General features: G+C 63.0%; 93 protein-coding genes (2 of these 93 cut by a window edge). 26 read left to right on the forward strand and 67 right to left on the reverse strand.

Annotated features, from left to right (window positions below; genetic code table 11):
* The 9 genes from recA to dapB all read right to left on the reverse strand — a co-directional run.
* Positions 1 to 148: the 5' end (the start) of a recombinase RecA gene (recA, locus tag ACRQFC_RS02890; RefSeq protein ID WP_284896747.1), read on the reverse strand. The gene continues 1025 nt to the left of window position 1, outside the view; the window shows 148 of its 1173 coding nt (coding positions 1–148); it begins with the start codon at positions 146 to 148; its stop codon lies off the left edge, out of view.
* A gap of 216 nt (positions 149 to 364) precedes the next feature.
* Positions 365 to 601 carry a DUF3046 domain-containing protein gene (locus ACRQFC_RS02895; protein WP_284896746.1) on the reverse strand — a complete coding sequence of 79 codons (237 nt, stop codon included), beginning with the start codon at positions 599 to 601 and terminating at the stop codon, positions 365 to 367.
* Positions 602 to 782: 181 nt separating this feature from the next.
* Positions 783 to 1163 (reverse strand): helix-turn-helix domain-containing protein, encoded by a 381-nt coding sequence (locus ACRQFC_RS02900; protein WP_026428564.1) that lies wholly within the window; start codon positions 1161 to 1163, stop codon positions 783 to 785.
* 156 nt (positions 1164 to 1319) lie between these two features.
* Entirely contained in the window at positions 1320 to 1862 is a 543-nt protein-coding gene (locus ACRQFC_RS02905) for a CinA family protein (protein WP_284896745.1), read from the reverse strand.
* Positions 1859 to 2470: a CDP-diacylglycerol--glycerol-3-phosphate 3-phosphatidyltransferase gene (gene pgsA, locus ACRQFC_RS02910; protein WP_284896744.1), complete on the reverse strand. Its 612-nt coding sequence runs from the start codon at positions 2468 to 2470 to the stop codon at positions 1859 to 1861. Before pgsA ends, ACRQFC_RS02905 begins: the two co-directional genes overlap by 4 nt.
* 9 nt (positions 2471 to 2479) lie before the next feature.
* Entirely contained in the window at positions 2480 to 5422 is a 2943-nt protein-coding gene (locus ACRQFC_RS02915) for an FtsK/SpoIIIE family DNA translocase (protein WP_284896743.1), read from the reverse strand.
* Positions 5423 to 5483: 61 nt separating this feature from the next.
* Positions 5484 to 7160 (reverse strand): ribonuclease J, encoded by a 1677-nt coding sequence (locus ACRQFC_RS02920; protein ID WP_284896742.1) that lies wholly within the window; start codon positions 7158 to 7160, stop codon positions 5484 to 5486.
* A gap of 217 nt (positions 7161 to 7377) precedes the next feature.
* Positions 7378 to 8286 (reverse strand): 4-hydroxy-tetrahydrodipicolinate synthase, encoded by a 909-nt coding sequence (dapA, locus tag ACRQFC_RS02925; protein WP_284896741.1) that lies wholly within the window; start codon positions 8284 to 8286, stop codon positions 7378 to 7380.
* Positions 8287 to 8295: 9 nt separating this feature from the next.
* The gene (gene dapB / locus ACRQFC_RS02930) at positions 8296 to 9042 is read right to left on the reverse strand and encodes a 4-hydroxy-tetrahydrodipicolinate reductase (RefSeq protein WP_284896740.1); all 747 of its coding nucleotides are present in this window, start codon (positions 9040 to 9042) and stop codon (positions 8296 to 8298) included.
* Positions 9043 to 9079: 37 nt separating this feature from the next.
* Here dapB and ACRQFC_RS02935 point away from each other — a divergent pair, with 37 nt between their 5' ends.
* Positions 9080 to 11110 (forward strand): ABC-ATPase domain-containing protein, encoded by a 2031-nt coding sequence (locus ACRQFC_RS02935; RefSeq protein WP_284896739.1) that lies wholly within the window; start codon positions 9080 to 9082, stop codon positions 11108 to 11110.
* Positions 11111 to 11152: 42 nt separating this feature from the next.
* Here the strand turns inward: ACRQFC_RS02935 and ACRQFC_RS02940 are convergent, their stop codons facing one another.
* The 5 genes from ACRQFC_RS02940 to ACRQFC_RS02960 all read right to left on the reverse strand — a co-directional run bounded on the left by ACRQFC_RS02940 (position 11153) and on the right by ACRQFC_RS02960 (position 17254).
* Positions 11153 to 12466: a M16 family metallopeptidase gene (locus ACRQFC_RS02940; protein ID WP_284896738.1), complete on the reverse strand. Its 1314-nt coding sequence runs from the start codon at positions 12464 to 12466 to the stop codon at positions 11153 to 11155.
* A 92-nt stretch (positions 12467 to 12558) separates the two neighbouring features.
* Entirely contained in the window at positions 12559 to 14997 is a 2439-nt protein-coding gene (locus ACRQFC_RS02945) for a polyribonucleotide nucleotidyltransferase (RefSeq protein ID WP_284896737.1), read from the reverse strand.
* Positions 14998 to 15271: 274 nt separating this feature from the next.
* Positions 15272 to 15541, reverse strand: coding sequence for a 30S ribosomal protein S15 (gene rpsO, locus ACRQFC_RS02950; RefSeq protein WP_016442511.1), 270 nt, complete (start codon positions 15539 to 15541; stop codon positions 15272 to 15274).
* A gap of 291 nt (positions 15542 to 15832) precedes the next feature.
* Positions 15833 to 16213, reverse strand: coding sequence for a phage holin family protein (locus tag ACRQFC_RS02955; protein WP_026428556.1), 381 nt, complete (start codon positions 16211 to 16213; stop codon positions 15833 to 15835).
* A gap of 51 nt (positions 16214 to 16264) precedes the next feature.
* The gene (locus tag ACRQFC_RS02960) at positions 16265 to 17254 is read right to left on the reverse strand and encodes a bifunctional riboflavin kinase/FAD synthetase (RefSeq protein WP_284883356.1); all 990 of its coding nucleotides are present in this window, start codon (positions 17252 to 17254) and stop codon (positions 16265 to 16267) included.
* A gap of 239 nt (positions 17255 to 17493) precedes the next feature.
* Here ACRQFC_RS02960 and ACRQFC_RS02965 point away from each other — a divergent pair, with 239 nt between their 5' ends.
* Complete coding sequence (locus ACRQFC_RS02965) at positions 17494 to 18447, forward strand: PfkB family carbohydrate kinase (protein ID WP_026428554.1); 954 nt, start codon at positions 17494 to 17496, stop codon at positions 18445 to 18447.
* Between the two features lie 268 nt (positions 18448 to 18715).
* Here ACRQFC_RS02965 and ACRQFC_RS02970 read toward each other — a convergent pair whose 3' ends face one another.
* Positions 18716 to 20953, reverse strand: coding sequence for a sialidase family protein (locus ACRQFC_RS02970; protein WP_284883357.1), 2238 nt, complete (start codon positions 20951 to 20953; stop codon positions 18716 to 18718).
* Positions 20954 to 21034: 81 nt separating this feature from the next.
* The gene (locus tag ACRQFC_RS02975) at positions 21035 to 23458 is read right to left on the reverse strand and encodes a sialidase family protein (RefSeq protein WP_284883358.1); all 2424 of its coding nucleotides are present in this window, start codon (positions 23456 to 23458) and stop codon (positions 21035 to 21037) included.
* Between the two features lie 291 nt (positions 23459 to 23749).
* Here ACRQFC_RS02975 and ACRQFC_RS02980 point away from each other — a divergent pair, with 291 nt between their 5' ends.
* Together ACRQFC_RS02980 and ACRQFC_RS02985 are read left to right on the forward strand one after the other, a co-directional pair.
* The gene (locus ACRQFC_RS02980; RefSeq protein ID WP_284883359.1) at positions 23750 to 25231 is read left to right on the forward strand and encodes an MFS transporter; all 1482 of its coding nucleotides are present in this window, start codon (positions 23750 to 23752) and stop codon (positions 25229 to 25231) included.
* Positions 25232 to 26131 (forward strand): DUF4862 family protein, encoded by a 900-nt coding sequence (locus ACRQFC_RS02985; protein WP_284896736.1) that lies wholly within the window; start codon positions 25232 to 25234, stop codon positions 26129 to 26131.
* Positions 26132 to 26230: 99 nt separating this feature from the next.
* On the opposite strand, the gene truB is transcribed toward ACRQFC_RS02985, so the two are convergent.
* The 6 genes from truB to rimP all read right to left on the reverse strand — a co-directional run bounded on the left by truB (position 26231) and on the right by rimP (position 33185).
* The gene (gene truB / locus ACRQFC_RS02990) at positions 26231 to 27361 is read right to left on the reverse strand and encodes a tRNA pseudouridine(55) synthase TruB (protein ID WP_284896735.1); all 1131 of its coding nucleotides are present in this window, start codon (positions 27359 to 27361) and stop codon (positions 26231 to 26233) included.
* Positions 27330 to 27917, reverse strand: coding sequence for a 30S ribosome-binding factor RbfA (gene rbfA, locus ACRQFC_RS02995; RefSeq protein ID WP_284896734.1), 588 nt, complete (start codon positions 27915 to 27917; stop codon positions 27330 to 27332). The genes truB and rbfA overlap by 32 nt, the downstream gene beginning before the upstream one ends.
* 89 nt (positions 27918 to 28006) lie before the next feature.
* Positions 28007 to 31075, reverse strand: a complete 3069-nt coding sequence (gene infB / locus ACRQFC_RS03000; protein ID WP_284896733.1) for a translation initiation factor IF-2 — start codon at positions 31073 to 31075, stop codon at positions 28007 to 28009.
* 127 nt (positions 31076 to 31202) lie between these two features.
* The gene (locus ACRQFC_RS03005) at positions 31203 to 31460 is read right to left on the reverse strand and encodes a YlxR family protein (RefSeq protein WP_101595119.1); all 258 of its coding nucleotides are present in this window, start codon (positions 31458 to 31460) and stop codon (positions 31203 to 31205) included.
* Between the two features lie 49 nt (positions 31461 to 31509).
* A complete protein-coding gene (nusA, locus tag ACRQFC_RS03010) occupies positions 31510 to 32619 on the reverse strand; it encodes a transcription termination factor NusA (protein ID WP_284896781.1) in 1110 nt (369 codons plus the stop codon).
* A gap of 14 nt (positions 32620 to 32633) precedes the next feature.
* The gene (gene rimP, locus ACRQFC_RS03015) at positions 32634 to 33185 is read right to left on the reverse strand and encodes a ribosome maturation factor RimP (protein ID WP_087070982.1); all 552 of its coding nucleotides are present in this window, start codon (positions 33183 to 33185) and stop codon (positions 32634 to 32636) included.
* A 239-nt stretch (positions 33186 to 33424) separates the two neighbouring features.
* On the opposite strand from rimP, the gene ACRQFC_RS03020 reads away from it, so the two are divergent.
* Entirely contained in the window at positions 33425 to 34588 is a 1164-nt protein-coding gene (locus ACRQFC_RS03020; RefSeq protein WP_284896732.1) for a hypothetical protein, read from the forward strand.
* 48 nt (positions 34589 to 34636) lie between these two features.
* Positions 34637 to 35038: a hypothetical protein gene (locus ACRQFC_RS03025; RefSeq protein ID WP_284896731.1), complete on the forward strand. Its 402-nt coding sequence runs from the start codon at positions 34637 to 34639 to the stop codon at positions 35036 to 35038.
* 174 nt (positions 35039 to 35212) lie between these two features.
* Here ACRQFC_RS03025 and ACRQFC_RS03030 read toward each other — a convergent pair whose 3' ends face one another.
* The 6 genes from ACRQFC_RS03030 to pyrH form a co-directional block, all read right to left on the reverse strand.
* Complete coding sequence (locus ACRQFC_RS03030; RefSeq protein ID WP_284896780.1) at positions 35213 to 37036, reverse strand: proline--tRNA ligase; 1824 nt, start codon at positions 37034 to 37036, stop codon at positions 35213 to 35215.
* A 202-nt stretch (positions 37037 to 37238) separates the two neighbouring features.
* On the reverse strand, positions 37239 to 38102 hold the full coding sequence (locus ACRQFC_RS03035) for a GNAT family N-acetyltransferase (RefSeq protein ID WP_284896730.1): 864 nt from the start codon (positions 38100 to 38102) through the stop codon (positions 37239 to 37241).
* A gap of 10 nt (positions 38103 to 38112) precedes the next feature.
* On the reverse strand, positions 38113 to 38652 hold the full coding sequence (locus ACRQFC_RS03040; RefSeq protein WP_051278233.1) for a DivIVA domain-containing protein: 540 nt from the start codon (positions 38650 to 38652) through the stop codon (positions 38113 to 38115).
* Between the two features lie 156 nt (positions 38653 to 38808).
* On the reverse strand, positions 38809 to 39687 hold the full coding sequence (locus ACRQFC_RS03045) for a phosphatidate cytidylyltransferase (RefSeq protein WP_284896729.1): 879 nt from the start codon (positions 39685 to 39687) through the stop codon (positions 38809 to 38811).
* Positions 39687 to 40244 carry a ribosome recycling factor gene (gene frr, locus ACRQFC_RS03050; RefSeq protein ID WP_026428541.1) on the reverse strand — a complete coding sequence of 186 codons (558 nt, stop codon included), beginning with the start codon at positions 40242 to 40244 and terminating at the stop codon, positions 39687 to 39689. Before frr ends, ACRQFC_RS03045 begins: the two co-directional genes overlap by 1 nt.
* 102 nt (positions 40245 to 40346) lie before the next feature.
* Positions 40347 to 41096, reverse strand: a complete 750-nt coding sequence (pyrH, locus tag ACRQFC_RS03055; protein ID WP_087070988.1) for a UMP kinase — start codon at positions 41094 to 41096, stop codon at positions 40347 to 40349.
* Between the two features lie 64 nt (positions 41097 to 41160).
* On the opposite strand from pyrH, the gene ACRQFC_RS03060 reads away from it, so the two are divergent.
* Entirely contained in the window at positions 41161 to 42255 is a 1095-nt protein-coding gene (locus ACRQFC_RS03060) for a YeiH family protein (RefSeq protein ID WP_087070989.1), read from the forward strand.
* Positions 42256 to 42426: 171 nt separating this feature from the next.
* Here ACRQFC_RS03060 and ACRQFC_RS03065 read toward each other — a convergent pair whose 3' ends face one another.
* The 3 genes from ACRQFC_RS03065 to rpsB all read right to left on the reverse strand — a co-directional run bounded on the left by ACRQFC_RS03065 (position 42427) and on the right by rpsB (position 45595).
* Entirely contained in the window at positions 42427 to 43308 is an 882-nt protein-coding gene (locus ACRQFC_RS03065) for a formate/nitrite transporter family protein (protein WP_026428538.1), read from the reverse strand.
* A 521-nt stretch (positions 43309 to 43829) separates the two neighbouring features.
* Positions 43830 to 44678, reverse strand: a complete 849-nt coding sequence (gene tsf / locus ACRQFC_RS03070; RefSeq protein WP_274734039.1) for a translation elongation factor Ts — start codon at positions 44676 to 44678, stop codon at positions 43830 to 43832.
* Positions 44679 to 44707: 29 nt separating this feature from the next.
* Positions 44708 to 45595 (reverse strand): 30S ribosomal protein S2, encoded by an 888-nt coding sequence (gene rpsB, locus ACRQFC_RS03075; RefSeq protein WP_284896728.1) that lies wholly within the window; start codon positions 45593 to 45595, stop codon positions 44708 to 44710.
* A gap of 736 nt (positions 45596 to 46331) precedes the next feature.
* On the opposite strand from rpsB, the gene ACRQFC_RS03080 reads away from it, so the two are divergent.
* From ACRQFC_RS03080 to ACRQFC_RS03100, 5 genes are all read left to right on the forward strand, one after another.
* On the forward strand, positions 46332 to 47291 hold the full coding sequence (locus ACRQFC_RS03080) for an ABC transporter ATP-binding protein (RefSeq protein ID WP_407706202.1): 960 nt from the start codon (positions 46332 to 46334) through the stop codon (positions 47289 to 47291).
* Positions 47292 to 47305: 14 nt separating this feature from the next.
* Positions 47306 to 48034 (forward strand): ABC transporter permease, encoded by a 729-nt coding sequence (locus tag ACRQFC_RS03085; protein WP_284896726.1) that lies wholly within the window; start codon positions 47306 to 47308, stop codon positions 48032 to 48034.
* Positions 48034 to 48786 (forward strand): ABC transporter permease, encoded by a 753-nt coding sequence (locus ACRQFC_RS03090; RefSeq protein ID WP_284896725.1) that lies wholly within the window; start codon positions 48034 to 48036, stop codon positions 48784 to 48786. The genes ACRQFC_RS03085 and ACRQFC_RS03090 overlap by 1 nt, the downstream gene beginning before the upstream one ends.
* Positions 48783 to 49877 (forward strand): ribosome small subunit-dependent GTPase A, encoded by a 1095-nt coding sequence (rsgA, locus tag ACRQFC_RS03095; protein ID WP_284896724.1) that lies wholly within the window; start codon positions 48783 to 48785, stop codon positions 49875 to 49877. Before ACRQFC_RS03090 ends, rsgA begins: the two co-directional genes overlap by 4 nt.
* Before the next feature lie 129 nt (positions 49878 to 50006).
* Positions 50007 to 50747: a M23 family metallopeptidase gene (locus ACRQFC_RS03100; RefSeq protein WP_284896722.1), complete on the forward strand. Its 741-nt coding sequence runs from the start codon at positions 50007 to 50009 to the stop codon at positions 50745 to 50747.
* 61 nt (positions 50748 to 50808) lie between these two features.
* On the opposite strand, the gene ACRQFC_RS03105 is transcribed toward ACRQFC_RS03100, so the two are convergent.
* The 12 genes from ACRQFC_RS03105 to rpsP all read right to left on the reverse strand — a co-directional run bounded on the left by ACRQFC_RS03105 (position 50809) and on the right by rpsP (position 61656).
* Positions 50809 to 51744 carry a tyrosine recombinase XerC gene (locus ACRQFC_RS03105; RefSeq protein ID WP_284896721.1) on the reverse strand — a complete coding sequence of 312 codons (936 nt, stop codon included), beginning with the start codon at positions 51742 to 51744 and terminating at the stop codon, positions 50809 to 50811.
* A 21-nt stretch (positions 51745 to 51765) separates the two neighbouring features.
* Positions 51766 to 53226 carry a DNA-processing protein DprA gene (dprA, locus tag ACRQFC_RS03110; protein WP_284896719.1) on the reverse strand — a complete coding sequence of 487 codons (1461 nt, stop codon included), beginning with the start codon at positions 53224 to 53226 and terminating at the stop codon, positions 51766 to 51768.
* Complete coding sequence (locus ACRQFC_RS03115) at positions 53213 to 54733, reverse strand: YifB family Mg chelatase-like AAA ATPase (RefSeq protein ID WP_284896717.1); 1521 nt, start codon at positions 54731 to 54733, stop codon at positions 53213 to 53215. Before ACRQFC_RS03115 ends, dprA begins: the two co-directional genes overlap by 14 nt.
* Complete coding sequence (locus tag ACRQFC_RS03120) at positions 54730 to 55155, reverse strand: YraN family protein (protein ID WP_284896716.1); 426 nt, start codon at positions 55153 to 55155, stop codon at positions 54730 to 54732. The genes ACRQFC_RS03115 and ACRQFC_RS03120 overlap by 4 nt, the downstream gene beginning before the upstream one ends.
* A 128-nt stretch (positions 55156 to 55283) precedes the next feature.
* Entirely contained in the window at positions 55284 to 55607 is a 324-nt protein-coding gene (locus tag ACRQFC_RS03125; protein ID WP_026428528.1) for a DUF2469 domain-containing protein, read from the reverse strand.
* Entirely contained in the window at positions 55607 to 56284 is a 678-nt protein-coding gene (gene rnhB, locus ACRQFC_RS03130) for a ribonuclease HII (RefSeq protein WP_284896714.1), read from the reverse strand. Before rnhB ends, ACRQFC_RS03125 begins: the two co-directional genes overlap by 1 nt.
* A gap of 5 nt (positions 56285 to 56289) precedes the next feature.
* Complete coding sequence (lepB, locus tag ACRQFC_RS03135) at positions 56290 to 57189, reverse strand: signal peptidase I (protein WP_284896713.1); 900 nt, start codon at positions 57187 to 57189, stop codon at positions 56290 to 56292.
* A gap of 892 nt (positions 57190 to 58081) precedes the next feature.
* Positions 58082 to 58435, reverse strand: coding sequence for a 50S ribosomal protein L19 (gene rplS, locus ACRQFC_RS03140; RefSeq protein ID WP_016442470.1), 354 nt, complete (start codon positions 58433 to 58435; stop codon positions 58082 to 58084).
* A gap of 120 nt (positions 58436 to 58555) precedes the next feature.
* On the reverse strand, positions 58556 to 60154 hold the full coding sequence (gene trmD, locus ACRQFC_RS03145) for a tRNA (guanosine(37)-N1)-methyltransferase TrmD (RefSeq protein ID WP_284897208.1): 1599 nt from the start codon (positions 60152 to 60154) through the stop codon (positions 58556 to 58558).
* 8 nt (positions 60155 to 60162) lie between these two features.
* A complete protein-coding gene (gene rimM, locus ACRQFC_RS03150) occupies positions 60163 to 60837 on the reverse strand; it encodes a ribosome maturation factor RimM (protein WP_284897174.1) in 675 nt (224 codons plus the stop codon).
* Positions 60838 to 60937: 100 nt separating this feature from the next.
* Positions 60938 to 61177 carry an RNA-binding protein gene (locus ACRQFC_RS03155; RefSeq protein ID WP_026428525.1) on the reverse strand — a complete coding sequence of 80 codons (240 nt, stop codon included), beginning with the start codon at positions 61175 to 61177 and terminating at the stop codon, positions 60938 to 60940.
* Positions 61177 to 61656 carry a 30S ribosomal protein S16 gene (gene rpsP / locus ACRQFC_RS03160; protein WP_026428524.1) on the reverse strand — a complete coding sequence of 160 codons (480 nt, stop codon included), beginning with the start codon at positions 61654 to 61656 and terminating at the stop codon, positions 61177 to 61179. Before rpsP ends, ACRQFC_RS03155 begins: the two co-directional genes overlap by 1 nt.
* 305 nt (positions 61657 to 61961) lie before the next feature.
* On the opposite strand from rpsP, the gene ACRQFC_RS03165 reads away from it, so the two are divergent.
* The gene (locus ACRQFC_RS03165) at positions 61962 to 63047 is read left to right on the forward strand and encodes a cation diffusion facilitator family transporter (protein WP_284901327.1); all 1086 of its coding nucleotides are present in this window, start codon (positions 61962 to 61964) and stop codon (positions 63045 to 63047) included.
* A 62-nt stretch (positions 63048 to 63109) separates the two neighbouring features.
* Here the strand turns inward: ACRQFC_RS03165 and ffh are convergent, their stop codons facing one another.
* The 12 genes from ffh to ACRQFC_RS03225 form a co-directional block, all read right to left on the reverse strand.
* A complete protein-coding gene (gene ffh / locus ACRQFC_RS03170; protein ID WP_087071003.1) occupies positions 63110 to 64672 on the reverse strand; it encodes a signal recognition particle protein in 1563 nt (520 codons plus the stop codon).
* Between the two features lie 205 nt (positions 64673 to 64877).
* Positions 64878 to 66068, reverse strand: a complete 1191-nt coding sequence (ftsY, locus tag ACRQFC_RS03175; protein ID WP_284897176.1) for a signal recognition particle-docking protein FtsY — start codon at positions 66066 to 66068, stop codon at positions 64878 to 64880.
* A gap of 46 nt (positions 66069 to 66114) precedes the next feature.
* Entirely contained in the window at positions 66115 to 66729 is a 615-nt protein-coding gene (locus ACRQFC_RS03180; RefSeq protein ID WP_284897178.1) for a hypothetical protein, read from the reverse strand.
* Positions 66730 to 66813: 84 nt separating this feature from the next.
* On the reverse strand, positions 66814 to 70371 hold the full coding sequence (gene smc / locus ACRQFC_RS03185) for a chromosome segregation protein SMC (RefSeq protein ID WP_284897179.1): 3558 nt from the start codon (positions 70369 to 70371) through the stop codon (positions 66814 to 66816).
* A 171-nt stretch (positions 70372 to 70542) separates the two neighbouring features.
* A complete protein-coding gene (locus tag ACRQFC_RS03190) occupies positions 70543 to 72102 on the reverse strand; it encodes an aspartate:alanine exchanger family transporter (RefSeq protein ID WP_026428518.1) in 1560 nt (519 codons plus the stop codon).
* A gap of 113 nt (positions 72103 to 72215) precedes the next feature.
* Complete coding sequence (locus tag ACRQFC_RS03195; protein ID WP_284897180.1) at positions 72216 to 73907, reverse strand: bifunctional folylpolyglutamate synthase/dihydrofolate synthase; 1692 nt, start codon at positions 73905 to 73907, stop codon at positions 72216 to 72218.
* A gap of 126 nt (positions 73908 to 74033) precedes the next feature.
* Positions 74034 to 75473, reverse strand: coding sequence for a uridine transporter UriT (gene uriT, locus ACRQFC_RS03200; RefSeq protein ID WP_410374500.1), 1440 nt, complete (start codon positions 75471 to 75473; stop codon positions 74034 to 74036).
* Positions 75474 to 75567: 94 nt separating this feature from the next.
* Positions 75568 to 76536: a uridine-preferring nucleoside hydrolase UriH gene (gene uriH, locus ACRQFC_RS03205; protein ID WP_026428515.1), complete on the reverse strand. Its 969-nt coding sequence runs from the start codon at positions 76534 to 76536 to the stop codon at positions 75568 to 75570.
* Between the two features lie 108 nt (positions 76537 to 76644).
* Positions 76645 to 78015, reverse strand: a complete 1371-nt coding sequence (gene brnQ / locus ACRQFC_RS03210) for a branched-chain amino acid transport system II carrier protein (protein WP_284897182.1) — start codon at positions 78013 to 78015, stop codon at positions 76645 to 76647.
* A gap of 140 nt (positions 78016 to 78155) precedes the next feature.
* Positions 78156 to 81401, reverse strand: coding sequence for an isoleucine--tRNA ligase (gene ileS / locus ACRQFC_RS03215; RefSeq protein WP_284897210.1), 3246 nt, complete (start codon positions 81399 to 81401; stop codon positions 78156 to 78158).
* A 265-nt stretch (positions 81402 to 81666) separates the two neighbouring features.
* Positions 81667 to 83718: an alpha/beta hydrolase gene (locus ACRQFC_RS03220; protein ID WP_284897183.1), complete on the reverse strand. Its 2052-nt coding sequence runs from the start codon at positions 83716 to 83718 to the stop codon at positions 81667 to 81669.
* Positions 83715 to 84056, reverse strand: a complete 342-nt coding sequence (locus tag ACRQFC_RS03225) for a hypothetical protein (protein WP_284897184.1) — start codon at positions 84054 to 84056, stop codon at positions 83715 to 83717. The genes ACRQFC_RS03220 and ACRQFC_RS03225 overlap by 4 nt, the downstream gene beginning before the upstream one ends.
* A 245-nt stretch (positions 84057 to 84301) precedes the next feature.
* On the opposite strand from ACRQFC_RS03225, the gene ACRQFC_RS03230 reads away from it, so the two are divergent.
* On the forward strand, positions 84302 to 85051 hold the full coding sequence (locus tag ACRQFC_RS03230) for a pyroglutamyl-peptidase I (protein ID WP_284897185.1): 750 nt from the start codon (positions 84302 to 84304) through the stop codon (positions 85049 to 85051).
* A gap of 72 nt (positions 85052 to 85123) precedes the next feature.
* Here the strand turns inward: ACRQFC_RS03230 and ACRQFC_RS03235 are convergent, their stop codons facing one another.
* Complete coding sequence (locus tag ACRQFC_RS03235) at positions 85124 to 85906, reverse strand: SDR family oxidoreductase (RefSeq protein WP_087071210.1); 783 nt, start codon at positions 85904 to 85906, stop codon at positions 85124 to 85126.
* A 146-nt stretch (positions 85907 to 86052) separates the two neighbouring features.
* On the opposite strand from ACRQFC_RS03235, the gene proC reads away from it, so the two are divergent.
* The 11 genes from proC to ACRQFC_RS03290 all read left to right on the forward strand — a co-directional run bounded on the left by proC (position 86053) and on the right by ACRQFC_RS03290 (position 97918).
* Positions 86053 to 86853 carry a pyrroline-5-carboxylate reductase gene (gene proC, locus ACRQFC_RS03240; RefSeq protein WP_284897186.1) on the forward strand — a complete coding sequence of 267 codons (801 nt, stop codon included), beginning with the start codon at positions 86053 to 86055 and terminating at the stop codon, positions 86851 to 86853.
* Complete coding sequence (locus ACRQFC_RS03245) at positions 86854 to 87195, forward strand: hypothetical protein (protein WP_026428508.1); 342 nt, start codon at positions 86854 to 86856, stop codon at positions 87193 to 87195. It abuts the gene before it with no gap.
* Positions 87196 to 87318: 123 nt separating this feature from the next.
* Positions 87319 to 88848, forward strand: coding sequence for an ABC transporter substrate-binding protein (locus tag ACRQFC_RS03250; protein WP_284897187.1), 1530 nt, complete (start codon positions 87319 to 87321; stop codon positions 88846 to 88848).
* Positions 88848 to 89888, forward strand: a complete 1041-nt coding sequence (locus ACRQFC_RS03255; protein WP_284897188.1) for an ABC transporter permease — start codon at positions 88848 to 88850, stop codon at positions 89886 to 89888. The genes ACRQFC_RS03250 and ACRQFC_RS03255 overlap by 1 nt, the downstream gene beginning before the upstream one ends.
* A complete protein-coding gene (locus ACRQFC_RS03260; RefSeq protein WP_284897189.1) occupies positions 89885 to 90769 on the forward strand; it encodes an ABC transporter permease in 885 nt (294 codons plus the stop codon). Before ACRQFC_RS03255 ends, ACRQFC_RS03260 begins: the two co-directional genes overlap by 4 nt.
* A complete protein-coding gene (locus tag ACRQFC_RS03265) occupies positions 90766 to 91617 on the forward strand; it encodes an ABC transporter ATP-binding protein (protein WP_284897190.1) in 852 nt (283 codons plus the stop codon). The genes ACRQFC_RS03260 and ACRQFC_RS03265 overlap by 4 nt, the downstream gene beginning before the upstream one ends.
* A complete protein-coding gene (locus ACRQFC_RS03270) occupies positions 91614 to 92591 on the forward strand; it encodes an ABC transporter ATP-binding protein (RefSeq protein WP_284897191.1) in 978 nt (325 codons plus the stop codon). The genes ACRQFC_RS03265 and ACRQFC_RS03270 overlap by 4 nt, the downstream gene beginning before the upstream one ends.
* Complete coding sequence (locus tag ACRQFC_RS03275; RefSeq protein WP_284897192.1) at positions 92588 to 93682, forward strand: metallophosphoesterase family protein; 1095 nt, start codon at positions 92588 to 92590, stop codon at positions 93680 to 93682. The genes ACRQFC_RS03270 and ACRQFC_RS03275 overlap by 4 nt, the downstream gene beginning before the upstream one ends.
* Positions 93682 to 94407 carry a tyrosine-protein phosphatase gene (locus ACRQFC_RS03280; RefSeq protein WP_284897193.1) on the forward strand — a complete coding sequence of 242 codons (726 nt, stop codon included), beginning with the start codon at positions 93682 to 93684 and terminating at the stop codon, positions 94405 to 94407. The genes ACRQFC_RS03275 and ACRQFC_RS03280 overlap by 1 nt, the downstream gene beginning before the upstream one ends.
* Positions 94408 to 94579: 172 nt before the next feature.
* Positions 94580 to 97222: a valine--tRNA ligase gene (gene valS, locus ACRQFC_RS03285; protein ID WP_284897194.1), complete on the forward strand. Its 2643-nt coding sequence runs from the start codon at positions 94580 to 94582 to the stop codon at positions 97220 to 97222.
* 168 nt (positions 97223 to 97390) lie between these two features.
* Positions 97391 to 97918: a hypothetical protein gene (locus ACRQFC_RS03290; RefSeq protein ID WP_284897195.1), complete on the forward strand. Its 528-nt coding sequence runs from the start codon at positions 97391 to 97393 to the stop codon at positions 97916 to 97918.
* 71 nt (positions 97919 to 97989) lie between these two features.
* On the opposite strand, the gene ACRQFC_RS03295 is transcribed toward ACRQFC_RS03290, so the two are convergent.
* From ACRQFC_RS03295 to ACRQFC_RS03315, 5 genes are all read right to left on the reverse strand, one after another.
* A complete protein-coding gene (locus ACRQFC_RS03295) occupies positions 97990 to 98661 on the reverse strand; it encodes a response regulator transcription factor (RefSeq protein WP_087071211.1) in 672 nt (223 codons plus the stop codon).
* Positions 98662 to 98689: 28 nt separating this feature from the next.
* Positions 98690 to 100108, reverse strand: a complete 1419-nt coding sequence (locus ACRQFC_RS03300) for a sensor histidine kinase (protein ID WP_284897196.1) — start codon at positions 100106 to 100108, stop codon at positions 98690 to 98692.
* Positions 100105 to 101331 (reverse strand): glycosyltransferase family 2 protein, encoded by a 1227-nt coding sequence (locus tag ACRQFC_RS03305; protein ID WP_284897197.1) that lies wholly within the window; start codon positions 101329 to 101331, stop codon positions 100105 to 100107. Before ACRQFC_RS03305 ends, ACRQFC_RS03300 begins: the two co-directional genes overlap by 4 nt.
* A complete protein-coding gene (locus ACRQFC_RS03310) occupies positions 101328 to 102338 on the reverse strand; it encodes an ATP-grasp domain-containing protein (protein ID WP_284901121.1) in 1011 nt (336 codons plus the stop codon). Before ACRQFC_RS03310 ends, ACRQFC_RS03305 begins: the two co-directional genes overlap by 4 nt.
* Before the next feature lie 189 nt (positions 102339 to 102527).
* The gene (locus ACRQFC_RS03315; protein WP_284901123.1) at positions 102528 to 103433 is read right to left on the reverse strand and encodes a PIG-L deacetylase family protein; all 906 of its coding nucleotides are present in this window, start codon (positions 103431 to 103433) and stop codon (positions 102528 to 102530) included.
* Positions 103434 to 103563: 130 nt separating this feature from the next.
* Here ACRQFC_RS03315 and ACRQFC_RS03320 point away from each other — a divergent pair, with 130 nt between their 5' ends.
* Positions 103564 to 105399, forward strand: coding sequence for an AMP-dependent synthetase/ligase (locus ACRQFC_RS03320; RefSeq protein ID WP_026428496.1), 1836 nt, complete (start codon positions 103564 to 103566; stop codon positions 105397 to 105399).
* Between the two features lie 77 nt (positions 105400 to 105476).
* On the opposite strand, the gene ACRQFC_RS03325 is transcribed toward ACRQFC_RS03320, so the two are convergent.
* The 6 genes from ACRQFC_RS03325 to tig all read right to left on the reverse strand — a co-directional run.
* Positions 105477 to 105983, reverse strand: coding sequence for a chorismate mutase (locus ACRQFC_RS03325; RefSeq protein WP_284897201.1), 507 nt, complete (start codon positions 105981 to 105983; stop codon positions 105477 to 105479).
* Positions 105983 to 107242, reverse strand: coding sequence for an ATP-dependent Clp protease ATP-binding subunit ClpX (clpX, locus tag ACRQFC_RS03330; protein ID WP_087071028.1), 1260 nt, complete (start codon positions 107240 to 107242; stop codon positions 105983 to 105985). The genes ACRQFC_RS03325 and clpX overlap by 1 nt, the downstream gene beginning before the upstream one ends.
* Before the next feature lie 238 nt (positions 107243 to 107480).
* Positions 107481 to 108104: an ATP-dependent Clp protease proteolytic subunit gene (locus ACRQFC_RS03335; protein WP_087071212.1), complete on the reverse strand. Its 624-nt coding sequence runs from the start codon at positions 108102 to 108104 to the stop codon at positions 107481 to 107483.
* Positions 108105 to 108223: 119 nt separating this feature from the next.
* Complete coding sequence (locus ACRQFC_RS03340) at positions 108224 to 108871, reverse strand: ClpP family protease (RefSeq protein WP_039898292.1); 648 nt, start codon at positions 108869 to 108871, stop codon at positions 108224 to 108226.
* A gap of 354 nt (positions 108872 to 109225) precedes the next feature.
* Complete coding sequence (locus ACRQFC_RS03345; protein ID WP_284897202.1) at positions 109226 to 113989, reverse strand: metallophosphoesterase; 4764 nt, start codon at positions 113987 to 113989, stop codon at positions 109226 to 109228.
* Between the two features lie 323 nt (positions 113990 to 114312).
* Positions 114313 to 115343, reverse strand: the 3' portion of a protein-coding gene (gene tig, locus ACRQFC_RS03350) for a trigger factor (RefSeq protein WP_284897203.1). 598 nt of this gene lie beyond the right edge of the window; 1031 of the gene's 1629 nt are visible here — the last part of the coding sequence; its start codon lies off the right edge, out of view; the stop codon is at positions 114313 to 114315.

Raw genomic sequence — 115343 nt, forward strand, 5'->3', positions numbered from 1 at the left:
GACGGACATGGTCACCCAGCCGCATCACGGAGCCCTTACCGAATTGCTTATCAATTTGCGCCAGAGCGGTATCAATTGCTTGTTTGCGATCATCCACTGCGGGGCGCCCGACCGTTTTGGTGCGGGCACTAGCTTTAGCTGCGGCCATATCCCATCCTTACTCACGTTTCCTACAGATCAGGCCTAGGCGAGACACTCCCTCTCCGAGAGGCTCGAGATCACTGTATATCCGGCCTACGACATACTTAGGCGCCGCGAAACTCCTGTGGATAACGCTGACGCCTGAGGATCTGTGGACTATTCTAATACGAACGGTTGTTCGGTACCGCATGGAGGCGGTGTGTCACCCACTGCATTCGCGCAGCTACTCGCGGGCCGCGAAATCTTCCGGGGTGAGCCGGTGGAGGTAATGGTAGTAATCCGGGAAGCCCATCGTGTCACAGACGGCATCCCAGATCCGCTGCGGATCTTCCCCGGCTTCGAGGGCTTGGACCGGGCTGCGGTCTCCCAGAGCGGATAGAACGAGATCTTGGGCTGCGCTTCTCCCGCGCCCGTGCGGGAAAGCACGATCAATATTGAGCCAGAATTCAGATTCACGCACCGGTGCTTTGCATTCCTTTATTGGTGTGGGGCTTCGATTAGGGCGCCTGGTGAGAAGCGCTCGACATAGCATAACGGCGCGTATCAAGGGATACTGAAGCTAGTGAGCTAGCTCCGAGCGCTCCCGCTTCACGAGTGGGGCGCTACCTTGACCGCGCCGTTTGCGACGTGGTGTATAGGGATTACTTCGTAGTGGAAAGTTCCCCGCGCATGAGTTCTGCCGGGCTTTCCGGTACGCGCAGGTGGGCCGGGATGCGACCTTCAACCAGGTCAATCCGATCAGCAACCAAGCGCAGCACGTGACTCATGGGCACGTTGAGCGCCCGGCAGATCGAGGCGAGGAGTTCCGAGGAAGCTTCTTTCTGACCGCGTTCAACTTCGGAAAGGTATCCGAGGGAAACACGTGCATCGGAGGAAACTTCCCGCAGGGTACGCCCTTGCCGCTGCCGGTAGGCCCGCAAAACCTCGCCAATCTCTTCGCGAAGGAGAGCGGGTTGGCGCTGTTCAGGACGCACTACGAAATCATTCTTCCGGGTTACGCCGGTACGGGTATCAATTGTCATCACTAACCTCAACGCCTACTTCCTGTTTTTATTCCCCACAGAGCGAAACATCTTCATCGCCTCCGGTGCCAGGCTCGTGGCACGAGGCCATCAAAAGGTTCCACAAATATTAAGCCAGGCGAATCTGAAGATTTACTGGGAGCGAACAGGAGTTAGTCAGGACACAGCCGACTCGGCGCACTGATCGGTTGCGCCGTCGTGCAACAACGCGGCAAGAAGTTCGACGGCGCCGCGCACCGCCCCGCTCCGTACGTCGCTACGACCCCCAGCAATATGGAGCTCGCGCGCCATATGCGCCCCGCTCCGCGTGCTCACCGCGATCCACACGGTTCCCGCCGGGTGTCCATCATGCGGGCCGGGCCCGGCTACCCCCGTGGTGGCCATGCCGATATCCGCTCCGGCGACGTCGCATACGCCGCGGGCCATCTGGAGCGCGACTTCCCGGTCCACCGGCCCGTGACTGGCTAAACGCTCGCTGGACACTCCGAGGATGCTGGCTTTGAGGTCGGTGGCATAGCTGACCACTCCCCCGCGCAGCACCGCGGAAACCCCGGGAATGGTGACGAATTGTGCGGTGAGCAGCCCGCCGGTAAGGGATTCCGCGCAGGCGAGGCTGAGGCCGCGTTCGTGCAAGTTCCTCACGCAAGTTTCCGTGAGCGCGGCGAGGTCCGCGGCGCCACCTGGCTGCGCCGTCGTCATGAGTGCGCCTCGTGGCCACCACCGCGGGCGATCCGCACCGCGTCGCCGACGTATCCGACGGCGGACCACACCGAGAGTACAAGTGCCACCCCGAGGGTGATCCACCCGAGCCATTGGAAAATGTCTCCACCCGGGTGCCCGAGCCACGCGATCCACGGCAGCATGAGGATGCCGGCGCCGATGGACTGGGCAAACATTTTGAGTTTGCCAATCCAGCCGGCCGCCATGACCTGTTTGGTCACCACGAGCATCCGCACCAGGGTAATGAAAATTTCGCGGGCGATCATGAGGATGGTGACCCACCACCACAGCCGGTCATGGAGCGAGAGCATGATGAGGGCCGCCGCGATGAGGCCTTTATCAGCGATGGAATCGGCGAGCTTCCCGAAGTTCGTGATGAGGCCCCGCGAACGCGCCAGCTGCCCGTCGAGGCGGTCGGTGAACGCGGCGACGGCGAAAACTACCCAGGCCCAGAAACTGCGGGTGGCGGTCGGCTCCCAGAACACCCAGATAAAAACGGGGATGAGGATGATCCGCGCGACCGTCAAAGCATTGGCAATATTGAGGAGGGGCGGCTCGCTCGCCTCCGGAGCGTTCGTGTGAGACATGGCCCTACTTTACCGCCCCGTGAGCTGCCAGGCGTCCTCCCCGGATTCGCCGGCGGAGTCATCGTCGTCGTACCAGGTGGGGGCGGTGCTCTCCGGGTCGTGTGCCAGTGGATCTTCGGCGTATCGGTTCGCGGGCGCGGCGCCAGCACCGGCACCGTTAGCGCCATTAGCACCGTTCGCTGTGCCCGCACCGTTTCCAGCGTAGGCGCCGTTAGCGCCGTTCCCGGCGTTCCCGCCGTTCGCACCGTGCCCCGTTGCCGCGCCGCCTGCCCCGCCGGCAGTTCCAGCTCCCGGCGCACCGGCGCCAGGTGCCCCGGTCCCGGTTTCCGCCTCGCTCGGTTCGTCCTCGTAAATAGAGTCGCGTTCTCCGCGCAGCATGGCGAGGGCATCCTCCACCAGCTCCGGTGCCACCAGCACGTCGCGGGCCTTGGAGCCTTCGGAGGGCCCCACGATTTCGTATTGTTCGAGCAGGTCCATCATCCGCCCTGCCTTAGCGAAGCCAATGCGCAATTTACGTTGCAGCATGGAGGTGGATCCGAATTGGGTGGTGATCACGATTTCTGCGGCCTGGAGCAGAATATCGAGATCCTCACCGATTTCTTCGCGCTGCTTCTTTTCGCGCCCGGCGGCTTCCACCGTTTCTTGGAAATCTTCGCGGTACTGGGGGCGCAATTGTGTTTTCACATGCTCAACAACGCGCTCAATTTCCGCCTCGTCCACCCAGGCACCCTGGAGACGAATCGGCTGGGCACCGCCCGGCATGAAGAGGGCGTCGCCCTGGCCAATGAGTTTCTCCGCCCCACCCTGGTCAAGGATGGTACGCGAATCGGCCAGCGAGGAGGTCATAAAGGCCAGGCGGGAGGGAATATTTGCTTTGATGAGGCCGGTGACCACGTCCACGGAGGGCCGCTGGGTGGCAAGCACCAGGTGAATACCGGCGGCGCGCGCCAGCTGGGTGATGCGCTGGATGGAGGATTCCACGTCGCGCGGGGCCACCATCATCATGTCAGCCAATTCATCCACCACAACCAGCAGGTAGGGATAGGGCTGGAGGGTACGGTGCGGATCGTGCGCCTTAACGGTGCCCGCCCGGATCGCCTCGTTGAAATCGGTGATGTTCTTGAAGCGGTAGGACTGCATATCGTCGTAGCGCGCATCCATCTCCTTGACCACCCATTCCAGCGCTTCGGCGGCCTTCTTCGGATTGGTAATAATCGGGGTGATGAGATGGGGAATACCCGCGTAAATCGTCAGCTCCACGCGCTTGGGATCCACGAGGATCATCCGAACTTCGTCCGGCGTGCAGCGCATAAGTACCGAGGTAATCATCGAGTTGATGAACGACGACTTCCCCGCGCCGGTAGCGCCCGCCACCAGCAGATGCGGCATTTTCGCCAGGTTGGTGACCACGAACTGCCCGCGCACATTCTTCCCCACCGCCACGGTGAGGGGATGGTGGTCACGGCGCGCCACCTCGGAGGCCAAAACATCGCCTAGCTGCACCACTTCGCGGTCCGCATTGGGAATCTCAATACCGATCGCGGATTTGCCGGGAATGGGGGAAAGAATACGCACATCGGCGCTCGCCACCGCATAAGCAATATTTTTCGAGAGCTGGGTGATGCGCTCAACTTTGACGCCCGGCCCCAGCTCTACTTCGTACTGGGTAACCGTCGGTCCGCGTGAAAAGCCGACCACCTGCGCATCCACCCCGAAATCGGTGAAGACCTGGGTGAGCGCAGCAACAACGCGATCATTCGCCTCGGTGCGTTCGGGATGCACCGCCCCGCGTTTGAGCAGATCCGGTGAGGGCAGCTCATACAAAATACTCGGGTCGAGGGCTAGCTGCTGGGTGCGGGTAAACGGTGCGCCGGTATCGGGTGCGGGAAGATCAGGCACCGTGGCCGCCGCATCCTGGGTCTCTGCCGGGCCGTCGGTTTTCTTGGTGCGCGCCGTTTTTTTCGGCGACGACGCCGCCCGGCCCGCCGCCCCACTTCCCGCCGTAGCCTGCGGCAGCACCATGGTGGCGCCCTGGGGCTGCGCACCGTTGGCGCCGCTGGCACCATTGGCACCGTCTGCCCAGGCGGCCCCCGCCGCCCCGTCTGCACCATTCCCGCCATTACTGGCGGCGGGATCGGTAGCGGCGTCGTCGTGCTCAGAAGAAGCCCCGGACAGTGCCGCATCCAAGTAACTGCGCGCGGTTTTCTTGCCGCGCCGCGACGTGCGCCCGGCGCTGGGGAGCCGGGTGGTATTCTCCGCCGCGTCAATATCATGCGGGGAATCGTAGGGAACCGAGGCGGAATGCCCGCGGTTGGCGATCTCCTCCCCCGCATCAAGCTGGCGCTGTTCGCGCCGCTCCCGAATGGTGGCGGCAATATCCGCCATGGACACGTCGGCGATATAGAGCCCGGCCCACAAAATAATAATGACGAGGATGGGAACAGCGCCCCACGGGGAGAACAGCATCTCGAGGACGCCCCCGCCGAGCCAGCCGATCAGGCCGCCGGCGTTTTCCACATCCGCGAAGTGGTCGGCCGGGCTGCGCGGTTGTTTCACAACGTGAATAATGCCGGCCAGGCACACCACGATAATCAACACGCCCAGCAGTACCCGCCGGTGTTCATTCCCGCGCGCCGGGACCACCAGCCTGATAGCGAGGGCCAGAAAAACTGCGGGAATAAGAACGGAGAGCAACCCAAAAATACCGGCGGTGGCGTGGTGAATAACCCCGCCAAGCACCCCGGAAATATTGAACCATTCGCGCAGTGCCACAATAACCGCGAGACCGAGGAACGTGGCCACGAGGGCGTTGCGCACATTCCCCGTCAGCTGGCGCCCCTCCGCCCGCTCCGTACCCGCACCGTGGGCGGACGGTGCGGTACGGCGGGACGGGCGGCGCGCGGGCGCCGTCGTCTCTTTCTCGGTTTTTTTGACACGTCGCTGAAACTTCACATCAAAAGCCTAGCCTTTGTGCAAAAAGTTGCCCCTCCCGGCGCGCCGCATGCGAGGGGGACTACACCTCCACGACGGTCGGAATAATCATGGGCGAACGGCGCAGTTTGCGCGAGACCCAGCGCCCCACCACGCGCCGCATGGCCTGCTGCATCCCGTAGCTATCCGAGCCCTTCGCCACGGCTTCTTCCAGGGCACGCGTGACTTCCGGAGTGATGCTGTCAAAAACGGCTTCATCTTCGGCCATGGCGCGCGCCTGGAGGTGCGGGCCGGTAACGATGCGCCGCGCATTGGTATCCACCACCGCGAAAATAGCAATAAAGCCTTCGTTGGAGAGGATCTGGCGGTCCTTGAGTTCGGATTCGGTAATATCCCCGACCGAGGAGCCGTCCACGTAAATATTCTGGAAAGGAACCGAACCGACAAGGCGAACTTCGCCGTCGATCATATCGATAACCGAACCGTTTTCCGCCAGAATCACATTATCGGCAGGCACCCCGGTTTTCACCGCGACACCGGCATTAGCGACCTGGTGGCGCACCTCCCCGTGAATGGGCATGGCGTAGGCCGGCTGCAAAATGTTGTAGCAGTAGAGCAATTCGCCCTGGGCGGCGTGCCCCGATACGTGCACCCGCGCATTTCCCTGGTGGATAACATTCGCGCCGAGCTTGATAAGCCCGTTGATCACCCGGAACACCGAATTTTCGTTTCCGGGAATGAGGGAGGAGGCCAGTAGCACCGTATCGCCGGGATTAATTGCCACCTTGGGATGGGAACGATTCGCGATGCGGGAAAGCACCGCCATGGGTTCGCCCTGGGAGCCGGTGGACATATAGATGCGGCGGTTTTCGGGCAGGTCCTTCATATTTTTGAGATCGACGACGGTGCCCTCTGGCACGTCCAAATACCCCAGGTCCTCCGCAATTTTCATATTGCGCACCATGGAGCGGCCCACGAAGGCAACCTTGCGCCCGTTGTGGGCAGCGGCATTGAGGACCTGCTGGACCCGGTGCACGTGCGAGGCGAAGGAGGCGACGACGATCTGCCCGGTGGCCCCGCCGATCACCGAATCGATCACCGGCTGAATTTCTGATTCGGAATGCACAAAACCGGGGATTTCCGCGTTGGTAGAATCGCACATGAACAGGTCCACGCCTTCATCCCCGGCCGCCGCGAAAGCACGAAGGTCGGTGAGGCGCCCGTCCAGCGGGAGCTGGTCCATCTTGAAATCACCGGTGATGAGAATATTGCCCTCCGGGGTGCGGATGAACAGAGCCAGCGCATCCGGAATGGAATGGTTGACGGCAATGAACTCAAATTCCATGCCCGCGATACTCATGGAATCCCCTTCGGCCACCACGGTGACATTCGGGGTGATGTGGTGCTCCTGGAGTTTCGCCTCCACGAAAGCAATGGTCAATTGGGAGCCGATCACCGGGATATCCGGGCGCATTTTCAGCAGGTAGGGCACCGCCCCGATATGGTCCTCATGCCCGTGGGTGAGCACGATGGCGGCAATATCCTCGAGGCGATCTTCCAGGTAGTCAAGATTAGGGAGAATAAGATCAACACCGGGCTGGGCTTCTTCGGGGAACAGCACGCCACAATCAGCAACCACCAGTTTTCCCTGGTATTCAAGAACATTGCAATTGCGGCCAACTTCACCGAGCCCACCTAGGGGGACGATACGAACGGCGTTCCGCAGCGGTGGTACAGATTTCTTCACTTCATCACTCACCCCTGTATTCTCTCACGAAGCGGGGCGCTTCCATAGGTGCTTCATGCCCGGGCGTAAAACTGGCGGCCTGCTAGTCCGCGGTGGCGGGGCACGGCGCGGCACGGGGAGCCCCACCTCGTTACGGCACGGCGCGGCACGGGTCCCGCCACCCTGTTGCGGCGGCGGGGCACGGCGCGGCACGGGGCGCCCGCCGCCGTTGCCGCCGTGCCCGCACCGTTTAATCCGCGAGGAGCCCCTCGGCGCGCAGCGCTTCTGCCAGTTCCGCGATCTGCGCCGCGGAGGCCCCCACCAGGGGTAGGCGCAGAGTTGCCGAGGGGATAATCCCGAGGAGCTTGAGCGCCTCTTTGGCCATAACGGCGCCCTGGCCGCTGCCCATAATCGCGGAAATAATATGGCGCTGCGCGGCAGCTTCCCGGCGGGCGGCGGGCAGATCCCCGGCATCGACCTGCTCCACCAGGGCTCGCAGGCGCGCCGCAATAACGTGCCCGGCCACCGAAATCACCCCGGAGGCACCGTGGGCGAGCCAGGCGAAATTGAGGGCGTCGTCCCCCGAGTAATACTCCAGGCCGGTACGCGCCATTTTCACGAAACCGCCCGCCACGTCCCCGGTGGCATCTTTGACGGCGAGGATGCGCGGATGCTCCGCTAGCCGTAGCAGCGTATCCAGTTCGAGCCGCACCCCGGTGCGCCCCGGGATGTCGTAAACCATGACGGGCAGATCGGTTGCTTCCGTCACGTTCAAAATATGCTGGTACACGCCCTCTTGGGAGGGGCGGTTGTAATACGGGGCGACGACGAGCAGCCCCTGCGCCCCACTTTTTTCGGCACCGCGGGCAATGCGCACGGCGTGGGCGGTGTCATTAGAACCGGCACCGGCAATGACCCTGGCGCGATCCCCCACCGCCGCGCACACTTCCCGCACCAGTACATCTTTTTCGGGCTGGTGCGTGGTGGGAGATTCCCCGGTGGTGCCCGAGAGGAGCAGGGCATCACACCCCTGGTCCACGAGGGTGGTGGCCAGCGCCACCGCGGCATCAACATCCAAGGAGCCGTCGGCATGGAAAGGGGTCACCATCGCAACGCTGACGGATCCGAAACTGCGTGAAGGCAAAGTGTGCTCGTCCATGGGCTCAGCCTATCGTCCCCAGCTCATATACTGCTCTAATCCCACCTGCACGCCCGGATGCTGGTCAATGCCGCGGATAGCGAGGAGCACTCCGGGCATAAACGATTCGCGGGTGAAAGAATCCTGGCGCAAAGTGAGCTGTTCGCCCGGGTTACCCAACAGCACCGTTTCGTGGGCATTCAGGCCCCGTAAGCGCACCGCGTGTACCGGGATGCCTGCAATTTTCTCCCCGCGGGCGGGCGCCGGCCCACAGGTCGCATCGGGGGCGGGTGCGCATCCGGCCGCCGCCCGGGCCGCCGCAATTTTCTCCGCGGTGGCGCGCGCCGTTCCCGAGGGAGCATCCACTTTATCGGGATGGTGCATTTCCACCACTTCGACGGATTCGAAATACGGGGCGGCCATTTCCGCGAACATCATGGTGAGCACGGCGCTCAAACCGAAATTCGGGGCGATGAGCACATGGCGCCCCGTTTCCTTGGCCACGGCCTCAATACGCGCGATTTTTTCCGGGGTCCATCCTGTTGCCCCGACGACGGCGTGGCAGCCGTTGGTCAGGAGGGCTCGCACGGTATCTTCCGTGGCATCGGGAACGGTGAAGTCCACTCCCACGGTAGCGCCCGCCAGGGTCTGGGCGTTGATGGGATCGTCCTTAGTGATCCGGGCGGTCAGGTTCATATCGGGGGCGGCGGTGACGGCGGTGCACACGGTGCTCCCCATCCGTCCCGCCGCTCCCACCACAGCTACGTTGATAGTCATACCGTCCATGCTACGTGGCCTGGATAGACTAGGTGTTATGAGTTTTGGATATGAGCACAGCTCGGAACGTTACGATGCCCGCGGCGGGCGGGACTACCGGGGAGGCCGGGGCCCGCGCGGGAGCCGGGATCGCCAATATGACCGTCGGGGTAGGCGGGGCGGGGCGCCCCGTGAACGGCGCGAATTTGCGCGGGTCGAAGGAGACGACGTCGACCTTATCGACCGCCTCCACGAACTGGACGGACGCAATTACCCTGCCTACAAGTCTGTTATCGGCGATTACGACTACGGCATGTACACGGTGCATATTGATCGGGTGCAATCCGATCCCTACGCCCCGCCGTCCGCGCTGCGGGTGACGGCCGATCCGGCGAAGGTGGGGATTCCCGCTGATTTGCTCACCACTCCGGAGCAGCGCCTGGCTGTTGCTGATTTCCTGGCCCGTACTTTTGCGGAACGCGCCCGCCATTCTCGCGATATTTCCATCGCGAAAGTGGGGCAAGAAATTCTGGAGCGCTCCAGCGCTACCGTTTTCGCCAATCACGTAGAGCTGCGTTTCCAATGCCATTTCCCAGCGCAGGGGCGCACGATCCTCGGGCATGCCATGGCCCAAACCGCCGATGAGTACCTTCCCGAGATCATCGAAGCCACGCTCAATTTCTCCTCCGAAGGGGAAGAATTCGCGGCTCACCTGGACGCGTTACGTAAACATGTGGAAACGTATGAGGATTATCTCGCCCTTCAGGACGTGATTCGGGAGCGCGGCTGGATTGGTTTTATTAACGACGGCGCAGTACTGGTGCGCCGGTCGGGTATTTCCGATCTACCTTTGAGTGACGCCATTGCTTTCTCCAGCCCGGAGAATTTGCGCGAAAGCGTGCAGCTGCCCCATGCCGGTGAGGTGACCGGCATGCCGGTTATTCCGGGTATTACGGTGATTGTTGGCGGGGGCTACCACGGCAAGTCCACGCTGCTCTCCGCGTTGGAGCGCAGTGTTTACCCACATATTCCCGGGGATGGGCGCGAGCTGGTCGCCATGGATCCCAGCGCGGTGAAGGTGCGTGCCGCCGATGGACGCTGGGTGACCGGTGTGGATGTTTCCGCTTTCATCAATTCCCTGCCCGATGGCACAGATACCACTGATTTTTCCACCGAGAATGCTTCGGGTTCTACTTCGCAGGCCGCCGCAATTGCCGAGTCCATTGAGGCCGGTTCGCGGGTCTTGCTTATTGACGAGGACACCTCGGCCACCAATCTTATGATTCGTGATGAGCGGATGCGTGCCCTGGTGCCGGCAAACCAGGAACCAATTACGCCTTTTGTGGATCGGATTGCTGGTATGGCGCGCGCCGGTATTTCCACCATTATGGTCATGGGTGGCTCGGGCGATTATTTGGATGCCGCGGATCGGGTGCTCCTCATGGACCACTATGTGTGCCACGATGTTACGGAGCAGGCCCGGGAGGTTGCCGCGGCGCACCCGCGGGAGCGCAATGATATTGCCGAGTTTACGCACCCGGCGCCGCGCTACCCGCTCCCCCTCAAGGCCCACGGAGTCAAGGCGAAAACGAAGTCGCGCGGGGTGGATCTTATTTCTCTGGATCGCGCTGATATTGATCTCAGCGATGTGCCCCAGATTGTGGATCCGGGCCAGACCGCTGCGATTGCCTGGGCGATTCGCTCCCTGACCGACCCCACCCGTGCCCTGTGCCTGCGCGGCAAATACACCGTTCCGGAAGGTATTGCGCGGCTGGAGGAGACCATTGCCACGCACGGCCTGGATGCCCTGGGGGCCGGCGAAAAACCGGCCTTCCTGGCCCGGCCGCGCGCGGTGGATATTGCCGCGGCGCTCAACCGCTACCGCACCCTCAAGGTGGTGCACGCCCCGGTGGGCGAACCGGCCACGAGCGAGCCCGCGGCGGATGCGAGGGAAGCGGACGGCGCGGAGGCTGGGGCGGCCGCGCCGTCCGCCCCAAGTGCGGGCTCCGCACCCAGTGCTCCGTCTGCCCCGTCCGCACCATCGAGTGACAGCGCCCCGTCGGCGCCCAGCCCGGAGTACGCCGAATAGCCGGAAACCGACCGGAGAATTAGCGGCCCAGCGGAGCGCCCGCTAGTTCTCCGGCCCGACGGTTACGCACGAACGCTGGCCTGCCGCAATGCGGCGGGCCAGCTCGTTTATATCTGCGGCGCGCACGGCGCGAGCCCGGCGCAGGTGTTCCTCATGCGAAATGAGGCTGCCGCGCACCAGCTCCGAGGTGCCGAGTCGAGTCATGGCGGTGCCCACCCGTTCGGCGTCGAACACAATATCGGCGCGCAGGCGCCGGAAGGCGGATTCCGTTTCTTCTTCGCTCACGCCGTCGCGGGCGAGGCGATCCAATTCGGTCATCATGAGCTCGCGCACGGTGCCCACATTATGCGGGGCGCAGCCGGCCGCCAGGCAGAACATGCCGCCTTCGCGGTAGCTGATCGGGAAGGAATAGGTCGAGTAGGCCAGGGCGCGCCGTTCCCGAATTTCCTGGAAGAGTCGCGAGGAGGTTCCTCCGCCCAGAATCGCATTGAGGGCGAGCAAGGTGGGCAGGTCCTCGCTGGTCAAGCTCAGCCCCGGCATCCCCACGATAACCGCCGCCTGCTCCACTTCTTTCGGAACGTGCAGCTCCCGTGCTTCCTGATAGACGATAGGCGGGGCGATACGGCGCGGGTGAGCATCGCGCTCCGTGCTCAGGTCCCAGCCTCCGGCGCTCAGCGCCTCCACCGCCAGTTCGCATAGCTTGTCGTGATCGACGGCGCCCGCGGCAACCACCACCACCTCATCGGGATGATAGACCCCGTGATAGTGCTCGAGGAGCGCCTCGTGTTGGAGGGCCCGCACCGTCTGCGCCGTTCCCCCAACGGGGCGCGCCAGCGGGTGATCCCCGAAGACCAACTGCGGGATTTTTTCCATGGCGGTATCGGTAGCGTCGTCGGCATACATGGCGAGTTCTTCGAGGATAACGCCGCGTTCCACCGCGAAATCTTCGGCGCTGAGGGTCGCGCTGGTGAGCATATCGGCGAGGATATCGATGGCCTGGGGTAGGTCCTCGTCAAAAATATGGCCGTGATAGTGGGTGTATTGCTTCGAGGTGGCCGCGTTGAATCCCCCGCCCAGGTAGTCCGTTTCTCGCGAAATATCGAGGGAGCTGCGCCGCTTCGTGCCTTTGAACAGCAGGTGCTCGAGGAAATGGGTGGATCCTTGGGTTTCGGCCACTTCGTCGCGAGACCCGGCGCCCACCCACATGCTGACGTAGGTGGAGTGAATATGGGGCAGGCGGTAGCTGAGGACACGGAGCCCGCCGGGGAGGACGGTGCGGCGTAGGAGTGCGCCGTCGTCGTCAATATTGAGACTGGCGCCCGCGTTAAGCGGAAGGGGCAGTTCGCTATACATCATGGGAATACTTTTCTGGATAGTTACGCAAACTCCCCGAACGTCCGGAAACATTCGGGGAGTTCACTATGCCTTAGCGCCCGTGGACGCGGGTTTTAGTCTTCGTCCGTGTGGACGGTGCGACGACGCCGCCGCGAGCCGCGACTTCCACGCGAACCGCGGCTCGAGCTGGAGTCAGCATCGGAGTCGTCTGCCGAGGGCGCGCTGGGCGCCGAGGACTCACTGCGCCGGCGCGAACGGGAACGCGCACGGGGCTGCCGCGGGGCGCTCTCCTCCGCTTCGCCGTGAGCGCCGTTATCGCCCTGATCGGAGCTTTCCGCTTCGGCGTTCGCTTCGCCTTCCGGAACGACCGCTTCCAGGGAGATCTTGCCGCGATCATCGATTTCGCCGATTTCGACCTCGACCTTGTCGCCCACGTTGAGGACATCTTCCACGTTCTCCACGCGCTTGCCACCCACGAGGCGGCGAATCTGGGAGATGTGGAGGAGGCCGTCGCGGCCCGGGGTGAGGGAGATGAACGCGCCGAAGGTGGTGGTCTTGACCACGGTGCCCACGTAGCGTTCGCCCACTTCGGGGAGCTGCGGGTTGGCGATGGAATTGACGGTGTCGCGGGCGGCTTCCGCGGAAGCGCCGTCGGCAGCACCGATGAAGACGGTGCCGTCATCCTCGATGGTGATTTCCGCGCCGGTATCTTCCTGGATCTGGTTGATCATCTTACCCTTGGGGCCGATGACTTCGCCGATCTTATCCACCGGGATCTTCACGGTGAGGATACGGGGGGCGGTAGGCGCCATCTCATCGGGGCCGTCAATGGCCTGGTTCATGAGATCGAGGATGGCCAGGCGGGCGTCACGGGCCTGGGACAGCGCGGCGGAGAGGACTTCCGCGGGGATGCCGTCCAGCTTGGTGTCCAGCTGCAGCGCGGTCACGTAGTCGCGGGTGCCGGCCACCTTGAAGTCCATATCGCCCAGGGCGTCTTCCGCACCGAGAATATCGGTGAGGGTCACGTACTTGGTTTCCCCGTCGATCTGAGCGGAGATGAGGCCCATGGCGATACCGGCAACCGGGGCCTTGAGCGGCACACCCGCGTTGAGCAGGGACATCGTGGAGGCACACACGGAGCCCATGGAGGACGAGCCGTTCGAGCCCATCGTCTCGGAGACCTGGCGGATCGCGTAGGGGAATTCCTCGCGGCTAGGCAGCTGGGATTCCAGCGCCATTTCGGCCAGATGCCCGTGCCCGATTTCGCGGCGCTTGGGGCTGCCCACGCGCCCGGTTTCGCCGGTGCAGTAGGGCGGGAAGTTGTAGTGGTGGATGTAGCGCTTGTGGGTAATCGGGGAAAGATTATCCAGCGGCTGCTCCATCTTGAGCATATTGAGGGTGGTCACCCCGAGGATCTGGGTTTCGCCACGCTGGAAGATCGCCGAGCCGTGCACGCGCGGCAGCACGCCGGCCTGCGCGGATATCGAGCGAATATCGGTGGGGCGGCGCCCGTCCATACGCACGTTTTCGGTGAGGACGTGGCGGCGCATGACTTCCTTGAAGTGGTCATTGACCGCGGCAGCGAGCCCGGGGCCGTCTTCTTCCAGGTTGAACTGGGCATCGGCGGGCACCGTCAGTTCGGAAACGATCTGATCGGTGAGGTCATTGAGCGCGGTATCGCGCTCCACCTTGTCCACAATCCCGAGGATAGTGTTGAAACGATCACCGAGAACATTCCCGACGGCCTCAAACTGGGCGTCAGTGTAATTCGGGAAGAAGGGGTAGTCCGCGGTGGGCTTCCCGCATTCGTTAATGAGGCTGAGCTGCGCTTCGCAGAGGGTGCGGATAACGCCCTTGGCAGCTTCCAGACCCTGGGTAATAACCTCTTCGGTGGGGGCAATACCACCGGTGGCCACGTTCGCTTCCGTTTGTTCGGGAGCTTGGGCCTCCACCATGGTGATGGCGACGTCGTCCCCAACAATGCGCCCGGCAATATCCATGGAGAAGGTGGCGCGCGCCATTTCCGACCAACGCGGGAAGGCGATCCACTGCCCGTCCACGAGGGACACGCGGGTGCCGCCAACCGGCCCGGCGAAGGGCAGATCCGTCAGCGAGGTGGACAGGGATGCGGCGTTGATCGCAAGAACGTCGTAGGCATCATCCGGGTGGATGGAGAGCACGGTTTCCACGATCTGCACTTCGTTACGCATGCCCTTGGTAAAAAGCGGGCGCAGCGGGCGGTCGATGAGGCGGGCGGCCAGAATGGCGTCCGTACCGGGCCGGCCTTCGCGGCGGAAGAAGGAGCCGGGAATTTTACCGGCCGCGTAGGAACGTTCTTCCACGTCCACCGTCAGCGGAAAGAAATCGAAGTGTTCCTTCGGGCTTTTCGAGGCGGTGGTGGCGGAGAAAACGGTGGTTTCCCCGTCCAGGTAGGCCAGGGCGGCGCCGTTGGCCTGCTGGGCTAGCAGCCCGGTTTCGAATCGAATGGTACGTGTTCCAAAGGAGCCGTTATCAACAACGGCTTCCACACTATGAATATTGGGACCCTCCACGGGACCTCCTTTTATTTCGGCCGCGAGGCGGCCATCAGTGGTAATTCACGAAAACGGGCCCTAGCGTTCCCGCCTTCGTCAACCATCACCGAAGACCACGTTCGCGGTACTCCACATGTTGGGGTGCGTAGGCGCACCGCACCCTGTCTATCGTAATGCCCGAGTAAGCAGCTGAGCGCCGCGCACAGTTCACTTGCGGCGATGCTGAGCCACTTCTCACGCCTGCGGGCATACGGAAAGCGGCCCGGGATGAAACCCGAGCCGCTTGAAGTACTTATCGACGCAAGCCGAGGCGTGCGATCAGCGACCGGTACCGCTCGATATCTTCCTCAGCGAGGTAGCTGAGAAGGCGGCGGCGCTGGCCGATAAGAAGCATGAGGCCACGACGCGAATGGTGGTCGTGGATGTGCGAGCGGAAGTGCTCCGTCAGCTGCGAAATACGAGCCGAGAGCAGGGCCACCTGCACTTCGGGGGAACCGGTATCGCCCTCGTGCGTGGCGTATTCGGCAATGATCTTCTGCTTTTCTTCAGGCTTGAGGGCCATGCGATTCTCCTTAGTTTCCGTTGCACGGAGCTCCGGGGCATGTTCTCCCAGGCATGACGCTACCGTGGCCGATGTAAACGGCCTGAAAATTCTAGCACACGGCGACGACGCCCCGCACTGGCGTATCCGCCAGTGCGGGTGTGGCCTTCCCCGCTTTCCCTTTGCCAGTCGGTGGTGGTGACCGCGCGGTGGGACTGACGGAGCTGACGGGGCAGGCCGGGCGGTAGGCATTTACAACGGGTCGGAGGTGGGGCCTGACGGGACTGACCCGACGGTGGGGCTGGCGGGGCGCTACGAGCGGTCCACGAAGCCGCTGAGCACCATATTGACGAGGGAGACCACAATCCCGCCGAAGAGCGCCGCCCAGAAGCTGCCCACCACCAGGTGCACCGCCAAGCCCTGGGAGGCCCAGGCGGTAAGCGAGATCATCGCCGCGTTAATCACCAGGGAGAATAGCCCGAGGGTGAGGATATAGAGCGGGAAAGACAGGAATTTCAAGATTGGGCGGATGACCGCGTTGAGAATGGCAAGAATGAGGCCAGCCACCACGAACCATCCGATAAGACGGAGCGTATCGGGGGCCTCCCCCACCATTGCCAGACCGGGAATGAGGAGCGTGGCCACCCACAGCGCAACAGCATTGATGGCGACGCGAAGAGCGAATGTACTCATGCACCTACCCTAGCGAATGCGGCCCGCTGTTTGCTGACGGTGCAGGCGGCGCTAGGCTTGCACGGCGCCGGGTGGGACGCGGCCGGCGGGAGGAACACCCAGACGATCCGCCGTTTCTAAAACGTCAAGGTCGATGCGGGCCAGCAGTTCGTCCACCGATCCGAATGTGAGCATGGGGCGGATGCGGGAGACGAAATCGATACTGATGGGCTCCCCGTAGAGGTTGAGGTCGCTACGCCCGAGCACGTGGGCTTCCACGGTGCGTTCCTGGCCATCGAATTGGGGATTGGTGCCCACGGAGATGGCGGCCGGGAGGTATTCTTCAGCGCTGCCGCCCGGCACGCGGCGCACCAGCCACCCTGCGTAAACGCCGTCAGCCGGAACTTCACCCAGGTCCTCCCCGCTGAGATTGGCGGTGGGGAATCCCAATTCGCGTCCGCGGCGCGCCCCGTGTACCACGGTGCCGTGGATACGGTGCGGGCGCCCCAGGATCTGCGCGGCATGATCAACGTTGCCGGTGGCGAGCGCGGCGCGCACCCGGGTGGAGGACCACCGTTCCCCCGCCGCATCGCACCGCTCACCTACGATTTCCACGCCGAAACCCAGCTCCGTGCTGAGGGAGCGTAGTATCGCCTCGTCCCCAGTGTTCCCCGCCCCGAATCGGGCATCATGCCCGACCACCACGAAGCCGGCCCGGAGTTGGCCCACCAGCTGGTCCCGTACAAATTCTGCGGCGGTGGCGCGGGCGTAGGCGGCGTCGTAATGCTGAAGGTAAAGCGCATCCACACCCAGCGTTTCAATGCGGTTAATACGATCTTGCAGGCTCATAACGAGGCGAATATGGGCCTCGGGGCGGTGGACGGTGGCCGGATGGGGATCAAACGTGAGAACAATAACGGGCCAGCCGAGTTCCCGGCCAATATCAACGGCGCGGGTGAGCACGGCACGGTGCCCACGGTGGACGCCGTCGTACACCCCGAAAGTCACGACGCTCCGGTCAAAATCCGGCGAAATATCTGAAGGAGATGTCCAAATCTGCACGTTCTCCAGGGTAGCTTATTCGCCCCGTTATCCCACCCGCGCAAAAACCAGAATTTTTTGCGCACCCGGACTTGACATTTTTATGCCACGGGGCGGGGTCTTCCGCGCCCCGTATGCCCCAAAATCACCGCGATTTTCCAGATAAACTGGTGTGCGAAGAAAGCGTGCGCAGCGTCGGGCAGCCAGGTTACGGTGCCCCGGGCCTGCGCGCAGAACAGCTGTGGCGATGGGAGGCACCAATGGCACGATTTGTGAGCGCCGGTGAAGCGCTTGTGGACATCATTATCCGTGAGGGAGAAAGCGGACCCGGCACCGAGGTCGTGGGCGGCTCACTTCTCAATGTGGCATCCGGCGTCGCCCGGCTCGGTCAGCACGTGGAGCTCGCTACCTGGTTCGGGCGTGATGAGCGCGGGGAACGGATTGCCGCGCAGGCCGCCGCTATGGGTGTGGAGATCGTCCCCGGGTCGGACGGCGCCAGCCGCACCACTACCGCGAGCGCCTTCCTCGACGCGGAGGGCCGGGCGCGTTATGAATTCGACGTCGAATCGGACTTCCCCGAGATCCCGGATCCGGATACGGTGGGCCACCTGCACTGCGGCTCGTACTCTGCGGTGGTGGGTGCCTCGAGCAAGAAGATTTTACGCGCCGTCAAGCGCCAGGCACTGACCGGCACGGTCTCTTACGATCCCAATGCCCGCCCGGATCTTATGGGTTCTCCCGAAAAGGTGCGGGAGAGCATTGAGGAACTGGTGGCGCTGTGCGATGTGGTCAAGGCCTCCGATGAGGATCTTGAATGGCTCTACCCGGGTGAACCGGTGGAGCGAATTATGCGCCGGTGGGTTACCTCCGGGCCGGGCATGGTGGTGGTCACCCGCGGGCCGTGGGGTGCTTATGTCAAGCTGGCCGGGGAGCGCGATATGCTCGTCGTCGATCCGCTCAATGTGGAGCTGGGCGACACGGTGGGCGCCGGTGATTCTTTCATGGCCGGGATGTTGGCCGGGCTGCTGGAAGCCGGGCTCCTCGGATCGGTGGAAGCCAAGCAGCGCCTGCGCGCCGCCCACTTCTCCGACGTGCGCCCCGCCCTGCACCAGGCGGTTATTACGGCGGGGCTAACCGTCAGCCACGACGGTGCCTACTCCCCCACTCCCGCGGAGGTTGACACCGTCCGCACCGGTGATCCGGCGCTGCGATAAAAATAATGCGTTAGGAAAACTGCCGGCATCCCGGATATGAGCGCGCTCCTGCCGAGTGTGCACGAGTGCGCAAAAGCGCGCACCGGCGCGCACGCGTGCTAACAGAACAACGGTGGCGCCTGCCGCGGGGAATATCCCGAGCGGCGGGCGCCACCGTTATTGTCCGAACTATTACTTCGCGACTATTGAGCAGTCACGTCGCGACTGCTAGCCGTTACATTACGGCTATTCACGCCTGCGTAGCAGCCACGTCGCGCCTACTCAGCGCTTACTTCGCCGCGTTGATCCAGCTGAGGGGCAACTTCGTGAAGTACAAGCCCTGCATCTCGCGTTCCCAGAGCAAACCGAGATCGCCATCGGGCATAATCGCCATGCACTGGTACACATAATGCGCCGGGTTGAAGGTGCGTGAGGCAATCCAGCTTCGGCCTCCGTCTTCCGACAGGCGCAGCACGCCACGTCCCCGGTAGGGGCGCAGCTGAGCAGCGTTCGCAAAGATCACCCGTTCGGGGCAATCTACGGTCGGCCACATCACCGCATTGGGCTGGCAGAAGATCTCGGGGATGGCATCAATAAAGTAGACGTCGCCCCATGTTTCCCCGCCGTCCTCGCTGATGCTGGCCGCGATTTTCCCGCTCGGATGCTGATTGCGCATGAGCATAAGCACAGAGCCATCAGCTCGCTCGATAAGGGTGGATTCGTGGGTTGCAGCTTTTTCAGTATCCAGCGTGCGCCCCTCGATCTGGCGCCCCTCAAAGATGCGCCCGTCGTTGGGGGATGCGCCGCGTTTCCAGGTTTCCCCGCCGTCGTCCGAATAGACGACCGCGGCGGAGAAGTACGTGGTGTGCACACCGTTGAAGTAAATCGGCATCACGAGCCGCCCGCGGTGCTTCTTACCTTCCAACTGAATTCCATTCCCCGGGGAGGTACCGCAGAAGGACATCCACTCTTCTTTCACCTCGTGGCTGAGGTTACGGGGCGCCGACCACGTGGCGCCGTCGTCGTCAGAATAAATCATCTGAAGGTAGCAGGTGCGCTTCGTCAGCAAGGTCTGGTGCGGGTCTTCGCCGTCGGCAAGGAAAACGTTCCCTCCCGGCGTCTCCGCCCCGTCGCTTAGCACCGTCACGTCGCCGCGGCGGGAAATTCGGTAGGGTGCCGCCTGGCCTTCGGCATCGATAACACTGCCGTCGGGGAGCCAGGTAAAGCTCGCCCCGTTCCCATCGTGGAGGATGAAATTCCCGTCCCTATCGAGGCCGATTCCGGCTTCCGCGTTTGGCTGCCCCATCCCACCGGGGAAATGATCAATGAGCACAATAAGGCGCCCGGTGTTTTTATCCTGAACCACGCAGGAATCGATCACGGAAGCACCGCTTGCCCCGTGTCCCGGATAGGTCAGCACCGTCTGGAGATCTTCCCAGGTTTCCCCACTGTCGAAGGAACGCCGGATCGTGAAGTTAATAGAATTCGGTGAATCATTAGCAATCGTTTCGCGTTGATCAGCACCCGCGACGACGACGCCCGATTGCAAGGTGATAAGCGAGGGGATCCGGTAACTTACCGAGTTGTGAAACCCGGCATCGAACAGACACTGGGTTTCCAGCGGCGGAACAGAAGAAAGCTTCTTAATCTGCGCATCATTGAGGATCGTAGAATACACGGCGGCATTACGCACTTCGCCGAAGAGGCGCGAACCGGCGGTGTCCTGCCCGATAACGATCTCATCGCAAGCCGAAACCGCATCAAAGAAGGCTTGACCGGGCAGGTGGGCCTCCATGAAGCCATCCACGTAAATCTGAACGGCGCCGTGCCCCACGCGCAGCACCACATCATGCCACCGGCCTTCATCCCAGTGGCCTTCGGCGAGGAAGGTGCGCCATTCGCCCCGTTGGCCTAGCACCCGATATTCGATACCGCGTTCGGTCACCGATACATTCAGTTGCTCAACGCCGTTACCGGCCGCCGCGAGCATCGTTCCGTGCTGCCCCGGCCCGCGCACCCGGTAGCGCAAAAACACGCTGCCCGCGCGTAGCTCTGCCACATCGGCCACGTCATAGTCGGAGAGGTGGGAGGCCGCGAACTCAATCAGGGGTTCGGGGGCCGGACTGAGGGCCAGAATATCGCCACTGCTGAGAACATGGTCATAGCTTTCTAGTCCGCGAATATCGGTTCCCGGAGCGCACACGCTCTCGAGGGCGCTTGATCCCGGTACCGCTGCCGGAGAAAGGTCCGCGGTTGTGGAGAAGCACTGGTATCCATCCAGGTAGATTTTCGCACCGGCGGAGCTGGAGGTAATTGCCACGGTGTGCCAGGTACGGTCACTCACCGTTGCGGTATCCTCCATATCCAGGGCAAATTCCATCGTCTCATTCGATCCGGCTAGGAATAAGCTCCCGGCCTTGATTGAGAGCACCCAGCCCTTTTCCGCTCCGCGAACAGCAACGAGATCGCCATCCATCCCGGCGCGGAACTGGAACATCCAGCTCACACCAACCGTCGCCTTATCCATGTTGTTTCCTTTCTTTTCGCATCATTGCGACACTGCCGTGTACATGGTGCGCCTTTATTATTTTTATTGCGTTATATGGCGTTATTTGATGAGCTGAGCAGGGTAATCGAGCAGCCACGCTCGCGGAACTTCCGTGTAGTAGAGGCCCTGCCATTCACGTTCCCACAGCAGCCCGATATTCCCGTTGGGCAGCTCCACCATGGCCTGGTAGACGTACCGCCCCGCCTGGAAGGTTCGCGAATTCTTCCAGGTCCGGCCACCATCATTTGAGTAGCGCAGCACGCCTTGGCCACGGAAGGGCAAGCGAGCCGAGGCATTAGCGAAGAGCACCTCGTTGGTATGCCCAGACAGGTTCTTCGCTGCCGGCAAGCTGAAAATATCGGGGGTGTTCTTATCAAATTCGGGAGCGCTCCATGTTGCCCCGCCGTCCGTGGAACGCGCCACCGCGATACGCCCGCCCGGATTCGAATTTCGCATATACATGGTCAGTTCGTTCTCACCGGTTTGCACCACGGCGGATTCATGGAGGGAGGCCCTCCCCTGCCGCACCGTCTGGGAGTTGATCGCCCCGCCGTTGAAGACCCGCACATCATTCGGGGAAGTGGAGCGCTGCCAGGTGGCGCCGTCGTCGTCAGAATAAACAACGGCACTGGAATACACCGTTGCTACCGCGTTTGAATAGTAGATCGGAACAACTAAGCGTCCATCGTGTTCCCCACCGTGGATCTGCATAGCCGACCCGGGGCTGGTGCCAATGAATTTCATCCAGTCTTCTTTGACCTGGTTGTTGAGGTGCCGCGGTGCGCTCCAGGTGGCGCCGTCATCATCCGAGTGCATCTCCACCAGGTACGCGGTGGGCTGCATATATAAGCCGTTGGGGACCTTCTGCGACAGCGGATCGTACACATTATTGACGCGTTCGCCCTTGAGGGTAACGGTGCCGTCCTCCGCCACCGCATAATCGGTGCGCCCGCCCTGCGTATCCGTAACAACGCCGTCTTTGAGGGCAAAAGTGGTACCGGTGGCGCTGCTCAACGCGAGGGAACCATCCGGGTTCATTCCGGTTCCCACATGATTATTCGGTTGGCCCACCCCGCCCGGATAAAGATCAACAAGCAGCGTGATCCTTCCGGTTTTTTCGTTCTGTACCATCGAGGAATCGATAACCGAGGCCGCTTGCTTCCCGCTTCCAGGAAGATTCACCAGCGTGCGCAGCGGCGACCAGGTTTTCCCGTTATCCGTTGAGCGGCGCAGCACGAGGTTAATATCATTCGGGCTGTCATAGGCATTCGGCACGCGCTGGTCAGCTGTGGCGAGCAAAGTTCCCTGGCGTGTGCGCAATAACGCGGGGATCCGGTAGCTCGCCGCACCCTCATATCCACTATCAAAAAGGGCGAATTCCCCGGGGTTGCTATACCCCCTCAGAGTCTTGACTTCAGCATCGTTGAGAGCACCGTCAAAGACGCGCAGGCGGGCATGTTCCAGCACCACGTTGTTGATCGTATTTAACGAATGTGCGGGGAGATTCTTACGTCCGATGAGTGTTCCGTTGGCGTAAACCTTACTTGCGTCACCATCAACGACGACGGCGACACTTGTCTGCGCGGACTGGGTCCACGTACCCGGAATCGAGATTCGCTCCCCTCCCTGGGCCAGGCTGAGATCATCCTCGCTCACCGAAAGTTCCTGAACGGAGGTCTCACCACGGCACAGGGCCGCACTTGCGCTTGTCTGCGGGTCAATATCGTAGAGGTAGGTGATTTTTCCTTTACCTGCGGCGGTTCGCACCGCTTCCGGCACCTCCGCACGGGAATCGGCCACCGTCAGGATCGGTTCAGGTGCGGGGGAAAGTTGCGCCACCTCGGAGGGCGTGACGGGAGTATCGAAGACCCGCAGCCGGCTCACCGTTCCCGCGAATCCCCACTGTTTCCCATGGGAGTCATAGTTAGCCCCGAGGCGCAGCGAATCCAGGCCGTCCACATCATCGAAGAAACTCGTCGAGGTAGTGGAAAAGACCTGCTGCCCGTCCAGGTAGAGGGCGGTATTCTCCCCCGTCACGTTCACCACTGCCGTGTGCTCGCGCCCGTCATTGACCGGGCCGGCATCTTCAGCATCGGCTTTGGCCAACCATCCTTTCCCGGATTCGGGTTCATTGCGCACTTCCCAGTAGAGATGGCCGTGCCGCAGCGCGAGGGTGAGATTCGTGGACTCTTCCGTGGAATTCGATGCACTGAGGAGGGCCGCGGAACCGGAATCCTGGGTTGTGGAGAACGTTACCGCCACCGCACCCTCAGTGAGATTTTTCACTTTTCCAATATATGCGCCAAGGTCCTGGCCGGGATCACCCTCAGCTTGTTCATAACGATTGTCAATATCAATAATGGCGCCAGAAACTGCCCCCTCAGTATCGGCCAAGGCGTCCGGAACCACGGCGGCAAGCCCGCCCGCGACCACGAGGGCACCGGCAACGCCAAGGCTCTGAATTTTTTCTCGCATATGACCCATAAGGTCTCCTTCTCCCTCCACCACATCATGGCGGGAATCCCGCAATATCGCGGGTTTATCGTATTTATTTTCCCCTTGGCAAAGAGAACGCAAACGCGGGGACGCTGTGACTAATTCACCAATTGTCTGACAGGTTAGCAATGTCATTTCACTTTGCACAAGGACGGCACTGAGTAATTTCTTAACCATCGCTTGCGCAGCTCAAAGCATGAGCGTAGTTTATTCCCGTTGTCAGACAACCGAAGTTCAACAACTATTTTCAATGATGAAATACTCAGGAAGGGCACCGATATGAGTGAGCCGCATTCCCCAACAACATCCCGACCAAAGCGCTGGTACCAGTATCTTTCGCGTGAAGATTGGAAAGCTTTTTTCGCCGCTTGGCTAGGCGTACTTCTGGATGGCTACGATTTCGTGCTCATCGCCTTCGCTCTTCCCGCTATCAAAGAAACATTTGACCTTTCCCTGGTCCAAAGCGCTTCGCTCATTTCTGCCGCCTTTATTAGCCGGTGGCTCGGTGGTCTGGTGTTGGGCGCCATTGGTGACCGGTACGGCCGCAAGCCCGCAATGATCCTCTCCATCTTCATGTTTGCCTTCGGATCCATTGCATGCGCGCTCGCCCCGAATTTCTGGATTCTCTTCGTTTTGCGCCTCATCATCGGCTTTGCGATGGCCGGTGAATACTCAGCATCAGCTGCCTACGTCATCGAATCCTGGCCGCGCCATATGCGCAATAAGGCTTCCGGTTTCCTCCTGTCCGGCTACGCGTTCGGGGTTATTGCGGCAGCTCAGGTCGATAAATACTTCGTCACTTGGGTTGATTCCATCCATCCCGGCTGGGGCTGGCGCGCCCTCTTCCTCACCGGCGTGGTACCCATCGCCATCGCGATTTACATGCGCAAAACCCTCCCCGAAGCGAACGACTGGGAAGAAGCGAAGAACAAGGGACACGTTGAAAAGAACGACATGCTTTCCGTTCTTTTTGGTGGCAAGCTCAAGTTCGTCAATTACGCCGCGGTGATTATTGCCTCCGTTGCGCTGCTTCTTATCTTCACCCAAAGCGTGTCCGGCGGCGTCGTCATCACCGCGCTGGGGCTCATCTGCGCGGTTATTTTCATTTACTTCATTATCCAGTTCGACCCGAACCGCTGGGTTATTGGCATCGCCATTATGGTGACGATTTTCGCCTCCTTCATGTACACCTGGCCGATTCAGGGTCTGCTGCCGACCTACCTCCAGGGTGTGGGTATGGATCAGAAGCTGGTTGCGAATGTGGTGTCCTTCGCCGGGCTCGGTAACGCGTGCGGGTACATTATCGCGGGCTTCGCCGGTGATCGCTTCGGGATGCGCCGCTGGTACGTTATTTCGCTGCTACTTTCCCAAGCAATTGTCTTCCCGCTCTTCATGCAGGGCGGCGAATATGTGGTGCTGGTCGCTGCCTTGCTCTTCTTCCAGCAGATGTTCGGACAGGGCATTTCCGGTCTGCTCCCCAAGTGGGTATCCAGCTACTTCCCGGTGGACAAGCGCGCTGCCGGCCTTGGTTTTAGCTACAACGTCGGTGCTCTGGGCGGTGCGGTTGGCCCGGTTCTCGGCGCCGCGGTTGCGGCCAAGGTGTCCCTCGGTATGGCACTCGCTATTCTTTCCGTCGGTTTTGCCGCCATCGTCATGATCTCTATCGGTGCCAATATTCCGCGCCGCCTGCAAGAATTGGTAAATGCCGATGCCGTTCGTCCCGAGGACGGCGACGACGAAATTATTTTGGAAGGAAAATAAATGACACTCCCCTTCGTTGTTGGGGCTTATGCATCGCTCCCCGAACCCGCGTTGCAACCTGACTACTATCGTCTGCTGGCGGAGCAGGAATGGATCTCCGGAATCGAAATTCCTTTCCCCGGAGTCCTCGCCAGCGATGCCAAAGCCATCGCGGACATCATCGCCCCGCACTGGACGCTTAACACAATTACCGCGATTCCTGGCACCATGCAGAACGTCGGCAAGAACTCGGCTTTCGGACTGGCCTCCCCCGATGAGGAGGGCCGCGCGGCCGCTCTCGCTTTCGCACGCGAGATTCGCGACGCCGTTGCTTCTCTCGCTCAGCTCAGTGGCCGCCCCGTCATCACGAAGGTGCAGCTCCATTCGGCCCCCACCAAGCAGGCCGACGGCGCAGCTTTCCGCGCCTCCCTTGCCGAGCTATCGGAGTGGGATTGGTCCGGGGCAGTTCCCGTGATTGAGCATTGTGACCGCTATATCGAAGGTCAAGCTCCGGAAAAGGGCTTCCTTCCTCTCGAGGAAGAAATCGCCATCTGCCAGGAGCTGGGCCTGGGTATCCACATTAACTGGGGCCGCTCCGCACTTGAGGAACGCAGCGCGGATACTGCTTTCGCGCATATCGAGGCTTGCGCCCAGGCGGGTGTGCTCGCCGGCCTCATGTTCTCCGGGGCGGGCCCGGCAGAAACCCAGTACGGCTACTCCTGGATTGATGGGCATCTCCCCTCGCGGGCTGATGAGCCGACGTCGATTATGACGGCGGAGGAAATCACCCGCTGCGCCAATGCCGCTCGCGAGGGCGGGGCGCAGTATCTGGGTGCCAAGATCTGCGTGCCGGCCAATGCTTCCCTGCCCGAGCGCGTGGCCATGCTCGAGCATATCCACCGTGCCGCGGTAGCGAATTAACCGCACATTATCGCTAGCGCGTGCATCACCCCGCGCCGTCACCCGAGAGGTGCCGGCGCGGGGATTTTTATGCACCTACGTGCCTACGTATCTATGTATTTATGCGCCGGGCGGGAAGACGGTGGCCGGCCGGAAGGTATCCCTGTGCCGGCGTGCCACCGCAACAAGCTCATCGCCGTGCAGCAGGGCGACGGTGCCAGCTTCGCTTTCCGCGGCGGGTGCTTGTCCCGATACCGTTCCTGCGCCTACAGGACGCGATTGCGCCGTTCCTACGGCGGGGGCCACTGCTCTCCCCCGTGCCGCAAGGAACTGGCCGTGGCGCACGGATTCGGCTTCGGCTGCCGCAATCTGCACCGTCGGGAGAGCGCGGGCCGCCACCTGCGCCAATGGGATAACGGGGGGCTGCGCCCCGCCTTGCACCAGTTGCGCCAGTTCCGCTACGCTCACCGCCTCGTCTTGCCGGAAACCACCCACGCGGGTACGCCGCAGCGCGCTCATGAGGGCTGCGCTTCCCAACGCTATCCCGGTATCGCGGGCAAGAGCGCGCACATAAGTACCGGAGGAGCAGCTCACCTCCACATCAACATCCGCAACCGGCACAGCTCCTGCTTGAGCTTCGGCCCGCGCTGCACTATCGAGTTGCGCCGCACCATCAGCCAAAGCCGCGCAGTCCAGCACCGCCGCGCCACAGGTCGGCACCTGGCGCCAGCGAAGCTCCCCGCTCCGTTCCAGGCGGGCAATATGGATTGGCACCGCTTCGAGCACCACGTCCTGCCCGGCCCGGGCCAGGTCGTAGGCACGCTGCCCGGCGATCTTCTTGGCCGAATACGCGGAGGGCACCTGCGAGATATCACCTTGGAGGGAGGCGAGGGCAGCGTCGAGCTGCGCCGTCGTACCGGAAAAACCTGGGGCGGATGTGACGGTACCGGTGCAATCCTCGGTATCGGAGCCGATGCCGAGCGTGAACGTGGCCCGGTAATCTTTATCGGCCCCGCTCAGGTAGGTGAGGAGTCGAGTACCGGCGCCGATACCCACCACGAGCACCCCGGTGGCCATCGGGTCGAGCGTACCTGCGTGTCCCACTTTACGGGTGCCGCATAGACGGCGCAGCGCGGCAACGACATCGTGCGAGGTAACCCCGGCTGGTTTATCAATAACCAGGACGCCGCTCGGCGCTGGATGCTGCGCGCGGGGCAGATTAGGCCAGGGATTCTGGCGCATCGGTTTCATGGGATGCCTCAGGCGCTAACGGTGCGGCGGTACCCGACGGAGCGACGGGGCCCGACGGTGCGGCGGGAGTAAACGGCGCGACGGGGCCCGATGGTGCACCGGTACCGGACGGTGCGGCGGCGCCGTCGTCCTCCGTTACTTCGCGGGGCTTGCGGTAAGGATCAGCCTCCCCCGCGTATTCCTTCCCCTCCGCGTTGCGCGCCAGTTCGGCGTCACGGTGCAGGGCCGCGGCCAGCACGTCCTCAAAAGTGCGGGCCCCTTCGGGTAGTTCGTCGGCCACGAATTCCAGGGTCGGGGTGAGCCGCAAGCCGAGCTGGCGCCCCACTTCCGAGCGCAGCGCACCCTTGGCTGCCTCCAGCCCGCGGGCGGCGTCTTTCACCTGGTGCTCATGCCCGATGGCGGTGAAGAATACGGTGGCGTGCTGGAGGTCGCCGGTCACGCGGGTATCGGTGATGGTCACCATATTCAGCCGCGGGTCTTTCATACGGGTGTTAATGGTTTGCGCCACGATCTGCTGGATACGTTTCGCCACCCGTTCCGCACGGGGATTAGCCATCTTCGTCTCCTTTATTGCTGGTGGATATGCTGCGGCCCGCCAGCGCCAGTGGCGAGCCGGCGGGCCGCAACGTTCCTTAGGACAGCCCCTTAGCTACGGGCCTTCTCCTGCATCTCGAAGGTTTCAATAATGTCGCCTTCGTGAATATCGCGGTAGCCGAGCGTAATGCCGCATTCGTAGCCTTCGCGCACTTCGGTAACATCGTCCTTTTCGCGGCGCAGCGAGACAATTTCGAGCTCGGGTTGTACCACGACGCCGTCGCGTACCAACCGGGCCTTCGCCCCGCGCTTGATCGCACCGGTGCGGACAATGGAGCCGGCAATCGTGCCGGCCTTGCCCGAGCGGAAGAGCTGGCGCACTTCGGCGCTGCCCAGCTGAACTTCCTCGAGAACGGGCTTGAGCATGCCCTTGAGGGCCGCTTCCACTTCCTCGATGGCCTGGTAAATGACCGAGTAGAACTTCATCTCCACGCCTTCGCGTTCGGCCATATCGGCCACGCGTTCGGCGGGGCGCACGTTGAAGCCGATAATGACGGCGTTATCAACGGTTGCGAGATTGACGTCGTTCTGGGTGATGGCGCCCACGCCTCGGTGGATGATCTGCAGCGCCACTTCGTCATCGACCTCAATATCGAGGAGCGAGGATTCCAGCGCTTCCACGGCGCCGGAAGAATCGCCCTTGATAATAAGGTTGAGCGTTTCGACGCTGCCTTCCTTGAGGACATCCCCAAGGTTCTCCAGCGAAACACGCTTACGACGCCGCGCCAGTGAAGCCGCCCGCTGGGCCGATTCGCGCTGTTCGGCAATCTGGCGTGCGGTGCGTTCGTCGTCTGCCACGAGGAAAGCATCCCCGGCGGAGGGCACCGCGTCCAAACCGAGCACCTGGACCGGCATGGAGGGGCCGGCTTCCTTGACCGGGTTGCCGCTGGCATCGAACATGGCGCGCACGCGCCCGTGGGCAATACCCACCACGATGGGATCGGAAATCCGCAGCGTACCGGTTTGCACCAGGGCGGTAATCACCGAGCCGCGGCCCTGATCGAGCTTCGCTTCGATGGCAACACCGCGCGCGGTGCGATCCGGATTTGCCTTGAGTTCCAGTTCGGCATCAGCCACGTAAAGGATGGCTTCGAGCAGATCGTCGATGCCGATACGCTGCTTGGCCGACACGTCGAGGAACATGGTATCCCCGCCGTATTCTTCGGCGATGAGGCCGTATTCGGTCAGCTGGCTGCGCACCTTCTGCGGGTTGGCACCCTCCACGTCGATCTTATTGACCGCAACGATGATCTTCACACCCGCGGATTGCGCGTGGTTGATAGCTTCCACCGTCTGGGGCATCACGCCATCATCCGCGGCGACCACGAGGATCGCAATGTCGGTAATATCCGCACCGCGGGCACGCATCTGGGTGAAGGCTTCGTGACCGGGGGTATCGATGAACGTGATCGCCCGGGTTTCACCTTCGTATTCGATATCAGTCTGGAAAGCACCGATGGCCTGGGTAATACCGCCCGATTCGGTACCTTCCACCCGCGAATGGCGGAACGCATCGAGAAGCTTGGTTTTACCGTGGTCCACGTGGCCCATCACGGTAACAACCGGGGGACGCGGCTTGAGGTTCTCTTCGTCTTCCAGGAGCTCTTCTTCTTCGAGGTTAATATCGAAGCTCTCCAGGATTTCACGATCCTCATCTTCGGCGGAGAGAACTTCCACCTCGTAGCCGAGTTCAGCGCCCAGCAGCTTGAAGGTATCTTCGTCCAGCGACTGGTTCATCGTGGCCATTTCACCCATGCGGAAGAGCACGGTAATGAGGGCCGCCGAGGACGCACCGATACGTTCGGCGAAGTCCGCCAGCGAAGCACCCTGGCGCAAGCGCACCACGGTGGAGCCATCCCCGCGAGGAACCTGGACGCCGGAAAGCATCGGCGAGGACTGTGCTTCGTATTCTTCGCGCCGGGTCCGCTTGGATTTGCGGCCCCCGCTGCCTCCGCGACGCCCGAAAGCACCGGCGGTGGAGCCACCGCGCGAACGCCCGCCACTGCGGGTGAAACCGCCCGTGGGCCGGCCTTGCCCGCCACGATTCTGACCGCCACCAGCAGGGCCACGCCCGCGGCCACCGCCGCGACCGCCCCGCCCGGAGGACGGAGCACCGGCCATCTGGTTGGGCATCATCGCCGGTGAGGGACGCGAACCACCGTGCCCGCGCCCGCCACCGGAGCGCTGCCCGCCGCCGTGGTTGTTCTGATGCGCGCCTTGATGCGCACCGGGGCGGGGAGTCCCCGCATTCTTGCGCCCGCCACCGGGACGGGGCATGCCCTGCGACGTGGCATACGGATTATTGCCGGGCCGCGGGCCGCGCCCACCACCCGGGCGGGGCATACCCTGCGAAGTGGCGTAGGGATTATTACCGGGGCGCGGGGTGCGCTGATCAGCTTCGGCACGCGCGGCCTTGGCGGATTTCACCGCGCCGCGCGGAGTAGGAATATTGGAACGGCCGACGTGCCCCGTTTCCTGGGGCTTAGCGCCGCCGTGAGAGGCAGCGGAGCCCTGGGCGGAAGCCGCTTCCCCGGACTTGCCGGAGGGTACGGGAGCGCCGGGCTTGGGAGCCGGTTTCGGCGTGGCTTGCTGCGAGCCGGGCTTGCCGGGCTTCGGGGCTGCCCCGCCGTGCGCACCAGCTGCGGCACCAGGTTTAGGTGCACCGGTGCCGGTAGCGGTTCCGGCGTTCGCGCCGACGCCACCTGCCACCGCGGCAGGGGTGGGCGCCGCGGCGCTATCCGCATGCTGCTTGGCCGGGGCCGGCTTCGGGCCGGGTTTGGGTGCACCGGCGCCAGCGGTACCGGCGGCATCGGATTTCGCGGCGGCCTTCGCCTGCGCCGTCACATCGACAATCGAGGCCGAACCGGCGGGCATATCCACCGCATCGGGGGCCACAGGGTGCTTACGAACCGGCTTACGTGGGGCCGGCTTGCCGCTCCCCTTGGATTCAACCAATTCGGGGTGCGCTTCAAAGTATTCACGTGCTTTACGCACAACAGGTGCCTCAATGGTGGACGAGGCAGATTTGACGAATTCGCCATTCTCCTTGAGCGTGGCCAGCAGCTTCTTGCTGGTCACCCCCAGTTCCTTGGCGAGTTCATGGACGCGGACTTTTGCCACAGTTCTCCTTCGTTGGGCCCGGCAAAAGTGCGCGCGGACCCGTTAAATCCGGTTGTTCATCGTTGGGTACTCATCGGGTGCCCATCAGCTTCCAACCCGCTTTCTTGGTCTCGGGTTTTCGCTCCGCTCACGCGAGCGAACTGATTACTTCTGTTACGGCATGCGGAGGAAGAACGACGGCGCAGCGAAAGGCATGCGCAAGTTGTCCCGTCCGCATTCCCCTGGCTAGACAGTCAGGGCGGGGATGCACCCACGCTCCCCGGCCGGGCAGCCGCCGTTCCTTATCCACAACGACTCCCGCATCGGTGAGCGCTAAGCGCACCAGTTCCTCCCGGGCAGCACGCTGACGGCAGCCCACGCACATGCGCGGATTTTTCGCCATCATCCCACCGCCTCGAAAGTCACACCCTATCTATTTTAGCGGCAAGATGCTACTAACGCACGTCATCATGCGGCTGTGCCGCGTGATCTTCCCCGTGTTCAGCGGCGCTTGCTTCAACGGCGGGGATGGCGGCAACGGCGCTAGGAGCGGCGCCATCTGCGACGTCGCCACCGGAGGCTTCTTGCACATCGGATTCTTTACGAATATCGATGGACCACCCGGTGAGCTTGGCAGCCAGGCGCACATTTTGCGCTTCTTTACCGATGGCGAGGGACGCCTGCCCATCGGGAACAATGGCGCGAGCCTGGCGCTTTTCCGCGGAGAGGATATCCACCCGGCTTACCTTCGCGGGGGACAGCGACGCGGCGATAAATACCGCGGGGTCATCGTTGTAATCAACGATGTCAATTTTCTCCCCGCCCAGCTCCGTGGTGACCGCACGCACGCGCTGACCGTTATGGCCGATACACGCACCCTTGGCATTCACCTCCGGATCCTCGGCATACACGGCGAGCTTGGAACGATGCCCCGCCTCGCGCGCGAGCGCCACGAGTTCCACGGTGCCGCTAGCAATTTCAGGCACTTCGAGTTCGAAGAGACGGCGCACAAAATCCGGGTGGGTACGCGAAAGCCGAATGGAGGCACCGCGGCTGGTGACCACCACATCCAAAACAAGAGCGCGGATGCGATCCCCGCGGTTGAGGTGCTCGGTGGGAACCTGTTCTTCCGCACGCAAAATAGCTTCGTGATCCCCGACTTCCACGAGGAGATCGCGGGAGAAGCTATCGCGCCCCGCCCGGCCTTGCACCACGCCGGAAATAATGTCACCCTGCTTATTTTTGAAGGAGCCGAGCACGCGATTCGCTTCGGCTTCCTTGAGGCGCTGGGCGATCACGGATTTCGCCGTCGCCGTTGCAATGCGCCCAAAATCGTGCGGCGTGTCATCGAATTCACCAACGACGTTGCCTTCTTCGTCAATTTCCGGGGCCCACACCACGATTTTGCCGGTGCGCCGATCCATATCGACCCGGGCCCCGCGAATCGCGCCGGGTACCCGCGCGTAAGCGTGCAGCAAGGCATCTTCAATTGCTTCGACGAGTACATCGGAGCTCAAGCCAAGTTCACTTTCCAGGGCCCGCAGCTCGTTCATGTGAATTTGAATATCCACGATTTCTCCTACTCTTCCTCGCCGTCGCGATGGAATTCAATATCAACGCGGGCCCGTTCCACCCGGCCAATGGGTAAGCGCCGTTCCGCTCCCCCGTTATCCGATGCGAGAACGAGGGTATCGCCCTCGACGGCGCGCAGCCGGGTCACGATCTCATCCTCACCGGAGGGTGTCAGACGCAGCAGGCGCCCCACGGCGCGAGAAAAGTGGCGCGGCTCCACGAGCGGCCGGGTGGCACCGGGGGTGGACACTTCAAGGTTATAGGCACCCTGGACGAGGTCAACATCGTCCAAACGCGCGGAAATAAGACGCGAAACGTCGGTGAGCTGATCCGAGCCAACACCGCCGGGGCCGCTGGGAAGATCGACCGTGACCTGAACGACGGCGCGCCCGCCGGCACGGCCCACCGTCACGCCTTCCAGGTAGAGTCCGCATTGCGAGACAAGAGGTTCAATCGCGGCGATGATTTCACCGGTCCGCTGTGCCTGACTGGATTTACGGGGCCCGGTAGAGCGGCGGTCCCGCCGCGCGGGAGGACGCGAACTCTTGGAATGACTCATGGGCTAATCCTACAGTTTCCGCGCCGCACCGTGGTACACGGGCGTGCCAGACGGTGCTCACGGCGCAAGTAGCGCTGCTGGTGCCCACGGTGCAGGTATCACCCGCCGTTGCCAACGGTGGCACGGTGCGCCACGCACAGTTATCCGCGCGCACCGTCATCAGCGCGCGCACCGTCTCCCAGGCCGGTGGAGGTGGCACAATATAAGCGGTTTTATTCTCGTCAAGAAAGCGGAGAAGCATGGCAGCTGCACCCCGGAGCGGAGCGCTCGCTCATCGGCGCACCTCTCAGCCGGTTCGAACCGCGGTGCAGCTGGTGGGCACCGCCGTGCTCGCCATTCTCATTATTGGCGCCATTCTTATTGCTATGGGAGCGCGGTGGGAACATGGCGATCCCTCCCCCGCGCCCATGACGACGACGCAAGAACTACGCCAAAGCCTTGCCGTAGCATCCCAACGGTGCTCCGCGGCCGCCACCGACCTGGCCGCTGAGACGGGCGGCCACGCCGCGCAGGTATATCAGGATGTTGCCGAGCACGCGAGCGAGTGGGAGAACCAGCTGGGCGGGGTGTGGCAGGCGTGGCCGAGCGGCGCCCCAACCGGGCATACGAATTCTCCCGAGCCTTCTCCTCTTGCTCCGGATGCCGCTGAGTTACTCGCGGAATTATCCAAGATCAGCACGGTGGCAATGACGGCGGCAGATGCGCTACTGCCCACAGCGGAAGCTCCGGCGAAAGACGGCGCAGATGGTGCAGCAGGCGGCGCAGCGAAGGGCGCCGGCCCTCGCGAGGAGATCTCCGAGGACGCAGCTGGGGAGCGCGCGCTTTATTTAGCTATTGCGTTGCGGGCAACGTGGGATGCTCAGGCCGTGGCTGAGGCTGCCGGGTTACCCGCCCCGGATCCCTTTGGTGCCGCGGTTGCGGGTGGCCCCAGGTACGACGTCGCCCAGCTGGTGCCGGCGGGCGGCGACGAGAAGCTTCTCGCGGCCGCGAATACGGCCCGCCAATGGTATGAAGTTGATGCGGCACGCCGCGGCATGGACGGGCATGCCGAACGCATGGAACGCATCGCGCGCATTGCTGATCTGGAGGAAGCCCTACTTCGGGCCGGCACCCCGGATACCCGAGCCGCCAGCGTTCCCCTCCCCGCTGTTGCAGACGATGAACTCGCATCCGCCGCGTATGCCATTTTGATCGGTGCGCTGTGGCATAGCCCGGTTCCGGCCACGGAAGCTCTCAATTTTGCGCTTGCCTTGGATGATGCTAGCGGTGGGCCCAGCGGGGGCAGTGGCACCGGTGCAAGCGGGGCTCACGGTGCGGACGGGGCTGACGGTATCAATGGTGATGCCAGCCAGAGCCTTGGCAGCGCAGCACTCCCCGGGCTTTCGCCGCACACGGCAGGCTAATTACGTTATCCCTGCGATAATCAATAACTAATAAGGTACGTTGTTTGTATGCATGCACACAACGCTTCTCGCGGCGATGATTCGAACCGCTCCGGCCTCAACGATCCATTGCCACGCTCAGAGGAGGATCTCGCCATCGAGCGCCGCATGTCCCGCATTTTGAACCTGCTCGCCGATTATGTTCTGTGGATTCTCTTGTTGCTCGCTTTTCACGTCAATAATTCACGGGCTCTACTCGAGAAAAAAGTGGGCTATGGCGAGGCGCTCGCCTACCAGTGGCCGCGTTTATTGGGCGCCTGCGCCGTCTTCACGATTTTATTCGTCATCGTCAAGAAATATCGTAAGCCCGGCAGCAAACCGCCCCGTTTCGGGTTCAATCTTGAGACCGTCGCGGATATGGGGACTCTCCTGGCTTTCTGCTTCGCAGTGGGCGTGATAGGAGCGTTTTAGCCGAACGCCACCCGGCTATCGGTCGGATCCGGCCTGCCCCCCCCCGGGCACACAAAATGCGCTTCCAGAGCATACATATTTATGTAGCTGGAAGCGCATTTTGTGGTTATCAGTTATCAGTTATCAGTTATCAGTTATCAGAGTCGAGCACACTGTCACCCAGCGTGGGAACGTTTACTCGCTAGCCTGGGCAGCAGCCAGAATCTCCTGGACTCGAGCGGCGGCATCCGCCACCGCCACGTCTTCGGATTCCCCAGTGGCGCGGGTGCGGACTTCCACCGTCCCGTTGGCCAGGCCCCGCCCAACCACCACCGCGTAGGGCATACCGAGGAGCTCGTAATCAGCGAATTTAACCCCAGCGCTCACTTTACGGCGGTCATCGAAGAGGACTTCGATACCCGCGGCAGTTAGCTGCGTGGCTAAGTCCTCCGCGGCGGAGAATACGGCGTCGTCCTTACCGGTGGCAAGGATATGTACCTGCGCGGGCGCGACGCCCACCGGCCAGACCAGGCCCTTCTCATCGTGGTACTGCTCGGCGATAGCGGCGAGCACGCGGGAAACACCCACGCCGTAGGAGCCCATGGTAACCACGCGGGTTTTGCCGTTTTCGTCGAGCACCGTCAGGCCGAGCGCTTCGGCGTATTTGCGCCCCAGCTGGAAAATATGGCCAATTTCGATACCGCGCGCGATATCGAGCGGGCCCGAGCCGTCCGGGGCCTCGTCGCCGGGGCGTACTTCCGCGGCTTCAATGGTGCCATCGGCCTCGAAATCACGCCCGTACACCAGGTTGAATACGTGCTTATCCACCGCGTTGCCACCCGCGATCCAGCGCGATCCTCGGGCTACGTGAGGGTCAAGGAGAAGGCGCGCCACCGGCACCGTTGCGCCGTCGCCGGTTGCGGCACCGTCATCGGCACCGTCGGCAACGGCGCCACCGCGGGCTTGCGGGCCAACCGCACCGGGGCCGGTATAACCCGGCACGATTCCCGGGTACTTCTCCATATCCTCAGGAGAAGCAAGCTCCACTTCGGCCGGAGCCAAGCTGGCTTCCACGCGTTTCATATCGACTTCGCGATCCCCGGGAAGAGCGATGACCACCACTTCCTTCTCCCCATCGGGATGGGTGAGGGTCACGATAACCGACTTGAGGGTATCGGCCGCGTTCCAGGGGCGGTCCGAGCGCGGATGTACCTGGTTCGCCATCTCTACCAGGTCAGCAATAGTTTTCGCCCCGGGAGTATCCACCAGCTCGGGTGCCGGAACGTCGGAGAAGTCCTGCTCGGGGAGCGGCGGCGTCGTAACCGCTTCGGTATTCGCGGCGTAACCGCCCGCGGACCGGACAAAAGTATCCTCCCCAATAGCGGTGGGGAACAGGAACTCTTCCGAACGCGAGCCACCCATCGCCCCGGACATGGCGGAGACAATCGCGTAAGGCAGGCCCAGGCGCTCAAAAATACGCTGGTAGGCCGCGCGCATCGTATTGTAGGAAGCGTCCAGCCCCGCCTCGTCCATGTCGAAGGAATAAGCATCCTTCATGACGAATTCGCGCCCGCGAATCACACCGGCGCGCGGACGGGCCTCGTCGCGGTACTTCGTTTGAATCTGGTAGAGCGTGAGGGGCAGGTCCTTGTAGGAAGAATAAAGATCCTTGACGAGGAGCGTGAACATTTCCTCGTGCGTGGGGGCGAGCAACATGTCGTTGCCTTTGCGGTCCGCCAGTTTGAAAAGAGTGGGGCCGTATTCGCTCCAGCGGTTTGTGGCCTCGTAGGGTTCGCGCGGGAGGAGCGCCGGGAAAAGTACTTCCTGAGCCCCGGATGCATCCATTTCTTCGCGGACAACCCGTTCCACTTTCCGCAGCACCCGCAGGCCCAGCGGCAGCCAGGTGTAAATACCGGGAGCCACGCGCCGCACGTACCCGCCGCGGACTAGGAGCTTATGACTGGCGACCTCGGCGTCGGCCGGGTCTTCGCGCAAGGTGCGCACAAAAAGACTAGACATTCTCAGCACGCCCGCCATTCTACCCGCTTGCCGGGAACGGCGCGGCACGGTGCATACGGGGCGCGGCACCGGTGGTGTGCGGCGCGGCACCGGTGGCGGAGGACGGGGCGACGGCGCGGGACTGGTGGTGGACGGGGCGACGGCGCTGCACGGCGCATACGGGGCGCAGCACGGTGCCTGGAGTGAATACGGCGCCCCGCAGCTAGAGGAGGACCGTAGCCCACTCCCCCGCGCGGCTGAAGCCGACATGCTGGTAGAGCCGCACCGCGGCGGCATTGTAGTCATTGACGTAGAGGGAGACGGTGGGCGCATGGCGAGCGCGCACCTGATCGACGACGCTGGCCATTGCCCGGGTCGCGATCCCACGCCCGCGCAGGTCGGGAGCGGTCCATACGCCTTGGATCTGCGCCACTCCCCCGGCCAACGCACCGATATCCGCCTTGAATTCCACCCGCGGGACGCCGGTGGCGGGATCGATGCCCATGCGCACGAAAGTGCGGCCGGCGCGGATGAGCTCCCGGACCCGGCGTGCGTAGGTGGGCCCGTACACGGTGGGATCGTATCCGACTTCCTCGGTGAACATAGCCACCGCCGCCGGAAAAACAGCGCCAAATTCCCAGGGTTCAGCCGGGCGTACCTGCGGATCGGGCACCACCGGAGAGGCGTGAGTTAGGGAGAGAGAATATTGGCGCGCGCGAACCTCACGGGCGGGACTCCAGGAGCGCTCCAGGTGTTCCCACAGTCCAAGGACCTGATCGGCCGGCCCGAGGATGGAGCAGGCTACCCGATGTCGGGACAGAATGTCGTCGCCTAGTTCGCGCAGCCCCGCTGGGGAAAAGCCAAGGGGAATAATATTCCCGCCGTCCCAAGCGAGGGCTTCAATATCGCGGCGGTGCATCGCCGCCAGCGCCGAGGATGTTCCCACGCCCATGCGTTCTACATTGACGCGGGCGAGCACGGAATTGATCGGGTCGCGGGCTAAAAATTCCAGGGCGCGGGATTTATCCGCGCCCGTGAGACGGCGCAGCGAGGATGCGGCTCGATGCGGCCAAATGGAGCGTTTCATCGCGGTGCGTTTACTCCACCGCAAGCAAGACGCTGACAGCCCGCTCGAGGAACACGTCCACGACGGCCTCATCATAAGCATTTTTTCCGCGTGATTCCGGGAAAATAGCATCCCGTACCACTTCAGAGGTTACGGTTTCTTCACCGTCGAAATATCGGGCGAGGCGGTCAAGAAGTTCATCAACGTCCGTTTTGCGGTATCCCCAGCCTTCAGCGTCGGCAAAACGTTGCCCGGCCGGGCGTAGCAGGCGCGGGTAGAGACTTTTGGCATCCTGGTAGGCGAGGTTGAGCCAAGCCTGTTCCCCGCGCGCCCCGATGGTATTAGCACGCTTGAGGTGAATAAAGGCGGCTTCGAGGCGATCGAGGGCGGCATCCACTCGGGCCGGATCGTATCCGCCGCGCTGGCGGGAAAAACCGACGCGCCGCACATCCGTTTCGTCCATATCGCCAGTTCCCCGCGAATATGCGTCTTTCGCGCGGGCGAGGAAATCATCGACCTGCTCGGTATTGTATCCGCGCGTGAGCGGACCCACTCGCTTAAACGTGCTCACAACTCACCTCACTTGTCTGTGCCAGCACCACGGTGCCAGCATGCCGACCTTCCCTCTTAATGTGCCGCACTCATTTTGCCATATGCGCACGCCACGCGCCGCTCTCGCTCACAGCGCAGCACCGACCGGTACTACGTGTGGAATTTAGAGCTTCTTTCAAAGCACCCCTTGCGCCGCAGCGAAGAAGAGGTAGCAGAACGGCGCCCAGAGCAAGATGGAATCGATACGATCCAGCATGCCACCGTGCCCGGGGAAAATTGCTCCCATATCCTTGACACCGAGCCGGCGCTTGAGGCGTGATTCGAGCAGGTCACCGGCGGTGCAGCACACCACCGCCGCCATGCCGATGGCCAGCGCCCACCACACGCTGTGCCCCAGGGCCACCGTGGCAAGAAGCAGCGCCACCACCAGGCAGGCCAGCACCGACCCGGCCAGCCCCTCCCAAGTTTTCTTCGGGGAGATGCGCGGAGCGAGCGGATGGCGCCCGAAAAGCACGCCGGCGGCCCAGCCTCCCGTGTCATTGGCAACGGGCAGGAGGATGAGCGCTGCCACCATCCACGCTGGGGAATCAAGCCGGCACAGCGCCACCGCGAAACTCCCCAGCACGCTGATCCACAGGGACACGAAAACTGCGCAGGCGGCGTCGCTCACCTGTGCGCGCGCCCAGTCGCGTATCCCCAGCCACACGGCGCAGGCCACCACCGTCGCCCCGAAAGCCAGCATGGCAGCGCCGAGTCCGCGCCACCAGGCAAGTGCCAGTATGGCGATATTCCCGGCCAGCAGCATCGTGAGCGGGAGTCGAATACGGCGCGCGAGAAACGCGCCCGCGGCCTCCCATACAGCGAAGCTGAGCGCCACCACCACGAGCACCACAAAAAGCTCGATGCGCCAGAGGACGCTGAGCGCCACCAGCGCCAGCAAGATGAGCGCGGTGGGGACGGCGGCTTTGAGATTACGGCCAGCCCGCGAGGAGGTGGGGCGCGGCGGTTGCGGGGGACGCGGAGCGAGCATGCTCCGCAACGAGGGGCGCGACATTAGATTTCGAGCAGGTCCTTTTCCTTGCCTTCGAGGAGCTTATCGATCTGCTCCACGAAGCTCTTCGTCAGCTTTTCCAGTTCGTCTTCGGCGCGCTTGACTTCATCTTCCCCGGCCTCGCCATCTTTTTGAATAGCTTCCAGGGTGTCCTTCGCCTTGCGACGCACCGCACGGATGGACACGCGCCCATCTTCAGCGCGGGTACGGGCCAGCTTGACGTAATCCTTGCGGCGTTCCTCGGTCAGGGCCGGGAGGTTCACGCGCAGCACATTGCCATCATCGGAAGGATTGACGCCCAGGTCAGATTCGCGCAGTGCCTTGTCGATACCCTGCTTGGCACCCGGATCGAACGGCGTGATCATCACGGTGCGCGGTTCGGGAATGGTGATGGTGGCCAGCTGCTGGAGCGGCGTGAGGGTGCCGTAGTAGTCCACCAGAATCGGGTTGAACATCCCGGCGCTGGCCCGCCCGGAGCGGATATGCGAAAATTCTTCGCTGGTTGCTTCAATAGTTTTGCCCATCTTTTCGCGGGCTTCGCGCAAAGCTTCTTCAATCATGTTTTTTCCTTCGCAGTTTCGTTCACGGCGCGTAGCTACGTGGTACGACGACGCAGCAGCATCCACGCGCCCGATGTGACATATCTTACCGGCTTAGCGGGGCTATGCGCCCTGAGCGGAGACCACCGTTCCAATATTCTCACCGCGCAGCGCGGCGGTAACATTGCCCGGCTCGGTCATCCCGAAAACCCGCATCGGCAGGGAGTTATTCCGCGCCAGGGCAAAGGCGGCGCCGTCGGCCACCTGGAGGTTGTGGGAAAGCACCGTATCGTAGCTAATGGCGCTGAGCTTTTCCGCTTCCGGATGGGTACGCGGATCGGCGGTATAGACTCCGTCTACCCCGTTCTTGCCCATGAGGAGCTCATCGCAGCGCAGTTCCAGGGCGCGCTGGGCGGACACGGTATCTGTGGAGAAGTAGGGCATGCCGGCCCCGGCGCCGAAAATAACCACCCGCCCTTTCTGGAGGTGGCGGATGGCGCGCAGGGGAATATAGGGTTCGGCAATCTGGGTCATCTGGATCGCGGTTTGCACGCGGCACTGGGTGCCGGCCTGCTCAATGAAATCCTGGAGCGCGATCGCGTTCATGACGGTGCCGAGCATCCCCATGTAGTCCGCGCGGGCCCGATCCATTCCGGACTGCTGCAATTCGGCTCCGCGGAAGAAGTTTCCTCCGCCTACAACGATGGCCACTTGGATTCCCGAAGCCGCCGCTTCGGCAATTTCCCCGGCGACGCGCTGGAGCACCGTGGCATCGACACCGACGCTACCCGCCCCAAAAGTTTCTCCAGATAGTTTTAGAAGAACTCGGCGGACTCCATCCGAGCTCGCGTCATGTTCCAGTAGTGTCACCATTGCCTCCCGTCGCTCAGTTCATCGGGCTTAACCATACCAGCGCACGCTAAGGCATAATATCCGGGTGTCTAATAAAAATACTTCTTTCGACGCCGCCACGTGGGCAGCGTCCTTGCGCGCCCTCACGCCGGGCGTGCTGCTCGCCGCTCTCATCGCGGTAGCATCCTGGGGCCTGAGTAAGTTGATGCCCCTTCTCTCTGCCATGCTCTTTGCCATCGTATTGGGCATGCTAGTGCGTAACCTGGGACTTATTCCCCGCTCGGCCAACCGCGGTCTCACCTTCACGTCCAAGCGGGTGCTGCGCACCGGGGTGGTGCTCCTGGGGCTGCGCCTGTCCATCCCCGCGATTTTGGGACTGGGCTGGGGCACTCTTATCACTATCATCACCTGCGTGACCGCAACGATGCTCATTTCGGTGCCGCTGAGTAAACTCCTGCGGGTGCCCCATGCCTCGGCTATTCTCACCGCCGTGGGTACCTCGATCTGCGGGGCCTCCGCGGTGGCGGGAACCTCCGCCGTGGTGCGGGTACGTAACGAAGATGAGCGCGATACCGCCGCGGCAACCGCCATTGCCTGCGTCACGCTTTTCGGTACCCTCACCCTGGTGGCCCTCCCCTGGCTGGCCCACCTGCTGGATTTGAGCGCCAATCAGGCGGCGGTGTGGATGGGGGCCACCATTCACGAGGTTGGCCAGGTGGTGGCCGCCGCCAATATTTACGGTGGGGTGGCCGATACCGCTACCGCCGCTAAACTCGGGCGCGTAGTGTGCCTGGCCGCCGTCATCGCCGTGGTGGGGCTACTGGAGCGCGCCGCTAAGCAACGCGAGGCTCGCGCCGCGGGGCTGGACGGGGCAGCGCTTGATGCCCACGGCCAGGCGCGCAGTTCCGCTCCCCTTATCCCGCTGTTTGTGCTCGGCTTCCTTATCGCGGTGGGGATCGCCTCCGTGCTGGAAAACCAGGCTTGGGCGGCCAGCGCCTTGCAGATTCTTGGTAATGACGTTGCCAACTGGCTTCTCATCGCCGCCATGGGCGCCATGGGCGCCGGAGTCCACCTCAAGACGATTATGCATACGGGGGCACGCACCGTCCTCTTCGGTTTCCTACTCACTCTGGTGATTGTGGGGATCGGGCTGGCCTGTGTGGCCGTTTTCGTGGTGTAGTGGCCGCGTAGCATCCGACACACGCGAAAGCGGGGGCCTCCACTTAGGAGAGCCCCCGCATTCTTTGCCCCGTGCCGGGTAGAAATCTTGCCCAGCAGTCGGAATGGTCATGCGCCCGCACCTGGGGATGTCCTTGCCCCGTGGCCGGGGCTATGGCTATGGCACCGTGGATTACTTGAGCGGCGCGTCGTAAACGTCGGCTGCGTCGTCGTCACGCAGATACGCAACCCAGAAGTAGGTGGCGAGGATGAAACCGCCGCCCACAATATTGCCGAGAATCACCACACCGATATTGAGGGCGACGGCGCCCGGCGTGAACGCGGCGTAGTCGGCGAGCCCGTGTCCGGAAGCGAGCACCGCTTCGGAATTCCAGAAGGCATCCCCGCCCCAGTACTTGCACATGAGGCCGAGCGGGAGCAGGAACATATTGGCGATGGAGTGCTCGAATCCGGCGGCAACGAAGAGCGGGATGGGGCACAGGCAGGCGAGAATCTTATCCGCCGTGGACCGCCCCGATTGCGCGATCCACACGCCGGCACACACCGCGATATTTGCGAGCACACCCAGGAGGAAGGACTCGGGGATCGAATGCGCGGCCTTGCCTGCCGCCGTGTGGAGGGCAACTTCGCCCCATGCCCCGCCGTTGGAGAGCGCTTGGCCGGCCCCGAAGACGAGTAACGCCAGGAACAGTGCCCCAACTAGGTTGCCGGCCAGTGAGGTGCCCCAGTGAGCGAAGAAGCGCCGTGGGCGCACCCGCTTGTGGTAGAGCGGCATGACCGTCATCGTGGTTGAGGTGAAGAGGTCCGAGCCGGTCAGCACCACCAGGATGAGGCCGACGGAGAAGCACAGGCCTCCCAGGACTTTCGCCGGGCCGAGCGGCCCGTCAGCCAGGCCCTGTTGCGACGTGATGTAGAAAATGTATCCCATGCCAATGAAGGCACCGCCGGAGAGCGCCATCACGAAGGATCGCGTCAGCGGTTTCTTAGTTTTCTTGTATGCCGCGCGGGCGTTTTCAACCGCGAGGGTATGCGGATCAGGAATGGTTATGCTCACCTCTTACTCCTTTGTCAGTTCAGCGCCCCTCATCTTATGTGAAAGTGCCCGCTGGGAGCTATAGATATTTACGGGCAGATAGAGACGGGGCACGGCGCGGACGGCGGGGCATACGGTGCAGGCTACGGTGCTCCGGGGTGGCGGGCCAGTTCGCGGCGCATCATGGTGATTGACATGCGCCTACGGTGCGGACGGTGGTCTGGCCCCGCCCCGCGGCACGCGGGGCGCCGTCGTCGTACTAACGGCGCGCATCACTGCGCGCACATCGCACCGGTAATCGCACCGCACCGCACCACACCGGCGCCCATCAATCGCACTGCACCTGCACGTAAGGCACCGGTACCCATCAATCGCACCGCATCTGCATGCACACGTAGCCCGCACCTGCACGCAAGGCACCGGCGCTACATGCAACGGAGGGCGGGACGTACTCTCGTACCTCCCGCCCCCGGCGTCTATCGTTCACGCAACCGAAAGCTAGGCTCCCGGCAACCGGAAACTACATCCCGGTGCGCGCAAACTTACTCAGCGTGCGAACCGACGCGCAGACGCTTGAAACCGGTCACCTTGCCGCCGGTCTGGGACACGATGGTCTTGACCGGGGTCTTCGGCTCGCGGGCGTAGCCCTGCTCCTCGAGAACGACCTGCTTGTAGAAGCCGTGCATGCGGCCTTCCACGATCTTCGGCACGGCCTTTTCCGGCTTGCCTTCGGCGATGGTCGTTTCGGTGGCGATGCGCTTTTCGGTTTCCACCACGTCGGCCGGAACGTCCTCAATGGAGAGGTACTTCGGGTCGAGCGCGGCGATGTGCACGGCGACGTCGTGCGCAACTTCGGCAGCCTTGGCATCGGTGGCAACCAGCACGCCCACCTGCGGGGGCAGGTCGGGGTTGGTGCGGTGCATATAAGCTTCCACGTGCTCGCCCTCGAGGACTTCCACGTGGGAGACTTCCATCTTTTCGCCGATAACGGCGGTCATGGCGGTGATGCGATCCGCAACGGTGCCGTCGCCCAGCTTGGCGGCGAGCAGCGCTTCCACGCTATCGGCGCCGGAATCCACGGCGGCGGTGAGGATCTCATCGGCCATCCCGATGAACTTCTCATTCTTGGCCACGAAGTCGGTTTCGGCGTTGATCTCCACGAGAATGCCACGCTGGCCGGCAGCGGTATCGGATACGTGCGAGGCAACCAGACCGTTCGCAGCGGTGCGGTCCGAACGCTTGGCGGCGGACTTCATGCCCTTGACGCGCAGGATCTCTTCGGCCTTGGCGGAATCCCCCTGGGCTTCGTCGAGAGCCTTCTTGGCGTCCATCATGCCGGCGCCGGTCTTGTCACGCAGCGCCTTCACATCGGCGGCTGTGTAATTAGCCATGCTTCACTCCTCACTTGTAGCGCTCAGGCTTAGGCCTGGGCGTCAGCTTCTTCGGACTTGTTTTCTTCGGATTCGGTGGCTTCGGCTTCGGCCGGGGCGGCCTCGGCTTCAGCTTCCACGGCGGGAGCGGCTTCTTCAGCCATGGGGGCTTCTTCGGTAGCTTCCCCGGCCGCGAGAACTTCGCGTTCCCATTCGGGCATCGCATCTTCGGTGGCGTTCTTGCCGGCGCCGCGGGCCAGGAGGCCTTCAGCTACCGCATCACCGATGACGCGGGTGAGCAGCCCGACGGCACCGATGGCGTCGTCGTTACCCGGAATCGGGTAGGCCACTTCGTCCGGATCGCAGTTGGTGTCCAGGATGGCAACCACCGGAATATTGAGCTTATTGGCTTCGGAGACCGCGAGGTGTTCCTTGTTGGTGTCCACAACCCACACGGCGGAGGGCAGACGGTGCATATCGCGCAGGCCGCCGAGGGTCTTCTCCAGCTTGTCCTTTTCGCGGGACAGCATGAGGAGTTCCTTCTTGGTCAGGCCCGAGCCGGCAACGTCCTCGAAGTCCATCTGCTCGAGTTCCTTGAGGCGCTCAATACGCTTGGCAACGGTCTGGAAGTTGGTGAGCATGCCGCCCAGCCAACGTTCGTTCACGTAGGGCATCCCGGTGCGTTCGGCCTGTTCCTTCACGGCTTCCTGCGCCTGCTTCTTGGTGCCCACAAAGAGGATATTTCCGCCGTGCGCCACGGTTTCCTTAACGAAATCGTACGTGCGGTCGATATCGGCGACCGTCTTGCGCAGGTCAATAATGTAAATCGAGTTACGATCCGTGAGGATGTAACGCTTCATCTTCGGGTTCCAACGGCGGGTCTGATGCCCGAAGTGCACACCAGCTTCCAGCAGCTGGCTCATGGTGACGACAGCCATGCGGCGTCCTTTCTCAGGCGCCATCATTACGATGGCGCGGTATCGGTTCTTGCACGACGGCGGAATTGCCGCCGCGCCCTGGTGCCCACGAACCGCGGTTCCCAAATATGCGCCACCCACTGGGCAGCCCATGCCGGGACCGATCCGCGACCCTCGCATGCGGGCACGCGTATTACGACCGGAGATAACCGGCCGCCTGTACATACTACCCCACCCGGAAAAACGGGGAACGGCGGGCGGATGTGATTTTCGCGGGAATATTGCGGCTAGGGCGAATGAGCACGGGGCGGTGCGGCCAACGGGTACACGGTGCGGGCCAGCGACTATACGGTGCGGGACGGGGCGAGGCGAGCGCGCATATGGTACGGGACCGTCCGGGCGAGCGCCGCTCACAAACGCGCACCTGCTACGTCTCAAGATGTGGCTGAGGTTGTACAGCGCTACCACATGACTATAAGATGGCGCGCATAGTTACTAACACTGCAATCTAGGAGCGACCTGCCCTATGAGAGTCCTTGAATCCAACACCTATCGCATCAAGGAAATTCTCTTTATATAAAAATGCGAGAAAGTCGTATTCTCGCACGCGTTTAGCGATGATGCGCGCCCGGAGCTTATATCTATCTTTCTGAGGCCTCCGGGTGAGTACTCCTATGTACTTTCCTAAACGGCGCGTGCGAGAGGGGTTCATGCTGCCCCGAATACGGCAATTGGATTGATAAGGACAAGGATTTTGATAGATCCTCATATCCCCGTCCTCGACGTCGCCCACGTGCGGCGCGTTTTCGGGAAAGAAAAATTTGTTGCAGTTGAAGACGTATCCCTCCAGGTGCAGGCAGGCCAGGTGCATGCATTGCTCGGTCCGAACGGAGCCGGGAAAACCACAACGGTGCGGATGTGCGCCACCTTGCTGGCCCCCACGTCGGGGCAGGTCCTGATCGCTGGGATTGACGCGGTGCGCCATCCGGAGAAGGCACGCTCGCGCCTGGGTCTGGTGCTAGGCGGCGACCTCGGGTTTTATCCCCGGGCTACGGCGCGCGATAATCTCCTCTATTTCGCTGACCTGCAAGGGGTGGCGAGCGGGCAGCGGCGCGGTGTCGTCAGTGATGCTCTTGAGCGTGTCAAGCTCACCGATTCTGCCGGGGCTAAAGTGGGCCAGTTTTCGCGCGGTATGCGCCAACGCCTCCACCTGGCGCGCGCCTTATTGGGCGCCCCGCCACTGCTCCTTCTTGACGAACCGACCACGGGGCTGGATCCCGACGTCGCGCTAACGGTGCGCGATATTATCCGCGACGTTGCCGCCGGCGGCACCGCGGTGCTCCTCACCTCACATTCCATGCCGGAGGTGGAAGAACTGGCGGATATCATCACCGTCATCGGCGCAGGAAAAATCGCGGTGCGCGGCAGCGTTCGCGATATTTCGGACTACGCCGGGGTGGGTGCAACCACAACCTTCACGCTGGGTGCTCGCAAGGCGGATATTTTCGCGGGCCTCGAAACTGAATTCCCTGACGCGGTGATTATTCGCCGTCCGCGCGCAGGCAACTGGGCGGTCACGATCTATTGGGATGCGCGCTCCGGTGCGCAAGCCGAACGCCTGGTGGCGCTTCTCGAGCACGAGCCGGAGGACCTGGTTACCCGCCCGGCATCGTTGGAGGAAACGTATCTGGCTCTGGCAGATGGGTTGGCGCGGTGATCCGGCAGTTACGTATGAGCGCTTTTCACGTGCGCCAATTTGTGTCTGTCCCCTATTTCATCCAGCTCATGGTGACGACGACACTCGCCACCGCACTGGTGCAATTCCTGAGTTTCCGAGCTTTCGGGACTATGAGCGCGACGCAGGGGTGGGTGCGTGCCGGGATTATCGGCATGTGGACCACGGCTACCTGCGCCGCCGGAATTATTGGTTTCGAGCGTTATAAGGGCACCCTCGTCTACCTGGTGAGCGCTCCGATTGGGGCGCTACGGAGCCTCGCCGCGGTGGTAGCATCGGCCGGTTCCTTCGGACTGGCGGCATTCCCGGTGGCCTGGGTGACGTGGGCTCTGCGCTCCGCCTCAGTCACTTTTACTGCACCGTCCTGGGGTTTTGCGTGCGGCGTCCTTCTGCTATGGATGGGTTGCCTGAGCGTATCCTTCGTCATCGCCGCGCTTTTCGTGCTCACCCCGAACGCGATTAGTTACGAAGGTCTGCTTCTAGTTCCGATGTTTTTAGCGTCCGGCATTCTTTTTACGACGACGGCGCCGCCCGCGTGGCTGGCCTATCTCTCCCTCTTCGTACCCCTCTCGATGCCCACCTCCCTGCTCTTCGGAGAGGTAATTACCTGGAGCGACGTGGCGATCTGGGCGGTCGTGCTGAGTGCGTGGCTCGCGGTGGCGGGAGTGGCGGGGCGCGCGGCGCTGCGCCGTGCTACCCGCTCCGGGACTTTGGAGGTGATGTGATGCTGACGCGTTATCGCTCGATTATTCGGGTCTCCTGGGCTTCGTCAGTGACCTTTGCGACGGTGGGGACGGCGGTGACCACCCTCCTGGTGCTTCCGCTCCTCGATGTGCTTTTTGATGTGGTGCTCGGCAATGATGTGGGAACCCCGGACCTGGTGCGCACCGGCTATGCCGCGGCGCTGGTTGCTTTGGCCACGTCGGTGGCTTCCGGAGTGGTCAGCGCGGTGGCAACCGACCGGGCACTGGGGATCTTCCAGGAAGTACACCTGCGCCGTCGTTTCGACGTGGTGTACTGGGTGGCGGTGGCTACCGTTCCATGTATCTTGGCGGTCTCCACCGGTATTGCGGCCATCGGCGCCGTCTTCCTCCTCTCCCCGGACAAAGATGCAATGCTGCTGGGGCGCGTAGCGCTCTTAGCGGTGGCTGCTTTGGTATGCGGAGTGTTGCTCGGAGTGGCGGCGGCCGGTGTCGGGGTGGATCTTCCCGACCCGTATCTGGGGGCGACGCTGCTCGCGACGTTCCTGCCGGTGTTCACCGGGGTTATTGTGCCTCTCGAGTACTACCCGCCGGTGCTGACAGCACTAGCGAATGCCGTCCCCCTCTCGGGAACCATTGCTGGTATCGCTGAGCCGGTCGGGTGGCTGGTAGTCCGTGATATTGCGGTTGCGGCGATCTGGGCCGGTATCGGTGTATTAGCGACCCGCCATGCGGTGGCTCGGCTGCGTTCGGGTATGCGGAGGGATGTCGTATGAGTTTTCTGGGTTTTGATGAACGCTGGGCTGCCTACCTGAAAGTCGCGGAAATGAATCTTGGCGGCGCCGCGCGCGTGCACGGCGGGCGGATCGCCGCGGTACATCGCGGTGCCGTTGAGGTTCTCCGCGTTGATGAGACCGGTGCGCCAGACGGAGCTGCGCGTGGTGCGCCGGACGGGGCACCGTTGCGTATTGACCTCGATATTCCGGGCCACTGCCGGGATAGTGAATCCTGGCCGCCGGTGGTGGGTGACTGGGTAGGCGTGGATGATGCCGGGCATATTCTCGATATTTTGCCGCGCCGTACCTACCTCACCCGCCCTTCGGTGGGCCGAGCCGCTCTCGAGCAACCTATCTGCGCGAATATTGATGTGGTTCTCATTGTGGAACCCGTGGTGCCAGCAGCCAGTCGCGGGCGTATCGAACGCTTCGTGGCCCTGGCCCACGCGAGCGGGGCCCGCCCCTGGCTGGTGCTCACGAAGGCGGACCTGGCAAACCCGGCAGATATCCAGGAACTGGGTGAAGGGTGCGAAGAAGTGCTTGCGCTTGATGCACGCTCGGCTGTGGCCGTGGCGCGACTCGTTGAGCTCCTCTCCGGCACGGTCGTGGTGGTGGGGCGCTCCGGCGCGGGAAAATCCACCCTCACCAATACCTTGCTCGGAGCCACCCAGACGGTGGGAACGGTGCGCGAAAGCGACCATAAGGGTCGGCACACCACCACCGGGCGCCAGCTGGTTTGCGGAGAACACTTCGCGGTCATCGACACTCCCGGGGTACGTGCACTGGGAGCCACGATGGACACGGAGGCGATTGCGGATACCTTCGCGGATATTCGCGAACTGGCTGCTTCGTGCCATTTCGCGAATTGTAGCCACGGGCGAGAGCCGGGGTGTGCGGTGCGCGAGGCATGCGCGAGCGGGGCTTTGGACGCGTACCGGCTGGATCGCTATCTGCGGATGATGGCGGAGGCGGAGCGGTTACGTTCCCGCAGCGATGCACGAACGGCGCGGAGCCAGGACCGGCACGCTGCGAAAGAGAATACCCGCGGGCAGCGGGAAACGATGCGCCTGAAGGGCAAAAACCGCGGATAACAGCGCAAAACCCGGGCGAACGCCCGGATACAAACCAGAGCTATCCACAGGATGCTGGAACGCATCGACTATCCACAGCCTGAGGATGCCCTCTGGCGGACGAGTCCTAGCCAGGGCATGCTCAGCCCTATGAAGACTCTCAGGATTTTTGCGACTCAATTCCCCGGTGCGCGCTGTGGCCCGAGCACCAGTACCCGTGCCCGGGCCACGGTGCGCTCCCGCTCCCGTGCGGGGCGCATAATCGTGGCACGCTGCCTGGCCGCGGCCGGCGCGGCTCTCACCCTGGTGGCGAGCCTTATTTCAGAATCGGCATCTGGCACGGTGGCGGCGTCGTCGGATAATACCCCCGCGCCGGCCGCAACCTCGACAACGGATAGCGAGCCGGAAAAACCGCTTACGTCCACCCCCATGGCGGACGCTGAAAATGTAGCCCATACGAAGGCAGCGCGGCCCCACGCCACTGGCTTCCACTCCCCTACCGGTAGCGCGCCGGTGGTGACCCGGCCCTTTGATCCGCCCAAGCAGAATTGGCTGCCCGGGCATCGAGGTGTCGATGTTGAGCTTCCAGCCGGCAGCCCCGTCCTTGCTGCCGGCTCGGGCACCGTGGTGTATGCCGGGATGCTCGCAGACCGCCCCGTTATTTCTATTGAACACGCCAATGGCCTGCGCACCACCTATGAACCCGTGGAGCCGAGCGTGCACCGCGGGGATACCGTGAGCGCCGGAACGGTGATCGGGACGTTGCTGGCCGGTCATGAGGATGGCGGGCGCTTCCCCGGGGATGTTTTGCACTGGGGCGCACGGCGCGGGAAAACCTATATTGACCCGCTCTCGCTCCTCTACCGGCGTGAGATCCGCCTGTACCCGTAACATCCGTGACGCTCACGTAATGCTCCTGTGGTACTTCAGGGATGTTTCTGGTGAGGATTCTTTAGGCCCGCGGGTGGGCCTGCGCGAAAGCAGCACGGAGCCTGTCGGCGCTGACGTGGGTGTAGCGCTGCGTGGTTTGCAGGGAGGAGTGGCCGAGGATCTCTTGGACGCTGCGCAAATCCGAACCGCCGTTGAGAAGATGCGTGGCGGCGGAATGGCGCAAATCGTGGGGGGTAATATCGGGCACCCCCGCGCGGCTGGCCGCACGGTGCACCACGTCGCGCAACGAGCGCGGGTTGAGGCGCCTACCTTGCGCCCCCAAAAAGAGAGCCCGAGTCGGTTCTTTCATAAGAGCGGCACGCGCGGGTAGGTATTCTTGCACGGCCCGCATAGCCGGCACCCCGTACGGGACCACGCGTTCCTTATTTCCTTTTCCGACGACGCGCACCGTCAAATCAGGGCGAACCTGGTCAATATCCAAGGAACAGACTTCGCTCACGCGCAAACCCGCCGCGTACATGAGCTCGAGGGCCGCCCAATCCCGGTAGGCGAGAGCTTCTCCGCTCTCAACCGCGTGGCTTTTCGCGTTGTTGAGCAATTGTTGGGCCTGGTGCTCGTTGAGAACATGCGGGAGCTCGTTGGTGACCCGAGGTGATTTCAGGCGTGCGGCCGCATCCGACGCGGTGTAGCCACACCGGTATGCCCAGGAACTAAAAGTGCGTATCGCGGCCGATTGCCGGGCCATCGAAGCCAAAGCGCTGCCGTGTTCGCGCGAATGGGCCAGCCAGGCCCGCAGATCAGCGAGATCCAGGTGTTCAAGGTCAATATCGAGCTCGGATAAGTCCTCATCCCCCGCTTTGTTCCCGGTGGATAGCTCGTGGAGAAAAGTGAGGAGGGAGAGCACCTCGTGCAGATAGGCACGGATCGTATGTTCGGAGTATCCGCGGCGCAGCCGCAATTCTCGCTCATAACGTTCCAAGATATCTGCTACTCGCATGTTCTCCAGTTTATGCCAGTCTTAGGAGGCCCGCTGCCGGCTCGCCTCCCGTGCCTGGGGCGTCAGGCGCCACTTCCCTCCCCTACTTTCCGCGATTCCTGCTACCTCAAGTTTTCCGAGGGCCGCCATTACCTCAGCAAATCCCATTCCCGCGGTCTGCGCTATTTTATCTAGCGGCTGGTAATTACGAGCCGGTAGCGCATCCCTCACCCGCACCGCCCGCGGATCCCCGGCAAGCGGATCGGTGACGGCCAGCCCGAGCCCTAATTGCACCCCGCTGGCAAGGGCATGAGTGACCGTCCGGCTTGCCGCTCCGCTGCGGTGATCAGCCGCAGCGTTCCCCGCCACCGTCCGAGTGCGATTGACGTGGAGAAGTTGCTGGCCGGCGCTGAAGCCGAGCATTTCCACAATATCTTCCACCCGGGTAATACACACTGCTCCTTCCCGCAGCAGCCGGTGGCATCCCGATGAGCACATGGCGTAAATGGAGCCGGGTACTGCCCCGACCGGGATGCCGTAGGTATGGGCGTGCCCCGCGGTATTAATGGCGCCCGACCTATAAGGAGCTTCAATAACAACAACGGCTTGCGATAGGCCCGCAATGATCCGGTTTCGGGCCAGGAAACGGTGCCGGTGGGGAGCATTGCCCGGTGCTGTTTCTGAAAGGGCAAGCCCGCCTGTATCAAGAATCCGCGCGAAGAGTTCCTGGTGGACTTTGGGATAGGGGCGGTTGATCCCGCTGGCGAACACCACCGCGGTCGGAGCATTCGCGAGCACGGCGCCACGGTGGGCGGCCGCATCAATACCCATGGCTCCCCCGGAAACAATAAGGGCACCGCGTTCAGCCAGCTCGTAACTAAAATCGGTGGCGATCTTTTCGCCATAGTCGGTAGCGGCGCGCGAGCCCACCATCGCGAGCGCGGGGCGATCCAGTGCCGCAATATTTCCTTTCCACCACAGCCCCAGCGGGCGTTGTTCCCCGAGCTGCGCTAAGGATTGCGGCCAGGTGGGGCTACCCGGGTAGGTAAACCCATAGCCTCGGTTGAGCAGTTCGCGGTCACGCGCAAAGCCCTGTGCATCGTACCGGGCGCCCCAGCGGGTAGCTGCCGCGCGCAACGGTTCAGGAACCGGGGCGCCCGCTCGTGCTTCCTCGAGCCAGGCAAGCGCTCCGGCGTAACCGAGATTGTCGGTGAGTGCAACGGCGTGGTAGTCCTCCCCTTCGGCCAAGCGTGTCCATGCCATTGCTGCGGTTTCTTCTTCCCAACCGGAAGCTCCCGTGCCGGTAGTTCCCGGGTGAGCCGCTCCCGTGCCGGTAGTTCCCGGGTGAGCCGCTCCCGTGCCGGTAGTTCCCGGGTGAGCCGCTCCTGTTCCGGTAGCTCCCGGGTGAGCCGCTCCCGTGCCGGCAGTTTCCGCGACGGTGCCGCTCGCGCCGGCAGCTCCCGTTGTTTCGCTGCTGGTCCGGGGTGTTTTATCCTCCGTCATAGCCAGATTTTCCTTTCCCGCGCAGGGCGAATGCCCCGGCAACGTCGTCGGTGGTGGGTTGTGTATGGCCGGCTAGGTCTGCGAGGGTCCAGGCAACTCGCAGGATTTTATCCGCGGCTCGCATGCTGATGAGGCCGCGGGTGAGGGCCTCACTCAGACTCGCGCTTGAGCTAGCTGCTAACTGGGTGTGGGACCGGAGCCAGGTGCCCGGTATCGCGGCGTTCACGTCCCAGGTTTCATCCCGGAAGCGGTGGTGCTGGCGTTCGCGTGCTTCGCGGACCCGCGCGGCAACCGTTTCGCTGCTATCCCCACTAGTGTCCGCGGCTAATTCCGCCCGGCTCGGCCTGGGCAGATTCACCATGAGATCGATGCGGTCCCGGAGCGGACCTCCGATGCGATGCTGGTAGTGGGCGCGGTCCGCTCCCGAACAGGTGCAGGAGGTTGGGGAATCTAGTAGCCTGCCGCACCGGCACGGGTTTCCTGCTGCTACCAGTTGGAAACGAGCCGGGAAGCATACCGAGCCTTGGGCGCGGTGAATATGCACTTCTCCCGATTCCATGGGTTCGCGTAGGGACTGGATAGCCCGGGTGGTGAATTCCGGAAGTTCATCGAGGAAAAGTACGCCGTGGTGCGCGAGGGAGATCGCGCCGGGGCGGGGCCGGCTTCCGCCTCCCACCAGCGCGGTGGCACTGGACGTGTGATGGGGCGCCACGTAGGGAGGTCGGGTGGTGATTTCCTCGAATTGCCCCACAATGGAGCGAATACTGGCACTTTCTACCGCTTGGGCACGGGTGAGAGGCGGCATGATTCCCGGTAGGCGGGTGGCGAGCATAGATTTACCCACTCCTGGTGCCCCGATCATGAGGAGATGGTGGCTTCCCGCGGCTGCTATTTCCAGGGCGTGGCGGGCCAGGTATTGGCCCCGTACCTCCGAGAGGTCGCCCATATCAGTGCTGGTGCGAGGCTGGGCTACCGGCACAGGGGGCGGCGGTGGCACCGGGTCACTGGCCGCTCCCAGGCGCTGGGCGATCTGGGTAATATGCCAGATTTCTCCCACCTGGATCTGGGCAAGCGCAGCTTCGGCTCCGCAACCGTGGGGAACGATGGCGTGCCGGAAGCCGTGGTGGGCGGCGCCCAGCACGCACGGCAATATTCCCCGCACCGGACGTACCGATCCGTCCAGGCCTAATTCACCCAGGAAAACAGTGCCGGGTGGCAGGTGGGTGTGGGCCTGCGCAGCGAGGATGGCGGCAGCAATCGCCACATCAAAAGCGGTACCGACTTTCGGGGTATCTGCCGGAGATAGATTGACGGTGACGCGCCCGGCCGGGAAGGCGATTCGGGCGGCGGCAAAAGCGGCTCGGATGCGTTCGCGTGATTCGCTTACCGCCGCATCGGGCAGACCCACAATCGTGAAATTCGGCAGCCCTGAAAGGATCGCTACTTCCACCCGGATGGGCAGGCCCTGGACCCCGAGTATCGAGACGGTATGGGAGGTGCCAATCATGAGGCATTCCGCAGATGATCGATGGTAACGGGACCGCAGATGGGCACGGTGACAGCCACGATATCCACCGCGAGATCCGGGTAGTGCCCGCCATCCGCGTGGAGCCACCGTGCCAGGAGGCACCGGAGCCGGCGATACTTTTCGGGGCTGACGGCCAGCGGTGCCGGCACCATATTGTGCCCGCGCCGGGTTTTCACCTCAACCGCAACTAAAGCCCCGCTGGGTTCTTCGCGGCATATCAGGTCAATTTCCCCGCGCCGGCATCTCCAATTTTGGGCCAGCACCTGGTAGCCGTGCTCCCGCACATATGCGGCGGCCACGCTTTCTCCCCACTCCCCCAGCTCCCGGGTGGTGGCGGAAGCGGGAAGCGGGGCAAGCTCGCTGCGGGCGATGCTGGCATGCAAAGTTTCACATTGGTACATGCCCCTAGTGTGGCGCGGATATTACCGATGGTAGCTCGAGGTGTGCGTGGCTGGGGATAGCGTCGTCGTTTCAGAAACCTGTGGATAAAAGCGAGCGCCCTCGGAACTCACAACGCAACAGCCCCCAATTAAAGAGAGGAGCCGGGCAGATCGAGTTCGCGGGTAATATCGGTCTGGTTGAGTTCTTCAATATTGACGTCTTTGAAGGTCACCACGCGTACCGAGCGGATGAACCGGGAGGTGCGGTAGATGTCCCACACCCACGCATCGGTGAGATTCACTTCGAAGAACACATCCCCGGCCGTGGAGGAGCGCACTTTCACGTCTACGTCGTTGGCGAGGTAGAAACGCCGTTCGGTTTCCACCACGTACCGAAAAATCTTCACAACATCGCGGTACTCGCGATATAACGCGAGTTCCAGTTCGGCTTCGTAGCCGTCAATCTCGCTCATTATTCACTCCTTACCGCGGGCAAATGCCACGACATTCGATGATACGGGCTCGGCCCCACCTGCGCGATAGCTTCGAGGTGGGAGGGCGTACCGTACCCTTTGTTATGTTCCCAATCGTAATCGGGAAATTCTTTCGCGAGCGCCTCCATGTAGCGGTCTCGTTCAACTTTAGCGACGACGGACGCCGCGGCAACTCCGGCGCAGGACGCATCCCCTTTAATCACGGTGGTGACCGGAAGTTGCGGAACGGTCGGTTCGGCATCGAAAAGGGAATCCTGGGCCCACCAATTGTGCTTTCCGTCAAGAAGAACGGCATCGGGGCGCAGTCCTGCTTTTTCCAGCTGGGCGAGGGCGTCCGCGGCGGCGCAGCGCAAGGCCTCAATAATTCCGACCTGATCGATAACGCTGGCGGGGGCGCTTCCTACCGCAACCGCAAGCGGCCAGTCGCGGGCTACCTGGTAGATCGTTTCGCGGCGGTGTGCGCTCAGCATTTTCGAATCGCGTAATCCGGGCGGGAAAGCATCCGGAGTGCTCCCGTCCAGGAGAGCAATACCCACGCAGACCGGCCCGGCGATGGCGCCGCGGCCCACTTCATCCACGGCGGCGAGAATACGCCCGCCGCGTGCCTGGAGCCGAGCCAACAGTTCTTTTTCAACTGTACGATCAGGTTCCTGCACGCGTACTACCTGCCCTGCCCGGAGAGCGTGGCGCTAGGCAGCCCCGGCTGGGCCGCCGTGGCCACGTATAAGGAGCGCGGATCAACAGGGTTTTCCGGCAGCGCAACCCGCACACTCGCGGGCGCGGCAGGTTCGGGAACACCGGCGAAAACGTGGCTCATATCAGGTAGGCGCCCGTGGCGGCTCCACGGAGCAAAAACGTACCAGGCCCGGCCCACCACATTATCTACCGGCACGAATCCGTTTCCAGATTCACGTTGATGCCACCGCGAATCCTTCGAATTGGCGCGGTTATCCCCCATCATCCACAGGTAGCCTTCCGGGACCTTCACTTCAAATTTCTGCAAGGAGGGTGAAACCCCGTAATTGAGATATTCCTCCGTGATCGGCACGCCGTTCACCTGCAAACGGCCATCTTCCCCGCAGCAACTGACGGTATCCCCGCCCTTCGCAATAATTCGTTTCACCAGGTAGTGACCAGAATCCGCCGGGAGAAGCCCGATGCCTTGCAGGATACGAGTGCCGGTTTGGGCAATCCAAGAGCGGTTTTCTTCCACATCATCCAGCCAGCCGCCCGGGTCCACAAAGACCACGATATCGCCGCGGCGTAAGTCCTCATTATCGGTCACCATGCGGTTGACGAAGAACTTATCCCCGGTACTCAGCGTGGTTTCCATGGAACCAGAAGGCACGTTAAAAGCTTGGATAAAGAAGGTTTTGATGATGACGGAGACCAGAAGAACGACGGCGACAGTCAGGGCCATCTCCACTACGCTGCGCAAGCGTGAATTACGCACGGGGGCTTCCCGGGTTTCCGCCTCGGGGCGTATCGGGGCAACCTCGGGAGGATACGAGGGCGGCTGCTCCATATTGGCAGCGGAGGACTGACCGTCCGTTGTATTCATGGTGACTCCTCCGTGATTGACATGTGCTTCCGCCCGGGCCAGATCATCTCGCAAAGCTTCGGCATAGAGGCCTTCATCTGCGTTGGAGAGCTGCTCCGTGAGCGTCAGCCGTAACCGGGCTTCAGCTGAATTTATCTTAGCTGGCCCCTCCGACACGTTTTTTGCTCCGTTGGATTCTGGTGGTGTGGGCGGGCAAGGCGCCGGCTCGGAATCTGGCCCTGGTGCTGGTGCTACTGAGGGGCGCCCCGTTGCGGGGGTCGTGGCGGAAGCAGCGGCGGCGGTAACGGTGACGCGAGCGGCTGGCGCTCCGGTGAAAGCGACGGGAACGGCAGCAGGAGCAATGGGGGCAGCGGCGGGAGTGGCCTCCGAGGCTGGTGACTCCTCCGCGTCAAATAGCTCATCGAGATCCGGTAGCTCATCCACGTCCGGCACCACTGAAGGTTCGAGGAACGCCGGGGCCGCGTACGGCTCCGGCAGCTCAGGTGGGGTAGGGGTGGAGGTAGGGGTAGCGGCCCGGCGGCCGCGAGCCTGGCTCCGGTGGGTCCGCCCTGCTGGCCACCGCGAGGCATCCTCCGATGCCCGTGACCCGCCTGACGTGCCCTCGCCCATACGCCCCTCCGCCTGAAATAGATAAAAGATATGCGTATTCCATGCTACCAGCGCGCTTGAGCGTACCTAAGGTTATCCGCGCCGTCGTGCCACGCTATTTTGGCGAGGCTCCAGGAATGCTCCAGCCCTCGCTCACCGTTATTTGCTGCTACCTTCGGTTACTGGCGGATACCGGGAGAAATTGGCGGCTATCGTGGGTTAGTAACCAGGACCAGCTTGGGTAGAAAAATGGACCCGCACCGAGATGCGGGTCCATATGTGAACGAGAAGTTCGTACCGTTCCTTACTTGGAATCGGTGCGACGTTCGCGAATCTTCGCTGCCTTACCGTGGCGATCACGCAGGTAGTACAGCTTAGCGCGACGCACCCGACCGCGGGTAATCACTTCGATTGATTCGATGGAAGGCGAATGCACCGGGAACTTACGTTCCACGCCCACCCCGAAGGAAATCTTGCGGACATCGAAGGTGGCGCGCAGGCCGTCACCCTGGCGGGCGATAACAACACCCTGGAACGCCTGGGTACGGGTGCGGTTACCTTCCACCACGCGCACGTTCACACGCACGGTGTCACCGGCGCGGAAATCGGGGATATCGTCGCGCAAACGCGAAGCATCAACTACATCAAGAGTCTGCATTATTCATTCACTTTCCGCCTCTGCACGCAGGCCAGGGGCGCTGTTATCGGTTAAGATCTCGCCGATGCGCGACCCCCTGCGGCAGGCTCAGCGCATTATGAAAGCGAGGAAACTCCACTATTATGCCACAGTCAGCGGACAGGCAAAAATAAGATCCGAGTTGACTACCTCACCCACCTGGAATTCCCGGGTTGCGACCTTTCGGAAGCCGCAGCGTTTGTAGAAGCGTTGAGCGCGCCGATTGTCTTTATTCGTTCCGAGCCACAGGTAGGGTGCTGGCGCCGCATCGACGTCCGAGATTCGAGCTCGGCACGCTTCCACCGTTGCCCGCCAGAGCAGATCCGCTACCCCGCTGCCGTGCCAGCTGCGCTCCACATAGAACTTAGAGAGCTCAAGCAACGGGCCGTCCCGATCCGGAAGGTGCGTGAATGGCGCACCGTCCTCACGCCCGGCTACGTCGTCGCCCCCCATTCCCACCACGCTATCGGGCAGCAAGGTGAGACTGTACCCCAGCAATTCCCCGCGCGACGCTCCGCTGGCGGCACGTACCACCACCGCCATCCAGTGCGGGTCGGCAAGATAATTCTCGAAAGCTGCGACGGAAAGATTCTCGGCCACGAAAGCTGCGATATCCGCCTCGCTGAGGTAACGCGGGCACGCATCGGGGAAGGTGCGGGTGGCCAGCTCAGCCAGCTCGGTTGCGGTGCGCCGTCGCGCCCCGTCCGGGAACGCACCGTCCGGTCGCGTCTCGTTCGGGAACGCACCGTCCGGTCGAGCCTTGTCCGGGAAAGCAACGTCCGGTCGAGTCTCGTTCGGGAACGCGCCGTCCGGGTCCAGCCCGTTCTCGAGTGCCTCACCCGAAAGCGTTTCGTAGAGTCTCGCCCCGTCGCCGGGAACGACGGCGCCAGCAGCCCCCAGCACCTCGGTATCCACCGCCACCGGGTGGGAGTCACTGGTGCGCCATACATAGCCCGCCGCCGCGAGCGCCGGCCGGTCGTGTTTGTCCAGCTGCGAGGTATCCAGCTCCGCGATCATATCGGGACGGCGCGCGGCGGTGCGCGCGATAGCTTCGTCGCGCCGGTAACGCGCCACCGCCCCGTGGTTACCGCTCAGCAGCACCGCGGGTACCTCGAGCTCGCGCCAGCTAACGGGGCGGGTATAGACACGGTATTCGAGAAGACCGGCCGCGCCGTGTGACTCTTCCACGAGGGACTCCGGGTTACCCACCATGCCGGGAATGAGGCGGGTAACCGCCTCCACGAGCGCCACTGCCGCTACTTCCCCACCGTTGAGGACATAGTCCCCGAGGGAAAACTCCTCCACGCGCACCCCGTGCCCGCGGTAATATTCAGCTACCCGCGCATCGATTCCCTCGTAGCGCCCGCAGGCGATAATGATACGTTCCCGGATTGCCAGGTCTTCCACGAGGCGCTGGGTGAGGGGCCTCCCGGAGGGGGTGGGAATAGCAAGGGTGATTGTTTCCGGGGTGCTCGGACCGATAAGGTCATCGAGCGCACGGCCCCAGACGTCAGGTTTCATGACCATGCCGGCCCCGCCCCCGATGGGGGTATCGTCCACGGTGCGGTGGACGTCGCTGGTCCAGTCGCGCAGATTGTGGGTGCGAATATCGACGACGTCGCGACGGCGCGCTTTGCCCACCAGTGACAAATCGAGAACATCGAAGAATTCCGGGAAAACCGAGACGAGGTCAATGCGCAAGCCCGCCATTACTCAGCGTCCTCCGCACCGTCTTCCTCCGCACCATCTTCCTCCGTGGCGTTCGCTTCGGAAGTGCTTTGCTCCGCGCCGCTTTCACCTGCGCTGCTTTTCCCCAGGCCACTTTCCCCCGCGGCACTGAGGGCACCGGCCAGGTCATCACCTTCCACCACGATCATGTCGTCATCGGAGAAAAGCCCGGCCGGGGCATCCACGATGACGCAATGGTCGTCCAGATCCACGGCGGTCACAATCTCACGGACGAAGGGAACGCGGGCAATGCGGCCATCAGGCTCACGCACCACCAGGACATCCTGGGCGGGGCCGTTCTCCAAGCCGGTGATAATTCCGAGCTCGTAGCCTTCCGGGTCGAGTACTTCCAGACCGCGTAGCTCGTGGGCGTAATAGGCGTCTTCTTCAGGCTCGTCTTCATCGGTTTCCACGATGAGTCGTACCCCGCGCAGTGCTTCGGCGGTATCGCGGGTGGTTGATTCAGCGAAGAGCGCGTAGGTGACTCCCCGGTATTCACGGGTGCGGGTGATGGTGAGCGGCCCGAAATCCGCCGGATCGGTTTCTAGCTGGGCCCCGACCGCGAGGCGGCGCTCGGGTGAATCCGTGCGCACATCCAGGCGGACTTCACCTTTGAGTCCGTGGGGTGCCCCGATAATAGCTACCGTCAGTTGCATCGTGTCCTTCTTTCAGCTCCCGCACACGGCGGGTAACGGTGGTGGCTCATACAAAACCGGCCCGCAACCCCGAAAGGTTGAGGGCCGGTATGCCGCTACGTTAGTTACGATCCGTTTCGATAACGTCCACGCGCACGGAGCCTTCATCCGAAAGCGCGTTGACGACGGTACGCAGAGCCTTGGCGGTACGCCCGCCACGGCCGATCACCCGACCGAGATCGTCAGGGTTCACCCGAACTTCCAGAAGTTCGCCACGACGATTACGTGATGCCGAAACCTTGACATCATCCGGGTAATCAACAATTCCCTTGACCAGGTGTTCCAGAGCGTCCGTCAGCATTAGGCTTCCTCAGTTTCCGCTTCGGTAGCGTCGCCGGCTTCGGCTTCCCCAGCTTCAGCGGCGGCAGCAGCTGCGGCTTCCGCTTCGGCCTTCGCCTTTGCTTCGGCGGCGGCGGCACGGCGCTTCTCAGCGTCGTCCTGGACCTTCTTGACCGCTGCGGCGCGCGCTTCTTCAGCGTTCACAGTTTCCGGAACACGCAGGCGGCCTTCCTGGCCATCCTTGTATCCCTTGAACTTCTGCCAGTCACCGGTCACCTTGAGCTGCGCGAGCACGGCTTCGGTGGGCTGAGCACCCACGCCGAGCCAGTACTGGGCACGATCAGAATCAATGCGGATGGTGGACGGCTGGGTATTGGGATCGTAGTAACCGATTTCCTCAATAACCTTGCCATCGCGCTTGACACGCGAATCCGCCACGACGATACGGTACTGGGCCGCACGGATCTTACCCATGCGCTTCAAACGAATTTTGACTGCCACTTTTGTGGTCAATCCTTTCTCATTGGGGTGGGTTACCCGGCCGGTTGGGGGACGCGCACCGTGCAACCCGTGAACACAGATGACACCGGGTTGAGAGGGACCCGGTATCTTCCAAGTACATCTAGCCATTCTGCCAGAATTTCCGGGCGGAGGGAACCGGCAATGTGCGGACGTTCGGTGAGATCACTTACGCCGCCACGACGGGGCGATGCCGCTATAGCCGCGGTTCGAGCCCACCATCTCACCATCGCTCCGCCCCACCGTCCCACCGTTTCAACCTGACAAGCCCCACCGTGCCTGGCAAGATGGGAGGCGTGAATACCACCGTCTCTCCCGCCGCCGCGCCCACGGGCACCGTCAGCCCCGTCAATCCCGGCGGCTCGCCCTCAAGCGTGCCCGCGCCCACGTCCCGGCTGGTGCGCTATGCCTGGCTCTCCGTTGCGGCAGCCCTCATCACCATTGCGCTCAAAGCGGCCGGCTACTGGCTCACGGGTTCGGTGGGTCTCCTCTCCGACGCCTCGGAATCGCTGGTCAATCTAGCAGCGGCTGTCGTTGCCGTGCTGGCTCTTTCCGCGGCTGCGAAACCCGCCAATGAGCGCTATACCTACGGGCGCTCGAAGGCTGAATATTTTTCTTCCGCCGTGGAAGGCGCAATGATTTTCGCGGCGGCCGGTTTTATTATTTTTTCCGCCATTGATCGCATTATTCACCCCCAGCCGCTCTCAGACCTGGGATGGGGCCTGGGCATCGTGGCGCTCGCGTCACTGGTCAATGGGATTGTCGGCGCCATCCTGCTGCGCGCCGGTGCGAAGCACCGTTCCCCCACCCTACGTGCCGACGGCAAACATCTCCTGACCGACGTGGTCACCTCCGCCGGGGTGATCGTGGGTGTGGGACTGGTGGCGCTAACCGATCAGCCTCTTCTCGATCCCATCGTCGCTATCCTGGTCGCGGCCAATATCCTGCTCACCGGGGTAAAGCTGCTGCGTGAGTCGCTGGCGGGCCTCATGGACGCAGCCCTTCCCGACCCGGATACCGAAAAAATCGTAGCGATTCTCCGTTCGCATACCCGCCGCGAGGTGCGTTTCCACGGTCTGCAAACCCGGGTGGCGGGGCGTGAATCGTTTTGTAATTTTGATCTGCTGGTGCCCTCCACCTGGACGGTGCGCGAGGGCCACGAACTCGCCGAGGATATCGCGGAGGAATTACGCGCCGCCGTGCCCCATCTGCGTGCCCTCATCCACGTGGAGCCCTTGGAAGACCCGCGTTCCTACGAGGACATTCCGGAAGGTTACGTGCCGTTGGGCGGTATTTCTGATGCGGTGCCGGATATCGTGGTGGAGGCTTTAACCACGGGGAAGAACGACGACGCCGCTCCCTCCCAGAAATAACCACGTGGCCAAGAACAACGTAGCGGGCAAGATTCCTCCTGCCCGCTGCGCCGTCGTCGTCGTTATTTAAGGAAGCGCTTGAGCTCTTCCATACTTGCCATATCGGGCCCCGCTTGAGCAGCGCCGGGAAGCTGGGCTCCCTTGCCGAAGGCCGAGCCCTGTTCGGCACGCTGCCGTGCCGCCGCTGCTTCGGCTTCCTGGCGGGCGCGTTTCGCCGGATTCCCCGAACGCCCCTTCTTGCCGCCCGAAACGTTCTTCTTCGCGCGTTTCTGTTTGCGTGAGCCCCCGCCAACGCCGGGCATACCGGGCATTCCCGGCATCCCGCCACCGCGACTCATCTGCGTCATCATTTTCGCGGCACCCTCAAAGCGCTGCACCAGCTGGTTGACTTCCTGGACGGTGGTTCCCGAACCGCGAGCGATGCGCTGACGGCGCGAGCCGTTGAGGATTTTCGGGGTACGGCGCTCGGCGGGCGTCATGGATTGGATAATGGCCTCCACGCGCCCCATCGAGGATTCATCCCACTGCTCGAGGGCTTCGCGGTACTGCCCCATTCCGGGCAGCATCCCCATGAGTTTCTTGAGGGAACCCATCCGCTTGATTTGATTCATTTGCACGAGGAAGTCATTGAGGTCGAAGGACCCCTCGCTCATTTTCTCCGAGAGTTCGCGCTGCTGTTCTTGCGTCCAGGTGGCTTCGGCCCGTTCGATAAGGGAGAGAATATCGCCCATATCGAGGATGCGGGAAGCCATGCGGTCGGCGTGGAAGCGTTCGAAATCTTCCAGTTTTTCACCGGTGGAGGCGAAGAGAATCGGTTTGCCGGTCACGCCGCGCACCGAGAGCGCCGCGCCGCCGCGGGTATCGCCATCGAGCTTGGTGATAACCACGCCGGTGAAGCCAACGCCATCTTGGAAGGCCTTCGCGGTGGCAACCGCGTCCTGGCCGATCATGGCATCGATAACGAAGAGTACTTCGTCGGGATTGACGGCGGCCCGGATATCGGCGGCCTGCTGCATGAGGACCTCGTCGATACCCAAACGCCCGGCGGTGTCCACCACGACGGCGCCGTAGCCGTTCGCGGCGGCGTAGTCCACGCCACTGGCGGCCACCTGGATGGGGTCACCCACCCCGTTACCGGGTTCGGGAGCCCATACATCCACCCCGGCGCGTTCACCCACGACCTGGAGCTGTTGCACGGCGTTGGGGCGCTGCAAATCGGAGGCCACGAGAAGCGCCTTGCGGCCCCCGCGGGCGAACCAGCGCCCGAGCTTACCAGCCAGCGTGGTTTTACCCGCGCCCTGGAGGCCGGCGAGCATGACCACGGTGGGCCGCCCCTGCGCAAAATTCAGTTCCCGAGTTTCCCCGCCGAGAATCTCGATGAGTTCGTCATTAACAATTTTGACGATCTGCTGGGACGGGTTGAGGGCCTGGGAGCGCACCGCACCGGTGGCGCGTTCGCGCACCGCCGCGGTGAATTCGCGCACCACGGGAAGCGCGACGTCGGCGTCCAGGAGGGCACGCCGAATCTCGCTAATGGTGGTTTCTACATCCGCCTGGGTGAGGACACCCTTGGAGCGCAGATTCTTGAATGCACCGGAAATCCGGTCGGAAAGATTATTAAACACTGGCCAGCCTTCGCGTCAAAAACTCGTTCCATTGTAAAGCAGGGGGTGCGGGCGCGCATATTCGCCGATGGTGCGGCGGCGTGCCCGCTGGTGCGGAGGTATGGTGCGACGGTAGAGCTACCCGCAAACGTGGCGCCGGGATACCAGCCCGCGCGTCTCTGCCCGCTCCTTGCCCCACGCTCCGCACTTCCCGTACTTCCCCCACTTAGTTCAGCAGGGAATCGACGAAACCTTCCGGGTCGAAGGGGGCCAGGTCGTCCGGCCCCTCCCCCAGACCCACCAGTTTGACGGGCACGCCCAGTTCACGCTGCACCGAAATAACGATGCCGCCCTTGGCGGTGCCGTCCAGCTTGGTGAGCACAATACCGGTCAGTCCGGTCACCTCCGCGAAAACGCGGGCCTGCTGCATCCCGTTTTGCCCCGTGGTGGCATCCAGGACGAGGAGAACTTCATTGACCGGTGCGGTGCGTTCCATGACACGCTTGATCTTTCCAAGTTCGTCCATGAGCCCGGCCTTATTTTGGAGACGTCCAGCGGTATCCACAATAACCACGTCCACTCCGGCGGCATCGGCCTGCGCTACCGCATCGAAAGCGACGGAGGCCGGATCGGCACCTTCGCGATCCGAACGCACCACATCGACTCCCACCCGGTCGCCCCAGGTGACCAGCTGATCAGCTGCGGCCGCCCGGAAGGTATCAGCGGCCCCGAGCAGCACCGTGGTTCCCTGCGCGCGCAGCAGGCGCGCGAGCTTACCCACCGTGGTGGTTTTCCCGGTGCCGTTCACGCCCACCATAAGAACCGCCGCGGGATGCACCGCTCCGGAATCCGCTTCACTGCGGGTGAGGTTGAGGGAGCGATCCATATCCGGACCCACGTGGCGCAGCAGTTCCTCACGCAAAATCTCACGCACCCGCTGCGGGTCGCTGGTGCTTTCAATTTTCACCCGCGAGCGTAGGCCCTCCATGATCTCGCTGGTAGCATCCAGCCCCACATCGGCCATGATGAGGGTATCTTCTAGTTCTTCCCAGTCCGCCGCGGAAAGATCCCCGCGGGAGAGAATCGCCAAAAGTGCCTGCCCGAAGCCACCCGAGCGGGCCAGCCGGGCCCGCAGGCGCTGCATCCGGGAGGGAATCGATTCGGGTTGTTCAACAGCCGGAACGGTAACAATATCCGGGGTGGCATCACTGGTGCTTTCACCGGGAGTTTCGCCGAGTGTTTCTGCATCGGTACCCTCCGCGGTTTCTGCCGCACCATCCCCTTCGAGAACTGGGGTATCCCGGCGTTCCAATTCCTCACGCCGCTGGTTCTTTTTGACCAGGGAAATGACGAGGGGAACGAGGAGGAGGGCGACAACGCCAGCGATGACAAGTGCAAGAACTACAGGATTATCCACCCCTCCAGTCTTGCAGAGGGGGGCAAGTTTTTCTACCTAGAAGGTTTTAGGCGCTGCGCCGTTCGCGCTCGTCAGTATCCTCAGGCGCGAAGCTTTCTGCGACGTCCGTGCCGTGGCTTTGCTCGCTAATACCGCCACTCGCCACATCACTGCCCATATCCACGATCAGCGTTTCTTCCAGCTCCACCGTGATATCTGCACCGTGGCCTTCTTCCGGTGCCTCCACGGCGCCATCCGCAAGGTCGGCACTGTCCGCGGCATCCGCGCCCTCCAGTTCCGCGCGGTTTTCTTCTTCGGCGCTCACGGCGCGACGGCGCAGCGGCGGGGCGGGAATACGCGCCCGCAGTTTTTCACTATTGCGGCGCACCGTTTCCGAGATTTCACGCTCCGTTTCTCGCGCTCGATCAAAGTGCTCGTCGAGGGTATCGGAGGTGATATAGGCTTCGGATTCGTGCGCGAAAGCCTCGAACATATCGTCGACCGCCGTATCGTGGTGGACGATGTCATAGGTGTCCATGTCTAGTTCATCAGAGCGCCACGCGTCAAAAGATTCCGCGACGGATGTTCCAGCGCTTTTCCCGGAATTCCGCGCAAAAGACAGGGCATACACCAGCGCTGCGGCAGCGATAATGATGGCGATAACAATGATGATAAGGGGCACGGTCTCATTATGAGAATTTTTGGGGCGGACGGCTACCTCCAACCCGCCCGCGAGCGGAATTGTTACCGAACTGCAACGTAAGTCTCATTGTTCGCGCAGCTCAGACATGCGCTGGGAAACCACGGTGGATACCCCGTCTTCGCGCATTGCCACCCCGTATAGCGCATCGGCGATTTCCATGGTGCGTTTCTGGTGGGTAATGACCAGGAGCTGCGAAGAGCGCTGCAATTCCCGGAAAATTTCGAGAAGGCGCCCCAGATTGACGTCATCAAGGGCGGCTTCCACCTCGTCCATCACATAGAACGGGGAGGGGCGAGCCATAAAGATCGCCACGAGGAAAGCGATAGCGGTGAGCGAGCGCTCCCCACCAGAAAGCAGGGACAGCCGCTTGACGCGTTTACCGGGCGGCCGCGCTTCAATTTCCACCCCGGTGGTCAGCACATTCTCCGGGTCGGTGATAATGAGGCGCCCTTCCCCACCCGGGAAAAGGCGAGCAAAGACCTGCTCGAAACGAGCGCTAATATCGCTGAGCGCTGCTTTCATAACGAGAGTGACTCGTTCATCAAGCTCCGCCACAATATCGAGAAGGTCGGCGCGGGTTTTCTTCAGGTCATCAAGTTGCTGGGCGAGGTACTTTTGACGTTCTTCCAGCGCGGCGTGTTCCTCCAGGGCGAGCGGGTTAATGGTGCCCAGCCGCGCGAGGGCACGCTGCGCCGTAGCCAGGCGCCGTTCCTGTTCGGCGCGAACGTAGGGCACCGCACCGTCCTCGGTGGGCACCTGGATATGCGGTCCGAATTCTTCGACGAGGGTAGTGCTATCGACGCCCAGGTCCTCGAGAGCGCGAGTGGCCAGCTGCTCGTATTCCATGCGGGCACGGGCGGTCGCCAGTTCGCGGGCGTGGGTCGAATCTGCGAGCTCTCGTTCGCGGGTGCGCAGCTGATCGACGCGTTCGCGTAGGTGCGTGAGCTGCCCCTCGGCGCCGTGTTGTTCTTCTTCTACCCGACGACGCCGCTCGGCCACCTCGGCACGTAGGCTGCGCACGTGACCTAAGGCGCGCACCGCCCCAGCTGCGACCTGCCCCGCCAACACCGCGTGCTGGCCACGGATCTGGCGGGCGCGTTCTTCCCGCTCAATACGTTCGCGGGCCAGCCGGGCCCGGTTATCCAGGGCATCAGCCCGCCCGCTCAGGGCCCGGAAGCGTTCTTCGGCGGTGCGCAGCGCCAGCCGAGCCTCCGTTTCCTGTTTGCGGGCTCCCACGGCGGCCTCATGCGCGCTATCGCGCTGCTGAGAGAGCCGGGCAAGTTCGCCATCACCTGGAATATCGGCAGTATCTTCTTCAGGCTCCGCGAAGCTATCCAGCTCTGCTTGCCGGGCGGCGATATCTTCCCGCAAGGAGGCGGCGCGGGCGACGGCGCGCTCTTCATCGGCACGCGCGGCGGAGAGGGCCTGACGCAGGGCTCCCAATTGGGCGGTGGCGGCGGCCAGGTTAGAATCGCGCGCCGTCAGTTCACTCCCGGAAGCTTCGGCGCGGGCGCGGGCATCTTCTTCAGCGCTCTCCGCTTTCCGGAGCGCCGCGGCTGCCTCGTCGGCTGCGGTGGCGGCGGCATCAAGCTGCTCGGAGGCCTCCTGGTAGGCAGCTTGGCGGGCGAGGGTAGCAGCGGCGGTGGCCTCTCCCCCGGTAGCGGTGCAGGCGGTGATAATATCTCCGCTCCGTGTCACCGCGCGGGGCGCCCCGGCACTCACGAGCTGACGGGCGGTCACAAGATCGGCAGTGAGGGCGGTGCCGGCCAGGAGCTGTGTGAGGAGGCCAGCTAGATCGCTGCCTGCCTGGGACCCGCTCACCACCGCCAGGGCATGAACTGCGGCATCCGGATCTGGGCGCACCGTTTCGAAAGCAGCATTGAGCGCAGCTTCGCGGGCGGCGGCTGCGGCGTCGTCGTTCTTCCCTCCCGTAATGGTGAGGGTAAGGCGCCCGGCTTGCGCCTGCGCGGCGCCCCGCAAAATATCGACGGCGCTGTCCAGATTGTCCACCACCGCGCCGGCAGCGGCGCCCATCAGCGCATTTTCCGCCGCGCTTTCCCAGCCGCGTTCCACATGGAGGTGGTCGCGCAACAGGGCCGCACCGTGCTCGATAGCCCAAGCGGTGGCGTCTTCGGGTTCCAGCGAGAGCGCAAGGGTATCGACAATCGCTTGTAAGCGCGCTATTTCCTCGCGGGCGCGTGCCTCGTTTGCGCGGGCTTCTTCCACGGCGGCGCGGGCTGCGAGATGAGCCCGGGTATGTTCTTCGTGGGTGGTGGCGAGGGTATCGTCCCCGGTGGAGGTGGCAACGAGTTCTTCTTCGATGTCCGTGACCTGCACGCTGGTGGTTTGCACGCGCTGCCGCGCGGCCGCGACATCCTTCTCTACGCGTTCAACTTCGGCCTGGAGTGCCTCAAGCCGGGAGCGCACCGCTGAAACTTTCCCGGCCCGGCGCGCGGCGTTCTCTCGCGCTTCAGCACGGGCACGGCTCGCCTGGTTATAGACGCGCTCAGCGGCAGCTTCCGCGCCTTCGGTTTCCTCACGCTGGGTCAGTACGGTGCGCAGGGCATCCTGGGCCTCGCGTACGCGCCCCTCCAGTTCTTCTTCTTCGGCGCGGGCCCGGACGGCGCGCGCCTGGAGTTCCTCGGGGTCGTCTTGGCCGCCCCGTGCCGGCATGGCGCTCAGGGTGCGTTCGCGTTCGCGCGCCAGTTCGTCCATGGCGCGGAATCGTTCCTCGAGGGAGGCGAGTCGCTCGGAGCTATCGCGCAACGCAGAGAGTTGGGGGCTCAGGCGCGCGTGATGTTCTTCTGCGGTGGCGAGGGCGGCGCGGGCCTGGGTGAGGGCCGCTTGGTTTTCTTCGCGTAGCTGGGCGGTGCGCTGGTCTTCGGCAGCCCCGGCTTCCAGCCGCGCCTGCGCCTGTGCTAGATCATCAGCGAGAAGGCGGGCCCGCGCGTCGCGCTCGGTGGCTTGGATAACCTGGGCACGGCGGGCGGCCTCCGCCTGTTTGGCGAGCGGTCCGAGCTGACGGCGCAGCTCCGCGGTGAGATCCTCCACCCGCGTGAACGAGCCCTTCATCGCTTCGAGTTTACGCAGAGTTTTTTCTTTGCGACGGCGGTGTTTGAGCACCCCGGCGGCTTCTTCAACGATATTGCGGCGCTCTTCGGGGCTGGAGGTAAGGACTTCGTCGAGGCGGCCCTGCCCGATAATGACGTGCATTTCCCGCCCCATGCCGGTATCCGAGAGCAGTTCCTGGACATCGAGGAGGCGTGCCGGGGTGCCGTTAATGGCATATTCGGAACCTCCGGCGCGGAAGAGAGTACGGGTGATGGTCACTTCGGAATATTCGATGGGGAGCACGCCATCGGAATTATCGATGGTGAGAGAAACTTCCGCGCGTCCGAGCGCGGGACGGCGCGAGGTGCCGGCAAAAATAACATCCGCCATGGAGCCGCCCCGTAGGGTTTTCGCGCCCTGCTCGCCCATCACCCAGGCGAGGGCGTCCACCACATTGGATTTCCCCGAACCATTAGGACCGACCACCGCGTTAATTCCGGGTTCAAAGCGCACTGTGGTGGCGGTGGCAAAGGATTTGAATCCTCGCATGGTCAAGGTTTTTAAGTGCACGATTACAGATTATGCCAGACGGCGCCGCCGGTGGGACTCCGACGGGGCGTCGATACGGTGCTAAGGAGCACCGACGCCATTCGTGGCACGCCGAGGCTCGGCGACAGAAGCCGTTAACGGTGCGACGGGGCGTCGATACGGTGCGACGGTGCGCCGCACCGTTACGGGTTCCTAGAACATGAAGGGGACGACGACGATCTTATAAATGAGCGCAATCGCGAAGGTGGTGGCGTAGCCGGTCATCACTCGGTTATCGGTGGTGCGCGAGGTGGCGTAGGACAGCACTGCCGGCTGGCCGAGCAGCCCGGCCACCGCACCCGAAGAACGGGTGGCGGAGGAACCGAGGATCCAGGCGGCCGCCATCATAACCCCGCATCCGACAATGCTCACCGCCGCGGCCAAGAGCAGCGATTTCAAGCCCACCATTGTGAAAACAGTGGAGGCGAAAGCCGAACCGGAGTTGAGGCCCACCGCCGCGAGGAAGAGCATGAGCCCGAACTGGCGCAGGGTGAGATTCGCAGGGCGCGGGAGCTGCCAGGGCACTCGGCCGGTGCGGTGCACCGCTCCGAGGATCAGCCCCACCACGAGCGGGCCGCCGGCCGCACCGAGGGAGAAAGCAGCGCCACCCGGAAGCGGGATTTCCACCAGTCCGAGGGCGAAGCCGAGGGCAAGACCGCCAGCTGCCGCCACCCAGTCCAGTTCCGAGGAGCTGGAGACCGAATCGCCGAAGTATTCTTCGAGTTCCTCGACCCGTGAGGTGGGTAGGGCGACTTCTACCACATCGCCCATTTCCAGGTAGGTATCCGGGGTGGCCAGGATTTCGTCGTCGGCACGGCGGATCACCGTCACTCGTGCTTCGAAGCGGCGGTAGAGCGGGAGGGACCCCACCGTGAGTCCGGCAATATCCCGATTGGATACCGTGAAACGGTGCACTGTCAGATACGGATCGGTCAGGCGCCGGTGGCGCATGCGGCTGCCCAGGCGTTCGATAGCTTCGGAAAGCGCGGCCCGGGAAGCGAAAATACGAACCCGGTCCCCCGGTTCCAGAGCGCGTTCCATATCGAGCACATGCCAGCGCCTGTTGCGCCGCATGGCTACGAATCGCACTTGCTGGCCGGCGATATCCCGCATCTGCTCCGCGGAAATTTCCCGGTCCACGTAGACGGTTGCCTGTTCCAATTCCACATCATCGGGGTCAAGCTGGTCGTTACGGGCTTTCCATTCCCGGTTAATGAAAATAGCGACCATGACAATGGCGAGTGTGACCCCGACCGGATAACCAATGGAATAGCCCACCGCCGGATTATCCGGATCGGTCATTTCCTGAGCAAGCGCAAGCGAGGGAGTAGAGGTAAGCGAGCCAGCGAAAACACCCACGGCGGTACCGCGAAGCAAACCGAGGAGCTCCCCCAGTCCCACCGCGGCTGCCGCCCCGGCCGTAATCGCAATAACCGACGCGAGCATGAGGCCCAACTGTTTGCGGATCTCCTGGAAGAATGTTTCCCCGGCTTCCAAGCCGATCATATAAACGAAAATTCCCAGGCCCAGATCTTGCAGCAGCACAAGAAGCGAAGTGGAGGGCGGAACCACCGCGCCAACGAGCAAACCGATGAAAAGCGCCCCCGCTGCCCCAAATTTCAGGGGACCAAAAGGGATCGCCCCGAAGGCGGCACCGAGCGCCACCACGATGAAAACAACGAGAACGGTATTGCTGGCGAGAATATCGAGCACAGTGCCACCTCGGAGTTGAAGACTGGTAGATCGTTACCTATTCTACCAATTCAGTGCACCGTGCCAGCACCTTAGTGCGCCGTGCTATCGCCTTAGCGCACCGCGACATCACGTCAGTGCCCCGTGCCGGCCCCGTTCTGCGTGGTGGGAGCTTCGTCGGGAGTGCCTTTGCCCATGATCTGGCGCGCCATGCCCGCTAGGTAGACCGAACCGAGGACCGCCACCACCGGCGTGGCGAGCTCCTCACCGGCCTCGGCCTCGGCCCATCCGGCAGCCTCGTCAATCGCGGCAAGCAGATCGCGCTCCACCCGCACCCGATCCTCCCCGAAGACCTCCCGCGCCAGCTGTGCCAGCTCCTCGGCGTCCATCGCCCGCTCACCGGGCATATCGGTGACCACAACGGCATCCAGTACCGGCTCGAACTGCCCGAGGGTTCCTTCCACGTCCTTATCTGCCATCATGGCGAGCACCCCAACACGCCGGCCGGGATAGTACTCTTCCAGCGCGGCGGCGGTATGCGCCGCGCCGTGGGGGTTGTGGGCCGCGTCCACGAGGACGGTGGGCGAGGTGCGCACCACTTCGAGACGTCCGGGCGAGGTCACGGCCATCAGAGCATGTTCGACGACGTCACCGGAAAGCGCGCGCCCGCCGAAGAATGCTTCAACCGCCGTGAGCGCGAGGGCCGCGTTCTCCGCCTGGTAGGAGCCGCGCAGCGCGAGGGGAATATCGTCGTAGCGGGCAGCGGGGGTACGCACCGTCATAAGCTGACCGCCTACCGCTGTCTCCCGCCCAAGCACCTCGATATCTTTCCCGTAAACGGATACGTGGGCGCGAGCCTGGTGGGCTGCCTGAGCGATAGCCGCAGCGGCGTCCTCGGGTTGGGCGGCGCTCACCACGCTGGCTCCGGGCTTAATAATCCCGACTTTCTCCCCCGCGATCTGCGCGATGGTGTGCCCGAGCCAGCGTTCGTGATCCAGGGCGATGGGGGTGAGGACGGCGACGTCGCCGTCGATCACATTGGTGGCATCCCACCGTCCCCCCATACCTACTTCAACCACGGCCACATCGATGGGTGCGGCAGCGAAAGCTACGTAGGCCATGACCACGAATACTTCGAAGAAGCTCATGCGCGGCCCGCCTTCCGCTTGGGAACGCTGGTCCACGAGTTCAACGAAAGGCGCGATATCTTCCCATGCCTGAATGAAATCCGCGCGGGAAATGTTATGCCCGTCGATGGCAATGCGTTCGCGTACCGAGACCAGGTGCGGGGAGGTGAAGCGCCCGGTGCGCAGGCCATGCTCGCGCAGCAGCGCTTCGATCATGCGCGCCGTCGAGGTTTTTCCGTTGGTGCCCGTCACGTGCACGCACCGGTAGGAATGGTGCGGGTTGCCAAGTAAATCCAGGCACATCTGGACGCGTTCGAGAGAAGGCTGCACCTTGTGTTCGGGAGCGCGGGTGAGGATATCCCGGTAGATGTCCTCAACTCGGGCTTCCTCAGCGGTAGTATCCGCTAGCTCGATAATGGGATCGGGTGATTCTTTGACCTCCCGGATAACGGCTTCGTCCCCAAAAAGCCCAGAGCTGAGGACCTCGGTGAGCGCCGCGTCAAGTTCGGCTTCCCGCACCTCCTCCGGATCCGGCGCTTCTTCCGGATCACGGGGCTCCTCCGCATCGGGAGCCTCGGAAGTTTCCTCCGGGCCAAAGTCCCCGGCCTGCTCCAGTTCCCCCTCGCGATAGTTCTGTGCGTCGTCGTACCCCGCACCGTTGCGGCCGGTGCCGTCGTGCTTCCCGTTATTCGTCCCCATACCTGCCCTTTCCACGGCACACCAGCATATACCACGGGGCCCACGGTGCGACTGGCGCTGCCAGCCCCGTGGGCCCCGTTCCCGGTCGTCTACCGGTGCCCGAGCAGATCCTCGGGCGACATATGTTTAGGACGCGGATTCTTCAGCGTTCTCCACCGAGGGGATGAGGGTGGAGAGCAGGAGCGCGATAATCACGAGGACCGCACCCACCGCGATTCCGGCCTGGTACCCGCCCACCACGTTCTCGGTGCCGCCCACGGCGGTAGCCACGGCGGTCAGGATCGCGAAGGAGAGCCCGGCGCCCAGGTTGAAAGCGCCGGCATTCATGCCCGGCAGGTAGCCCTGGTTATCGGCCGGGGAAAGCACAACGCCCAAGCCATTGAGCATGATATTGACGGTGCCGGCGTAGGTAATACCGATGGCCACGCACAGGAAGAAGATAAGCGACTTCGAGGGCGTCCCAACTCCAAAGACCGCAATCCCGAGGAAAATAACCGTGGAGAGCAGCCCCACCTGGAGCACCTTCTTGTAGCCGAAGCGCGAAGCGAGCTGCCCGGCAATCGGGCCCATAATGAGGCCGGCGATAGCGTAGGGCGTCAGTGTCACGAAGGAAACTGTTTCTGCAGGGAGTTCCAGGCCCCCGGCGCTGGCTTCCAACTGCGCCAGGTTCGGGATGAGGCCGTTCATGACCGCGAATACCCCCGTCATGGTGAAGAGGGTAGTGGACAGCAGCGCCCAGGTGCGCCGTTGCTTGAGATAGCGGGTAGCCACCAGCGGGTGGGCGCGCGAAGATTCGATCTTCCAGAAAATCACCGCGGATACGGCCGCTACCAAGATTTCCACACCGATGAGCCACCAGCGGGCATCCCCGAGCTTGCCCAATTCGTTGAAGGCGAAGTAGACGCAGCCGAAAACGATGAGCAGTGCGATAACGCCGGGCCAGTCCATCGGGGTGCGGTCACCCTGCGATTCGCGGGTGCCGAACATCGACGCTACGAAAGCGATGGCGCACACAACCGCCATGCACGCGAAAACGGAGCGGAAGCCCCAGTTACCGGCGAGCCATCCGCCCAGCAGGGCGTCCACCCCGGCGATACCGCCGTTGACGGAGGTCAGGATCGCCATGTACTTGGCGTAACGGCGCGGCTCGGGTACTTCCTGGTGCAGCATGACGAGGGTGAGGGGCACCATCGGCCCCGCCGTCCCCTGAATCACGCGCCCGATACCGAGGATGGTGACATTGGGCGCCAGTGCGGAAACCACACATCCGATCCCGGTGGCCAGGAGCATGCCCAGCAAAATCTTCTTGCGCCCGATCAGGTCACCCCAGCGCGGCAGGAAGAGGGAGAAGAGCGCGGCGGAGGCGAAGAACGCCGTTTGGGTCACGCCGATTTCCACGTCGGTCGCGTTTAGTTCCACGCTCATGGTGTGCAGGGCTGGGGAAAGCATGGAGGCGTTGAGCTGGAAAGCGAAGACCGCGCACAGTAGCGCGGCCATCAGCACGATAATATTCGTGCGCGAACCGGGTTGTGCCTGGCCGGCACGCGCGGGAACGGAAGATGCCATATTTTTTCTTTCTCACCGGGGAGGACGACGCTGCACCGTGGCAGCGCCGTCCTCCGTTCATAAAGGTTGGGTTGGGCGGGGCTTAGCCCCGTGATTAGCCCAGGTAGTGGTGTTCGCCCACGCGCTCCAGCGCATCGGCGATGAGATCCCAGAAACGCCCGTGATCGAGCCGGGTCGCAGCCCAGGTATGGCAATCTTCGGGAATGGGGCCGCGGAAATCAGCCACCGTCATCCCCACGGTGAGGGTGCCGGTGAGTTCCACATCGATGGGTACCTGCACCGTTTCCACGATGGTGGGGTCGATAAGGTAGGCCACGGCGCACGGATCGTGCACCGGCGGGTAATCGAAGCCCTGCGCGTCCTGGTAGGAGGCACGGAAGAAGTCCATGAGTTCGTGGACGAAGCGGGCCGGCTGGGTGCCCACCGCGTCAATCTTCGCGTAGGCTTCCGGGGTGCAGAGGGCCTGGTGGGTGAGATCGAGGCCCACCATAACCACCTTCCACGGCTCGTTGAAAACGATATGCGCCGCTTCCGGGTCGATCTTGATATTGAATTCGGCCACCGCGGACCAGTTTCCAACGTGGTAGCCCCCGCCCATGAGGACCACCTGCTTGACGCGCTCGGCAAGGCGCGGTTCCTTGCGTACCGCGAGCGCGATATTGGTGAGCGGCCCGGTGGGGACAAGGGTGACGGTGCCCGGTTCATGCGCCATAACAGTGTCAATAATGAGATCGACGGCGTGCCGGGAATCGAGCTCGATAGCCGGGGTAGGTAATTCTGTGCCGTCCAGACCGGTATCTCCGTGAATATCGGGGGCGACTTCCACCGGGCGTACCAGCGGGCGGTCGCATCCGGCCGCGAAAGGCACTCCCGTCATTTTCATAACGGTGCCCACGGCGAGGGCATTATTCGTAACTTTCTTCAGCGTTTGGTTGCCGCCCACCGTGGTGACGGCAAGCAGATCAATCTGCGGATTTGCCCACGCCAGCAGCATCGCAACGGCGTCGTCATGACCGGGATCGCAATCCAAAATGATTTTTTCCGGGGTGTGCTGTGTTGCCATGTTTCTCTCCACATCCTTGGGGAACTCCCGCGGAGTTCTACGTACTTTCATTAAAACATAGAAAGAACGGTTTCACCGCGAGCGTTCACAGCAGCACCGTAGGCACCGTCAGGATACTGGCGCTTCCGACGGCGCCGCCGTGCCCCGCACCAGTGCCGGCGGGAACAACCGCCCCTGGATCCCGTCCACTGCCAGACCGAAAACGAAACCAAGGAGCGCCGGCCCGGCCCAGGCCAAGCCTTCTTCCCCGAGCGGCACTATCGCCAGAAGCTCACCCACGGGGGCGAAAATATCCCATTCGGTCACAACCAAGCCGTCCAAGAGAGCGAAAGGCGCCGCGATCCAGGCGGAAGCCCGGTAGGCCCAGTGGAGGCGTCCGGGAACCGCAAGATCAACAAGCGTCACGAAAATAAGCACAATCGCAATGGGATAAATAAAGCGATTGATCGGGTTAATGAAATTGAGGATTCCTTCCAGCCCCAGCGTGGACATGGCAAAAGCGAACATTCCCTGCCCGATGAGGAGGGGACGGTAGGCCAGGCCCGGAAGGTAGCTGCGGTAGAACTGGGTGGCGGCACCCAGCAGGCCAATCGCCGTGGTCAAACACGCCAGGATTGTGATGGCACCGAAAATGAGCTGACCGCCCCGCCCGAAGAAACGCTCGGAGACGGCGGCTAAAGCATCCGCACCGTTGGCGAAGCCTTCGGTGGCCACCCGCACCCCGATCTGGGAGAGCCCCAGGTAGATCGCGGCAAGGATAAGGGCGGCAATGAGGGCTACTGCCGCCGCTCCCCCGAAGAGCGCCCCGCGAGAGGTGAATCCCTTGGCTCGCAACGATGACACAATCACCAGCCCGAAGACGAAGGCCGCCAGCGCGTCCATCGTCATATACCCGCTCAGCAGCCCGCCGGTGAGCGCATTGGGCGCATACGGTGCCTGCGGAAGCGAAACCTGGGGCGGCAGGTTGAACACCACCACCGTAATAAGAATCGTCATGAGGATCACGAGAGCGGGGGTGAGGATACCTCCCACTCGGTCCACCATTTTGCCCGGGTTGAGAGCCACGAGCACGGCCACCACGAAGAACACGGCGGAGAAAACGAGGAGGGCGGGGCGGGCTGCGGCGTCGTCGTGCATCACGGGGCGGACCGCAACCTCGAAACTCACCGCGGCCACTCGCGGCACCGCGTACAAAACGCCGGTGGTAATAAAAATCGCCCACAGCAGCGCGTGACCGGGGAAACGGCCGATACGGGTCGCAATATCTTGCGGGGTGCCGTCGCGGCTGGAGGTGGCGGCGATGAGGCCAATGGCGGGGAGAATCACCCCGGTGCCGATAAACCCGGCGATGGCCAGCGGAGTATTCGTGCCGGCTTGAATGCCGAGCATCACCGGGAAAATAAGATTTCCCGCCCCGAAGAACATGGCGAAGAGCGCCAAGCCAGTCACAGCGAGCGTGAGGACCCGCGAGTTTTTCATCCCTGAACCTTCGTGTGGATTGTGAGAACGGTGCCGGACCGCGGCGGAGACTATGGTGGTCCACCGCGGCCCATGCAAGGCACCCTACTCTAGAGGATCACGGCGCGCCGTTACAGAGCGCGCCGTGTGATACCGCGTTTTTAGCGCGCGACTTTCGTCACCTCAATGCCGAGCGGTGCGCCCGCAGCGCCCGCAGTGCCTTCCGCACCGTCCGCACCGTCCGTGCGCGCCGTCACCTGCGCCTGCACCGCGAGGGTTTCCTCCTGGATGAAAGGCAGGTAGCGGGTAACCGCATCGACGCGCTCGGCGGGCACCGTGAGCTTGAGGGAGATCCGGTCGGCCACGTGCAGCTGCGCGTTCTTGCGTTCGTCCTGCACAGCGCGCACGACGTCGCGTGCATAACCTTCGGCTTCCAGTTCCTCATCCACCTCGGTATCCAAGGCGATGAAGGACCCGGAATCGAGCGCCGCGGCCACCGAACCCGGGTCGGCTTCCACCGATACCGTGATCTCAAACTGACCGGGCGCCAGGCGCACCTCCGGGTCGGTATGAAGCACCGCGTCCGCACCGTCCTCGCTCCAGTTTCCGGCCTTGGCAGCCTGGAAGAGCGCGGAGGTCATCTTGCGCAGCTGGGGATCCAGTTCGCGCGGGAGGACCTTGAGGTCACGGCTTACCTTCGTTCCCGATTGCGCCACGTCCTTGAGTTCAACATTCTTGACGTTCACTTCCAGGGCGATGAGATCGGTGAAGGGGGCCAGGTCACGGTCGGTGACGATGGTGAGGGTGCGCAGCGGTTGGCGCACCCGCAACTGGTGGGTTTTGCGCAGCGAGTGCGCGACGGAGACAACAGCGCGCGCCTCGTCCATCGCTTCGCGCAGCGCATCGTCCTTCCAGGAATCGGGCAGTTCGGGCCAGTCTTCCAGGTGGACGGAGCGCCCGCCGGTCAGCCCCTTCCAGATCTCTTCGGTCACGAGCGGCGCGAGGGGCGCCATAACCCGCATGAGCACTTCGAGGGCCGTGTAGAGCGTATCGAAGGCGGCGTGGTCCTCATTCCAGAAGCGATCCCGGGAGGTGCGCACGTACCAGTTGGTCAGCACGTCCAGGAATCCGCGCACCCGGTCGCAGGCGGCCGGAATATCGTAGTTATCCAGGTCGGTGCGCACCTTATCGGCCAGGTCCTTAATACTGGCCAGCAGGTAGCGGTCCATCACATCCAGACCGGAGGGGTCGCTGATCGGCTGGGCGCGGTAGCCCTCCCCCTTCGAGCAGGTCGAAGCGTAAAGGGCGAAGAAGTAGTAGGCATTCCACAGCGGCAGCAGCACCTGGCGCACCGTATCGCGCAGGGCGCGTTCGGTCACGATGAGGTTCCCGCCTCGCACAATCGGCGAATTCATGAGGAAGAAACGCATCGCATCCGCGCCGACCTCGTCGAACATCTCGTAGACATCCGGGTAGTTACGCAGCGATTTCGACATCTTCTGGCCGTCATCCCCCAATACGATGCCGTGGGAGATACAGGTGCGGAAAGCCGGGCGGTCGAAGAGCGCGGTGGCCAATACATGGAGGGTGTAGAACCACCCGCGGGTCTGGCCAATGTACTCAACGATGAAGTCCCCCGGGTAGTGGTCCTCAAACCAGTCCTTATTTTCGAAGGGATAGTGGACCTGGGCGTAGGGCATGGAGCCGGATTCAAACCAGCAGTCCAAAACATCGGTAATGCGCCGCATGGTGGACTTGCCGGTGGGATCGTCCGGGTTGGGGCGGGTCAGCTCATCGATATAGGGGCGGTGGAGATCCACCTCGCCCTTCTCGTTGCGCGGCAGGCGCCCGAAATCACGCTCGAGTTCTTCCAGGGAACCGTACACGTCTTCGCGCGGATAGTTGGGGTCATCGGAACGCCACACCGGGATGGGGCTGCCCCAGAAGCGGTTGCGGGAAATGGACCAGTCGCGCGCCCCGGCCAGCCAGTTGCCGAATTGGCCGTGCTTGATATGCGCCGGGGTCCATTCGATCTGCTCGTTGAGCTCGACCATGCGATCCCGGAAGGCACTTACCCGCACGAACCACGAGGAAACCGCCTTGTAGATGAGCGGTTTGCGGCAGCGCCAGCAATGCGGGTAGGAGTGCAGGTAGGAGCGTTCTTGGACCAGCACGGCGCGCTCGTTTTCCGGGCGGCGTGCCAGCGGCCCGGTTCCCTCGCGCAGATCGCGGGTGATGGGCAGATTCGCATCAAAAACCTGGGTGCCTTCGTAATCGGGCACCTCGGAGGTGAAACGCCCGGCGCCGTCCACCGGCACCACGGGGCGGATCCCGACTTCCTGGCAGGCGAACATATCGTCTTCACCGAAGGCGGGGGCGATATGAACCAGCCCGGTACCGTCTTCGGTAGTCACGAAGTTCCCGGCAATAACGTGGTAGGCATGCGGGCCGGGGGCTTCGTCCGCCGCCCGGTTCATGAAGTAATCGAAAATCGGGGCGTAGGCGCGTCCCACCAGCTGCGAGCCGGGGAAACGATCCACAACCTCCGGATCTTCACCCAGTTCTTTCACGTAGGATTCCAGGCGCGCGGCGGAAATAACCACCCGCTCGCCTTCCAGCTTGCCTTCGTGTGGAACCACGGTAAGGTACTCAATATCCGGGCCCACCGCAATCGCCAAATTGGAGGGAAGCGTCCAAGGCGTCGTCGTCCAAATAAGGGCAAGTTCGCCACTTTCCAGGCGCAGCCCCACGGTCAAGCTGAGGTCCTGCCGGTCCTTGTAGACGTCGTCATCCATCTTCAATTCGTGATTGGACAGCGGCGTTTCGTCATTCCAGCAGTAGGGCAGCACCCGATAGCCGTCGTAGGCCAGGCCCTTGTCGTACAGAGTCTTGAAGGCCCACAGCACCGATTCCATATAGGTGGTGTCCAGGGTCTTGTAATCGTGGGAAAAATCGACCCAGCGCGCCTGGCGGGTCACGTATTCTTCCCATTCCTTGGTGTAGCGCAGCACCGAGGAGCGGCAGGCCTCGTTGAAGGTGGCGATGCCCATGTCCTCGATCTCATCGGTGGAATCAATCCCGAGGATACGCTGGGCTTCCAGTTCGGCCGGCAGCCCGTGGGTGTCCCACCCGAAGCGGCGCTCGACCCGGCGCCCCCGCATGGTCTGGTAGCGCCCCACCACGTCCTTGACGTAACCGGTGAGAAGGTGACCGTAATGGGGCAGGCCGTTGGCGAACGGCGGGCCGTCGTAGAAAACGAATTCATTGGAGCCGTGCGGCCCGGATTCACGCTGCTCAACGGAGGACTGGAACGTATTGTCTTTCTTCCAGAAAGCGAGGGTGCCTTCTTCCATCTTCGGGAAGTTCGGGGAGGCGGGCACGCCGCCCTCGCGATGAAGCGGATACATATCCACGCGGTGTCTCCTCGTGTCTCAAACCTATTCGGAATGAGGACGACGCCGGATATCCGGTACCGCGGTACCACCTCATTTGCTACTCGCCGCACGCGTGGTACGGCGGGTAACCGCTTCATTAGGACGCTGACGGATCCACCCGCTCGGTTCTACTGGGCTGCGGGGCAGGGCCGCGCGGCTGTTCTTCCGAGAGCTCACCGGTGATTGCCGGGTCATAGCCAACGCCGCTCATTGTAGCCCTTCCGCGCGCGGGGCGCATCTAGCTTCCGGGTGGCGGGCGGACCGGTGGGTTTTGGGGCGACGGCGCAGCTCCGGCGGGTGGCTCGCGGGGCGGCGCAAGCGTTGCGGGCTCCGCCCCAGGCTCCGTGGCTGGCGGTACGCCGGGCCCCGTGCCAGGCTCCGTGGTGATGCGCGCCAGTTCGCGCATCTGCGGGGAATCCGCGTTTTCCAAATATTCCGAATGCTGGGAGAAGAAACCGCCGCGCCCGGAGAAATGATGCGCGGTGAAATCCGGGTCCTGGCGCGGATTGAAGCCGAGCGCGTCGGTATGCCCGCCCGACACCGCTCCCCCGCCCAACGCATTGACCACGTTAATAATGTCTTTCTTATTGGAAAGGACGTGATTGGAGGCGGCGCTTCCGACCCCGTGCGCCCCGGTATTCATATCCCATCCTTCGGCCACGACCCCGGGTGTTCCGTACACCACAAGAGTATCGACGACGCCGGGCCTAGCCCGCTCCGCGGCCGCTGAGGCCGTCACCGAACCGTAGGAATGCCCCAGCAGATTGATACGCGGGCGATCTTCCCCGCGGACCTGAGCAATTCCCTCGGCGAAGCGCGCTAGGCTGGCCCCGCCTTCCTGGGCCCGCGCCGGGGTGTAGAGGGAGGAATCCAGCGCGCTTTGCGGGGCGGCGTAATCAAACCAGGTCACCACCGCGGGGCTTCCCGTTTCCCCGCGAGCGGTGAGAATTTCCTGCTGGAGGGTAGTCAAGCGGCCGGCCGCTTCCATATGGGAATCAAGGGAATTCACCACATTGGTGGTCATTCCGCCCACCTCGATGGTGATAGACGAGGCGGTATCCACATTCCCTTGGGCTAGGGCCACCTGGATGGTGCGCAATTCTGCACCGGTTCCGGTGCGGGCCCGGTTCGGCCCGCGATACACGAGGAGCTGGCGCGGCTGGCCGGACTGGGCGGACTGGGCGGACTTGGCGGACTTGGCGGGGCCTGCCAGCGGAGAGAAACGCGGCGCGGGTGAGCGCGCCGGAGCTGCGCGCCCCGCGGACAGTCGCGCGGCGGGTGGCGACGAGTTCCGCTTCGAATCCTGGGGCGAAGCAGAGCGAACCGGGGCCGCGGAGATATGCTCGCGCCAATTGCGATCCAAGCCGCGCTGGGTGCGGATCATGACGTAAGCAGCCAGGTTGGCGGTGATAGTGGCATAACGCAGCTGGGCCGCACCAAGCTGGGCGGTGCGAATCTCCCGATCAGTTTTCCCTAAATTACCCTCAAGATCCGCCTGGGCGCTGGCGATCTCCGCGGAGAGCTCGGCCAGGATCGGATCGTAGTAGGCGCGGGCCATCTCTTCGTCATGGCGGGCAACGGCAATATTGGCGCGGTCCCGCACCGCGTAGGGTATTCCGTCCAAATTTCCCAGATCCTGGGGGTAATGGGCGAGCACATAAGAGCGCTCGGCATCGCCCAGGGATGCCCACCATGCCTGCACATAGGTCGCGCTTTTCCCAACCGGCACCCGCCCGACCGAATGGTAGTGGTTGGTGCGAGCTTCCGGGGCTATCTGCCCGGCAGCCAGCTGCGTGAAAACCGTGTCCAGATAGCTGAGGGTATTATCGGCCGACCCGTAGGCTTCCTCTACCTCCGCCCGAATAAGGACCGCTACCTGGCGGCGTCCCCAATCCGCTACCCCGGTCGCATCCGCACCATCCAGTGGATCGATAACCTCACCGGTGGGGGTAATCTCCATTCCGGAAGCCGCCGCCCGGGAAAGTGCTTCGCTCACGGCCGTTTGGGTGCGGGTGATTTTATGCTGGGCCTCCCCGAGGGCCTGGATAAGGTGGTCAATATGATCGGTGTGCGCGGCAGCGCGCGCGGCCAGGGCCCGCACATCGGAGAGGAAGGCACGCGCCCCGTAGCCTTCCCATGCACCCTTCAAGGAGCGCGCGGCTAGCTGGCGCAGTTGCCAGCTAGCTTCTTCACAGCGCCGGCGTACAGCCGCTACCTCACCGAGAACCGCACCGAGCAGGGACCCATTCCAGCCGCACAGTTGCCCCCACGTCACCCTGAGATCTTTCATCTTCCAACCCCTGCGATATCCAAACCAGAAATATTCGTGCCCGCAATGTCCAGAGCAGAAATATCCGCCCCGGCCGCGGTATCTGCCTCCTGGTAGATGCGCCAGGCCAGGGCGAGGGAGGCGGCTAGCTCATCGGCTCGGGCCGCGATATCGCGGGTGTGCCTATCCAGGGCCGCGCATCCCGCGCTCACGCTGGCCGGCGGCGGGGTGCCAGCCAATGCCGCCGCCACCGCTCCCGGCACGGTATTCACCCGCAGCGGAGCCAGCGCGGCACTCACGTCCGCGAGCGCGGCGCGCAGCTCCGCCGTTGCAGACTCCGTGATAAGAACACCATCCACCGTGACCTCCCCTTGTTCACTCCCGTTTCCTTTGCGCTGTCTACGTTTGACTTCTGTGCGCTGGCGCCGCTTACTTTCGTTAAGCAGGCGCCGCTTGTTTTCTGGGCGCCGGCTCCCCCTGCCAGACGCTTGAGCTGATGGTGCCAGGCAGGAAAAGATCCGTCCAGGGCCCATCCACAGGCGGAGTTCGGCGCGTGTAGTTATCCACAGATAGGGGCGCGGTAGGGTGAAGTGTGCGTGTTTTAGTGACTTTTTTTGAGCCTTTTGGTGCCGATACCGAAAATGCGAGCCGGGAGGCAGCGCTGCGCTCCATCCCTCATCTTCGAGATATGGATCTTCCTTGCGAGGTGGAGGTCGCGACGGCCATGTTGCCGGTGGTGTTCGCGAGTGCCGGGAAGGTGCTGGCCGAGGCGGTGGAACGTTTTCACCCCGATGCGGTCATTGCCATCGGAGAAGCGGGCGGGCGTAGCGCTATCACCCCGGAGCTCCAAGCTTTTAATGAGAATATCGCCCGGATTCCGGATAATGCGGGAGCCCAACCCGATGGCGAACCCGTGATTGCGGGAGGGCCTGCTATCGCCGCAAGCCCCGTGCTGGTGGCGGATATTACCCGCGCTATTAACGGGGCCGGTATCAATGCGGAAACAAGCCGAGATCCGGGGCGCTACCTCTGCAATAACATTGCCTACCGCGTGGCCCAGCTTCCCGTTCCCGGCATCTTCATTCACGTACCGGCCCTGCGCACCGTTGGGGCGGCCACGGTGGGCGCGGAAACCGACGCACCGTCCGCTGCGGCGTCCCAGCCCGCGCCGCAGCCCACACCACGGACCAAGACGGCGCATGCCGCCGCGCTAACCGACACGGCCCACGCCGCACCGTCAATCGAAACCACCGCCCCGGCGCTCCCCCGGCCTGCCACCACCTTTGATGAGCTCGGCCTCGGGATCGCCGCGGCGATTGCGGAGCTTGCCCGGCAGGTCGCTCAGACCCGCTAGTTTCCAGCACGATACCGACACGGCGCCGGCGCCCCAGTGCCCCGTCACCGGCGCAAGTGGAGAACGGCGCGCCTACTCCCCATCCAGACCTGAGGAAGGCAGATCCACCACGTCGCTGCCGGTGCGGGCCACCGTCCAGGAATTCGCCTGGGCCACGGGGCGGATCACCACCGAATCGATATTGACGTGGGCGGGGCGGGAAAGCATCCAGACCACCGTCTCGGCAATGTCCTCGGCCAGGAGCGGCTCAGCCACGCCGGCATAAACATTCTGCGCCGCCGCGTCCGAGCCGAGGCGATTCTTAGAAAACTCCTCCGTCATCACCATGCCGGGGCGCAGCTCCATGAGCCGTACCGGTTCGCCCACCAGTTCCAGACGCAGGGTGTCTTTAATCATGCGTTCGGCGTGCTTGGCCGCCGTGTATCCGGCCCCGCCCACGTAGGTTTCCTGCGCCGCCGTGGAGGTCACAAAGAGGATACTCCCACCGTTCTCCCGCATATGCGGGAGCAGGGCGCGGGTGAGGCGCAGGGTACCGAGCACGTTCACGCGGTACATCCACTCCCAGTCCTCGATTTTTGCGTCCGCCACCTTGTCCTGCCCGCGGGCCCCACCTGCGTTATTGACCAGGGAGTCCACCCCGCCAGCTTCCGCCACGGTGGCGGCGAGCCGTGCGACGTCGCCTTCCTCCGTCAAGTCCGCCACCACGTAGCTGCACCCGGTTTGTTCGGCGAGCTGGCGGAGCCGATCTTCGCGCCGTGCGGTGGCGATCACCTCAAATCCGGCCGCGCATAAGGCGCGGACGCTCGCCGCCCCGATGCCGCTGGATGCTCCGGTTACAAGTACTCGATGTGACATGTCAAACCCTCCGTTCTGCCGGGTGAGAGCCACGCCGGCCATAAAACACCTTTCTTCAGCCTAAAATAAAACGCGGAGAGCATACCCGGTGTTCGCTCAGCGCCGCTGCGGGAGCACCGGGCCTAGCTGGTAGAAAGGAATTGCTCGTGATCGGCTTTATTGGAACCGGACATATGGGCGGGGCCCTGGCGCGCGGGGTGCTTGCCGCGGGCGCGGATCCGGCGTCCGTCGTCGTTTCTGCGAAAGATGCGCAGGCGGCGCGCGACTTCGCGGAGGAAACGGGGGCGCGCCCGGCCACCTCGAATACCGAGCTGGTCACGGCCGTGGGTGACGGAATCGTCGTCGTCGCCGTGAAACCGTACGCGGTTGCGGATGTTCTAGAAGAAATTAACGACGTCGCACGGGAATCTGGCACCGTTATCGTCTCTATCGCGGCGGGCCTTGAGCTTGCCACCCTCGCCCGCCATCTCGCCCCGGGTCAGCCGCTCGTGCGCGCCATGCCGAATGTGGCCGCCAGTGTGCGCGCCTCCATGACGGCGCTGTGCTTCTCGAGCTCCGTCACCCCCGCTCAGCAGGACGCGGTGCGGGAGGTCTTCGCCGCCGTGGGTGCCCATATCACCCTAGAAGAAAAATATTTTTCCGTCTTTTCCGCGCTCGCCGGATGTTCCCCGGCTTTCACTTTTACTTATATTGATGCCCTCAAACGTGCCGCCGTTGCCGATGGGCTCCCGGCCGCGCAGGCGGTGCGCATCGCTGCACAGGCGGTGGAAGGTGCGGCGCGCCTGGTGCTCGCAAGTGAGCTCTCCCCGGCCGATTTGGCCGATACGGTGCAGTCCCCGGGAGGCACCACCGTGGCCGGTGTGGTGGAATTAGAACGCGCCGGTTTCGGGGCGGCCGTCGTACGCGGCGTGCAAGCCAGTATCGATAAAGATAGGAATCTCAGCTAAATGAACGGACTGTCAATCCTCGGCTTCGCTGGGATTTTCCTGGTGGTGCTGCTGCTGTGGGGAATTTCCATGCTGCGCGAAGCGCGCTCGCTGCGTTTTATGCGCACCCACGAATGGACCGCGGAAGAAAAAGAACGTATTTTGACGGCCGCGGCGGAGGGAACCGCCACCGCCATGCGCGCCGCGAAAAAAATCCACCCCATCTTGACCGCGCGCCACGCTCGCCTCGTGGTGCACGATCTGGAAAGCGAAGCCGCTGAGGCTCGCCGGCGCGCCAAGCGTGCCAAACCCGGGACCCGCGCGTCCCGCTCTATCCGCGATACTGACGCAAAGGAGAGGTAGCTCGCCTTTTAACTCCACGTTTTCCAACGGTTCACATTGACTCGATAGATACATATATGGCGACGTGTCCGAGCTGAGATGCGCCGAGCCATATTTTGACTTCACTACCTGATGGGAACAGATATGAAGCGTTTAGCGGGCGTCGCCCTGCTCGTTGCCGGACTCGCGCTGTCCGGATGCTCAACCAACCCGCCCTCCGATGCGGCTTCCTCCCCCGCCAGCGGCCCGGCCCCGGTTCAGAATGCGAACCCGGATGCTTCGGTGCACGTTGGTTTTATTTTGGAACCCACCGGCCTGGATCCGACCTCGGTCTCCGGCGCGGCCCTCGATCAGCTTGTTATCGATAATGTTTATGAAGGACTCACCCGCCGCGCCGAAAATGGCGATATTTTGCCGGCTCTTGCCACCTCCTGGGATATTTCCGAGGATGGGCTCAACTACACCTTCCATCTGCGCGAAGGGGTGAAATTCCACGACGGTTCCGATTTTGATGCCGCGGATGTGGTGGCCACCCTGGAAGCTTCTGCTGCTGAGGGGTCGAAGAATCCCGATCATAAGCTCATGCGCACGTTTAAATCAGCGCAGGCTTCCGACCCGCATACCGTCGTCGTCACCCTTTCCGAACCGAATATGAATTTCTTGGACAGCATGTCCACGGATGCCGCCATGATGGTGCCCTCCGATAATACGGTCGATTTAAATAAGGAATCGAACGGCACCGGGCCTTTCACCATCGGTGAGTGGAAGACCGGCTCCACCATCACCCTGGAGCGTAACGATAATTACTGGGGTGATCCGGCCGGCACCAAGGAAGTGGTCTACCACTATTACGCGGACCAGACCGCCGCCGCTAATGCGCTTGCCTCGGGGCAAATTGATATTCTCACCACCCAGAACACCGATACGGTGGAGCGTTTCGCTGCCGACCCGGCGATTATTACCTCGCAGGGCACCGAAACCTCGTGGATGACGCTTGGTTTCAACCACTCCAACCCGGCGCTGGCCAATAAGGATGTGCGCACCGCTATCCGCAAGGGTATCGATAAGGACGGCCTCATTACCGCGCTCGGCGGGACTATGGTGCGGGTCGGTTCCATGGTCTCCCCCGGGATGGCCTGGTGGAGCGATTCCCTCAACGAGATTGATTCGTATGATCCCCAAGCCGCCCGCGAGCTGCTCAAAAAGGCCGGTTTTGAGAATCTCTCCCTCAACCTGCGGGTGGCCAATAATTACGATTCGGCTATTTCCGAATATGTGGCCGCTCAGCTCAAGGAGATCGGCATTAATGTGACGATTGACCGGATGGAGTTTTCTAGCTGGCTCGATGAGGTCTACCGCGGGGGAAATTACGATCTGACCATGGTGCTCCACGTGGATCCGTGGACCCTCACCTACTATTCCAACCCCAGCTACTACTGGCATTACGACAGCGCGCAGGCCCAGCAGCTCAATAAAGAAGCGATGACCGCCAGCTCGCTGGAAGAACGCGATAAGAAGCTCGGTGAACTGGCCGCTTTCGTTTCCGAAGATGCCGCCTCGGATTGGCTCTACAGTCCCAAGGCCATTATTTTCTCCCGGGAAGGGGTCTCCGGATTCCCGACCAACCGGACCGGTTCTCGCTTCTACGCCGCTGATATTCAGGTTGCGCGTTAATGGCTGAACCACTCGCGCTCGCGCAGGTGCCGGGGGTGCATAGCGTCTCCGGCACCGTGGACCGCGAAACGGTGCTCCGCACCACGACGTCGCGCACCGCCCGCATCGTGCTCGCCGCGCTGGGATGGGCGGTGGCGGCGTTACTCCTCGCCTCCTTCGTGATTTTTTTCGCGCTCCACACCCTGCCCGGTGACCCGGCTGTCATCATGGGGGGCCTGGATGCTACCGATGCGCAAATTGAGGCGATCCGGGCCGAGCACGGCTGGGATCGTCCGCTTATCATCCAGTACCTGAGCTGGTTAGGCGCCGCCCTCACCGGCGATTTCGGCACCTCACCCTTTTCTTCCCTTTCCGTGACCCACGAGCTCGTCACGAAGCTCCAGGTCACCGTGCCGCTCGCGCTCATGTCCTTGAGTTTGGCGGTTGTTTTTGCCTTGGTGATCGGGGTGTATGCCGCGGCTCGTTCCACCACCCTGGCCGGGCGCCTAGTTTCCTGGCTTTCCCAACTGGGTATCGCGATCCCCACGTTCATCGTGGGGATGCTGCTCGTCATGTACCTGGCGACCCCGCTCCATCTTCCCTCCACCGGGTTCCCGCGCGAAGGATGGGGCGATCCGGGGGCGGCGCTCCGTAGCCTCATCCTGCCCGCCATTACCCTCGCGATTCCGCAAACAGCGGGACTGGTGCGCTACGTGCGCTCCGCCGTGCTGGAACAGCTCGGCCAGGATTATGTGCGCACCGCCCGCGCCCAGGGCATGAGCCGCCGGCGCGCCCTCCTCACCCAGGCACTGCGGAACGCCTGGCTTCCCCTCCTCGCCGTTATCGCACTCGACGCCGCGGCCCTCCTCATGGGCACCGTGGTGGTTGAACAGGTCTTCGCACTTCCCGGCATCGGGCACCATCTGGTTGCCAGCGTATCCACCCGCGATATTGTTACCGTCCAGGGCTTCCTCATGGTGCTCTCCGGGGCGGTTATTCTCCTCATGATGCTCTCCAATGTGGCCTCCCGCCTCCTCGACCCGAGAGTGAGGTTGCGATGAGTACCCCATCTCCGGCCCTGCGGGCTCTTTCCGCGGCTTCCCCGTGGAAGGCCCGCCTGCGGGCGCTGCTGCGCAATCCGGCCGGCCTCATCGGCACCGTCGTGGTACTGGCGGTGCTGGCCACCTTCCTGCTGTCCTTCATCTGGGTGCCTTATGATCCCGAAAGTGTGGATGCGCGGGCCTCCTGGGCCCGCCCGAACGGGGCGCATTGGTTCGGTGCCGACCAGCTGGGGCGTGATATTTTCTCCCTCATGGTGCTCGGTTCGCGGGTCACGGTGCTCACCAGCGTGGGCGGGGCAGCGGTGGCCCTGGTGGTCGGGCTGCTCCTCGCCTCGATTATCGTCTATGCCCCGCGTTGGCTCGGTTCCCTGACGGAGCGGCTCACCGATGTGTGGGTCGCGTTCCCCACCCTCATCATTGCCCTCATTCTCGTCACCGCATTTTCCGGCTCCACCCTCACCTCCACCGTTGCTATCGGACTGGGCTCCGCCCCGGCGGTCACCCGCACCGTCCTACCCGAATTGCGCCGTGCCACCGCCTCCGATCACGTGCTCCTGGCGGTGGCCGCGGGGGCGCGTTCCTGGTGGATTCTTTCGCGCCATATTTTCCCGGCGATCACACCCACGCTGATCGTGCGCATCACCCAAATCATGGGAACGGCCACCCTTGCGGAAGCGGGGCTGTCCTACCTGGGGCTGGGCACCCCGCCACCCACGCCGTCCTGGGGGCGCATGCTCTCCACCTACCAGAGCTTCATGTATTCCCACCCGACGGTTATTCTCATTCCAGCCACCGCGATTGTCCTGACGATTATCGGATTTAACCTCTTGGGGGACGGCCTGCGCGACGTACTCGATCCGCGCGGAAGGGAGACACGATGAGCCTTCTTGAGGTACGTGATCTCACCGTGGCTTTCGGCTCCACCGAAGTGGTGCGGGGAGTGTCCTTCACGGTGGAGGCCGGGGAGCGCGTCTGCCTTATTGGGGAATCCGGGTCTGGAAAATCGATGACGGCGATGGCGATCCAGGGGCTCCTCCCCCGGGCGGCGCGCGTGACCGGTTCGATTCGTTTCGAGGGGCGCGAATTGGTGGGTGCTTCGGACGCGGAGTTCCAGAAAATTCGGGGGCGCCGTATCGGCTGCATTTTCCAGGAACCGCATACGGCACTCAATCCGGTGGTGCGTATTAAGCACCAGTTGGTGGCGGCTTCGCGTATTCATACGGGATTAAAAAAATCGGCGACGACGCAGCGGGCCAGCGAGCTGGCCCGCATGGTCGAGCTCCCCAGCCCCGAGCGTATTATTAACCGCTTCCCCCATGAGCTCTCCGGAGGGCAACGCCAACGCGTGGTTATTGCCATGGCGATGAGTTTGGCCCCCGCCCTCCTGATCGCCGACGAACCGACAACCGCCCTGGATGCCACGGTGCAGGCCCATATTTTGCAGCTCATGGATGATGCCGCCCGCGAGCACGGCACCGCCGTTCTTATGATCACCCACGATATGGCAGTGGCCTACCACACCTCCGAACGCATCCTCGTGCTGCGCCGGGGCGAATTGGTGGAAGAAGGCAGCGCCGAAGATATTTTGCTCCGCCCCGTCCATCCCTACACCCAGGGCCTCGTGGCCGCGGCCCGTGCCACTAGTTTGCAGCGCCCGGCAGGGCGGGGCGGCGATACGCAGGCGGGTGATCCGCGAAGCTCGCTGGTGCCCGGAGGTGACCAATCATGACAAGCACACCGGAAAAAACCTGGGATCCGCGCGAGGCCGCCCTGCGCATGACCTCCCGCGCACCGTTGGAAAAGGACTGGCCCGTTGAAGCCGGGGATGTGCTGTTCAGCTGCCAGAACGTCACTAAATCCTACGGAAGCACCCTGGCTCTGGCACCCACGTCTTTCGACGTACGTGCAGGGCGGTCGCTAGGAATTATTGGCGAATCCGGCTCGGGGAAAACCACGCTTAGCCGCATGATGCTCGGCTTACTTGAGCCGAGCGGCGGATCGATCACCTACCGGGGCCAGGAGGTGCGCTACGGGAAGCTCGGGGTAACCCGGCTGCGCCACGAGGTCCAACTGGTGCTGCAAGATCCTTTCGCTTCCCTCAATCCGCGCATGACGGTGGGCCGGATTATTGAAGAACCGCTGCGTCTGCTGCGCGTTCCGGGCAAACACCGGGAGATGGTGCGTGATGCGCTGGCCGCCGTGGACCTCAACCCGGAGTGGGGTTCGCGCTATCCGCATGAGCTTTCGGGCGGGCAACGCCAGCGGGTGGCAATTGCACGCGCCGTGGCCTGCCAACCTAAGGTTCTTATTGCCGACGAGCCCGTCTCCGCGCTCGACGTGTCGGTGCGAGCCACCGTCCTTGAGCTGCTCCATGATCTGCGCGCCCGCCTGGATCTCACCCTCATTGTCATCTCCCACGACTTGGGCATTGTCCAGAATCTATGCGAGGACACCCTGGTGCTGCGCGGGGGCGCCGTCGTCGAATATGCCCCCACGGCGCAGGTGCTGGAGCACCCGCGCCACCCGGCCACCCGGGAACTTATTGCGGCGGTGCCGCTGCTGCCCGAAGCGCCACGACCGGAGAATGCCGCGCCGCGCACCGCGCCCACCGTGCCCACCGTGCCCACCGTGCCCACCGTACCCGCCACGCCCACCGCGCCCACCGTATCCGCCACGCCATCCGAGGGAGACGATGACCTATGAGCCTGCGCATCCTGCACCTGTCCGATACCCACCTTCTAGCCGAGCGCGCCCGCCATTACGGAAAAATTGACACCTCCGGGCTGCTGGAAGCGGCCGTGACCGGTGCCGGTGAGCTCGCGCCCTGCCACGCCATCGTGATCTCCGGGGATATTTCCGATGACGGCACCCCTGCGTCCTACGCCTTCGCGGCCCAGACCCTTGCCCCGCTCGCGCAGCGGTGGGGTGCGCCGGTGATTTGGGCCTGCGGGAATCATGACCGGCGCGCGGCGATGCGCGAGGCCCTCGACCTGCCCGGCGCGCCCCTGGACCCGATTTTTTCCATCACCGATATCACGGTGGGAGAGGCGCGCTGGCGCTTCGTTGCGGCAGATAGCTCCGTTCCCGGGCGCGGCTTCGGCTACCTCGGTGAACAGATTCACCGTATCGAAGATGCTGTGACCAACGCTAACAGTGCACCCACGATGGACGTCGCACCCATGGCGGGCGAGGCGCCCACGGCGGGCGGGGCACCCGCGGCGGGGGGTGCGCCGTCACCGGCCGGCGCCGGTGGGTACTTCCACGGGGCGGGCGATGAGCCGCTCCGCTCCGTCCTCGTGCTCCATCACCCGCCGCTGGCGGCCCCTACGGTGCTCCACGGGGCGCTGCGCCTCATGGACGCCCCGCGCCTGGCGCAGGGTTTCCAATCCTGGGAGGTGGCGCCCGACCTCGTGCTGGCGGGTCACTACCATCTGGCCGGGCGCGGGCGCGCTGGCGGGGTGCCGGTGGTGGTTGGCCCAGCCCTCGCCAATGAAACTACGCTCGGGCGGGGTCCCGAATGGGAAAGCGCGCGAGCCCGTTCGGCTTTTTCGGTGGTGCAGCTAAGCGAGGCCAGTATCCAGCAGGATATTACCTACCTGGATGGCTCCGTGGCGGCACCGTCTGGCGGCATAGAGCCGGGCGAGGAAATCTTTGCGTATAGTCCGGAAGAAGTAGTGACTATCGGGAGGCGCGCCGGGCGGCCCGGCTGGAGCCCGAGCGACCCGCTGGCCTGGGACGGCCCGGGTTCCTACCTCCTGGAAAACACGCTTGGCACCGGATCGAAAGGACAGTGATGACTTCTCCACGCCTGCCCCTCGGCCTGCATAATCTCCGTTCCCTGGGCGGCACCCCGGTGATCGGCGGGCATATCCGCGAGCGCGCCCTGCTGCGTTCTTCCGCGGCGTTCCGCCACGATGACAGCCTGGGAGATTTTTTGAGAGCGCAGGGTATTACCGGCGTTATTGATTTGCGCGACGACGCTGAACGCGCCGGCACCACCAATTGGGCAGATTACGGGGTGAGCGTTGCCTCTGTGCCTATTTTCAATAATCAGCTTGCCCACCTGGAGTGGTCTGAGCTTGCCGACCTGTATATGCAGATGGCCCGTAATTTCGGTGGGCAATTGGCGCAGGCGGTCACCGCGGCGGCGGAATTATCGGCCGAAGGCGGGGTGCTTATCCACTGCACCGCAGGTAAGGACCGCACCGGGGTGGTCACCGGGCTTATCCTCTCCATCCTGGGGGCGAGCCGCGAAACAATCTTGGCTGATTACCTCACTTCTGCCACGGCGCTGGGCGAAAGCTACCAGGAAGATCTTGCTTTCGTGATGGGGCGCGAATATATCCCGGGGGCCGCCGCGCACCGCGCCGTATACGTGACCGAAGAAGCCTTGAGCGCCGCCACGGTGCACATCGAAGCGGCCGGCGGCGCGCGCGAGTACCTCCTCGGGCACGGGATCGACCCGGCTGTTTTTGAGCTGTTGCGCGCCCACCTGGTGGAACCGGATACCAGCCGCTAACGGGGCTGTGCCCCGCCGGCAGCACCGGCGTACCCACGGCGTCAGCCCCCATCCCGACGGCGCCGGAGAGCACCCTAATGGTGCCCGAGCACCGCGCGCCGTAGCTGCGCCGTCGCCCCTCTCACGTATGGCGCAGTTTCCCGCAGCGCACGGGGCGTGAAACAATAGCCCCATGACTACTTTTAACCAAGAGTCCGAACTCCTCGATCACACGGAGGTACCGGACCGTGCCACTCTCGACGGTCTTGAAACTACCTGGAGCGAACGGTGGGAAAAAGAAGGCACCTATGCTTTCGACCGCACCGCTACCCGTTCCGAAGTATTTTCGGTAGATACCCCGCCGCCCACGGTCTCTGGCTCGCTGCATATCGGCCACGTTTTTTCCTATACTCACACCGATACCGTGGCCCGCTACCAGCGCATGCGCGGCAAATCGGTGTTCTACCCGATGGGCTGGGATGATAACGGCCTGCCTACCGAGCGGCGCGTTCAAAACTACTACGGGGTGCGCGGGGATGCGTCTCTCCCCTACGATCCGAATTTCGTGCCCCCGCACCAGGGCGGCGCAAAATCCATTAAGTACGCCGACCAAGTGCCCATTTCGCGGCGTAATTTCATTGAACTGTGCTGGAAGCTGTCTGAAGAAGACGAAAAGCAATTCGAAGCCCTGTGGCGCTACCTGGGGCTGTCCGTGGACTGGAAGCAGAATTACCAGACTATCGGAGAGAAAGCCCAGAAGGTAGCCCAAACCGCGTTCCTGCGTAACCTCGCGCGCGGGGAGGCTTACCAGGCGCAGGCCCCGGGCCTGTGGGATATTACCTTCCAAACCGCGGTGGCGCAGGCCGAGCTCGAGGCCCGCGATTATCCGGGTGCCTATCATGCCCTGGCTTTCCACGGTGCGAGCGGCGACGTCGTCATCGAAACCACCCGCCCGGAGCTGCTGCCCGCCTGTGTGGCCCTCATCGCGCACCCTGATGACACCCGCTACCAGCCCCTCTTCGGGACCACGGTGCGCGTGCCGATTTTCGATATGGAAGTTCCGGTGCTCGCCCATCCCAAGGCGGAAATGGACAAGGGCGCCGGTATCGCCATGTGCTGCACCTTCGGCGATGTCACGGACGTGGAGTGGTGGCGGGAATTGCAGCTGCCGCTACACAATGTGCTTGGTAAGGACGGACGCCTGGTGCGCGATACCCCCGAGTGGATCACCTCGGAGGCCGGGCGCGCCATGTACGCGGAGATGGCCGGGAAAACCACCTTCTCCGCTCGCAAGGCACTGGTGGAAAAACTCAAGGAAACCGGGGAAATGATCGGCGATGAGAAGCCGACCATGCGTAAGACCAACTTCTTTGAGAAGGGCGATAAGCCGCTCGAAATTGTTACCTCACGCCAGTGGTACATCCGTAACGGCGGGCGTTCCCACGTGGAAGAAAATGGTAAGGAGCTGCGCGATAACCTCATTGAAGCCGGCAACAAGCTGGCTTTCCACCCCGATTTCATGCATGTGCGCTACGACAACTGGGTCAAGGGGCTCAACTCTGACTGGCTTATCTCGCGCCAGCGTTTCTTCGGGGTGCCGATTCCGGTGTGGTACGAGATTTCGGAGAACGGCGAAGTGAAGTACGACGCCGTCATTACCCCGGAGGAATCCAGCCTTCCCGTGGATCCTTCCAGTGATGTGCCAGCAGGCTATACCGAAGATCAGCGCGGTAAGCCGGGCGGCTTCGCCGGGGAAACCGATATTTTGGATACCTGGGCCACATCGTCGCTCTCCCCGCAGATCGCCGGGGGGTGGCTCACCGATGAGGATCTTTTCGAGCGCGTGTATCCCATGGATGTGCGCCCGCAGGGTCAAGACATTATCCGTACCTGGCTCTTCTCCACCGTGGTGCGCGCGCACCTGGAATTCGGGGAGTTGCCCTGGAAGCACGCCACGATCTCCGGGTGGATTCTGGATCCAGACCACAAGAAGATGTCCAAGTCCAAGGGCAATGTGGTGACCCCTATGGATCTGCTGGTGCGGCACGGTGCGGACGCGGTGCGCTACTGGGCTGCCTCCGCGCGCCTGGGCGTGGACGCAGCTTTCGACGAAAAGCAAATGAAGGTGGGGCGCCGTCTGGCCATGAAGGTGCTCAACGCCTCGAAGTTTGCGCTGGGCATGGGCGGGGAAGGTTCACCGGTCTGCCTGGATGCTTCCCGCGTGACCGAGCCGATTGATCGGGCCCTGCTGGCCGATCTGGCACGTGTGGTGGAGGAAGCCACCACCGCTTTTGAGGCTTTTGATCACACCCGCGCTCTGGAAGTGGCCGAAACGGCCTTCTGGACCTTCTGTGATGATTACTTGGAGCTGGTCAAGGACCGCGCCTATTCGGATACGCCGGAGGCGGAGAGCGCCCGGGTGACGCTGGCGATTGCGGTGGATACCTTCCTGCGCTTGCTGGCACCCTTTATCCCCTATGCCACCGCCGAGGTGTGGAGCTGGTACCGTACCGGCTCGGTGCACCGGGCGGCGTGGCCGGAGGCGGCGCCGCTGCGCGAGGCGGCAGGTTCCGGGAATGCGGAGCTGCTCGAGGTGGCCGGTCAGGCACTCACGGTGCTGCGCGGCGTGAAATCCGCGGCGAAGGTGTCACAGCGCACCAGTTTCGCACGGGTGGAGCTGCGCGGTAATACCGCCCTGCTCGAGGAGGTGCGCGCGGACCTGGTGCGCGCCGCCCACGTGCGCGGGGAGCTCCGTTTCACGCCGGGTACGGAGGCCGGCGAGCAGATCACCATCGGTGATTACGAGCTGGATGAGCCGGAGCCGAAGCGGAAGTAGCGTCGCAAGCACAACGGCGCGAAGGCGCAGCGCTCCACATAGCGTGGCGCGCGATTGAGTGAATCCTGGTGGCGGGTCTGCGAAAGCAGGCCCGCCACTTCACGTACATGAGAAGATTCTCATGATTGTTTCCTGGCCCCGTCATCTCGCTCCGGTGTACTTAGGGACATGACAACTCGTGTGAAATTTCTTGCCGTACTTCTCGGGCTGGCGCTCCTCGGTTTCTTGGGGATGCAGCTTGCCCACGCCGTGAGCGGGAGCGGCCCCCAGTCCGTGGGCCCCGCCGTCACCGTCACGGTGCCGTCCTCCCCGTCCGCTGGCGCCACTGGTGCTGGCAGCACCGCGTCGGCTTCTTCGCCCACGGAGCGCCCGCCGCTTAACAACGCACAGCGCGCCACCCTGCGCAGTCTTTTGGTTGATGTAGCCGAAAATGCGCACCTGTTCACCGATGATGCCCCAAATAGTACGACGACGCCGCCCGCGGGCACTGCCCCGTCCCCCGCTAACGTCGCCCCGGCACCGGCCCCAGTTCCCGCCCCGGCGGCTCCGGCACCCGCGCCGCAGCGGGTAGCACCGGCTCCCGCGCGCCCCGCACCGCCCCAGTACTCCGATAATGACTGGGACGATGATGACGCGGATGACGATGATTGGGATGATAACGACGATGACGACTGGGACGATGAGGATGACGACTAGACCAGTCGCACACCTCGGCACTACCGCCTGAGCTAGCAGCCCCGTTCCTTCGCTGAGAAGGCCCCGCTGCCTTAGCTCAGGCGGTAGCCCATTCCGCGCACCGTTTCGATACGGTCCCGCCCGATTTTCCCACGCAGATAACGCACGTACACATCCACCACGTTGGAACCGGGATCGAAATCGTAGCCCCAGACCCGGGAGAGGAGTTGCTCGCGGGAAAGCACCTGCCCCGGGTGGCGCATAAAGGTTTCCAGCAGGGTAAATTCGCGGGCGGAGAGCTCCACCTGTTTCCCGCCCACGTGGGCGTGGTGGGAGAGTAAATCCAGGATGATACCGCCGTGGGAAAGCTGAGTAGCGGAGCTAGCTGGTGCCGGGGTGGCTGCGGCGTCGCGCAAACGCAAACGGATACGCGCGAGCAGTTCTTCGAAAGAAAAAGGCTTCGCCATGTAATCATCGGCCCCGCCCTCGAGCCCGGCTACGCGGTCCGTCACGGAGGTGCGGGCGGTGAGGAGAATAACCGGAGTGTCCAGGCCTTGCCCGCGCAGGCGCTCGAGCACCGCGAAACCGTCAATATCCGGCAGGCCAATATCCAAAATAATAAGATCGAAAGGAGTGTGAACAGCCAGCTCAACGGCCTGCGCACCGCTTGACGCGGTGGTGGAAGTGTAGCCGGCGGCTTTCAGGCCCTTCGCAATAAAGCGGGCAATGCGCTCTTCGTCCTCGACGATGAGGATGGTGCTCATCATGCTCCCTTCTCCGCTTGTGAGGCTATCACGAACCTCGGTAAACACTGGGCAAACTCAAGGTGAATACGGAGCCCTCCCCCACCCGTGAGCGCACCGTGACTTCCCCACCGTGGGCCCGGGCGATGGAGCTAACAATCGCGAGTCCGAGCCCGGAGCCTTCCGAACGCCCGGTATTACGCCCACGCGCAAAACGCTCCATAATACGTTCGGTATCCTCCGGGGCGATCCCGCACCCGGCGTCTTCCACCGTGAAACTCACCCGACCCGCTACCACGCTTGAGGAAATCTCCACCGGGGTGCCTTCGTCGGAGTATTTGACCGCGTTCGCTGCTAATTGCAGCACCGCTTGGGTGATGCGCTCCGGGTCCAGGTACGCCTGCCCGCTGGCCACGGCGCCCAGGTTCCAGGCTCGCGGGCCCAGTCCGGTGGCTTTATCGAAGATCCGCTCCGTGAGCGCGGCTATATCAACCTCGCGGGGCACCACAAAATCGGATCGTTCGGCCTTCGCGAGGGTGAGTAAATCTCCAACCAGCGAATTCATGCGGTCGAGTTCTTCGAGGGCGAGGGCGCGGGTATCCGCGGCGTCGCTCGGATCGTTGGCATCCATGAGCTCCAGGTGCCCGCGCACGATCGTGATGGGGGTGCGTAGCTCGTGCCCGACGTCGTCTAAAAGTTGGCGCTGATCGGCATCCATGGTTTCCAGGGAATCGAGCATGGTATTCATCGCCGTTGATAACCGCGCCAGGTCGTCGCGCCCTTCCACCGGGACCCGCCGGGACAAATCCGCATTGGCGGTAATATTTTCGGCCGTGGCGCGCAGTTGCTCCACGGGGCGCAGCAGCTGACCCACCAGTCGCCAGGCAATGGCGACGACGCCGATGACGGCCACCAGGTAGACCACTGCCAGCACCGTCATGAGATTCCAGATACGGGCACTGATGACGTCAAGAAGGTAGACGTGCACGAGCGCGCCGGGCTGCGAGTCGGAAAACTGCACCGGCACCACGATATAGCGGTATTCGCGCTGGGCTCCCGCGTAGGTTCCCATCGTTATCTCCCTGCTGCGAGTAAGCGGGAGAAGATGGCGCACCAGTCCGGTGTCTTCCTCGGGGCGCACCGGACTGGTATCGCCGCCCACCCAGGCGACTCTCCCATCCACAATCCCCATTTCCCCTTCGGCTTCGGAGAGGACGGTGCGCGAGAGATAGGTTTCGATGAGCTGGGATGGCCCGGCGAAGGGCTGCCCAGTTTCCGGATCGACTCCGTTTTCGGCCAGCACCCGAAATTCGTCCGCCACCCGCACCAGCGTGGCATCCACCTGGGCGCGCCACATGCGGCTTTCGGTGAGGACGACGGCGACGCCGGTTGCCGCCAGCACGACCGCGACGAGCGCGACCATGGTGGCGGCAATCCGAAAACGAATCGTAATAGGACGTGATGTCACATTGTTTCCCGTTCGACGGCGGCGGGCGGGAGCGGCACGGTGTGCACGCCCGTTCGTTCCAGCTTATTCCATTCACTGGCTTTTCCGCGTATTTCTAGCCAGATCGCACGCACCGTGGCGGCGCTCATCATCCAGGAGAAGGGGAGCCACAGGGGTAGGGCGGGAAGGAGGCGCAGGTCGCGCCAGGCACGATCCAAGATCAGGGAAAGCACCGTTACTCCCAGCGCCATTACCAGTCCCGCTCCCACCAGTACATTCATCCAGTGCGGGGCCGCACCGCTGAGTGCTGCCACCGCCCACACCGCGAGGGTGGCGACCTGGAGCACCGGGGCAACAAGGAGCGAGAAAAGATTGATGGGCAGGTAGGCATCAATGGGGCGCCGCCACGGGGAGGTAAGGCGGGAGCGGTGGATGCGGGCGGTCTGGATGAGGCCGCGTTGCCAGCGCACTCGCTGTTTCCACAGTGCGGGCAGGGTGGCGGGAACTTCGGCCAGCACCAGGGCATGGGGCGCAAATTCCACGTCCCAGCCGGCGAAGTGGATCCGCCAGGTGAGCTCGAGATCCTCCCCCAGGGTATCTTCCCGGAAGCCTCCTACCCGGCGCACCGCATCAGCGCGGAAGGCCCCGGAATTTCCTGCCACGATGGGGAGCATTCCCACCAGTGCCAGGGCACGGCGCGTCATGCCGGTTCCGACGTGGGTCATGAGGGCAAGCAGCGCAGTGAGGGGACCGGTGATATTGACCGGCTGGTCATTCCCGCATACGGCGCCTACACCGGGGCGGCGGAACCCTGCCAGGAGCTCCGGAATGGTGGTGGGGGTGAAGAGTCCGTCAGCATCCACGAAGATAAGGATCTCCCCGGTGGCGTGGGCAATACCGAGATTCAGGGCGCTACCTTTGCCACCGTTCGGCTTGCTGAGGAAGGTGACGCGCGGATCGCTGGTAAACGGTGCGGCAACGGCGGCGGTGGCATCGGTGGAACCATCATCGACGACGATCACTTCCAGACGCCGCCAGCCGGTGGCGAGGATGGAGCGCAGGCAGGCGCCGAGTACCACTTCCTCGTTGTAGGCCGGGATAATCACCGAGACTTTGGTGTGTGCACCATAGAGTGGGCGGGGCTGCTGACGCAGCTCCCCCAAGATGGCAGCCGGGTACATCATCCAGGTCACCGCGGTGAGGATGAGGGTGGGTACGGCAAGAATGAGAAGCAGGGTGGTCATGCCGTCACCTCGACCGTGCCGCGGGGTGCTGAAGCAGGCTCCGCGGGTGTGTAAGCCTCCAGGAGCGCGTCCAGTAATTCGGGGGCGTGGGCGCTATGCGCACCGAAGCGGGCATTGATTTCGATGAGGGCGGGGCGGCCGTGGGTATCGCGGCGGATATCCACATCTGCCGCGCCGCTCAGGCCCACCACCCGCGCCGCCGCGAGCGCCAGCTCGGCTACATCCGGGGCATTCACGCGCCGAACCCCGGTCGCGTTTCCGTGCTGCCCGGAGGCCAGACTGGTTTTTTCTAGTACGACGACGGTGGGGCGACGCCGCGCACCGTCCCGCGCACCGTCCCGCGCACCGTCCCGCGCGCCGCTTCCTGCACCGTTCACCGCCCCGTCGCGCGGCGAACTTCCTGCGACGGGCAGGTAGAGCTGCGCGCAGTATTCGGTGCCGGGCAGGAAAGCGGAGACCATCTCGGTATCGCGCAGTGGCGTAGCGGGTGGGAATGTTGTTTCCAGGCGCACCCCGCGCCCGCCGCGTGCCACCCGCGGGCGTACCACGTAGGGGAAGCCGAGCCAATAAGCGCCTTCCTCGGTGAGGGTGGGAGCCTCCAAACTGCGGGGCACGGCCAGGCCGCTACTCTCCGCTACTCGGTGAGTGAGCCATTTATCGGCGGCAATCGCCACCGCGGCTGTGGGGGCTACCGCGATGCGGGCGCGGTGGAGCAGCGCGGTGCGCAGCGGTGCGAGGACGGAGAGTTCTTCATCCACGGTGGGGATGAGGAGGTCAATCGAGTATTCCTCGCAGATGGCGGCCAGCGCGCTCACAAACTCCGGGGCCGTGGCCGGCGGGCATTGCAGGATTCTCAGGCCGTCGGGGCGGGGACGGGGAGCCATATCGACGCCGAGCACTGGAACCCCGCGCTCCCACAGCTGGGTGAGGAGGGAGGAACCGGCTGGGCCGCTGGCCCCGGTAACGAGCACGCGCGGGCGGGAACTGAGAGGAGAATGATTCATCATGATGGTCCTTATAGGTAAGAGAAGGAGAGAACGGGGCAACGGGACGGTGCGACGGTGCGACGGTGCTCGCGGCACGGGCACCAGCAACGGCGCAGGAACGGGGCAACGGTGCCCGCGGCGCGCGCAGGCATGGAGCGCCAGCGCCCAGGGCGCAGGCACGCACCCGGGCTGAGAGCACGCCACGAAGATTTAGAGCACACCCCGGAAAGCGGGAATACGCATCGCCTCAAAAGCTTCAGCGGCCTCCATTTTGGCTTGTTCGCCCCGGAAATTAGCTTTGGCGGTGAGCACGTCGCCGGCCATATACGGCTTGTCCATCTGGTCGGCGTGGATGGCCACCCCGGCGCTTTTCACCCCGGTGTAATCGGTGATATCCACGAAGACCTGCGGGGAAAAGCTCGCGGTGGCGGAGGGTGATTCGTAGCAGAGAATCGCCGGGTGGCGCCGCCCGGCCCGCATGGTGGCGCGGTGCACGGCGGTATGATCCTGGTGCTGGTCATGGGCCGAATGCGTGAAAATAATATCCGGATTGAGGGTGCGGATTTTTTCTTCGATAGCACCGGTGAGGGTATTTTCATGCTCGGCTAGGCGGGTATCGGGCAGGCCGAGGGTGCGCAGCGAGGTCACCCCGAGGAAAGTACCGGCGCGCTGGGCCTCCCCGGCCCGCTCCCCGGCATCGCCTCCCACCGCACCGTCCGCGGCCACGATGGCATGAATCTCATGCCCCGCATCCGCCAAGCGCGCCAAGGTACCCCCGCAGGCTAATTCCAGGTCATCGGGATGCGCTCCGACGGCGAGGATACGGCGCGTAGGCGCCGCCGCCCCCACCGGAATCCAGCCGCTGATAAGAAGAACAAGCTGGGTGGCCAGCGCCGCGACGGAGCCCAGGCTCACCCACCGTTCTAGGTTCCCGGGCGCATTCCCGCCCAGCAAAGCGATATTAGCCGGGACGAGGAGGAAAGCACTCCCCAGCGTGAAAAGCTGGAGAGCCCGGAAGGCGCGGATGCGTCGTCGTACCGAAGTTTCGAGAAGGACAACGGATAGTGCCGTTACGAGAAGGAGCACGGCAAGCAGAGCATTCATGGAGATCGTCATGGCTCCAGTGTTCCGCCCCGTGTTAATATCGCGGTGAGGAGGTGATGAGAACTCTCTCATCGCGCCTCCACCCCCGTTTCCCGCGCGTGCCGTACACTTTACTTACTCACGCGTAACCTTGAGGAGAATCATGGCCGAAATCGAGCGGACTGAAGTTTTCACTCCCGGAAAGATTCATATCACCGATGAAATGACGATTCCGTGGGTTTTCCGTAATATCGCACGCGAACAGCCCGAGCGCACCGTGGTGGCGCGCAAGGCCTCGTTGGGGCAATGGGTGCCGGTGGCGTGGCGGACTTTCGAATCCGAGTATCGCGCGCTGGCACGCGGTTTTATCGCGATGGGCGTCCAGCCCGGGGATCGTATCGCGCTCATGTGCCACACCCGCTACGAATTCTGCGTGGTGGATTTCGCGCTGTGGTCCATCGGTGCGATGGCCGTGACCGTGTACGAAACCGATTCCACGGAGCAGGCTCGCTGGATTGTGGAGGATGCGCACTGCCGCTTCGCCGTCGTCGAAAACCAGCAGATGGCCGCGGTTATGGCGCCGTTCCGGTCCGATTTTGATTTCTTCACCGATATTTTCGTTATTTCTGATGATGACCTGGCCCGGATTTCCGCGCGCGGCACCATGGATCTCGACGCTGAGATTGACCGCCGTATCGATGCGATGCATGCCGACGACGAAGCTACCGTCATCTACACCTCTGGCTCGACAGGCCGGCCTAAGGGCGTGGTGCTCAGCCACCGTAACCTGCTGCACGTCGTTATTAACGGGCCGCTGGATGATAATCTCGCCCCGATCCTCTCCGGCGAGAAGCGCACTCTGCTCTTCCTCCCCATGGCCCATGTTTTCGCGCGTTTCATTAATCTGGTGGCCTTCTACGCGGGTAATACCATCGGGCACTGCCCCGATACCCACAACCTCGTTGAAGATATGAAGTCTTTCAAACCGCATTATATTTTGGCGGTGCCGCGCGTTTTCGAGAAGATTTACAACGCGGCGGATGCCCAGTCCACCGGCGTGAAGCAAAAGATTTTCCGCTACTACGCGAAAGTGGCGATCGCCTATTCACGGGCCCTCGATAGCGCGGCCGGGCCTTCGCTGGCGTTGCGGGCCCAGCATGAAGTGGGCGAACGCCTGGTCTACTCCAAGATTAAGGAAATTACCGGCGGGAACCTCGAGAATGTGATTTCGGGTGGCGCGCCGCTGGGGGCACGGCTCGGGCATTTCTTCCGCGGCATCGGAATTAATATTTTTGAAGGCTACGGCGCAACGGAAACGTCCGCACCGACCACGGTGAATCGCTTCAACCACCAGCGGATCGGTTCGGTGGGTCCGGCCTATCCCGGCTGCCACGTGGCTATTGATACCGACGGCGAAGTGCTCGTCAAGGGCGATCACGTTTTCCACAAGTACCTGAATAATCCGGAAGAAACCGCCAAGGCGTTTACCGAGGATGGCTGGTATCGCACCGGGGACCTCGGCAAAATCGAAGATGGCTTCGTGTGGATTACCGGGCGAAAGAAGGAACTTATTGTGACCGCCGGCGGGAAGAACGTCTCCCCCGCAATCCTGGAGGACCGCCTGCGCGGCCACCCGCTTATTTCGCAGGTGGTCGTGGTGGGTGATCAGCGGCCTTTCGTGGGTGCGCTCATCACTCTGGATGCGGAGATGCTTCCCATCTGGCTGAAGAATAAGAATCTGCCGGCCATGTCTGTATCGGAAGCAGTGCACGATCCGCAGATTATCGCCTCGGTGGATCGCGCCATTAAGCGCACCAACGAAGCGGTCTCCCGCGCGGAATCCATCCGTAAATTCGTTATTCTGCCCATTGATTTCACGCCGGAGAACGGCTATCTCACCGCTTCCCTCAAGGTGAAGCGGACCGCGGTGCTCCGTGATTTTGCTACCGTGATCGGGCGCGATATTTACGGGGATAAGGGCGATAAGAACCGCGATTAGCGCATAGTTCGGCTGGGAACGGGGCGTGGGCTACGTTAGTCCACGCCCCGATTCGTTTCTCCCTGTGTTGTGCAAAACTAGTTTGCACCTTCATCGTTAGCTTCACGCTCAACGCGCGCAGGATGAACAACGCCGTCATCCTGAACAACGCCGTCATCCTGAACAACGCGAGAAGCGCGGGAAGCACGGGAAATACGCTGGTGATCCTCGACCGCGCGCGAGGTGATGACATTGTGCACCCGCACCGCGAAATCGGGATCCAGCCCGGCCCCGCGCGCCAGCTCAGCAATGCGAGCATGTTGGACGCCCTCGCGAGCCATATCGCGGGCGGGAAGCCGGTAGTGGTCCTTGAGGCGCCCCACGGCATCGGTGACCTGCTTGCGTTGCCCCAGCAGCTCAATGAGCTGGGCATCTAAAACGTCCAAGCGTGCCCGCAAGGCCCCGAGCTCAGCGGCACAGCGCTCCTGCTGCGCCGTGCCCGCATCCGCGCCATCGGCACCCGGAGCACCCGGAACACTCCCCACGTCTACCGCGCAGCGCTCCGCTTCCGATTCCGGGGTACCCCGCGTCTCTCCGCCGCCCACTAGGCGCTCTTCCGTTGCGCCGCGGAAACAATCTCCACGGGCGCGCCGTCGGTGACCGCCGCGCGGGTCACAATCACTTCCCGCACATCTTTCCGGGAAGGCACATCAAACATGGCCGGGCCGAGCACCCGCTCCATAATGGAGCGCAGCCCGCGCGCCCCGGTGCCCCGTTCCATTGCTTCACGCGCCATGGCGCGCAGCGCCTCGTCCTGGAAGGTCAGGCGCACCCCGTCCAGCTCAAACATGCGGGTGTACTGCTTGACGAGGGCATTGCGCGGCTCGGTGAGGATCTGCACCAGGTCGTCTTCGCCCAGGGCTTCCACCGTGGCAATAACGGGCAGGCGCCCCACCAGCTCCGGGATGAGGCCGTATTTGTGGAGGTCCTCCGGGGTGACCTGCGAGAGCATATCCGAATGGGCGTCGGCGTCGTGCAATTGTGCCCCGAAGCCGATACCGTGGCGTCCAACGCGAGTGGAAATAACATCCTCCAAACCCGCGAAAGCTCCGGCGCAAATAAAAAGAATATTCGAGGTGTTGATCTGGAGGTATTCCTGCTGGGGGTGCTTGCGCCCGCCCTGCGGCGGCACCGCCGCGACCGTCCCCTCCACGATTTTGAGGAGCGCCTGCTGCACGCCCTCCCCCGATACGTCGCGGGTAATGGAGGGATTTTCAGATTTGCGGGTGATTTTATCGATTTCGTCGATGTAAATAATGCCGGATTCGGCTTTTTTCACGTCATCCCCGGCCGCCTGCACGAGCCGTAATAAAATATTCTCCACGTCTTCACCCACGTACCCGGCTTCGGTAAGCGAGGTGGCATCGGCAATCGCGAAGGGCACATCAAGCATGCGCGCCAGCGACTGGGCAAGGTACGTTTTCCCAGTTCCGGTGGGTCCGAGCAATAAAATATTGGATTTGCCGAGCTCAACGGTATCTTCCCCGTCGGCGGGGCGCGGCGCCGCTTTCGCGCGCAGCCGCTTGTAGTGGTTGTACACGGCGACGGCGAGCGTACGCTTCGCGGCATCCTGCCCCACCACATACTCATTCAAAAACGCGTAAATATCGGCGGGAACGGGGAGCTCGTTCGGGGAGAAACCATCGTTTTCTTTCCCGAATTCCTCGGCGATAATCTCATTGCACAGCTCGATGCATTCATTGCAAATATATACACCCGAACCGGTAATAAGTTTCTTCACCTGGCGTTGGGTTTTCTGGCAGAACGAACACTTGAGAGCTTCTGCTGCATCAACGGTCGCCATGTTCCTCCTTGCCTCGCGGCCGCGCCGTACGCGCGCCTTCCCTATTCCACCGCATCTGCGCCCAAAGGTCACGTTCCCACGCGGGGCGCCAGGTCAGTGAGATGTACGACGACGCAGCTCCCGCGCCGTGCCCCGCCGCCCCATGCACGTGAGCGGGCAGGAGCACTCGGCCCCTACCCGCCCATGATACGCGCTACCGCCCGAAGCTACAGCCCTGAGCACGAGCGCGAGAATCGCATTAACCGTTGGTTACGACATCCGCATTTTTACGCGATTCGAGCACGTTATCCACCAGGCCGTAATCCTTGGCCTGCTGGGCGGTGAGGATCTTATCGCGCTGGATATCCGCCCGCACCTCATCGGGAGACTTCCCGCTGTGGTGGGCCAGGGTATTGACGAGCCATTCCGTCATGCGGTCGAGCTCATCAGCCACGATGGAAATATCCGTGGCCTGGCCTTGCATGCCCTCCATTGCCGGCTGGTGGATGAGCACCCGGGCATTGGGGAGCGCCAGGCGCCGCCCCGGTGAGCCGGCCGCCAGCAGCACCGCCGCCGCGGAAGCCGCCTGGCCCAGACACACGGTCTGGATTTGCGGCTTAATATACTGCATCGTGTCGTAGATAGCGGTGAGCGCGGTAAAAGAACCACCCGGGGAGTTAATGTACATGGTCACCGGGGAGTTCGGGTCCATCGATTCGAGGACGAGCAGCTGCGCCATCACATCGTCGGCCGAAGCGTCATCTACCTGCACCCCGAGGAAAATAATGCGATCCTCGAAAAGCTTGGTGTAGGGGTTGGAGCGCTTGTACCCGTAGGGGGTGCGTTCTTCGAAATCGGGAAGCACGTAGCGGTTGGAGGGCATCGGGCCCGCGCTACCATGGCCGAAACCGGCGCTGGGTACGTTACCAGCTCCGGGAACGGAACCAGCACCGTAGGCGGCCATCATAGCGGGCAGGTTACCCGCGGCTCGGAAATTCATCGTCATGAGAGCTCCTCCCCCGCGTGGCTGGCTTCGAGTGCGCCGTCGTTATTATCGCTATTCGGCTTCTTGAGCATGACCTGCGAGTTGGAAATAATGTGGTCCACGAAGCCGTATTCCAGTGCTTCCTGGGCGGTGAACCAGTGGTCGCGTTCGGAATCTTCCAGGATCTGTTCCAGCGACTTACCGGTGTGCTTGGCATTGAGCCCGGCCAGTTCTTCTTTCATCTGCAAGATGAGGTTGGCATTGATGCGAATATCAGCGGCCACCCCGCCGGCGCCGCCCGAAGGCTGGTGCATAAGGACGCGGGTGTGCGGGGTGATATAACGCTTGCCCTTCGTGCCAGCTGAGAGCAGGAATTGACCCATGGAGGCTGCCATGCCCATCGCTACCGTTACAACATCCGGCTGAACATACTGCATGGTGTCAAAAATGGCCATACCCGCGGTGACCGAGCCACCCGGAGAATTAATGTACAGGTAAATATCGCTCTCCGGATCCTCCGCGGCAAGGAGCATCATCTGGGCGCAAATCTGATTCGCATTATCATCGCGAACTTCCGAGCCGAGCCAAATGATTCTTTCCTTGAGGAGGCGCTGGTAAACAGCATCGCCGAATGCTGAAGGCTGGTTATTATCCCGGCCTTCCATGCGAGGTGATGTGGTCACGGTTTTCCTTCCTCGGAACCTCCACGCGGAGATTCCATACTCGTATGCGACTTTAACGCCCGCGGGCCGCCGTGATCATCCTGGCTCGAGACTTTTTCGCTGATGGCGCATGGTTGGCGCTGTCACTGTGACACGGGGCGACGGCGCCCACGGTGCCACGGAGCATGACGGCGCCATCACGCCGCGCGCCAGCATGGCGGCGCAGCGTTACGGTGCCACGCGCCAGTGCCCCGTCACGGCGCCGCAACCGAGAAAATGAGCGGGAGGGCGGCGAGCTGATACTCGCTGCCCTCCCGCTGGAAAGGTGGCTAACTACTAGCCGCTGCTAGTGAGCCGCTAGCGATTGACGGCCGGGCGGTCAGCGCCCGCCCCGGTCCAGTCACCGGCGAGGAACACATCGCCGGCGCGGCCGAAGCCGAAGCTGGCCACCGCGACGCCCTCGCCCACGTTCTCACGCAGGTGCCAGATATTGCCGCGGACCACGCCGATGCCGTCCACGCCGTCCCCGTTCCAGTCGCCGGCAAGGAATACATCGCCGGGCCGGCCGTAGGAGGAGGTGAACTTCGCCTGGGTGTCCGCGAAGGACGCCTGGGCGAAAACAGTGTTCCCGCGGCGCACCGCGAGTTCATCGCGCCCGTTGCCATCCCAGTCACCGGCCACCATCTGGTCGCCGTGGCGCCCGAAGGAAACCGAGGCCGTGTGGTTGCCACCGGCTAGGTCATCGCGCACGTACACCGTGTTGCCGCGGCGCACCCCGATGGTGTCCTTGCCGTCCCCGTTCCAGTCGCCGATAACGATCTCGTCATCCGCGCGGCCGAAGGAGAATTGCAGCTGGGCATTGCCGGTGGCGGCATTGGTGAGCAGGAAGGTATTGCCGCGGCGCACCCCGGGGGTGTCCACGCCATCGCCGTCCCAATCGCCCACAAAGATAGTTTCGCCAGCGCGACCGTAGCTGGTCACGTGATCGGCGTTGCCGCCGGCCAGAGCAGTGGAGCTGAAGAGCAGATTGCCCCGCGGCGCCGCCGGCTTGCTCGGCTCTTCACTCGGCTTATCGCCCGGTTCGGTCCCCGGCGTGCTCGGCTCCGTGCCCGGTTCCGTAGGCTCCGTGCCCGGTTCCGTAGGCTCCGTGCCCGGCTCCGTCGGCTCCACGCTCGGCTCCGCACCCGGTTCTTCACCGCCGGGCTGCTCGCCACCCGGGGTTTCCCCGGCGCGCGCGGTCAGCCACTTGCTGGAGTCCAGCGGTTCGCCCACGAGGCGGACTTCACCGATGCAGCCCTGGAAGCCAGATTCACGCACGCCGGCGTAGGAGCCCGCCCCGAGGACCCACGGCAGGCCCTGGGTGCCCACACCCACGGTGCCCGGCGAATTACGCAGCACCGGTACCCCATCCACGTACATGGTGGTCATCTTGGTCTCCGGATCATTGACCACCGCGAGGTGGAGCCACTGATCACGCGAAACAATCTCACCGGACCAGGCCGAGGATTCGGCCGGGGTGGGCTTCTGGGAATCCACGAAGGAGAACTGGATTTCCGCCAGGTTCGACATCGCCCACGCGAAGGGTGGTTCCTCGCCCTCGGTGTTGTTGTAGCCGGCGATATTCTGACGCTGGCCATCGCGGGAAAGCCAGGCCATCCAGGCATTGTTCTTGTTGTCGAACTTCGGGGAGATCTTGATGAAGGTTTCGAAGGTGAAACCGTTCTCGAAGGTCTCGTTATTGACGGCGGCATCGGCGGCGGTCACGAAGTTATTCCAGCGTGCGTTATCACGCCCACCATTGGCGAAGCACACCGCACCGGCATTGGCCGAGAGCGGATGGTGGTCACGGGTCCATACGACGTCGCCCTCTTCGGCTCCCTTGGAACCGGGCTGGTCCAGCGGGGCCCGGGTGAAGTTATCCCCACCCACGGCATCCACGATGGCTTCACCCACGGCAACCGGGGTGCCTTCGGCCTTATCCACCGGCATCTTCCAGTGGGCCACGGTGCTCTCCACCTTCGGGTAGTCCTCCGCGCCGCTCGGGGCGGTGGGGGTCACCTGGGTCGGTGCATCGTAGCTGGCAAGCCACTCGCGCAGCTGCGGCGTCGTCAAAGAAGCCTTCGTATCAGCGATCACGAGGTTCGGGAAACGTTCGGCGAAGTTGAAGTCAAGCTCGAAAGTTTGGCCCGCACCGTTAAGGATCGCCTGGTCGTCAGGAACAAGGGTGTCCTTGGCCTTCGTCATCACCCAGGGCGAGAAGGAGGTCTGGTAGATCTTGTTACCCGGCAGGTCGAATTCCACCATGCCCATGTAGCCGTTTCCGCCCATGTAGGCCATCTGGTAGTCCATGAGGACCTGGTAGACGGGGTGTCCGGCGTCGTTCGTGCGCGTCCAGGTGGTCGCGCCGTGATGGTGGCCGTTGAAGGTAAGGAACACCTGATCGTGGTTGCGGATGAGCTTATTCCACACCTTTTCACCGAACTCGGTGGCGAGCGGGGTCACGCCATCGCCCTCCACGTTAATAAGCTGATGCGAATTAATAATCGTGGGGGTGGTGGGATGCGCGTCGAGCACATCGGATGCCCATTGCAGCGCGTCATCCTGGGCCTGCCAGGACAGGTTCATGACCAGGAAATCTTGGCCATTGACTTTGAGAATGTGGTATTCGTGTGCTCCGGAAGGATCGCGTTCCACGAAAGTGGAGTTCTTGGCGGCGCGCTCAGCCCCGAACCATTCCTTGTAGGTGCCGTAGCCAACCGGATCGGTATCCGAGGCATCGGCCCCGACGTCGTGATTACCGGCAAGAATCGAGTAGGGATGCCCCGCGTCCTCGAGAATCTTCATGGCCTTATCGGCAATTTCCCACTGCTGGGGGTGGTTGTACTGGTCCACGATATCGCCCAGGTGCATGGACATCTTAATGCCATACTTCTCAGCGTTCTGCGCGATCCAGGAGGTCTGAGCGGAGAAGGGTTCACTGCCGTACATGGCACCGAATTGGTTACCGGTTTCCTCCGTGGCGTAGCGCGAGTAGAACTGGGTGTCCGGGATGACGCCGAGCGCGAAGTTCGACAGCGGGGTCTTTTCTTCCGCCCCGCCGGTGCCGTCCTCGCCGGTGCCGTCCTGCGGGGTACCCGCCAGCGGGTTGCCTTCCGCGTCGAGGTACACGGTGAACTGCCCGGAGAGCAGTTCGCGGCGTTCCACCTTTTCCACCTCGTAGTTATTATCGAGGATCGGGAAGAGCGAGATGGGGGTCATGACCATTTCGGCGGCCGGCTTCACTCCGGAATCGAGGGCCGGGCCGGCGTAGGGGTTGATCTTAATATCGAGGTGCCCGTAGTGCTTGCCGCCCGAGATGAGCTTCTTCACGCCCGCCTCGTTGGTCTTCCACATTTCCGGTTCGTTGGCCTGCGCCATCCACACGGAGTGGGAGTTGAAACGCAGCGGTTCGTAGGCACCGTTCTCCCCCGTCTTGACCATCTTTTCGCCGCGCAGGCCGTCGGAGGCTACCCCGACGTCCCAGTGGTACACGCCCACTCCGTCGCCGGCTTCGTCCACGTAGGATGCCTGGAACATTTCGTCATGGCCGGAGAAAACGGAGGCCACATTGTACTTTTCGAAAAGCGGCTGGAGGTGGCGCATGGGCACACCCGGCTGCTGATCGGGGAACTTGTGACCCATCGGGGTGCCGTGCACACCGTTGGAGTAGGCCACATGGTGGTACTGCACGATAATGATCTGGCCCTTGGCGCGGGCATCAGCCAGCTGCTTTTCGAGCCAGCGGTACTGATCCGAGCCGGGCATAAAGCTGGGCTGATCCACCGAATCGGGAGCCGCATCCGGGCCCCACCAGCCGGCCGCCACGGACTTCGGGAAGTCCCGCGCGTATTCCTCGTACGGGAAAACGCCCTGGGTGTCGGTCCCGAGCTGAGCGGCGGTAATGCCTTCGTCATTACCCTCGATCTTGGCTTCTTCCGGCATTGTCTTGGTGGTCTGATCAGTGCCGTTGGTCGAATCGAGGCTGATGATCGTTACCGGCCCCATATCGGTGCGGTGGTAGGCATCGCGCGCATTCGCGTTATCCGAACCGTTGGTATCAAATACCTGGTTGTAGGCGGCGCGCGCCCGCGCTACCGCGGTGCGATCATCCGGGCTGCCGTAGCCGTACACTTCGTGGTTGCCCAGCGAGGTGATCACCGGGATGGAATCGAGCAGCTGGCCCTTATCACCGGCGAAGTAGCGGAACCATTCGTCCCAGTGGCTTTGGGAGGAAGCGCGTTCGGCAATATCGCCGGGCAGCAGCACCAGGTCCGGCTTGGCGGCGGCGATGGCGGCGTTATTAATTTCCTGCGCCTTATCCTCGGTGAGCATGTAATTGACGGCGTACTTCCCGTTGCGGGTAGAGCCGCCAAACTTCTCATCCCAGGCCGAACCCTTGCCCGGGCGCTCTTCGGAGCCCTCGGCCAGGTTGAGGGTCTGTTCCCATTCGCGGTAGGTCACGCGCCCGATGGGATCGGTTTCGGTATCGGAGAAGGCGATGATGTGGAGCGGATCGGTGATCCCGGCCTTCCCATCGGGGAGGGTACGGAGCGTGGCGGAATGCGCGTAGCCGTCCACCGTGACCGTGTAGGTGTAGGTGGAGCTGGGCTGGAGCTCTTCCACGCGCTGGCTGTACTTATAGGGATGATCGGCGCGAATCCAGGCGCCCTGCGGTACGGACAGCGCCTTCCCGCGGCTGAGGGTGCCCTGCTTGAGTTCGTAATCCTGGTAATCGTTGACCGGGTTTTGCACGCCGGCCACGGTGTAGGTGCGCCCTTCGGCGGGCAGGCCCGGGCCGCTGATGGTGAGAACGGCACTGTGGCCCAGTTCCGTAAACCAGTTAATCGTCATCTCGTGGGCACCGGGGCGCTGCAGGTAGGGCAGCACCCGGAAGCCGGGACGCGGATCCATGGGTTGAGTCACCCCGTCCACGACGACGGGATTCTCATTCGTAGAGGCGAGAGCCGGTGAATCGACTCCCGGGAGTACTGGCTCGGCCGCGGCTGGCACCGTGAATGCCACCCCGACCGGCACTAGCGTAGCGGCAGCTAGAGCCGCTACTGCTCGACGCACGTGTCGCATGAATATCCTTCGCTTTGAGCTAGTCGGGGCGCGGATTGGCCCGACTCGGAAACACGCGTTTCCATTGCTCAAACTATTGAATTCGCCTTAATGAGCCGTAAACGGGCTCTTAATTTAAGGAGCTTCACGTGAATATCACATTGCGGCGGGGCAACGGGGCGGACGGTGCGCGCGACGGTGCGGACGGTGCGGCGCCCCGTGGGCGCCGTGGTGGTACGACGACGGCGCAGCTGCGCTGCGCGCATACGCGTGTGGGGTGGGAGGCCGGGCCTCCCACCCCACACGCCCACCAGGTTAGCGGGCAGCTAGTGTTACTTCCCGAATTAGCCGAGGAGCTCCTCGAGCTTCTTCACGAGGGTCTTGCGGGCCTTGCCGGCCTTCTCAGCTTCGAGCACGCGGGCCACTTCAGCGGCATCCGCACCCTGGGCGTATTCCACGACCTCGTCTACCTTCTTGGCTGCCGGATCAAAAGCATCCGCATCCGCGACCGGCGCATCCGCGCCGGAGTCCGCTGCGGGAGCTTCCTCCGCGGCAGCGGCAGCTTCGGCTGCCGGGGCCGCGGCGGCGTCGTCGCCCTGCACCGGAGCGGAGTCAGCCGCGCCGCCTTCATCAACCGGGCCATCCCACACGGGGCGGGACGGGGCGGCGGAGAAGTCCGGGGTCAGTTCACCTTCCGGCTTTTCGCCGACGACCTTGATAACATCCACCTCGTTGCCGTTAGTGTCCACAACCTTGGCCAGGCGCAGCGCGGAGATGAGCGCCTTGCCACGGCGCAGCTCGCCGCTGAAGGCACCGAGCTGGCCGGTCTGCGCGGCCGCGGAGATGAACTGGTTGGGATCCATGCCGTAGGACTGGGCCTGCTGGACCAGGAAGTTGAAGAGTTCATCCTGGGTGGTCTCCACACCGAACTTCTTGACCAGTTCGTCCAGGATGATCTGATCACGCAGGGAATCGCGGATTTCCCCGCGGATTTCCTTAGCGTGGTCATCGTCGGTGGCGCGGTTTTCGGATTCGAGGTGGCGTTCCACTTCGGCGTCGATCACGCGCTTGGGCAGCTGCACCGTGACATCCTCACGGAGCTTATCGAGGAGGAGGTTGCGAGCGGCCATGACCTGGACCTGGGCGGCATCCGTGGCGGCCTTCTCCGCCAGGTCCGCGCGCAGTTCCTCAATGGTGTCAAATTCGGAGGCGAGCTGGGCGAAATCATCATCGGCTTCCGGAAGCTCGGATTCCTGCACCTTCTCCACCACGACGGTCACATCGGCCTGCTCGCCGGCGTGCTCCCCGCCCACGAGGGTCGAGGTGAAGCTGAGCTCATCGCCAGCGGAGGCGCCATTGACGGCCTCATCGAGGC

The sequence above is a fragment of the Actinotignum inguinis genome (genome assembly GCF_051265835.1).
GTDB classification, from domain to species: domain Bacteria; phylum Actinomycetota; class Actinomycetes; order Actinomycetales; family Actinomycetaceae; genus Actinotignum; species Actinotignum timonense.

Excerpts from the sequence above, each read along its gene's own strand:
- ACRQFC_RS03290 (WP_284897195.1), top strand. The coding sequence starts at position 97,391 with ATGACAACTCGTGTGAAATTTCTTGCCGTACTTCTCGGGCTGGCGCTC.
- ACRQFC_RS02965 (WP_026428554.1), top strand. The coding sequence starts at position 17,494 with ATGGCACGATTTGTGAGCGCCGGTGAAGCGCTTGTGGACATCATTATC.
- rimM (WP_284897174.1), bottom strand. The coding sequence starts at position 60,837 with ATGCAACTGACGGTAGCTATTATCGGGGCACCCCACGGACTCAAAGGT.
- ACRQFC_RS03100 (WP_284896722.1), top strand. The coding sequence starts at position 50,007 with ATGAAGACTCTCAGGATTTTTGCGACTCAATTCCCCGGTGCGCGCTGT.
- ACRQFC_RS03320 (WP_026428496.1), top strand. The coding sequence starts at position 103,564 with ATGGCCGAAATCGAGCGGACTGAAGTTTTCACTCCCGGAAAGATTCAT.
- lepB (WP_284896713.1), bottom strand. The coding sequence starts at position 57,189 with ATGAATACAACGGACGGTCAGTCCTCCGCTGCCAATATGGAGCAGCCG.
- brnQ (WP_284897182.1), bottom strand. The coding sequence starts at position 78,015 with ATGAAAAACTCGCGGGTCCTCACGCTCGCTGTGACTGGCTTGGCGCTC.
- ACRQFC_RS03155 (WP_026428525.1), bottom strand. The coding sequence starts at position 61,177 with ATGCTGACGGACGCTCTGGAACACCTGGTCAAGGGAATTGTTGATTAC.
- ACRQFC_RS02900 (WP_026428564.1), bottom strand. The coding sequence starts at position 1,163 with ATGACAATTGATACCCGTACCGGCGTAACCCGGAAGAATGATTTCGTA.
- ACRQFC_RS03120 (WP_284896716.1), bottom strand. The coding sequence starts at position 55,155 with ATGTACCAATGTGAAACTTTGCATGCCAGCATCGCCCGCAGCGAGCTT.
- ileS (WP_284897210.1), bottom strand. The coding sequence starts at position 81,401 with ATGTATCCGCTTCATCGCGAGGGCGGCGTGCCCGCCTCCCCGAACTTC.
- ACRQFC_RS02985 (WP_284896736.1), top strand. The coding sequence starts at position 25,232 with ATGACACTCCCCTTCGTTGTTGGGGCTTATGCATCGCTCCCCGAACCC.
- ACRQFC_RS02980 (WP_284883359.1), top strand. The coding sequence starts at position 23,750 with ATGAGTGAGCCGCATTCCCCAACAACATCCCGACCAAAGCGCTGGTAC.
- ACRQFC_RS03035 (WP_284896730.1), bottom strand. The coding sequence starts at position 38,102 with ATGAAACGCTCCATTTGGCCGCATCGAGCCGCATCCTCGCTGCGCCGT.
- ACRQFC_RS03250 (WP_284897187.1), top strand. The coding sequence starts at position 87,319 with ATGAAGCGTTTAGCGGGCGTCGCCCTGCTCGTTGCCGGACTCGCGCTG.
- dprA (WP_284896719.1), bottom strand. The coding sequence starts at position 53,226 with ATGACGGAGGATAAAACACCCCGGACCAGCAGCGAAACAACGGGAGCT.
- dapA (WP_284896741.1), bottom strand. The coding sequence starts at position 8,286 with ATGGACGAGCACACTTTGCCTTCACGCAGTTTCGGATCCGTCAGCGTT.
- ACRQFC_RS03005 (WP_101595119.1), bottom strand. The coding sequence starts at position 31,460 with ATGATGGCGAAAAATCCGCGCATGTGCGTGGGCTGCCGTCAGCGTGCT.
- ACRQFC_RS03085 (WP_284896726.1), top strand. The coding sequence starts at position 47,306 with ATGAGCGCTTTTCACGTGCGCCAATTTGTGTCTGTCCCCTATTTCATC.
- dapB (WP_284896740.1), bottom strand. The coding sequence starts at position 9,042 with ATGACTATCAACGTAGCTGTGGTGGGAGCGGCGGGACGGATGGGGAGC.
- ACRQFC_RS02940 (WP_284896738.1), bottom strand. The coding sequence starts at position 12,466 with ATGATGTATAGCGAACTGCCCCTTCCGCTTAACGCGGGCGCCAGTCTC.
- ACRQFC_RS03295 (WP_087071211.1), bottom strand. The coding sequence starts at position 98,661 with ATGAGCACCATCCTCATCGTCGAGGACGAAGAGCGCATTGCCCGCTTT.
- rsgA (WP_284896724.1), top strand. The coding sequence starts at position 48,783 with ATGAGTTTTCTGGGTTTTGATGAACGCTGGGCTGCCTACCTGAAAGTC.
- pyrH (WP_087070988.1), bottom strand. The coding sequence starts at position 41,096 with ATGGTGACACTACTGGAACATGACGCGAGCTCGGATGGAGTCCGCCGA.
- ACRQFC_RS03345 (WP_284897202.1), bottom strand. The coding sequence starts at position 113,989 with ATGCGACACGTGCGTCGAGCAGTAGCGGCTCTAGCTGCCGCTACGCTA.
- ACRQFC_RS02975 (WP_284883358.1), bottom strand. The coding sequence starts at position 23,458 with ATGGGTCATATGCGAGAAAAAATTCAGAGCCTTGGCGTTGCCGGTGCC.
- ACRQFC_RS03305 (WP_284897197.1), bottom strand. The coding sequence starts at position 101,331 with ATGACCACCCTGCTTCTCATTCTTGCCGTACCCACCCTCATCCTCACC.
- ACRQFC_RS02970 (WP_284883357.1), bottom strand. The coding sequence starts at position 20,953 with ATGGATAAGGCGACGGTTGGTGTGAGCTGGATGTTCCAGTTCCGCGCC.
- frr (WP_026428541.1), bottom strand. The coding sequence starts at position 40,244 with ATGATTGAAGAAGCTTTGCGCGAAGCCCGCGAAAAGATGGGCAAAACT.
- ACRQFC_RS03275 (WP_284897192.1), top strand. The coding sequence starts at position 92,588 with ATGAGCCTGCGCATCCTGCACCTGTCCGATACCCACCTTCTAGCCGAG.
- ACRQFC_RS03090 (WP_284896725.1), top strand. The coding sequence starts at position 48,034 with ATGCTGACGCGTTATCGCTCGATTATTCGGGTCTCCTGGGCTTCGTCA.
- rplS (WP_016442470.1), bottom strand. The coding sequence starts at position 58,435 with ATGCAGACTCTTGATGTAGTTGATGCTTCGCGTTTGCGCGACGATATC.
- ACRQFC_RS03030 (WP_284896780.1), bottom strand. The coding sequence starts at position 37,036 with ATGTCTAGTCTTTTTGTGCGCACCTTGCGCGAAGACCCGGCCGACGCC.
- rpsO (WP_016442511.1), bottom strand. The coding sequence starts at position 15,541 with ATGGCCCTCAAGCCTGAAGAAAAGCAGAAGATCATTGCCGAATACGCC.
- valS (WP_284897194.1), top strand. The coding sequence starts at position 94,580 with ATGACTACTTTTAACCAAGAGTCCGAACTCCTCGATCACACGGAGGTA.
- ACRQFC_RS03265 (WP_284897190.1), top strand. The coding sequence starts at position 90,766 with ATGAGCCTTCTTGAGGTACGTGATCTCACCGTGGCTTTCGGCTCCACC.
- clpX (WP_087071028.1), bottom strand. The coding sequence starts at position 107,242 with ATGGCGACCGTTGATGCAGCAGAAGCTCTCAAGTGTTCGTTCTGCCAG.
- rpsB (WP_284896728.1), bottom strand. The coding sequence starts at position 45,595 with ATGGCTGTCGTCACCATGAGCCAGCTGCTGGAAGCTGGTGTGCACTTC.
- ACRQFC_RS03310 (WP_284901121.1), bottom strand. The coding sequence starts at position 102,338 with ATGATGAATCATTCTCCTCTCAGTTCCCGCCCGCGCGTGCTCGTTACC.
- ACRQFC_RS03260 (WP_284897189.1), top strand. The coding sequence starts at position 89,885 with ATGAGTACCCCATCTCCGGCCCTGCGGGCTCTTTCCGCGGCTTCCCCG.
- ACRQFC_RS03280 (WP_284897193.1), top strand. The coding sequence starts at position 93,682 with ATGACTTCTCCACGCCTGCCCCTCGGCCTGCATAATCTCCGTTCCCTG.
- rbfA (WP_284896734.1), bottom strand. The coding sequence starts at position 27,917 with ATGGCTAATCCCCGTGCGGAACGGGTGGCGAAACGTATCCAGCAGATC.
- ACRQFC_RS03245 (WP_026428508.1), top strand. The coding sequence starts at position 86,854 with ATGAACGGACTGTCAATCCTCGGCTTCGCTGGGATTTTCCTGGTGGTG.
- ACRQFC_RS02955 (WP_026428556.1), bottom strand. The coding sequence starts at position 16,213 with ATGAGTACATTCGCTCTTCGCGTCGCCATCAATGCTGTTGCGCTGTGG.
- ACRQFC_RS03045 (WP_284896729.1), bottom strand. The coding sequence starts at position 39,687 with ATGTCGCGCCCCTCGTTGCGGAGCATGCTCGCTCCGCGTCCCCCGCAA.
- ACRQFC_RS03270 (WP_284897191.1), top strand. The coding sequence starts at position 91,614 with ATGACAAGCACACCGGAAAAAACCTGGGATCCGCGCGAGGCCGCCCTG.
- ACRQFC_RS03195 (WP_284897180.1), bottom strand. The coding sequence starts at position 73,907 with ATGGGGACGAATAACGGGAAGCACGACGGCACCGGCCGCAACGGTGCG.
- ACRQFC_RS02935 (WP_284896739.1), top strand. The coding sequence starts at position 9,080 with ATGAGTTTTGGATATGAGCACAGCTCGGAACGTTACGATGCCCGCGGC.
- uriT (WP_410374500.1), bottom strand. The coding sequence starts at position 75,473 with ATGGCATCTTCCGTTCCCGCGCGTGCCGGCCAGGCACAACCCGGTTCG.
- ACRQFC_RS02905 (WP_284896745.1), bottom strand. The coding sequence starts at position 1,862 with ATGACGACGGCGCAGCCAGGTGGCGCCGCGGACCTCGCCGCGCTCACG.
- ACRQFC_RS03255 (WP_284897188.1), top strand. The coding sequence starts at position 88,848 with ATGGCTGAACCACTCGCGCTCGCGCAGGTGCCGGGGGTGCATAGCGTC.
- ACRQFC_RS03340 (WP_039898292.1), bottom strand. The coding sequence starts at position 108,871 with ATGGAAGGCCGGGATAATAACCAGCCTTCAGCATTCGGCGATGCTGTT.
- rimP (WP_087070982.1), bottom strand. The coding sequence starts at position 33,185 with ATGAGTCATTCCAAGAGTTCGCGTCCTCCCGCGCGGCGGGACCGCCGC.
- ACRQFC_RS03335 (WP_087071212.1), bottom strand. The coding sequence starts at position 108,104 with ATGCCCTCCAACCGCTACGTGCTTCCCGATTTCGAAGAACGCACCCCC.
- ACRQFC_RS03020 (WP_284896732.1), top strand. The coding sequence starts at position 33,425 with ATGGCAGCTGCACCCCGGAGCGGAGCGCTCGCTCATCGGCGCACCTCT.
- tsf (WP_274734039.1), bottom strand. The coding sequence starts at position 44,678 with ATGGCTAATTACACAGCCGCCGATGTGAAGGCGCTGCGTGACAAGACC.
- pgsA (WP_284896744.1), bottom strand. The coding sequence starts at position 2,470 with ATGTCTCACACGAACGCTCCGGAGGCGAGCGAGCCGCCCCTCCTCAAT.
- ACRQFC_RS03125 (WP_026428528.1), bottom strand. The coding sequence starts at position 55,607 with ATGAGCGAGATTGACGGCTACGAAGCCGAACTGGAACTCGCGTTATAT.
- uriH (WP_026428515.1), bottom strand. The coding sequence starts at position 76,536 with ATGGCAACACAGCACACCCCGGAAAAAATCATTTTGGATTGCGATCCC.
- ACRQFC_RS03105 (WP_284896721.1), bottom strand. The coding sequence starts at position 51,744 with ATGCGAGTAGCAGATATCTTGGAACGTTATGAGCGAGAATTGCGGCTG.
- ACRQFC_RS03235 (WP_087071210.1), bottom strand. The coding sequence starts at position 85,906 with ATGTCACATCGAGTACTTGTAACCGGAGCATCCAGCGGCATCGGGGCG.
- ACRQFC_RS03025 (WP_284896731.1), top strand. The coding sequence starts at position 34,637 with ATGCATGCACACAACGCTTCTCGCGGCGATGATTCGAACCGCTCCGGC.
- ACRQFC_RS03220 (WP_284897183.1), bottom strand. The coding sequence starts at position 83,718 with ATGAAAGATCTCAGGGTGACGTGGGGGCAACTGTGCGGCTGGAATGGG.
- truB (WP_284896735.1), bottom strand. The coding sequence starts at position 27,361 with ATGAAACCGATGCGCCAGAATCCCTGGCCTAATCTGCCCCGCGCGCAG.
- ACRQFC_RS03115 (WP_284896717.1), bottom strand. The coding sequence starts at position 54,733 with ATGATTGGCACCTCCCATACCGTCTCGATACTCGGGGTCCAGGGCCTG.
- ACRQFC_RS03315 (WP_284901123.1), bottom strand. The coding sequence starts at position 103,433 with ATGACGATCTCCATGAATGCTCTGCTTGCCGTGCTCCTTCTCGTAACG.
- ACRQFC_RS03165 (WP_284901327.1), top strand. The coding sequence starts at position 61,962 with ATGGGAGGCGTGAATACCACCGTCTCTCCCGCCGCCGCGCCCACGGGC.